This window comes from Achromobacter deleyi (assembly GCF_016127315.1).
Lineage (GTDB): Bacteria > Pseudomonadota > Gammaproteobacteria > Burkholderiales > Burkholderiaceae_B > Achromobacter > Achromobacter insuavis_A.
In genome coordinates, this window is record NZ_CP065997.1 from 5,982,333 (window position 1) to 6,094,951 (window position 112,619).

General features: G+C 69.5%; 102 protein-coding genes, 1 tRNA gene and 2 pseudogenes (2 of these 105 cut by a window edge). 46 read left to right on the plus strand and 59 right to left on the minus strand.

The genetic code is table 11. The features are described from left to right. Positions 1-115, plus strand: the end of a protein-coding gene (locus I6I07_RS26925) for a TonB-dependent receptor plug domain-containing protein (RefSeq protein WP_232625763.1). Its footprint begins 2,063 nt before the window's first position; 115 of the gene's 2,178 nt are visible here — the last part of the coding sequence; the start codon falls outside the window, past its left edge; the stop codon is at positions 113-115. Next, positions 115-660, plus strand: coding sequence for a TlpA disulfide reductase family protein (locus I6I07_RS26930; protein ID WP_198484410.1), 546 nt, complete (start codon positions 115-117; stop codon positions 658-660). The genes I6I07_RS26925 and I6I07_RS26930 overlap by 1 nt, the downstream gene beginning before the upstream one ends. Here the strand turns inward: I6I07_RS26930 and gspE are convergent. Both gspE and gspD read right to left on the minus strand, forming a co-directional pair. Beyond that, positions 657-2,084, minus strand: coding sequence for a type II secretion system ATPase GspE (gene gspE, locus I6I07_RS26935; protein WP_198484411.1), 1,428 nt, complete (start codon positions 2,082-2,084; stop codon positions 657-659). The two genes, I6I07_RS26930 and gspE, sit on opposite strands and share 4 nt — an antisense overlap. Then, on the minus strand, positions 2,081-4,702 hold the full coding sequence (gene gspD, locus I6I07_RS26940; protein ID WP_198484412.1) for a type II secretion system secretin GspD: 2,622 nt from the start codon (positions 4,700-4,702) through the stop codon (positions 2,081-2,083). Before gspD ends, gspE begins: the two co-directional genes overlap by 4 nt. Positions 4,703-4,877: 175 nt before the next feature. Here gspD and gspF point away from each other — a divergent pair, with 175 nt between their 5' ends. Then, positions 4,878-6,083: a type II secretion system inner membrane protein GspF gene (gene gspF, locus I6I07_RS26945; RefSeq protein WP_198484413.1), complete on the plus strand. Its 1,206-nt coding sequence runs from the start codon at positions 4,878-4,880 to the stop codon at positions 6,081-6,083. A gap of 631 nt (positions 6,084-6,714) precedes the next feature. On the opposite strand, the gene I6I07_RS26950 is transcribed toward gspF, so the two are convergent. The 3 genes from I6I07_RS26950 to I6I07_RS26960 form a co-directional block, all read right to left on the minus strand. After that, positions 6,715-7,053 (minus strand): P-II family nitrogen regulator, encoded by a 339-nt coding sequence (locus I6I07_RS26950; RefSeq protein ID WP_006386376.1) that lies wholly within the window; start codon positions 7,051-7,053, stop codon positions 6,715-6,717. 139 nt (positions 7,054-7,192) lie between these two features. Next, positions 7,193-9,259, minus strand: a complete 2,067-nt coding sequence (locus I6I07_RS26955) for an NAD(+) synthase (protein WP_198487687.1) — start codon at positions 9,257-9,259, stop codon at positions 7,193-7,195. 92 nt (positions 9,260-9,351) lie between these two features. Then, positions 9,352-10,683 (minus strand): mechanosensitive ion channel family protein, encoded by a 1,332-nt coding sequence (locus tag I6I07_RS26960; protein WP_006394356.1) that lies wholly within the window; start codon positions 10,681-10,683, stop codon positions 9,352-9,354. 214 nt (positions 10,684-10,897) lie between these two features. Here I6I07_RS26960 and argH point away from each other — a divergent pair, with 214 nt between their 5' ends. Then, a complete protein-coding gene (gene argH / locus I6I07_RS26965) occupies positions 10,898-12,316 on the plus strand; it encodes an argininosuccinate lyase (RefSeq protein ID WP_198484414.1) in 1,419 nt (472 codons plus the stop codon). Between the two features lie 178 nt (positions 12,317-12,494). Further along, the gene (locus tag I6I07_RS26970; protein WP_198484415.1) at positions 12,495-14,528 is read left to right on the plus strand and encodes a PEP/pyruvate-binding domain-containing protein; all 2,034 of its coding nucleotides are present in this window, start codon (positions 12,495-12,497) and stop codon (positions 14,526-14,528) included. Between the two features lie 175 nt (positions 14,529-14,703). Here I6I07_RS26970 and lpdA read toward each other — a convergent pair whose 3' ends face one another. The 7 genes from lpdA to I6I07_RS27005 form a co-directional block, all read right to left on the minus strand. Continuing rightward, the gene (gene lpdA / locus I6I07_RS26975) at positions 14,704-16,107 is read right to left on the minus strand and encodes a dihydrolipoyl dehydrogenase (RefSeq protein ID WP_198484416.1); all 1,404 of its coding nucleotides are present in this window, start codon (positions 16,105-16,107) and stop codon (positions 14,704-14,706) included. A gap of 2 nt (positions 16,108-16,109) precedes the next feature. Next, positions 16,110-17,471, minus strand: a complete 1,362-nt coding sequence (locus I6I07_RS26980) for a dihydrolipoamide acetyltransferase family protein (protein WP_198484417.1) — start codon at positions 17,469-17,471, stop codon at positions 16,110-16,112. Between the two features lies 1 nt (position 17,472). Next, positions 17,473-18,516, minus strand: coding sequence for an alpha-ketoacid dehydrogenase subunit beta (locus tag I6I07_RS26985; RefSeq protein WP_198484418.1), 1,044 nt, complete (start codon positions 18,514-18,516; stop codon positions 17,473-17,475). Between the two features lie 3 nt (positions 18,517-18,519). After that, positions 18,520-19,752 (minus strand): 3-methyl-2-oxobutanoate dehydrogenase (2-methylpropanoyl-transferring) subunit alpha, encoded by a 1,233-nt coding sequence (locus tag I6I07_RS26990; protein ID WP_061071585.1) that lies wholly within the window; start codon positions 19,750-19,752, stop codon positions 18,520-18,522. Between the two features lie 241 nt (positions 19,753-19,993). Continuing rightward, a complete protein-coding gene (locus tag I6I07_RS26995) occupies positions 19,994-22,390 on the minus strand; it encodes a TonB-dependent siderophore receptor (protein ID WP_198484419.1) in 2,397 nt (798 codons plus the stop codon). Positions 22,391-22,451: 61 nt separating this feature from the next. Next, positions 22,452-23,423, minus strand: coding sequence for a FecR domain-containing protein (locus tag I6I07_RS27000; RefSeq protein WP_035361397.1), 972 nt, complete (start codon positions 23,421-23,423; stop codon positions 22,452-22,454). Next, positions 23,420-23,932: a sigma-70 family RNA polymerase sigma factor gene (locus I6I07_RS27005; RefSeq protein WP_198484420.1), complete on the minus strand. Its 513-nt coding sequence runs from the start codon at positions 23,930-23,932 to the stop codon at positions 23,420-23,422. Before I6I07_RS27005 ends, I6I07_RS27000 begins: the two co-directional genes overlap by 4 nt. A gap of 169 nt (positions 23,933-24,101) precedes the next feature. On the opposite strand from I6I07_RS27005, the gene I6I07_RS27010 reads away from it, so the two are divergent. Further along, the gene (locus I6I07_RS27010; protein WP_198484421.1) at positions 24,102-24,428 is read left to right on the plus strand and encodes a hypothetical protein; all 327 of its coding nucleotides are present in this window, start codon (positions 24,102-24,104) and stop codon (positions 24,426-24,428) included. 61 nt (positions 24,429-24,489) lie between these two features. Here the strand turns inward: I6I07_RS27010 and I6I07_RS27015 are convergent, their stop codons facing one another. Together I6I07_RS27015 and cadR are read right to left on the minus strand one after the other, a co-directional pair. Further along, complete coding sequence (locus tag I6I07_RS27015) at positions 24,490-25,083, minus strand: nitroreductase family protein (RefSeq protein ID WP_198484422.1); 594 nt, start codon at positions 25,081-25,083, stop codon at positions 24,490-24,492. 129 nt (positions 25,084-25,212) lie between these two features. Next, positions 25,213-25,647: a Cd(II)/Pb(II)-responsive transcriptional regulator gene (gene cadR, locus I6I07_RS27020; RefSeq protein WP_054432250.1), complete on the minus strand. Its 435-nt coding sequence runs from the start codon at positions 25,645-25,647 to the stop codon at positions 25,213-25,215. A gap of 97 nt (positions 25,648-25,744) precedes the next feature. Here cadR and I6I07_RS27025 point away from each other — a divergent pair, with 97 nt between their 5' ends. Further along, entirely contained in the window at positions 25,745-28,168 is a 2,424-nt protein-coding gene (locus I6I07_RS27025; RefSeq protein ID WP_198484423.1) for a heavy metal translocating P-type ATPase, read from the plus strand. A 28-nt stretch (positions 28,169-28,196) separates the two neighbouring features. Here the strand turns inward: I6I07_RS27025 and speG are convergent, their stop codons facing one another. Beyond that, positions 28,197-28,781, minus strand: a complete 585-nt coding sequence (gene speG / locus I6I07_RS27030; protein ID WP_198484424.1) for a spermidine N1-acetyltransferase — start codon at positions 28,779-28,781, stop codon at positions 28,197-28,199. 241 nt (positions 28,782-29,022) lie between these two features. After that, entirely contained in the window at positions 29,023-29,937 is a 915-nt protein-coding gene (locus tag I6I07_RS27035) for a LysR family transcriptional regulator (protein WP_198484425.1), read from the minus strand. A 219-nt stretch (positions 29,938-30,156) separates the two neighbouring features. Between I6I07_RS27035 and I6I07_RS27040 the strand changes: the two genes are divergently transcribed. Both I6I07_RS27040 and I6I07_RS27045 read left to right on the plus strand, forming a co-directional pair. Continuing rightward, the gene (locus tag I6I07_RS27040; protein ID WP_198484426.1) at positions 30,157-31,458 is read left to right on the plus strand and encodes an MFS transporter; all 1,302 of its coding nucleotides are present in this window, start codon (positions 30,157-30,159) and stop codon (positions 31,456-31,458) included. An 18-nt stretch (positions 31,459-31,476) separates the two neighbouring features. Continuing rightward, complete coding sequence (locus I6I07_RS27045) at positions 31,477-32,970, plus strand: M81 family metallopeptidase (RefSeq protein WP_198484427.1); 1,494 nt, start codon at positions 31,477-31,479, stop codon at positions 32,968-32,970. Between the two features lie 20 nt (positions 32,971-32,990). On the opposite strand, the gene I6I07_RS27050 is transcribed toward I6I07_RS27045, so the two are convergent. Together I6I07_RS27050 and I6I07_RS27055 are read right to left on the minus strand one after the other, a co-directional pair. Next, entirely contained in the window at positions 32,991-33,695 is a 705-nt protein-coding gene (locus I6I07_RS27050) for a riboflavin synthase subunit alpha (protein ID WP_198484428.1), read from the minus strand. A 109-nt stretch (positions 33,696-33,804) separates the two neighbouring features. After that, the gene (locus I6I07_RS27055; protein ID WP_198487688.1) at positions 33,805-35,241 is read right to left on the minus strand and encodes an aldehyde dehydrogenase family protein; all 1,437 of its coding nucleotides are present in this window, start codon (positions 35,239-35,241) and stop codon (positions 33,805-33,807) included. A gap of 237 nt (positions 35,242-35,478) precedes the next feature. Here I6I07_RS27055 and I6I07_RS27060 point away from each other — a divergent pair, with 237 nt between their 5' ends. The 7 genes from I6I07_RS27060 to I6I07_RS27090 all read left to right on the plus strand — a co-directional run bounded on the left by I6I07_RS27060 (position 35,479) and on the right by I6I07_RS27090 (position 40,286). Next, positions 35,479-36,282 carry a FadR/GntR family transcriptional regulator gene (locus tag I6I07_RS27060; protein WP_198484429.1) on the plus strand — a complete coding sequence of 268 codons (804 nt, stop codon included), beginning with the start codon at positions 35,479-35,481 and terminating at the stop codon, positions 36,280-36,282. Positions 36,283-36,393: 111 nt separating this feature from the next. Beyond that, entirely contained in the window at positions 36,394-37,170 is a 777-nt protein-coding gene (locus I6I07_RS27065) for a 3-oxoacyl-ACP reductase (RefSeq protein WP_198484430.1), read from the plus strand. Between the two features lie 522 nt (positions 37,171-37,692). Next, positions 37,693-38,007 carry a type II toxin-antitoxin system RelE/ParE family toxin gene (locus tag I6I07_RS27070; protein ID WP_198484431.1) on the plus strand — a complete coding sequence of 105 codons (315 nt, stop codon included), beginning with the start codon at positions 37,693-37,695 and terminating at the stop codon, positions 38,005-38,007. Continuing rightward, positions 38,004-38,315: an addiction module antidote protein gene (locus I6I07_RS27075; protein ID WP_006394330.1), complete on the plus strand. Its 312-nt coding sequence runs from the start codon at positions 38,004-38,006 to the stop codon at positions 38,313-38,315. Before I6I07_RS27070 ends, I6I07_RS27075 begins: the two co-directional genes overlap by 4 nt. 203 nt (positions 38,316-38,518) lie before the next feature. After that, entirely contained in the window at positions 38,519-39,301 is a 783-nt protein-coding gene (xth, locus tag I6I07_RS27080) for an exodeoxyribonuclease III (protein WP_198484432.1), read from the plus strand. Between the two features lie 70 nt (positions 39,302-39,371). Next, positions 39,372-39,447: transfer RNA gene (locus I6I07_RS27085), tRNA-Ala, on the plus strand. Positions 39,448-39,590: 143 nt separating this feature from the next. Beyond that, entirely contained in the window at positions 39,591-40,286 is a 696-nt protein-coding gene (locus tag I6I07_RS27090; protein ID WP_198484433.1) for a YoaK family protein, read from the plus strand. Here the strand turns inward: I6I07_RS27090 and I6I07_RS27095 are convergent. Genes I6I07_RS27095 through I6I07_RS27105 form a run of 3 tightly spaced genes read right to left on the minus strand, consistent with a single transcriptional unit; the run spans position 40,274 to position 42,211 of the window. Then, on the minus strand, positions 40,274-40,468 hold the full coding sequence (locus tag I6I07_RS27095) for a hypothetical protein (RefSeq protein WP_198484434.1): 195 nt from the start codon (positions 40,466-40,468) through the stop codon (positions 40,274-40,276). The genes I6I07_RS27090 and I6I07_RS27095 overlap by 13 nt on opposite strands. Next, entirely contained in the window at positions 40,465-41,529 is a 1,065-nt protein-coding gene (locus I6I07_RS27100; protein ID WP_198484435.1) for a DUF4105 domain-containing protein, read from the minus strand. Before I6I07_RS27100 ends, I6I07_RS27095 begins: the two co-directional genes overlap by 4 nt. Then, on the minus strand, positions 41,513-42,211 hold the full coding sequence (locus I6I07_RS27105) for a MarC family NAAT transporter (RefSeq protein ID WP_269784300.1): 699 nt from the start codon (positions 42,209-42,211) through the stop codon (positions 41,513-41,515). Before I6I07_RS27105 ends, I6I07_RS27100 begins: the two co-directional genes overlap by 17 nt. Positions 42,212-42,473: 262 nt before the next feature. Here I6I07_RS27105 and I6I07_RS31785 point away from each other — a divergent pair. Together I6I07_RS31785 and I6I07_RS31790 are read left to right on the plus strand one after the other, a co-directional pair. Next, a pseudogene (locus tag I6I07_RS31785) lies at positions 42,474-42,644 on the plus strand (lysozyme inhibitor LprI family protein); the annotation flags it as partial. 694 nt (positions 42,645-43,338) lie between these two features. After that, entirely contained in the window at positions 43,339-43,788 is a 450-nt protein-coding gene (locus I6I07_RS31790; protein ID WP_232625765.1) for a hypothetical protein, read from the plus strand. On the opposite strand, the gene I6I07_RS27115 is transcribed toward I6I07_RS31790, so the two are convergent. Further along, positions 43,785-45,158, minus strand: a complete 1,374-nt coding sequence (locus I6I07_RS27115; RefSeq protein WP_198484436.1) for an amidase — start codon at positions 45,156-45,158, stop codon at positions 43,785-43,787. The two genes, I6I07_RS31790 and I6I07_RS27115, sit on opposite strands and share 4 nt — an antisense overlap. Continuing rightward, a complete protein-coding gene (locus tag I6I07_RS27120; RefSeq protein ID WP_232625766.1) occupies positions 45,155-46,441 on the minus strand; it encodes an MFS transporter in 1,287 nt (428 codons plus the stop codon). The genes I6I07_RS27115 and I6I07_RS27120 overlap by 4 nt, the downstream gene beginning before the upstream one ends. A 188-nt stretch (positions 46,442-46,629) precedes the next feature. Between I6I07_RS27120 and I6I07_RS27125 the strand changes: the two genes are divergently transcribed. After that, the gene (locus I6I07_RS27125; protein WP_198484438.1) at positions 46,630-47,670 is read left to right on the plus strand and encodes a LacI family DNA-binding transcriptional regulator; all 1,041 of its coding nucleotides are present in this window, start codon (positions 46,630-46,632) and stop codon (positions 47,668-47,670) included. 76 nt (positions 47,671-47,746) lie between these two features. Here the strand turns inward: I6I07_RS27125 and I6I07_RS27130 are convergent, their stop codons facing one another. From I6I07_RS27130 to I6I07_RS27170, 9 genes are all read right to left on the minus strand, one after another. After that, complete coding sequence (locus I6I07_RS27130) at positions 47,747-48,550, minus strand: class I SAM-dependent methyltransferase (RefSeq protein ID WP_198484439.1); 804 nt, start codon at positions 48,548-48,550, stop codon at positions 47,747-47,749. 253 nt (positions 48,551-48,803) lie between these two features. Then, positions 48,804-49,787 carry an ABC transporter ATP-binding protein gene (locus I6I07_RS27135; RefSeq protein ID WP_198484440.1) on the minus strand — a complete coding sequence of 328 codons (984 nt, stop codon included), beginning with the start codon at positions 49,785-49,787 and terminating at the stop codon, positions 48,804-48,806. Then, positions 49,784-50,785 (minus strand): ABC transporter ATP-binding protein, encoded by a 1,002-nt coding sequence (locus tag I6I07_RS27140; RefSeq protein WP_198484441.1) that lies wholly within the window; start codon positions 50,783-50,785, stop codon positions 49,784-49,786. Before I6I07_RS27140 ends, I6I07_RS27135 begins: the two co-directional genes overlap by 4 nt. Further along, positions 50,782-51,654: an ABC transporter permease gene (locus I6I07_RS27145; protein ID WP_054432107.1), complete on the minus strand. Its 873-nt coding sequence runs from the start codon at positions 51,652-51,654 to the stop codon at positions 50,782-50,784. The genes I6I07_RS27140 and I6I07_RS27145 overlap by 4 nt, the downstream gene beginning before the upstream one ends. After that, the gene (locus I6I07_RS27150; protein WP_054475811.1) at positions 51,651-52,592 is read right to left on the minus strand and encodes an ABC transporter permease; all 942 of its coding nucleotides are present in this window, start codon (positions 52,590-52,592) and stop codon (positions 51,651-51,653) included. Before I6I07_RS27150 ends, I6I07_RS27145 begins: the two co-directional genes overlap by 4 nt. Next, entirely contained in the window at positions 52,589-53,728 is a 1,140-nt protein-coding gene (locus I6I07_RS27155; RefSeq protein WP_198484442.1) for an NAD(P)/FAD-dependent oxidoreductase, read from the minus strand. Before I6I07_RS27155 ends, I6I07_RS27150 begins: the two co-directional genes overlap by 4 nt. Further along, complete coding sequence (locus I6I07_RS27160; RefSeq protein ID WP_198484443.1) at positions 53,725-55,122, minus strand: NAD(P)/FAD-dependent oxidoreductase; 1,398 nt, start codon at positions 55,120-55,122, stop codon at positions 53,725-53,727. The genes I6I07_RS27155 and I6I07_RS27160 overlap by 4 nt, the downstream gene beginning before the upstream one ends. Beyond that, a complete protein-coding gene (locus I6I07_RS27165; protein WP_061071615.1) occupies positions 55,119-55,415 on the minus strand; it encodes a (2Fe-2S)-binding protein in 297 nt (98 codons plus the stop codon). Before I6I07_RS27165 ends, I6I07_RS27160 begins: the two co-directional genes overlap by 4 nt. Continuing rightward, positions 55,396-56,523: an NAD(P)/FAD-dependent oxidoreductase gene (locus tag I6I07_RS27170; protein ID WP_198487690.1), complete on the minus strand. Its 1,128-nt coding sequence runs from the start codon at positions 56,521-56,523 to the stop codon at positions 55,396-55,398. Before I6I07_RS27170 ends, I6I07_RS27165 begins: the two co-directional genes overlap by 20 nt. A gap of 82 nt (positions 56,524-56,605) precedes the next feature. On the opposite strand from I6I07_RS27170, the gene I6I07_RS27175 reads away from it, so the two are divergent. After that, complete coding sequence (locus tag I6I07_RS27175) at positions 56,606-57,523, plus strand: LysR family transcriptional regulator (protein WP_198484444.1); 918 nt, start codon at positions 56,606-56,608, stop codon at positions 57,521-57,523. A 33-nt stretch (positions 57,524-57,556) separates the two neighbouring features. Here I6I07_RS27175 and I6I07_RS27180 read toward each other — a convergent pair whose 3' ends face one another. Next, the gene (locus I6I07_RS27180) at positions 57,557-59,125 is read right to left on the minus strand and encodes an ABC transporter substrate-binding protein (protein ID WP_198484445.1); all 1,569 of its coding nucleotides are present in this window, start codon (positions 59,123-59,125) and stop codon (positions 57,557-57,559) included. Positions 59,126-59,459: 334 nt separating this feature from the next. Between I6I07_RS27180 and I6I07_RS27185 the strand changes: the two genes are divergently transcribed. Both I6I07_RS27185 and I6I07_RS27190 read left to right on the plus strand, forming a co-directional pair. Continuing rightward, entirely contained in the window at positions 59,460-60,041 is a 582-nt protein-coding gene (locus I6I07_RS27185) for a TetR/AcrR family transcriptional regulator (RefSeq protein WP_198484446.1), read from the plus strand. Positions 60,042-60,147: 106 nt separating this feature from the next. Next, entirely contained in the window at positions 60,148-61,356 is a 1,209-nt protein-coding gene (locus I6I07_RS27190) for an MFS transporter (RefSeq protein WP_198484447.1), read from the plus strand. Here the strand turns inward: I6I07_RS27190 and I6I07_RS27195 are convergent. Further along, positions 61,344-62,531, minus strand: coding sequence for an MFS transporter (locus I6I07_RS27195; protein WP_232625767.1), 1,188 nt, complete (start codon positions 62,529-62,531; stop codon positions 61,344-61,346). The genes I6I07_RS27190 and I6I07_RS27195 overlap by 13 nt on opposite strands. 187 nt (positions 62,532-62,718) lie before the next feature. Between I6I07_RS27195 and I6I07_RS27200 the strand changes: the two genes are divergently transcribed. From I6I07_RS27200 to I6I07_RS27210, 3 genes are all read left to right on the plus strand, one after another. Continuing rightward, on the plus strand, positions 62,719-63,648 hold the full coding sequence (locus tag I6I07_RS27200; RefSeq protein WP_198484448.1) for a LysR family transcriptional regulator: 930 nt from the start codon (positions 62,719-62,721) through the stop codon (positions 63,646-63,648). 154 nt (positions 63,649-63,802) lie between these two features. Further along, on the plus strand, positions 63,803-64,603 hold the full coding sequence (gene hutG, locus I6I07_RS27205) for an N-formylglutamate deformylase (protein ID WP_198484449.1): 801 nt from the start codon (positions 63,803-63,805) through the stop codon (positions 64,601-64,603). Positions 64,604-64,628: 25 nt separating this feature from the next. Then, positions 64,629-65,642, plus strand: a complete 1,014-nt coding sequence (locus I6I07_RS27210) for a LysR family transcriptional regulator (RefSeq protein WP_198484450.1) — start codon at positions 64,629-64,631, stop codon at positions 65,640-65,642. 34 nt (positions 65,643-65,676) lie between these two features. Here the strand turns inward: I6I07_RS27210 and I6I07_RS27215 are convergent, their stop codons facing one another. The 3 genes from I6I07_RS27215 to I6I07_RS27225 all read right to left on the minus strand — a co-directional run bounded on the left by I6I07_RS27215 (position 65,677) and on the right by I6I07_RS27225 (position 67,874). Next, positions 65,677-66,864 carry an NAD(P)/FAD-dependent oxidoreductase gene (locus I6I07_RS27215; protein ID WP_198484451.1) on the minus strand — a complete coding sequence of 396 codons (1,188 nt, stop codon included), beginning with the start codon at positions 66,862-66,864 and terminating at the stop codon, positions 65,677-65,679. Positions 66,865-66,960: 96 nt separating this feature from the next. Further along, on the minus strand, positions 66,961-67,410 hold the full coding sequence (locus tag I6I07_RS27220; protein ID WP_198484452.1) for a DUF4952 domain-containing protein: 450 nt from the start codon (positions 67,408-67,410) through the stop codon (positions 66,961-66,963). Next, on the minus strand, positions 67,407-67,874 hold the full coding sequence (locus tag I6I07_RS27225) for a winged helix-turn-helix transcriptional regulator (protein ID WP_232625768.1): 468 nt from the start codon (positions 67,872-67,874) through the stop codon (positions 67,407-67,409). The genes I6I07_RS27220 and I6I07_RS27225 overlap by 4 nt, the downstream gene beginning before the upstream one ends. Positions 67,875-68,102: 228 nt before the next feature. Between I6I07_RS27225 and I6I07_RS27230 the strand changes: the two genes are divergently transcribed. Further along, positions 68,103-68,531: a tautomerase family protein gene (locus tag I6I07_RS27230; RefSeq protein WP_198484454.1), complete on the plus strand. Its 429-nt coding sequence runs from the start codon at positions 68,103-68,105 to the stop codon at positions 68,529-68,531. A gap of 62 nt (positions 68,532-68,593) precedes the next feature. Here I6I07_RS27230 and I6I07_RS27235 read toward each other — a convergent pair whose 3' ends face one another. After that, positions 68,594-69,565 (minus strand): LysR substrate-binding domain-containing protein, encoded by a 972-nt coding sequence (locus tag I6I07_RS27235; RefSeq protein ID WP_198484455.1) that lies wholly within the window; start codon positions 69,563-69,565, stop codon positions 68,594-68,596. A gap of 94 nt (positions 69,566-69,659) precedes the next feature. Between I6I07_RS27235 and I6I07_RS27240 the strand changes: the two genes are divergently transcribed. Further along, positions 69,660-73,274, plus strand: coding sequence for an ATP-binding cassette domain-containing protein (locus I6I07_RS27240; protein ID WP_198484456.1), 3,615 nt, complete (start codon positions 69,660-69,662; stop codon positions 73,272-73,274). On the opposite strand, the gene I6I07_RS27245 is transcribed toward I6I07_RS27240, so the two are convergent. After that, positions 73,240-75,831 (minus strand): penicillin G acylase, encoded by a 2,592-nt coding sequence (locus I6I07_RS27245; RefSeq protein ID WP_198484457.1) that lies wholly within the window; start codon positions 75,829-75,831, stop codon positions 73,240-73,242. The genes I6I07_RS27240 and I6I07_RS27245 overlap by 35 nt on opposite strands. A 150-nt stretch (positions 75,832-75,981) precedes the next feature. Here I6I07_RS27245 and I6I07_RS27250 point away from each other — a divergent pair, with 150 nt between their 5' ends. Next, positions 75,982-76,950 carry a LysR family transcriptional regulator gene (locus I6I07_RS27250; protein WP_198484458.1) on the plus strand — a complete coding sequence of 323 codons (969 nt, stop codon included), beginning with the start codon at positions 75,982-75,984 and terminating at the stop codon, positions 76,948-76,950. 48 nt (positions 76,951-76,998) lie between these two features. On the opposite strand, the pseudogene I6I07_RS27255 reads toward I6I07_RS27250, so the two are convergent. Both I6I07_RS27255 and I6I07_RS27260 read right to left on the minus strand, forming a co-directional pair. Next, positions 76,999-78,045 (minus strand): annotated as a pseudogene (locus tag I6I07_RS27255) (hypothetical protein); the annotation flags it as partial. Then, positions 77,939-78,529 carry a DUF2280 domain-containing protein gene (locus I6I07_RS27260; RefSeq protein WP_198484459.1) on the minus strand — a complete coding sequence of 197 codons (591 nt, stop codon included), beginning with the start codon at positions 78,527-78,529 and terminating at the stop codon, positions 77,939-77,941. The gene I6I07_RS27260 and the pseudogene I6I07_RS27255, both read right to left, overlap by 107 nt. A gap of 52 nt (positions 78,530-78,581) precedes the next feature. Between I6I07_RS27260 and I6I07_RS27265 the strand changes: the two genes are divergently transcribed. The 4 genes from I6I07_RS27265 (at position 78,582) to I6I07_RS27280 (ending at position 80,843) form a co-directional block, all read left to right on the plus strand. Further along, positions 78,582-78,872 carry a hypothetical protein gene (locus I6I07_RS27265; protein WP_198484460.1) on the plus strand — a complete coding sequence of 97 codons (291 nt, stop codon included), beginning with the start codon at positions 78,582-78,584 and terminating at the stop codon, positions 78,870-78,872. Between the two features lie 474 nt (positions 78,873-79,346). Then, the gene (locus I6I07_RS27270) at positions 79,347-79,946 is read left to right on the plus strand and encodes a hypothetical protein (RefSeq protein ID WP_198484461.1); all 600 of its coding nucleotides are present in this window, start codon (positions 79,347-79,349) and stop codon (positions 79,944-79,946) included. Positions 79,947-80,212: 266 nt separating this feature from the next. Next, positions 80,213-80,473, plus strand: a complete 261-nt coding sequence (locus tag I6I07_RS27275; RefSeq protein WP_198484462.1) for a hypothetical protein — start codon at positions 80,213-80,215, stop codon at positions 80,471-80,473. Between the two features lie 148 nt (positions 80,474-80,621). Further along, complete coding sequence (locus I6I07_RS27280; protein ID WP_198484463.1) at positions 80,622-80,843, plus strand: hypothetical protein; 222 nt, start codon at positions 80,622-80,624, stop codon at positions 80,841-80,843. A 198-nt stretch (positions 80,844-81,041) separates the two neighbouring features. Here I6I07_RS27280 and I6I07_RS27285 read toward each other — a convergent pair whose 3' ends face one another. The 8 genes from I6I07_RS27285 to I6I07_RS27320 all read right to left on the minus strand — a co-directional run bounded on the left by I6I07_RS27285 (position 81,042) and on the right by I6I07_RS27320 (position 87,543). Then, on the minus strand, positions 81,042-81,245 hold the full coding sequence (locus tag I6I07_RS27285) for a hypothetical protein (protein ID WP_198484464.1): 204 nt from the start codon (positions 81,243-81,245) through the stop codon (positions 81,042-81,044). A 77-nt stretch (positions 81,246-81,322) separates the two neighbouring features. After that, positions 81,323-81,760: a hypothetical protein gene (locus I6I07_RS27290; RefSeq protein ID WP_232625769.1), complete on the minus strand. Its 438-nt coding sequence runs from the start codon at positions 81,758-81,760 to the stop codon at positions 81,323-81,325. A gap of 242 nt (positions 81,761-82,002) precedes the next feature. After that, positions 82,003-82,392 (minus strand): PPC domain-containing DNA-binding protein, encoded by a 390-nt coding sequence (locus I6I07_RS27295; protein WP_054460905.1) that lies wholly within the window; start codon positions 82,390-82,392, stop codon positions 82,003-82,005. A gap of 2 nt (positions 82,393-82,394) precedes the next feature. Beyond that, on the minus strand, positions 82,395-82,958 hold the full coding sequence (locus tag I6I07_RS27300) for a PPC domain-containing DNA-binding protein (RefSeq protein WP_198484465.1): 564 nt from the start codon (positions 82,956-82,958) through the stop codon (positions 82,395-82,397). A 67-nt stretch (positions 82,959-83,025) separates the two neighbouring features. After that, a complete protein-coding gene (locus tag I6I07_RS27305) occupies positions 83,026-83,790 on the minus strand; it encodes an SDR family NAD(P)-dependent oxidoreductase (protein WP_061071632.1) in 765 nt (254 codons plus the stop codon). Positions 83,791-83,870: 80 nt separating this feature from the next. Then, a complete protein-coding gene (locus tag I6I07_RS27310; protein ID WP_198484466.1) occupies positions 83,871-85,502 on the minus strand; it encodes an acyl-CoA synthetase in 1,632 nt (543 codons plus the stop codon). Next, positions 85,499-86,671: an acetyl-CoA acetyltransferase gene (locus tag I6I07_RS27315; protein WP_198484467.1), complete on the minus strand. Its 1,173-nt coding sequence runs from the start codon at positions 86,669-86,671 to the stop codon at positions 85,499-85,501. The genes I6I07_RS27310 and I6I07_RS27315 overlap by 4 nt, the downstream gene beginning before the upstream one ends. A 44-nt stretch (positions 86,672-86,715) precedes the next feature. Beyond that, positions 86,716-87,543 (minus strand): IclR family transcriptional regulator, encoded by an 828-nt coding sequence (locus tag I6I07_RS27320; RefSeq protein ID WP_232625770.1) that lies wholly within the window; start codon positions 87,541-87,543, stop codon positions 86,716-86,718. Between the two features lie 235 nt (positions 87,544-87,778). Here I6I07_RS27320 and I6I07_RS27325 point away from each other — a divergent pair, with 235 nt between their 5' ends. The 3 genes from I6I07_RS27325 to I6I07_RS27335 all read left to right on the plus strand — a co-directional run bounded on the left by I6I07_RS27325 (position 87,779) and on the right by I6I07_RS27335 (position 93,075). Next, the gene (locus tag I6I07_RS27325; RefSeq protein ID WP_198484469.1) at positions 87,779-88,792 is read left to right on the plus strand and encodes a TRAP transporter substrate-binding protein; all 1,014 of its coding nucleotides are present in this window, start codon (positions 87,779-87,781) and stop codon (positions 88,790-88,792) included. After that, positions 88,789-90,681: a TRAP transporter large permease subunit gene (locus I6I07_RS27330; protein WP_198484470.1), complete on the plus strand. Its 1,893-nt coding sequence runs from the start codon at positions 88,789-88,791 to the stop codon at positions 90,679-90,681. Before I6I07_RS27325 ends, I6I07_RS27330 begins: the two co-directional genes overlap by 4 nt. Positions 90,682-91,176: 495 nt before the next feature. Continuing rightward, positions 91,177-93,075: an ABC transporter ATP-binding protein gene (locus I6I07_RS27335; RefSeq protein WP_198484471.1), complete on the plus strand. Its 1,899-nt coding sequence runs from the start codon at positions 91,177-91,179 to the stop codon at positions 93,073-93,075. A 77-nt stretch (positions 93,076-93,152) separates the two neighbouring features. Here the strand turns inward: I6I07_RS27335 and I6I07_RS27340 are convergent, their stop codons facing one another. Further along, a complete protein-coding gene (locus tag I6I07_RS27340) occupies positions 93,153-93,782 on the minus strand; it encodes a LysE family translocator (protein WP_198484472.1) in 630 nt (209 codons plus the stop codon). A gap of 135 nt (positions 93,783-93,917) precedes the next feature. Here I6I07_RS27340 and I6I07_RS27345 point away from each other — a divergent pair, with 135 nt between their 5' ends. Then, positions 93,918-94,400, plus strand: coding sequence for an Lrp/AsnC family transcriptional regulator (locus tag I6I07_RS27345; RefSeq protein ID WP_006394279.1), 483 nt, complete (start codon positions 93,918-93,920; stop codon positions 94,398-94,400). Here I6I07_RS27345 and I6I07_RS27350 read toward each other — a convergent pair. Further along, positions 94,357-95,061 carry a DJ-1/PfpI family protein gene (locus I6I07_RS27350; RefSeq protein ID WP_198484473.1) on the minus strand — a complete coding sequence of 235 codons (705 nt, stop codon included), beginning with the start codon at positions 95,059-95,061 and terminating at the stop codon, positions 94,357-94,359. The genes I6I07_RS27345 and I6I07_RS27350 overlap by 44 nt on opposite strands. Between I6I07_RS27350 and I6I07_RS27355 the strand changes: the two genes are divergently transcribed. After that, a complete protein-coding gene (locus I6I07_RS27355; RefSeq protein ID WP_198484474.1) occupies positions 95,056-96,030 on the plus strand; it encodes a GlxA family transcriptional regulator in 975 nt (324 codons plus the stop codon). The genes I6I07_RS27350 and I6I07_RS27355 overlap by 6 nt on opposite strands. Before the next feature lie 27 nt (positions 96,031-96,057). Continuing rightward, positions 96,058-96,438, plus strand: a complete 381-nt coding sequence (locus I6I07_RS27360) for a hypothetical protein (RefSeq protein WP_198484475.1) — start codon at positions 96,058-96,060, stop codon at positions 96,436-96,438. Between the two features lie 48 nt (positions 96,439-96,486). Here I6I07_RS27360 and I6I07_RS27365 read toward each other — a convergent pair whose 3' ends face one another. Both I6I07_RS27365 and I6I07_RS27370 read right to left on the minus strand, forming a co-directional pair. Further along, on the minus strand, positions 96,487-97,209 hold the full coding sequence (locus I6I07_RS27365; RefSeq protein WP_198484476.1) for an SDR family NAD(P)-dependent oxidoreductase: 723 nt from the start codon (positions 97,207-97,209) through the stop codon (positions 96,487-96,489). After that, a complete protein-coding gene (locus I6I07_RS27370; protein WP_198484477.1) occupies positions 97,206-98,201 on the minus strand; it encodes a Bug family tripartite tricarboxylate transporter substrate binding protein in 996 nt (331 codons plus the stop codon). Before I6I07_RS27370 ends, I6I07_RS27365 begins: the two co-directional genes overlap by 4 nt. 121 nt (positions 98,202-98,322) lie before the next feature. On the opposite strand from I6I07_RS27370, the gene I6I07_RS27375 reads away from it, so the two are divergent. The 4 genes from I6I07_RS27375 to I6I07_RS27390 all read left to right on the plus strand — a co-directional run bounded on the left by I6I07_RS27375 (position 98,323) and on the right by I6I07_RS27390 (position 103,231). Continuing rightward, the gene (locus I6I07_RS27375) at positions 98,323-99,357 is read left to right on the plus strand and encodes a cyclase family protein (protein WP_198484478.1); all 1,035 of its coding nucleotides are present in this window, start codon (positions 98,323-98,325) and stop codon (positions 99,355-99,357) included. A 3-nt stretch (positions 99,358-99,360) separates the two neighbouring features. Further along, the gene (locus I6I07_RS27380) at positions 99,361-101,028 is read left to right on the plus strand and encodes an AMP-binding protein (protein WP_198484479.1); all 1,668 of its coding nucleotides are present in this window, start codon (positions 99,361-99,363) and stop codon (positions 101,026-101,028) included. An 11-nt stretch (positions 101,029-101,039) separates the two neighbouring features. Further along, a complete protein-coding gene (locus I6I07_RS27385; RefSeq protein WP_006394271.1) occupies positions 101,040-101,783 on the plus strand; it encodes a GntR family transcriptional regulator in 744 nt (247 codons plus the stop codon). A gap of 173 nt (positions 101,784-101,956) precedes the next feature. Continuing rightward, positions 101,957-103,231, plus strand: coding sequence for an ABC transporter substrate-binding protein (locus I6I07_RS27390; RefSeq protein WP_198487692.1), 1,275 nt, complete (start codon positions 101,957-101,959; stop codon positions 103,229-103,231). A gap of 24 nt (positions 103,232-103,255) precedes the next feature. Here the strand turns inward: I6I07_RS27390 and I6I07_RS27395 are convergent, their stop codons facing one another. The 5 genes from I6I07_RS27395 to tet form a co-directional block, all read right to left on the minus strand. Then, positions 103,256-103,855 (minus strand): 2-hydroxychromene-2-carboxylate isomerase, encoded by a 600-nt coding sequence (locus tag I6I07_RS27395; RefSeq protein WP_198484480.1) that lies wholly within the window; start codon positions 103,853-103,855, stop codon positions 103,256-103,258. Between the two features lie 7 nt (positions 103,856-103,862). Next, the gene (locus I6I07_RS27400; RefSeq protein WP_198484481.1) at positions 103,863-105,191 is read right to left on the minus strand and encodes an MFS transporter; all 1,329 of its coding nucleotides are present in this window, start codon (positions 105,189-105,191) and stop codon (positions 103,863-103,865) included. Between the two features lie 43 nt (positions 105,192-105,234). Further along, positions 105,235-106,020 (minus strand): aldolase, encoded by a 786-nt coding sequence (locus tag I6I07_RS27405; protein ID WP_006394267.1) that lies wholly within the window; start codon positions 106,018-106,020, stop codon positions 105,235-105,237. A 161-nt stretch (positions 106,021-106,181) separates the two neighbouring features. Next, positions 106,182-107,054 carry a LysR family transcriptional regulator gene (locus tag I6I07_RS27410; protein WP_198484482.1) on the minus strand — a complete coding sequence of 291 codons (873 nt, stop codon included), beginning with the start codon at positions 107,052-107,054 and terminating at the stop codon, positions 106,182-106,184. A gap of 110 nt (positions 107,055-107,164) precedes the next feature. Next, the gene (gene tet, locus I6I07_RS27415; RefSeq protein ID WP_198484483.1) at positions 107,165-108,337 is read right to left on the minus strand and encodes a Tet(A)/Tet(B)/Tet(C) family tetracycline efflux MFS transporter; all 1,173 of its coding nucleotides are present in this window, start codon (positions 108,335-108,337) and stop codon (positions 107,165-107,167) included. A gap of 79 nt (positions 108,338-108,416) precedes the next feature. On the opposite strand from tet, the gene tetR reads away from it, so the two are divergent. The 3 genes from tetR to I6I07_RS27430 are packed head-to-tail and all read left to right on the plus strand — an operon-like array spanning position 108,417 to position 110,353. Further along, complete coding sequence (gene tetR, locus I6I07_RS27420) at positions 108,417-109,010, plus strand: tetracycline resistance transcriptional repressor TetR (protein ID WP_198484484.1); 594 nt, start codon at positions 108,417-108,419, stop codon at positions 109,008-109,010. A gap of 36 nt (positions 109,011-109,046) precedes the next feature. Continuing rightward, positions 109,047-109,493 (plus strand): NUDIX hydrolase, encoded by a 447-nt coding sequence (locus tag I6I07_RS27425; protein ID WP_198484485.1) that lies wholly within the window; start codon positions 109,047-109,049, stop codon positions 109,491-109,493. Positions 109,494-109,543: 50 nt separating this feature from the next. Continuing rightward, on the plus strand, positions 109,544-110,353 hold the full coding sequence (locus tag I6I07_RS27430) for an aminoglycoside phosphotransferase family protein (RefSeq protein ID WP_198484486.1): 810 nt from the start codon (positions 109,544-109,546) through the stop codon (positions 110,351-110,353). A gap of 77 nt (positions 110,354-110,430) precedes the next feature. On the opposite strand, the gene I6I07_RS27435 is transcribed toward I6I07_RS27430, so the two are convergent. Continuing rightward, positions 110,431-111,189 carry an AraC family transcriptional regulator gene (locus tag I6I07_RS27435; protein WP_006394259.1) on the minus strand — a complete coding sequence of 253 codons (759 nt, stop codon included), beginning with the start codon at positions 111,187-111,189 and terminating at the stop codon, positions 110,431-110,433. A 138-nt stretch (positions 111,190-111,327) separates the two neighbouring features. Between I6I07_RS27435 and I6I07_RS27440 the strand changes: the two genes are divergently transcribed. Continuing rightward, positions 111,328-112,619: the 5' portion of a TonB-dependent siderophore receptor gene (locus I6I07_RS27440; protein WP_232625772.1), read on the plus strand. It continues 868 nt past the right edge of the window; only the first 1,292 of its 2,160 coding nucleotides appear in the window; it begins with the start codon at positions 111,328-111,330; the stop codon falls past the right edge of the window.

Sequence of the window (112,619 nt, forward strand, 5' to 3'; positions counted from 1 at the left end):
GACCGACAAGGAAAGCCCGCTGTTCGTCAACGGCGACGGCGAACCCGACGTGACGCAGCTGTGGGGGCCGAGCCGCGGGCGCTACCTGTACGCCGGCACCAAGGTCAGCTTCTGATGCGGCGCGCCGCGCTGTGCGCCTGCCTGGCGCTCGCGGCCGTGACCGCGCGGGCAGGCCCGCCAGCGCGGCCCGCCGCGCGCCCGCCGGCGGGCCAGGCCTGGGATTTTTCGCTGCCGACGCTCGATGGCGGCCGCTTCGTGCGGCTGTCGGCCCTGGCCGGCCCGGTGCTGGTCAATTTCTGGGGCCGCGACTGCCCGCCGTGCGTGGAAGAGCTGCCGCGCCTGCAGGCCTTCGCCGACGCGCATCCGGCGTGGACGGTGCTGCTGGTCAGCACCGATGCGCCCGCCGACGCCCGCGAATTCGCGCAACGCCGCGGCATCACCCTGCCGGTGCTGCGCCCCGGCGGCAATGTCGTGGCGTTGATGCGGGCGGCCGGCAATCGCGGCGGCGCCCTGCCCTTCACGGTCGCCGTCATCGGCGCGCGCATCTGCGATGGGCAACTCGGGGCGCTGTCGGTCGCGGACCTGCAACGCCTTGACGCGGCATGCGCGCCGGTGGCGCCGCAACCCGCCACTACGGCGCCGTCCGCGCCAACGCCCTAGGCGTCGCGCGTCACCCGCAGGATTTCCTCCGGCGAGGTCTCGCCGCTCTCGACCCAGCGCGCGCCGTCCTCGCGCATGCTGAGCATGCCAGCAGCGCTGGCGGCGCGGCGCAGTTCGCGCTCGTCGCGGCCTTCGTGGATCAGGCGACGCGCCTCGTCGTCCACGGTGAACAGTTCATGGATGCCGGAACGGCCGGCGTAGCCGGTGTGGTTGCAGGCCTCGCAGCCGACCGGCTGGAACACCCGTGCGCCGTCCTGCATCGACGGCTTCTTGCAGGCCGGGCACAGCTTGCGCACCAGCCGCTGCGCCAGCACGCCCAGCAGCGACGAGGACAGCAGGAACGGCTCCACCCCCATGTCGGTCAGGCGCGTCACCGCCGACACCGCGTCGTTGGTGTGCAGCGTGGCCAGCACCAGGTGGCCCGTCAGCGACGCCTGCACCGCGATCTGCGCCGTCTCCAGGTCACGGATTTCACCGATCATGATGACGTCCGGATCCTGGCGCAGGATGGCGCGCAGCGCCAGCGCGAAGCTCATGTCGATCTTGGCGTTGACCTGGGTCTGGCTGATGCCCGCCAGGTCGTACTCGATCGGATCCTCCACCGTCAGGATATTGCTGGTGGACGCGTCCAGCCGGCTCAGCGCCGCGTACAGCGTGGTGGTCTTGCCGCTGCCGGTGGGGCCGGTCACCAGCACGATGCCGTGCGGCTGGCGGATCAGCCGGTCCAGCTGCCGCAGCACGCCGGGCGCCATGCCCAGCTTCTCCAGCTGCAGGCGGCCGGCTTCCTTGTCCAGCAGGCGCAGCACCGCGCGCTCGCCATGCCCGGTGGGCAGCGTCGAGACGCGCACGTCGATCGGCCGGCCGCCGACCCGCAGCGCGATGCGGCCGTCCTGCGGCAGGCGCTTTTCGGCGATGTCCAGGTGCGCCATGATCTTGATGCGCGAGATCAGGGCCGCGTGCAGCGCCTTGCGCGGCGAGACCACGTCGCGCAGCGTGCCGTCGACCCGGTAGCGCACCACCGAATGGGTCTCGAACGGCTCGATGTGGATATCGCTGGCGCCGTCGCGCGCCGCCTGCGCGAACAGCGCGTTGATCATGCGGATCACCGGCGCGTCGTCCTGCGCGTCCAGCAGGTCGGCCACCTCGGGCATGTCCTGCAGCAGGCGGTCCAGGTCGATCTCGTTCTCGGCCACGCCCATCACCGAGGCGGCGTCCTCGGCGTGGCTGTAGGTGGCGGCCAGCAGCGTTTCCAGCGCCTCGTCATCGACCCGCGCCACGGCGATGTCGCCATGGCAGCGCTGGATCTCGCGCACCGCCCATTCGGGCGTGCGCGGACTGACCGTCAACTGCGCATGGCCGGCGCGCAGCGACAGCACCGCCCGCTGCGCGCGCGCCCAGGCATAGGGCAAGGGATGCGCGCTCATAGGTGCGAGACCAGTTCGCCCTTGAAGCCCAGTTCCTTGAGCAACGCCGTCGCGGTGGAGATGGTGCCGGGGTCCTTGGACACTTGGCTGCGCACCACGTAGCCCATGCCGCCCGGCCCCGTCTGCACGTAGGCCTGCAGGCCGCTGGCCTGCACCCGCTGGGCGATGCGGTCGGCCTCGGCGCGTGTCTTGACCGAGGCGAACTGCAGCGTCGCGCTGGTGCTCTCGGCTTCGCCATAGAGCGAAGACGGGTCGCGCGCCACGCTCACGTTCAGCGGCAGGTTGGCGCGGATCGGCTGCGCCGGATCGCTGGTCTGGCGCGCCGCCGGATACTGGCGCACCGCGAACGACTCGACCGTCGTGGGCGGCGGACGCCGCATCGTCTCGGCCAGTTGCTCGGGCCGCATGTCGTAGGCGTTGTTGGACACCGATGGCGCCGATCCCGGCGGCGGCAGCATCGGCGCCTGCATGTTCGGCAGCAGCCAGTGGTCGCCCGGCTGCGCGCTGCCCTGGGCGCGGCGCATGTAGTCGTAGCGGTCCATCGTCACACTGGCGCTCTGGCGCGCATCGCGCACCACGTAGGGGCGCAGGAACACCATCAGGTTGGTCTTGGTGCGCTTGCGGCTGTCGTACTTGAACAGCGAGCCCAGCACCGGGATCGAGCTCAGGCCCGGCACGTTGTTGGAGGTCAGCGTCACGTTTTCTTCGAGCAGGCCGCCCAACACGATGATCTGGCCGTCGTCGATCAGCACACTGGTGTCGATGGCGCGCTTGTTGGTGACGATGCCGGTGGTGGCGGACGAACTGCTTTCGTCGATGCTGCTGACTTCCTGGTAGATGTCGAGCTTGACCGCGCCGCCTTCGGAGATCTGCGGCCGGATGTTCAGCTTCAGGCCGACGTCCTCGCGCTGGATGGTCTGGAACGGGTTGTTGTTATTGCCGCCGTTGGTGACGTACTGGCCGGTCACGAACGGCACCGTCTTGCCCACCAGGATGCTGGCCGACTGGTTGTCCAGCGTCAGCAGGTTCGGCGTGGACAGGATGTTGGCTTCGCCGCTGTTCTGCATCGCGCGGGCCAGCACGCCCAGGTTGATGACCTTGTTGCCGAGCACGTCGACCGTGCCCTTGACCACGCCCAGGCTGAGGCCGCCGCCGAGCGCGTCGATCGAGGTCGGGCCCTTGCCCGACAAGCCGCTGCCGCCCAGGTTGGTGCCGCCGATGAAGCTGGTGCCGCCGCTGTTGATGTTGCCCGCGCCGGTCATCCACTGGATGCCGAATTCGGCCGCCGCCTGCTCGCTGACCTCGACGATCAGGCTCTCCACCAGCACCTGCGCGCGGCGCTGGTCGAGCTGGTCGATCACTTCGCGCAGGCTGCGGTACAACGGTTCGGGCGCCGCGATGATGAGCGAGTTGGTGGCCGGATCCGCCTGGATCGTGGCCCCGCCGGCGGAGTACGACACCGCCTGGTTGCCGGAATCGTCGCGCGCGATGCGGTCCTGGTCGCCGGACAGGCCGCCCTTGGCGTTGCCGCCGGAGCTATTGGACGAGTTCGACATGCCCAGGCCGGTATTGGTGTTGCTAGTGGACGCCTGCGACCGGTTGCCACCACTCTGCCCGAGGGCGCCGCCCGCGCCGCCGGTGCCGCCCGTGGGGCCCGCCCCCGGCGCCGAATTGGCCTGGCCGGTCAGCAGCCCGCCCAGCACCTCGGCGATGCGGGTGGCCTGCGCATTGCGCATGTAGACCACGTGCAGGTTGCCGGAGCGGTTCTGCTGCGCGTCCAGCTTGGTGATCAGGTCGCGCGCCAGACGCGTGCGCGCCGGGCTGCCGGCGCGGATCAGCACGCTGTTGCTGCGCGGGTCCGCCACCACCGCGATGCGCTGGGTCGGGTCGCTGCTCTGCGTGTCCAGCAGTTGCGACGCCAGGATGGCGATGTCCGAGGCGATGCCCGAACGCACCGGCACCACGTCGGTGTCGATCGAACTGGGCACGTCGATGCGCGCGATCACCGCCGCGATGCGGTCGAGGTTGTCGGCGTAGTCGGTCACCACCAGCGTGTTGTTGCCGGGGTAGGCGTTGATCGGATTGTTCGGCGGCACCATCGGACGCAGCACCGGCACCAGGTTGGCCGCGTTCTCGTACTTCAGCGGGAACACCCGCGTCAGCATCTCGCCGCTGTTGCCCGAGCCGCCGCGCGCGAAGGACGAGAGCGGCACCGGCCCCTTGCCCGCGCCGCCGGCGGCGGGCGCCGGCCGCGGATCGCCCACCACCGCGCTGCCCTGCAGCTTGGCGTCGGCCTCCGGCACCACCCGCGTCACGCCGTCCACATCGACGATCGCGAAACCTTGCAAACGCAGCGCGCCGGTCAGCATCGACAGCGCCTGCCCGCTATCGACGGGCCGGTCCGACACCAGCGTGAGCTTGCCCTTCACGCGGGGATCCACCAGGAAATTGCGCTTGGTGAACAGCGACAGCGCACGCAGTACCGCGGGGATGTCCGTGTCGACGAAGTTCAGGCTGACGCGATTGTCCGCCTGTTGAGCATAGGCCTGGCTGGCCGCGGGTCCGAGTTGGCTTGCCGCTAGCAAGACCGCAAGGCTGAGTTGCGCGATATGACGCATGACGGGATGTGCCTGAGACGTGAAGTCGTGTGAAAAAACGTGAAAGCGCGTCGGAGTATACGGGGTGACACTGCAACACTACGGTCATAATCCAAAGGCAAGGTGACGGGCTGCAAAGCCTTGATTTACGGGCCTTCCGCATCAATCCGCGGATGCCCGCTGCCACCTTCCCACCATGCCATCCTTTCGTTACGAAGCGACTGACGCGCTCGGAAAAATCGTGCAGGGCACGATCGACGCCGACAGCGAGCGCGGCGCCCGCAACCAGCTGCGCGGCCGCGGCCTGTTGCCCCTGTCCACCTCTCCCGCCGCGCGCGCCGAAGGCCTGGGCGCCGCCCTGCGCACCCGCCTGTCCGACGCCGACCTGGCCTGGCTCACGCGCCAGCTCGCCAGCCTGCTCGCCGCGCGCCTGCCGCTGGACGCCGCGCTCAGCGCCACGCTCGAACAGGCCGAAAAGAAGCACATCGCCGCCACGCTCGAAGGCGTGCGCGACGACGTGCGCGCCGGCCATCGCCTGTCCACCGCGCTGGCCTCGCGCCCGCGCGACTTCCCCGAGATCTACCGCGCCCTGATCGGCGCCGGCGAGGAATCCGGCGACCTGGCGCAGGTCATGGAAAAACTGGCGGACTACATCGAAGAGCGCAACACTCTGCGCAGCAAGGTCATGACGGCGTTCATCTACCCCGCCGTGGTCGCCTGTGTCTCCGTCATCATCGTGATCTTCCTGCTGGGCTACGTCGTGCCGCAGGTGGTGTCGGCCTTCAACCACGCCAAGCAGCAGCTGCCGCTGCTGACCCGCATCATGCTTGGGCTGTCCGACTACGTGCGTGAATGGGGCCTGGCCACCGGCGCCGCCATCGCGCTGGCCATCGTGCTGTGGCGCTATTCCCTGCGCGTGCCCGCCGCCCGCCGCGCCTGGCACGCCCGCGTGCTGCGCCTGCCCCTGGCTGGCCGCTTCGTGCTCGGCGTCAACGCCGCCCGCTTCGCCTCGACCCTGGCCATCCTCTGCGGCAGCGGCGTCGCCCTGCTCACCGCCCTGGACGCCGCCCGCCGCACCCTCGGCAACGACGTCCTGCGCGGCGCCGTCGACGAAGCCGCCGCCCGCGTCCGCGAAGGCGCCTCCCTCTCAGCCTCCCTGGCCGCCCAGAAAGCCTTCCCTTCACTGCTCATCCATCTCATCGCCAGCGGCGAAAAAACCGGCCAGCTCCCCGAACTGCTCGACCGCGGCGCCCAGAACCTCTCGCGCGACCTCGAACGCCGCGCCATGGCCATGACCGCCCTGCTGGAACCCGCCCTCATCCTGCTGATGGGCGGCTTCGTCCTTCTGATCGTGCTGGCCGTGATGATGCCGATCCTGGAAATGAACCAGCTGATCCGCTAGACCCGCAAAAAGAAAAGGGCCCGCGTCCAACCCGCGGGCCTCACAGAATCCATGGCAAGCGCCAATAGCGCATCGGCACGGCACGGCACGGCACGGCACAAGATGAAATAACAGAACGCGGAGCCTGGAGCGAGGAACGCGGAACGCGGAACGCGGAACGTCAGAGAAATAACCCCAAAAAGCAGCGCCCCAAAACCCACCGTCCTCCCCCTCCCCCTCTCTCCCCCAGCGCGAAGCGACAACACCCCCGACGCCCCACCACCGCGTATGCAAACAGCGGCCGCCCGCGCGGCCACTGTTTGCGGGCCCCGCAAGCTCCCCCGCAAGCAACCACCACAGCAGCGCTTCAATTCTCAAAGGCGCGAGCCCGGCGCGCAGGCGCAGCGGGTGCGGGCGCCGTCGATGCGCCCGAGGGAATCTGAAGGAACAGCCGCAGGCTGTGACGAAGATGACGAAGGGGGGGGCCGCCTAGGCAAGTCCGGAGCGAACGCTCCGGACCGCAATCGTTGGCGCCCGCACCCGCTGCGCCTGCGCGCCGGGCGCCCCAAGAACACAATCCCCCGCCCCAAAAAACTTCGGGGAGACCATAACGATCCCCCCGACAATCAACGCAAGCGATTCAAACGCAAACTCAAAGCGCCTCTTCGTCGCTCTCCCCCGTCCGAATCCGGATGGCCTGCTCGACCGGCGTAACAAAGATCTTGCCATCCCCGATCTTCCCGGTACGGGCCGCCTTCACCACCGCCTCGATCGCCGCCTCGACCTGGTCGTCCGGCAGCACCACCTCGACGCGGATCTTCGGCAGGAAATCCACCACGTATTCCGCCCCGCGGTACAACTCGGTATGCCCCTTCTGGCGCCCGAACCCCTTCACTTCGGTCACGGTCAGCCCGCTGACGCCGACCTCGGCCAGCGCTTCGCGGACTTCGTCGAGCTTGAAGGGTTTGATGATGGCGGTGACTTGTTTCACGTTGGTCGTCCTGATTGTTCGATCTGTTGCGGCGCCCGGGATGCCTGTCGGACCAGGGCGCGATGATTGAGAGAATACCACCGGCGCCGGGCCCGCCAAGCCCGGCCCGGCGACGGCCGGGAAAACCCGCAGGCGGCGGTCAGGCCGGCGGCGCCGCGTCCGGAATCCGGTCGGCGTCGCGCATCCACACCACCGACTCGGAATCGCTCGGCGCGCGCCAGTCGCCGCGCGGCGACAGCGAGCCGCCCGAGCCCACCTTGGGCGCGTTCGGCACGCAGGTGCGCTTGAACTGGCTGAGGCGGAAGAACCGGTCCAGGAAGATCTTCAGGTTGCGCTTGATCGCCGCCAGGTCGTACTGGTTGCGCGCCACGTGGCCGCCTTCCGGCCAGGCGCCGGCATCGCGGTCGCGCCAGGCCGCCAGCGCCAGGAACGCCACCTTGGTCGGCGCGAAGCCGTAGCGCAGCGTGTAGTACAGGTTGAAATCCTGCAGCTCGTAGGGGCCGATGGTGTCTTCGCTCTTCTGCGTCGGCTTGCCATCGTCGCCGCCCGGCACCAGCTCGGGGCTGACGTCCGTGCCCAGCACGTCCAGCAGCACCGCCGCGCCGGCCTCGCCCAGGCGGCCGGACTCGGCCACCCAGCGCACCAGGTGCGTGATCAGGGTCTTGGGCACGCTGGCGTTGACGCTGTAGTGCGACATGTGATCGCCCACGCCATAGGTGCACCAGCCCAGCGCCAGTTCACTCAGGTCGCCCGTGCCGATGACGATGGCGTTGTTGAAATTGGCGATGCGGAACAGGTGGTTGGTGCGCTCGCCGGCCTGCACGTTCTCGAAGGTGATGTCGTACACCGGCTTGCCATCGGCATAGGGATGGCCGAGGTCCTTGAGCATCTGCAGGCAGCTCGGGCGGATGTCGACCTCGGAGGCCGTGCAACCCACCACCGCCATCAGCTGGCGCGCCTGCTGCAGCGTGCGGCTGCTGGTGGCGAAACCCGGCATGGTCACGGCCAGGATATTGGCGCGCGGCAGCCCCAGCGTGTCCATCGCCTGGGCGCAGACCAGCAGCGCGTGGGTCGAATCCAGCCCGCCCGAAATGCCGATGACCACCTTGGACATGCCGCTGGCCGACAGGCGCTGCGCCAGCGCCTGCACCTGGATGCTGTAGACCTCGCGGCAGCGCGCGTCGCGGCGCTGGGCGTCGGCCGGCACGTAGGGGAAGCGCGGCACGCGCCGCTCCAGCGGCAGCTCGGCGTCTTCCAGCGGCGCCGCGACCGGCACCAGCACCTGGCGGAATTTGCGCACTTCGTCGCGGTGGCGCCGCGCCGACTGGCCGAAGGTGGTCTGGTGCATGCGCTCGCGCGACAGGCGCTCAAGGTCGACGTCGGAGAACAGCAGGTGCGATTCGTTCAGGAAGCGCTCGGACTCGCCCAGCAGCTCGCCGTTCTCGTAGATCAGCGCCTGGCCGTCCCAGGCCAGGTCGGTGGACGACTCGCCACGGCCGGCCGACGTATACATGTAGGCCGCCAGGCAGCGCGCCGACTGCTGCGCCACCAGCTGGTGGCGGTAGGCCGACTTGCCGACCACGATGTTCGAGGCCGACAGGTTCACCAGCACCGTGGCGCCGGCCAGCGCCGCGAACGAGGACGGCGGGATCGGCACCCAGACGTCTTCGCAGATCTCGACGTGGAACTGGAACAGCGGCAGCTTTTCCATCTGGAACAGCAGCTCGGCGCCGAACGGCACGGTCTGCTCCAGCAGGCGGATCTCGGTGGCGACGGCGCAATCGGCCGCGCTGAACTGGCGCGCTTCGTAGAATTCGCCGTAGTTGGGCAGGTAGCTCTTGGGCACCACGCCCAGGATGCGGCCGCCGGCCGCCACCACCGCGCAGTTGTACAACTGGTGCGCCACCCGCAGCGGCGCGCCGACGACGACGGCGATGTCCAGCTCGGCCGTGGCGCGTACCACCTGGTCCAGCGCCGCCTCGCAGGCGTCCAGCAGGGCCTTCTGGTGGAACAGGTCGTCGCAGGTGTAGGCCGACAGGCCGAGTTCGGGGAACGCCGCCAGCACGGCGCCGCCCTGGGCCGCCTGCTGCGCCAGCGCGATGGTCTGCGCGGCGTTGAAGGCCGGATCCGCGACCCGGCATTCGGGCACGCCCACGGCGACCCGGGCGAAGCCGTGGGAATACAGGTTGAAGAACGGGTTCGACATCGGATCCATCGCCTGGGGCGCCTTGATACGGAACTGCACGGAACGGGCCTGTTTCAGGCCGGGACATCCAACCCGGCCATTATCTCACGGCGTCATGCGCCGGACGGCGGCGCCAGGCGTTCCGGATCGCCCCGGTGATGCCCGCCCTCGGCCGCCAGCGCGGCCTGCAGGGCGCCCTCGCGCAGCGAGCTGCCCATGGCGCCGATGTCGGCGCCGGACGGCTGCTGGTACAGCCGCAGGCCCAGTTCCGGCAGGATCGCCAGCAGATGGTCGAAGATGTCGCCCTGGATGCGCTCGTACTCGACCCAGGCGGTGACGGCGGTGAAGCAATAGACCTCGACCGGGATGCCGTCGGCGGTGGGCTCCATCATGCGCACCATCATCGCCATGTCCTGGCGCACCTCGGGGTTCTGTTTCAGGTAGGCCAGGCCGTAGGCGCGGAAGGTGCCGATATTGGTCAGGCGGCGGCGGTTGGCCGGCACGCTGGCCAGTTCGCCCATGGTCTGGTTGGCCTGGGCGATGTCCTGGGTCTTGACCCGCAGGTAGTCGTGCAGCAGCCGGAAGCGCATCAGGCGCTGGGCCTCGTCATCGGTCAAAAAGCGCACGCTGCTGGCGTCGATGCGCAGGGTGCGCTTGATGCGCCGGCCGCCCGACTCGAACATGTGGCGGTAGTTGCGGTAGCTTTCCGAGAACAGCTTGTAGGTCGGCACCGTGGTGACGGTGTTGTCCCAGTTCTGCACTTTGACCGTATGCAGGGCGATGTCCTTGACGAAGCCGTCGGCGTTGGACTGCGGCATCTCGATCCAGTCGCCGATGCGCAGCATGTCGTTGCTGGTGAGCTGGGTGCTGGCCACCAGCGACAGCAGCGTGTCCTTGAACACCAGCAGCAGCACCGCCGACAGCGCGCCCAGGCCGGAGATCATCCACAGCGGCGAGCGGTCGATCAGGATCGACAGCACCAACACGGTGCACACCGCCATCAGGATCAGCTTGCTGATCTGGATGTAGCCCTTGATCGAGCGGGTCTGCGCCCGCGTGGTGGCCGAATAGGTGTCCTGCCAGGCGCTCAGCACCCCGGAAAACGCCACGAACACGCAGATCCAGGCGCCGGCGTGGGCCAGCCGCCCGACCAGCGTGGCGGCCTTCTCGACGTGCGGCACCAGATCGATGCCCACCGACACCACCGCGAACGGCACCGCGTACCAGAGGTTCTGATAGGCGCGGCGGCGTTGCAGCGCCTTGTCCCAGTCCTCGTGGCCGCTGACCACCAGCAGCCGGTGCGCCAGCAGCAGCACCACCCGCGCGACCACCCACTGGACGAACAGCGCCGTCAGGATCAGCACGCCGATGCCGACCAGCGTCTGCGCCCAGGGCTGGTGCGGCATGTAGGTATCGAGTTCGGTGGCCAGCTCTTCCCATTCCATGGGCATAGGTCGTGTGCTCTCTTTCGGGTGACGGGAGGGACGTTTTCATCTTGGGGCGGCCCGGCGATGGAAAAACCCCGCAGGCCGCCGGATATGACCCTGAATTATCCGACAACTCGCGCCGCCGCAAGTTTCCAGCCGCAACAGCGGGGCATCCCGACCGTGGCCCTGGATTCGTCAGGCGCCCGGGGCAGGCCCTATAATCCCCGCCATCATGGCAAACACTCCCTCCCCCGATCAAAACCAGTTCGCCAACAAGGCGCAGGCCTGGTCCGCCCGGTTCTCGGAACCGGTTTCCGAACTCGTCAAACGCTACACGGCGTCCGTGGACTTCGACAAGCGCCTGGCGCGCGTCGACATCCAGGGTTCGCTGGCGCACGCCGACATGCTGGCGGCCCAGGGCATCATCGGCGCCCAGGACCTGGCCGACATCCAGCGCGGCATGACCCAGATCCTGTCCGAAATCGACGCCGGCAGCTTCCAGTGGCTGCTCGACCTCGAAGACGTGCACCTGAACATCGAGAAGCGCCTGGTCGAGCTGGTCGGCGATGCCGGCAAGCGCCTGCACACCGGCCGTTCGCGCAACGACCAGGTGGCCACCGACATCCGCCTGTGGCTGCGCGGCGAGATCGACACCCTGATCGACCTGCTGCGCCAGCTGCGCCACGCGCTGGCCACGGTGGCGCTGGACAACGCCGCCACCATCATGCCGGGCTTCACCCACCTGCAAGTGGCCCAGCCGGTCACCTTCGGCCACCACCTGCTGGCCTACGCCGAGATGTTCGGCCGCGACGCCGAGCGCCTGGCCGACTGCCGCCGCCGCGTCAACCGCCTGCCGCTGGGCGCCGCCGCCCTGGCCGGCACCTCGTTCCCGATCGACCGCGAGCGCGTCGCCAAGACGCTGGGCTTTGACGGCGTCTGCCGCAATTCGCTCGACGCCGTCTCCGACCGCGACTTCGCCATCGAATTCTGCGCGGTCGGCGCGCTGATCATGACGCACGTTTCGCGCCTGTCCGAAGAGCTGGTGCTGTGGATGAGCCCGCGCGTGGGCTTCATCGACCTGGCCGACCGCTTCTGCACCGGCAGCTCGATCATGCCGCAGAAGAAGAACCCCGACGTGCCCGAACTGGCGCGTGGCAAGACCGGCCGCGTCAACGGCAACCTGGTCGCCCTGCTGACCCTGATGAAGGGCCAGCCCCTGGCCTACAACAAGGACAACCAGGAAGACAAGGAAGGCCTGTTCGACACCGTCGACACCGTGCGCGACACGCTGACGATCTTCGCCGACATGGCCGCCGGCATCAAGGTCAAGGCCGACAACATGCGCGCCGCCGCGCTGCAGGGCTTTGCCACCGCCACCGACCTGGCCGACTACCTGGTCAAGCGCGGCGTGCCGTTCCGCGACGCCCACGAAGTGGTGGCCCACGCCGTGCGCGACTGCGAACAGCGCGGCTGCGACCTGGCCGACCTGTCGCTGGACGAGCTCAAGGCCTACCACGCCACCATCGGCGACGACGTGCACCAGGTGCTGACGCTGGAAGGCTCGGTCGCCGCGCGCAAGCACGTGGGCGGCACCGCCCCCGAGCGCGTGGCCGAGGAAGCCCGCCGCGTGCTGCAGGAAACGGCGGCGTAGCAAGCCCGCGGTTCCCTCGCTCGAAAACAAGCGGCCCCGGATTTCCGGGGCCGTTTTCTTTTGTGGCCACGTTACGCAAATGACCTGTCACGGCGTGTCATTCCTCGTTTCCGATCTCGCTCGAGCGGCGGGGACAGGTTCGCTATGATGGGCGCTTTTCCACTCGCCCCCTCCCCCCATGCCAGCCCTGCGCGCGTCCTGGTTCCCGTCGCCCCTGTCCCGTCCGGCCATCCTGGCGGCCGCCTGCCTGCTGGCGCTTGCCGCCCAGCCCGCCGCCCAGGCACAGACAGCGCGCAAGCCGTCGCCGTACGAAAACGTGATCGAGCCCGTCAAGGCCCGCCCGCTGACGCCCGAGGAAATCGCGGCGCGCAAGGCCGAGGATGCGCGCCGCGGCGGCCCGGCCTTCATGGCCCGGATCGAGAACGAGGCCGCGTTCCGCCAGTTGGCGCGCGTCTACAACGCCGGCACGCCGCTGGAAATCCCGCACGTGCTGTTCGTGATCGACCGCCAGCGCGGCGACCGCATCTATTACCTGGACACGCCGCGCTACGGCCTGCACGAGACCTTCGCGCGCGAGCGACGCCTGCTGCCCGGCAAGGACAAGGCCGCGCTGACCGCGCAGTACAAGGATCCCAACCGCCGCCTGCTGTTCGGCACCCTGAGCTGGCAGCGCGACCTGCCCGGCTACACCTACGAATTCTGGGAAGGCGACCGCCTCACGCCCGAACTGCTGAAGCTGGCCGACGATGTGGTCGCCAAGAGCTTCTACGCCCCGATCCGCTTCAAGACCAACTCGACCCTGCACGAGCAGGCCGCCGCCACCGCCGGACTGCGCTTCGTGACGCAAGAGGCGCTGCTGCGCGAACAGGCCTTCCTGCCGCTGAACCCCGGCGCCGCGCAGGGCCGGCTGCGCATCGTCGCCTCGGTCGACGCCACGCCCGACCTTCAGCGCGACGACATCGTGGTGCTCGACGAAGTACCGATCGCCATCCCGCCGGTGGCCGGCCTGATCACGCAGCGGCCGTCCACGCTGCTGTCGCACGTCAACCTGCTGGCCAAGGGCTGGGGCATCCCCAACGCCTACGTGCGCGACGCCACCAACGTCCTGCGCCAGTACGACGGCCAGTGGGTCACGCTGACCGTCAGCGGCAACGACTACCGGGTGCAACCCGCCGACAAGCCCGCCACCCGACCGCCGGCGACGCCGCCCAAGCCGCGCGCGCAGCTGCCCAAGCCGGACCTGACGGTGCAGGCGCTCAAGCCGCTCGATGCCCTGGCCGTACGCGACAGCCGCCATTGCGGCGTCAAGGCCGCCAACCTGGGCGCGCTCCGCTCCGCCCTGCCGCCGGCCGCCAGCGTGCCCGACGGCTTCTGCATCCCGTTCGCGCAATACGCCGCCTTCATGCAGCGGCTGAACGTGGCGCAACGGGTGGCGGCGCTGGAGCAGCGCCCCGATTTCATGGCCGACGCCGAGGTGCGGCGCAAGGAACTGGCGGCCCTGCGCCAGGACATCATGCAGGCCGCGCCCGACGCGGCGCAGGCCGAGTCCTGGCGCGCGCTGTGGCAATCGCGCCTGAAGGGCGCGGGCGTGTTCGTGCGCAGTTCATCGAACTCCGAGGACCTGCCCGGCTTCAGCGGCGCCGGCCTGTACACCACCGTGCCCAACGTCACCCAGCCGGACGCGCTGGCCAGGGCGGTGCAGACCGTGTGGGCCTCGGTCTACAACTTCGACGCCTACGAGGCGCGGCGCGCGGCCGGGATTCCCCAGGACGCGGTGGTGATGGCCGTGCTGGTGCAGCTGGCGGCGCCGTCCGACAGTTCCGGCGTCATGATCACGCGCGATCCGTTCGACGCCAGCCGCCGCTATGTGACCTACATCTCGGCCAAGCGCGGCCTCGGCATCAAGGTGGTGGAAGGCAAGCGCCAGGCCGAGCAGGTGATGTATTCGAGCTGGTCCAAGGCGGTGCAGGTGCTGAGCCGCTCGGCCGAGGACACGCAGTTGGTGGCCGACGTCGCCGGCGGCGTGCGCGAAGTGCCGATCGCGCCGGACGCGCGCCAGGTGCTGAACGACGCGCTGGTGGCACGGCTGGCCGCCGTCGGCCGGCAGGTCAAGCAGCGCCTGGGCAAGGTCGACCAGGACATCGAATGGACGGTGGTCGGCGACAAGATCATCATCCTGCAGGCGCGGCCCTACATCGACGCGCGCCGCTAGCGGACCTTTTTTCCTTGGGGCGGCCCGGCGGCAAAAATAGCCCCCACGCTCCGCCGCTACGCGGGTCGCTGCCCCCCAAGGGGGCGTTTTTGCCTTGGGGCGGCCCGGCGGCAAAAAAAAACCGCAGTGGCGGGCATAATGCCCGCCACCGCGGCTTCGAATCCGCCGCAGCGGATCAGATGTGCAGCGCGTGCCCCAGTGCCTTGAGCGCGGCTTCTTGCACCGCCTCGCCCAGGGTCGGGTGGGCATGGATCGTCCCCGCCACGTCCTCCAGCGTCGCGCCCATTTCGAGCGACTGGCCGAACGCCGTCGACAGTTCCGACACGCCCCGGCCCACCGCCTGCCAACCCACGATCAGGTGGTTGTCGCGGCGCGCCACGACCCGCACGAAGCCGTCGGTCGATTCCAGCGTCATGGCACGGCCATTGGCCGCGAACGGGAACGACGCCGCCAGGCAGTCCAGCCCGGCCGCTTCGGCCTCGGCCGGCGACAGGCCGGCCACCACGACTTCCGGATCGGTGAAGCACACCGCCGGAATCGCGGCCGGCTGGAAGTGGCGGCGCTTGCCCGCCACCAGTTCGGCCACCATCTCGCCCTGCGCCATGGCGCGGTGCGCCAGCATCGGCTCGCCGGCGATATCACCGATGGCCCAGACGTCGCGCATGGAGGTGCGGCACTGGTCGTCGATGCGCAACGCGTTGCCCTTGCGGTCCAGCTGCAGGTTTTCCAGGCCCCAGCCCTGCGTGCGCGGACGCCGGCCGACGGCGATCAGCACCCGGTCGGCGGGCAGCGCGGTCTCGGCGCCGCTGGCGTCCTGGATCCGCACCGCGGTGCCGGCGCCGTTCAGCCCCAGCACCTTGCGGCCCAGATGCAGTTCGACGCCCAGCTTGGCAAGGGCCGCGGCCACCGGTTTGGTGAGCTCGGCGTCGTAGGTCGGCAGGATGCGGTCCTGCGCCTCGACCACCGCCACCTCGGCGCCCAGCTTGCGGTACACCGTGCCCAGCTCCAGGCCGATGTAGCCGCCGCCCACCACCACCAGCTTCTTCGGGATGTCGGCCGGCGACAGCGCCTCGGTCGAGGACACTACCATGCCGCCGAACGGCACCGACGGCAGCGGCGTCGGCTCGGAGCCGGCCGCCAGCAGCAGGTGTTCGCACTGGATGCGCAGGCGGTTGCCGTCGGCGCTCTCGACCTCGACGGTCTTGCCGTCCAGCAGGCTGGCCCAGCCCTGCACCACCTGCACGCCGTTCTTCTTGAGCAGCGCGCCGACGCCGCCGGTCAGCTTGCCGACGATGCCGTCCTTCCAGGCCACGGTGCGGCCGATGTCGATGGCGGGCGCCGACACCGAGATGCCCAGCGCCGACTGGCCGGCATAATGCCGCGCCTTGTCGAATTCCTCGGCCGCGTGGATCAGCGCCTTGGACGGAATGCAGCCGATGTTCAAGCAGGTGCCGCCCAGCCGGTCGCCTTCGACCAGGATGGTGGGCACGCCCAGTTGCCCGGCGCGGATCGCGGCCACATAGCCGCCAGGCCCGCCGCCGATCACCAGCAGGGTTGTCGTCTTGGTAGTCTGGCTCATGCTTACTCCACGAAAAGCAGCGCGGGTTGTTCCAGCAGCGCGCGCACGGCCTGGATGAAGCGGGCCGCGTCCATGCCGTCGACCACGCGGTGGTCGAACGAGGACGACAGGTTCATCAGCTTGCGCGCCACCACGGCGCCATTGCGGAAGGCGGGCCGCTCGACGATGCGGTTCACGCCCACGATGCCGACCTCGGGGTGGTTGATGACCGGCGTGGTGACGATGCCGCCCAGCGGCCCCAGGCTGGTGATGGTGATGGTCGAGCCGGACAGCTCGTCGCGCCCGGCGCCGCCGGACCGCACCGCCTGCGCCAGCCGGCCGATCTCGGCCGCCATCGACCACAGGTCGCGGGTTTCGGCGTGGCGCATCACCGGCACCATCAGGCCGCCGTCGCTCTGCGTGGCGATGCCGATGTGCACGGCGCCGTAGCGCGTCACCTGGCCGGCCTCGTCGTCATAGCGGGCGTTGATCTGCGGGAAGTCGCGCAGCGCGATCACCATGGCGCGCGCCAGGAGCGGCAGCAGCGTCAGCTTGCCGCGCGACTCGCCGAACTTCGCGTTCAGGCTGACGCGCAGGTCCTCGAGTTCGGTGACGTCGATTTCCTCCACGTAGCTGAAGTGCGGAATGCGGCGCTTGGACTCGGCCATCTTCTGCGCGATCTTGCGGCGCAGGCCGATCACCGGCACCTGTTCCTCGTCGTTGCGCTCGGCGTAGGCCGGGCCGCGCGCGGCGGTGGCGGCGCCCTGCCCTTGCAGGTAGGCGTCCAGGTCCTCGTGCATGACGCGGCCGGCCGGGCCGCTGCCGTGCACGAAGCGCAGCTCGATGCCCAGGTCCCAGGCGCGCTTGCGCACGGCCGGCGAAGCCAGCGGCTTCTCGCCCGGCTGGCGCGCGGCGGCGGGCGCCTGGCGCGCGGCGGCCGCACGGCTGGGCGGCGAGGATGGCGCGGATGGCGTTTGTGGCGCGGCGGCGGACGATTGCAGCGACGCGGCGATCTGGCCCGCGACGCCGCCGGCCGGGGCCTTGTCGGCCTTGGCCGGCGCTGCGGCGGGCGCGCTTGCCGCTGGTGCGGCCGCAGCTGCCTGCTGCTTCTGCGCCGCCGCCTCGCCCTTGACGTTGCCTTCGCCCTCCACTTCCAGGCGGATCAGTTCGCCGCCCACGGCCATGACCTGGCCGACTTCGCCGCCCAGCGCGACCACGCGGCCGACCACGGGCGACGGGATCTCGACCGTGGCCTTGTCGGTCATGACGTCGGCCAGCGGCTGGTCCTCGGCGACGGTGTCACCCACCTTGACGTGCCAGCCCACCAGTTCGACCTCGGCAATGCCTTCGCCGATGTCGGGCATCTTGATGACATGAATACCCATCTCACACCTCCATCGCGCGTTTGAACGCTTCGCCGACCCGGCGCGGGCCGGGGAAATACGCCCATTCCTGCGCGTGCGGGTAGGGAGTGTCCCAGCCGGTCACGCGCTCGACGGGCGCTTCGAGGTGATGGAAGCAGTGTTCTTGCACCAGCGAGATCAGCTCGGCGCCATAGCCGCAGGTGCGCGTGGCTTCGTGCACCACGACGCAGCGGCCGGTCTTCCTGACCGAGTTGACGATGGTCTCCAGGTCCAGCGGCCACAGGCTGCGCAGGTCGATGACCTCGGCGTCGATGCCGGTTTCCTCGGCCGCGGTCAGCGACACGTGCACCGTGGTGCCATAGGTCAGCACCGTCAGCGCATTGCCGGGCCGCACGATGGCGGCGGTGTCCAGCGGCACGGTGTAGTAGCCGGTCGGCACCACGCTGCCCGGGCGTCCGGTCCACGGCGTCACGGGACGGTCGTGGTGGCCGTCGAACGGGCCGTTGTACAGCCGCTTGGGCTCCAGGAAGATGACCGGATCGTCGTTCTCGATGGACGCGATCAGCAGGCCCTTGGCGTCGTACGGGTTGGACGGCATCACCGTGCGCAGCCCGCAGACCTGGGTGAACATCGCCTCGGGGCTCTGGCTGTGCGTCTGGCCGCCGTAGATGCCGCCGCCGCAGGGCATGCGGATGGTCATCGGCGCGATGAACTCGCCCACCGAGCGGTAGCGCAGGCGCGCCGCTTCCGACACGATCTGGTCGGAGGCCGGATAGAAATAGTCGGCGAACTGGATCTCGCACACCGGCCGCAGGCCGTAGGCGCCCATGCCCACCGCCACGCCGACGATGCCGCCCTCGGAGATCGGCGTGTCGAATACGCGCGAGCTGCCGTACTTGGCCTGCAGGCCCTCGGTGCAGCGGAACACGCCGCCGAAATAGCCCACGTCCTGGCCGAACACCACCACGTTGCCATCACGCTCCAGCATCACATCCATGGCCGAGCGCAAAGCCTGGATCATGGTCATCGGCGCGGACGCCGGACCAACATTGTTATCGATAGCCATGACTCACACTCCGAGCTGCTGACGTTGCCGGCGCAGGTGCTCCGGCATGTCCTTGTAGACGTCTTCAAAGATGCTGGCGGCGCTGGGGACGTGGCCGTCCACCAGGGTGCCGTAGCTTTCCGCTTCCTTTTGCGCCGCCTGGATCTCGGCGTCGAGCTCGGCGCGCACCGCGTCGTGCTCGGCGTCGGACCAGATGCCACGCAGGATCAGGTGCTTCTTGAAGCGCTCGATCGGGTCGCCCAGCGGGAAGTGGCTCCAGTCGTCGCCGGGACGGTACTTGGAGGGGTCGTCGGAGGTGGAGTGCGGGCCCGCGCGGTAGGTCACCCATTCGATCAGGGTGGGGCCGAGATTGCTGCGCGCGCGTTCGGCGGCCCAGCGCGAGGCGGAATACACCGCCAGGAAATCGTTGCCGTCGACCCGCAGCGAGGCGATGCCGCAGCCCACGCCGCGGCCGGCGAAGGTCGCGCCCTCGCCCCCGGCGATGGCCTGGAAGGTCGAGATGGCCCACTGGTTGTTGACCACGTTCAGGATCACCGGCGCGCGGTACACGTGGGCGAAGGTCAGCGCGGTATGGAAGTCCGCCTCGGCGGTGGCGCCGTCGCCGATCCAGCCGGACGCGATGCGCGTGTCGCCCTTGATGGCCGAGGCCATGCCCCAGCCCACCGCCTGGATGAACTGCGTGGCCAGGTTGCCCGAGATGGTGAAGAAGCCGTTCTCGCGGTCGGAATACATCACCGGCAGCTGGCGCCCCTTGAGCGGGTCGCGCTCGTTGGACATCAGCTGGCACATCATGGTCACCAGCGACACGTCGCGCGCCAGCAGGATGCTCTGCTGGCGGTAAGTCGGGAAACACATGTCGCCCTGCTCCAGCGCCAGCGCATGGGCCGAGCCGATGGCCTCTTCGCCCAGGCTCTGCATGTAGAAGGAGATCTTCTTCTTGCGCTGGGCCGTCAGCATGCGGCCGTCGAAGATGCGCGTCTTGAGCATGGTGCGCATGCCACGGCGCAGCAGCTCGTCGCTGATCTCCGGCGCCCACGGGCCGACGGCGCGGCCGTCGTCGTCGATGACCCGCACCAGGCTGTAGGCCAGGTTGCCGGTGTCGATCGCGGCGACATCAATGGGGGGTTTGGGCACCTCGCCGGGCGGCGACAGGCGCAGGTAGGAAAAGTCGGTCTTGCAACCCGGACGCCCGGTAGGCTCGGGGACGTGCAACTTCAGCGGCCCGTATTGGCTCATGAATTGTCTCCACGCTTGATCGTGTCATGCGCATTCTTCTTACCAAGACACTGCCCAAGGGGGTGACCTCGGACATTGCCATCGTCGGCCGCTGCAAAGGGATAATCATGCACGGCCGGGAGCCAGAGTAGCACAGGGCGCGGCCCCGAGACAGGGGCCGCGCCGGGCCTCGCTACCCGCGGTGGTCCAGGGCCGCCGGGCGCGTCAACAGGGCGTTGCGCCCTGCCGCCCGCCCCGGGGACTACCAGCGGTAGGTCGCCGTGCCGATCACCCGCCGCGGCTCGCCGTAGAAGCAGCCGTAGGTGCAACTGCCGATGTAGGTCTTGTCGGCCAGGTTGGTGGCGTTGAGCGCGAACCGCCATGGCCCGGTGGTGTAGCTGACCATGGCGTCGAACAGCGTGAAGGACGGCACCTCGACCGCCGTGCCATGCGCCATGCCGCGCGTGCTGCCGACGTAGCGCACGCCCGCGCCGACCCGCAGCCCCGGCAGGCCGAAGGCGCCGAAGCCGTAGTCGCCCCAGACCGAGAACTGGTTGAAGGGCACCGAGTTCAGGCGCTTGCCGACCTCGTCCGGTTGCAGCGGGCTGGCTTTCAGCGTGCGCGCATCGGTGTAGGCGTAGGCGGCGATCAGGTTGGCGTGGCGGCCGACGCGGGTGCGCGCCTCCAGCTCCAGCCCGCGGGTGCGCGCCTGGCCGGCCTGGATTTCGTAGTTGGTATCGAACGGGTCGGCCACGTTCACGTTCTTGCGCGTCAGTTGGTACACCGCCGCCGACAGCATGGTGTCCGACCCGGCCGGCTGATAGCGCAGGCCCGCTTCGTATTGCTCGCCGGTGGTGGGCTTGAAACGGCTGCCCTGGCGGTCCTGGCCGCTGGTCGGCTCGAACGATTCGCTGTAGCTCAGGAACGGCGCCAGGCCATTGTCGGCCAGGTAGACGACGCCGGCGCGGCCGGTGAAGGCCTGGCTCTTTTCGTTGTCCGCGACCTTTTCGCCGGTGAAGAAATTGCGTTCGTTGACCGTGACCCAGTCATGCCGACCGCCCAGCAGCAGCACCCACTTATCGGCGATCTTGATCTGGTCCTGCAGGTAGACCCCCAGGCGCTTCATGTCGGTTTTCGAGGACGACCACGGAAACGGCGTAGCCGGCCCCAGGGGGACGCCATAGACCGGGTCATAGAGGTCGATGTTGGTGTTGCTGCGCAGGTAGCGCTCGGTCTCGTGCTTGGGCAGCGAGTAGTCCAGGCCCGCCAGCAGCGTGTGGCGCAGCGGGCCGGTCGTGGCGTCGTACTGCAGCGATGTGTCGGCCACGACCGCCGACGACCGGTCCCAGCGCGGCATCGCGCCGCGATCGGCGGTGTGGCGCTGGTCGGCCTGCAACTGCCAGATGTCGGTGGAGAAATAGGTGCTGTCCGCGTGGAAGTAGCGCACGCTGTTGCGCAGCTTGAGCTGGTCCGTGAACGCGTGTTCGAACAGGTAGCCGATCGAATAGCGCTTCATGATGAACTTGTCGAAGCCCGGTTCGCCCGTGAAGCGATTGCGCGGAATCCTGCCATTGGGGTTGGGCAGCACCGTGCCCTGGCCAGGCAGGCCATAGACGTAGACCGTGCGGTCCTCCTGGTATTCCGCCAGCAGGGTCAGCGAGGTGGCGTCGCTGGGTTGCCACTTGAGGGCCGGGGCCACGTAGGTCCGGTCGTCCGGCACGTGATCGATGAAGGTATCGCTGTCGCGCTTGAGGGCGGTCAGGCGGTAAGACCATTTGCCCTCGTCATCGAGCGCGCCGCCGAAGTCGCCGGAGATCTGCTTGCGGCGGAAGTTGCCCGCCTCGACGTTCAGTTCATGCAGCGGCTCGGTCGTGGGCCGCTTGCTGACCGTGTTGATGACACCGCCCGGCGGCGCCGCGCCGTAGAGCACCGAGGCGGCGCCCTTGAGGAACTCGACCCGTTCCAGCCCGTACAGTTCCTGCCGTCCGTTGTAGATGTTCACGGTGTACAGCGTGCCATCGCGATAGTAGTTGCCCTGGCTGCCGCGAAAGCCGCGCAGGAACAGGCTGTCGGAGGTGCGATCCTGGCCCTCGGCGCGGCTCACGCCCGCCACGTAGCCCAGCGCATCCTGCAGGCTTTGCGCCTTGAGCGTCTCGATCTCCTCGGCGCCGACCACCGTGATCGACTGCGGCGTCTCGATGATGGGCGTGTCGGTCTTGGTGCCGGTGGCGCTGACACGGGCGGCGTAGCCGTGCAGCGGGCCGGAGGGCGATTCCGCCGCGCCGGTCACGCGCACCGGTTCCAGCAAGGTTGCCCCGCCCGCCTGCGGCAGGGGCCGCGCGCTGAAGGTGCCATTGGCGGTGATGCGCAACTCCAGGCCGCTGCCCGCCAGCGCCTGGCGCAAGGCCTGCTCGGCGGTGTAGGTGCCGGCCACGGCCGGGGCCTGGCGGCCCGCCACCAGCGCCGGATCGACCGACACCGCGTGGCCGCTCTGGCGCGCGATGCGGGTCAGGGTCTCGGCCAGCGGCGCGGCGGGCAGATCGTAGCGTTGCGGCGCGCCCGATTGGGCGCCCGCCTGGGCCTGGGCGATGCCGGCCGGCGCGGCCAGGGCAATGAGGAACGCGGCCGCCAGCTGCGGCGCGGGACGAACGGGGAACATGGAGTCTCCTGCGACAAGGGGGTGCTTCAGGAGGTATGTCCAGCGAGCCCGCCGCAAGCGATCATTTTTTTTCGGCGGCATCGGCGCGCAGGTCGATGCTGACGAGCCAGCCGCCCAGCCCGCCGACTTCGATCGGCAGGGTCTGGCGCAGGGATTCCAGCACGCGATCGGTATCGTCCAGCGGGAAGGCGCCCAGCACCCGCAAGCGCGCGGCCTCGGGGGAAATGCGCAGGAAGCCGCGCCGGTAGGGCCGCAACGCCGCCACCACCGCGCCCAGCGGCTGGTCGCGCACCACCAGCATGCCGTCGTGCCAGGCCGCGGTCTCGGCCAGCGCGGCATCCGGCGCGTCGATCCCGCCGGCGCCGAAGCGCGCGCCCTCGCCCGCCACCAGGACGCGCCGCTGGCCCGCCGCCCGGACTTCGACGCTGTGCTCGATCACACAGGCGACGCTGCCCTGCTCGTCGCGCGCCACGCCGAACACCGTGCCCAGCGCCTGCACTTCGCCATCGGGACTGGCGACGATGAAGGGCCGCGCGGCGTCGGCCGCGACCCGCACGTACACCGCGCCCGCGCGCAGCCGCAGCACGCGGGCGCGGCCATCGAACGCCAGGTCGACGGCGGAACGCGCATTCAGGGTGACCTCGCTGCCGTCCGGCAGCGGATAGGTGTGGCGTTCGCCCGTCCCGGTGCGCAGGTCGGCGGCCAGGGTCCGCAACGGCGTCTGGCGGTCGGCCAGCGCGGCCAGCCCGCCGGCCGCCAGCGCCAGCATCAGGGCATTGCGCAACGCGCGGCGGCGCGAGACCGGCGCCAGCAACGCCGCGCCCGCGGCCTGGACCGAGGCGCCGTCGCTCAGCGGCGCGAAAGTGGTCTTGACGGCGCCGGCAACCATCTCCCAGGCGGCGGCGTGGCGCGGATCGGCCTGGAACCAGGCCTCGAAGCGAGCGCGATCGGCCTCGGCCGCCTCGCCCGACGACAGCAGCACCATCCAGTCGACCGCGGCCTCGACGGCCGCCGGCAGCGCGGGCGCGCTCATGCGGCCAGGCGCGCCGCCACGCACAGCGTGACGGCCTGCTTCATACAGCGCCTGACGGTGATGGCGGATACGCCGAGGCGTTCGGCGATCTGGGGATAGGTCAGCTCGTGCAACTGGCTCAGGAGGAAGACCTGGCGGGCGCGCGCCGGCAGGCGCTGCAAGGCCCGGTCGATCTGCATCAGGGCCTCGACCACCAGCGCGCGCTGCTCTTCGCTGGGAACGCAGGCATGCGGCAGGGCCTCGAGGCTGTCGAGATAGGCGCGCTCGAGTTCGCGGCGGCGCCAGAACGTGTACAACGTGCGCTGCGCCAGCGTGGTCAGGAACGCGCGGGGTTCGAGGATCGGCTCGGTCGGGCGGCCGGCCAGCACCCGCACGAAGGTGTCATGCGCCAGGTCGGCGGCATCGTGGCGGCAACCCAGCCGGCGGCGCAGCCATTCCTGCAACCACGGATGATGGGCCTCGTACAGCTGGGCGGCGGTGTGCGGCGTCGGCTGCGCAGGATGGGACATGGCGGGGAATGGGAGGGCGGGCTAATCAACAATAAGAATTATTGTCATTTATTGATGACCGCGCAAGCCTGCCCCGTGAAGCCGGACGACGAGCAACGTCGGCGTGGCCCGGTGGACCGCATCTGGCCGACCTCTATACTTGCGGCTTCCAATTCCCCAGGAAACCAACGTGCCTGGATTGACCGCCTCGAAAGGGTTCAGCTGGACCGGCATCGTGTTTGCCGCGCTCTACCTCGCCATCGTCATCCTCTGCATCGCCGGCGCGCTGTCCGCCGACGGCGACGACAAGGGCCGCTTCGTGCTGCTGCAATTGCCATTGGCCTTGCAGCTTGCCCTGCTGCACGAGCTGAACCTGGACCGGCTGCTCGGTGAGCTGTCCTGGGTCGGCGGCTATCTGCTGATCGGGCTGCCAACGCTGGCCCTCTTCTATTTCACGGGCTGGGGCCTGGAGAAACTCGTGCGCGCGGCCTTCCGGCCGATCGCGTCACACCGGTAGGCGACGCGCGCCAAAAAAAAACCGGCCAGCGGCCGGTTTTCTCATCGCGCCACGACGCGCCTCAGAGCGGACCGGTCCACTCGGTGACGAACTCGCGGTAGTCCGGGCGGTTGGCCGGCGGCACCGCGCACGCCGGCGTGCCGATCGCCAGGAAGCCGAGGAAGCGGTAGTCCAGCGAATCCAGGCCCAGCGCGGCCTGCACATCCTCGACGTAGGTGCCGATGCCGGTGCTCCAGAACGCGCCGTAGCCCAGCATGTGGGCCGCGTTCAGGATGTTCATGGTGGCGCAGCCGGTGGCCAGCAGTTGCTCGGCCTCGGGGATCTTGCTGTTGTCGTGGGCGATCTTCTGCGCCACGGCGACGAACAACGGCACGGCCGCCATCCACTCACGCACCGACTTTTCCTTTTCCGGCGTCATGCGCGGATCGCCGCTGCGCTTGACGGCCTCCAGCGCCACGTCGGCCAGCTTGCCGATGGCCTCGCCCTGGATCACCACGAAACGCCACGGGCGCAGCGCGCCGTGGTCGGGGGCCGACATCGCGGCCTGCAGGATCTGTTCGAGCTCGGCGGGTTTGGGCGCCGGGCCCCGCAGGAACTTCACGGAACGGCGCGAGGTGATGGCGTGCAGCGGGGTGATGGTGGTGGTCTGGGTCATGGGGCAAGGCGTGAATGGGATACCGGGATGGGCGGGGTTCCCAAATGGGAAAGAGAAGGGTTCTCATATTACGCCATGGCCGCGCGGGGGACGGCTATCCCCCTGCCCGGCGCATGGCGACTGGCGGATTCAACCCAGGTGGGTATGGCGTTCCTGGCGTTCCTCGACCTGCATTTCCGACAGGCCGTGCAGGATGCCGCAGTCTTCCGTATCGGGCCGCGCCGACAGGCAGCGCTGGCGCAGATCGGTCAATTGCGTCTTCAACTGGGTCAGTTCGGCGATGCGCTCGTCCACATGGGAAATGTGCTCGTCGAACAGTTCATTAATGGGGCCGCATCCAGTCTGGTGATTGTCGGCCAGCGACAGGATGGCGCGGATCTCGTCCTGCGTCATGTCCAGCGCGCGGCAGTTGCGGATCAGCCGCAGGCGCTCCAGGTGCGTCTGGCCGTAGCTGCGGTAGTTGTTCAGGCCGCGCTCCGGGGCGGGCAGCAGCCCTTCCTTCTCGTAATACCTGACGGTTTCGACCGTGGTGCCGGCCGCCGTGGCCAATTCGCCGATACGCATCATGCCTCCCGGACGCATCCGATGGATCAAAGGGGTTGACCCTATAGTAACTCCAAGGTGTGGAATACGGTCAACGGCTTACGAAAAGGCAACCAGAATGTCTTGCGCAACGAACAAACATACCGATCACACCACGCCCGGGCAGCCGGACGCCTGCTGCGGCGCCAAGGCCCCGGCCCAGTCCGGCGGACATGACCATGGGCATGACCACGATCATGGCCATGCGCACTCGCACGGCCAGGGCGACGATCATGCTCCGGCGCATTCGCACGACCACGATCACGGCCAGAAGCCGTCCCACGACCATGGCCACGGCCATGGCGCCTCGGCCTGCTGCGGCCACGATGCCGGCGACATCCAGATGTCCGCCGGCGGCGCGGCCGTGCTGCAGGCCGGCCCGGGCCAGTTGCTGGCCCGCCTGCGCATCGGCCAGATGGACTGCCCGACCGAGGAAACGCTGATCCGCAAGAAGCTCGACAGCGTCGACGGCGTGCACGCGCTGGACTTCAACCTGATGCAGCGCATCCTGACGGTGGTGCACGCCGAGGGCGCGCTGGACCGCATCACCGCCGCCATCAAGTCGCTGGGCATGACGCCCGAACCGCTGGCCGAGGGCGCCGCGCGCACCCCGGCCCCGGCGGCCGCGCGCGTCAACTGGTGGGCCATCGGCGGCGCCGGCGTGCTCGCCGGCCTGTCCGAGGCCTCGCATTTCGCCGGCATGCACTGGGGCGTCACCGCCGCGCTGGCGGTCGCCGCCATCCTCGCCTGCGGCATCAGCACCTATCGCAAGGGCTGGATCGCCGTGCGCAACGGCAACCTCAACATCAACGCGCTCATGAGCATCGCCGTCACCGGCGCGGTGCTGATCGGCCAGTGGCCGGAAGCGGCCATGGTGATGTTCCTCTTCAACGTCGCCGAACTGATTGAGGCGCGCTCGCTCGACCGCGCCCGCAACGCCATCCGCGGCCTGCTCGACCTGGCGCCCGAAACCGCCACCGTGCGCCAGGCCAACGGCGCCTGGAAACAGATGCCGGCGGCGCAACTGCAGGTCGACGACGTGGTGCGGGTGCGGCCGGGCGAGCGCATCGCCGCCGACGGCATCATCGTCAGCGGGCGCTCCGCGGTGGACCAATCCCCCATCACCGGCGAAAGCCTGCCGGTCGAAAAGGCCGAAGGCGACCCGGTCTACGCCGCCACCGTCAACGCGGCCGGCTCGTTCGACTACCGCGTCACCGCGGCGGCCGGCAACACCACTCTGGCGCGCATCATCCACGCGGTCGAACAGGCCCAGGGCGCGCGCGCCCCGACCCAGCGCTTCATCGACCGCTTCTCGCGCATCTACACGCCCGTGGTGGTCGGCGTAGCCGTGCTGGTGGCGGTCCTGCCGCCGCTGCTGTGGAGCCAGCCCTGGTTCGACGCGATCTACCGGGCGCTGGCGCTGCTCATCATCGCCTGCCCCTGCGCCCTGGTGATCTCCACGCCGGTCAGCATCGTCAGCGGCCTGACGGCGGCCTCGCGCCGCGGCATCCTGGTCAAGGGCGGCGTGTACCTGGAAGAAGGCCGCAACCTGAAGTGGCTGGCGCTGGACAAGACCGGCACGCTGACCCACGGCAAGCCGGTGCAGACCGACCTGCAGGACTGGGACGTCTCCGACCTGACGCGCCAACCCGCGGCGTTGATCGCCGCCAGCCTGGCCGCCCGCTCCGACCACCCGGTGTCGCTGGCGGTGGCCAACGCCGCGCGCGACGCCGGCAAGGCGCTGCTGGACGTGGACGACTTCACCGCCCTGCCCGGCCGCGGCGTCAGCGGCAAGGTGGATGGCGTGGTGTTCCAGCTGGGCAACCGCCGCCTGATGCGTGAGCTGGGCGTGTCGGACGCCAAGCTGGAGGCCCGCCTCGACGCACTGGAACAGCAAGGCAAGAGCGCCATCGCGCTCAGCGACGGCCAGCGCGTGCTGGCGCTGGCGGCGGTGGCCGACACGGTCAAGCCCACCAGCGCGGCCGCCATCGCCGACCTGCACGCGCTGGGCGTGCGCACCCTGATGCTGACGGGCGACAACACGCCCACGGCGCAGGCCATCGCGCGCCAGGTCGGCATCGACGAAGCGCGCGGCGACCAGTTGCCCGAAGACAAGCTGGCCGCCATCGAAAGCAAGCTGGCGCCGTCGGGCAAGGTCGGCATGGTCGGCGACGGCATCAACGACGCCCCGGCCCTGGCCCGCGCCGACATCGGCTTCGCCATGGGCGCGGCCGGCACCGGCACCGCCATCGAGACGGCCGACGTGGCGCTGATGGACGACGACCTGCGCAAGATCGGCACCTTCCTGCGCCTGTCGCGCGCCACCCACAGCGTGCTGATCCAGAACATCGCCCTGGCGCTCGGCATCAAGGCCGTGTTCCTGACCCTGGCGATGACCGGCAACGCCACGCTGTGGATGGCGGTGTTCGCCGACGTCGGCGCCAGCCTGCTGGTGGTGGCCAACGGGCTGCGGCTGTTGCGGGCCGCGCCGCAGACGGCCTGAAGCAGGCGGCGCGGCGTCGCGCCGTCCGTCAGCCGGTCTGCTCTTCCTGCGGCCAGTCGCGCAGCACCGGCGCGTCCGGCGCGCCTGGGCCGACGTCGCGCAGGTGGTCGTGCTGCAGCAGCGCCATGCGGTAGGCGTCGCGGTAGGTGCCGTTGGAAAAGAACTCTTCCTTGAGCAGCCCTTCGATCTGGAAGCCGCAACGCTCGTAGACGTGGACGGCGGCGCTGTTGTCCTTGTCCACCACCAGGTAGACCTTGTGCAGGTTCAGCACGCGGAAGGCATAGCCCACCGCGATGCGGGTGGCGGCCTTGGCGTAGCCGCGGCCCTGGTAGCTGGGCGCGATGATGATCTGGAATTCGGCGCGACGGTGGATGTAGTCGATTTCCACCAGTTCCACCAGGCCGGCCGGCTGGCCGGTGTCGTGCTCGATGATGAAGCGCCGCTCGTTCTGGTCGTGCAAGTGGCGGTCATAGAGGGCGACCAGTTCGTCGTAGGCCTCGTAAGGCTCTTCGAACCAATAACGCATGATGACGTCGTTATTGTTGATCTTGTGCACGAAGTGCAGGTCGCCGCGCTCCAGGGGGCGTATTTTGATATCGGATATTACCGACATAGAAACCTCCGAAAGTGCGTCCATTGTAGCTTACGCTGCCTTGAAACGCCTGTTACATGGTGATTTCATTGAAAGAATGGCTTATTCATTGGCCTCCGGCAGAGAATTACCTGAAAAAGCGCATGAATGCTTGATTCCAAATCGGAATCCCCGTCGCACCGGTAACGAAATACGCCCGCCCCTCAGCGTTGCACGACACCCTTCCTCACCACGCCCCCGCCCCGGCTGGGACACGCCGCCCTCATGGCGCCGCGAACGCCGGCAGACGTTGCTCGATGCGTCGCACCACCTCGTTGGCGGCCGATGACAGCGGCCGCCCGAGCCGCAGCAGCATCTGGCATTCGGGCGCGCTGAGGATCGGATGCGCGATCGGCAGCGCCACCAGTTCGCCGCTGGCCAATTCATGGTGCACGCCCAGGTTCGGCATCAGCGTCACCCCGGCGCCGCTGATCGCATACTGCTTGAGCACGCGCAGCGAATTGGTGGTCAGGCTGGGCGTCAGGTGGATGCGTTCGGTGAACTCCAGCAGGTCCACCGCCTGGCGCAGGCCATACGGCGCGGACATCAGCGCGAACGGATACGGCAGGATGTCGGCGATGGTGAGCGGCGCGCGGCGCCGCGCCAGCGCATGGTCGCGCGCCGCCAGCAGGCAGACCGGGTGCTTGCGGCTGGCGCGGCAGCGCAGCCGCGGATCCACCGGCGGGTTGTAGGCCAGGCCGATATGGGCGGCATCGCTGGCCACGGCCTCGACCACCTCGTTGACCGAGCCGACGTTGACGCTGATGTTGATGCGCGGATGCTCGATGCAGAACGGCCCCACCACGTGCTCCATCAGGCTGTCGATGAAGCCTTCGCTGATCATCAGGTGCACGTTGCCGCGCCGCATGCCGCGCAGTTCCTGCAGGCGGGCGTTCAGGTGCTCCTGCTGCGCGCGACAGGCGCGGTGGTACTCCAGCAGCATATCGGCGGCCTCGGTCGGCGTCAGGCCGCGCGCGCGGCGCTCGAACAGGGCCACGCCCAGTTCCTTTTCCAGCAGCTGGATCTGGCGGCTGATGACCGACGGCGCGGTGCCGAGCTTGTCGGCCGCGCCGCGGATCGAGCCACAGGCCACGACCTCGTTGAAGTACTTCAACCGTGTCTGGCTGATTTCCGCCATCACTCCCCCCTGTATGTTTTGCCATGGACATCCAGACGCCGGGCAGCATGGCCGCGGCGTCGTTTTTTCGTTGCCCTGAAGGCAACGATAATTTATCACCCAGGTCATTGTTTCGAACACTGCGTGCTCGCAATATGGACGCCGCGCGGACCCGCCCCGGGAACCGCCGCCACCCCAACCACCGCGGCGGGCGCAGACCCGCCCGCGAGGAGACACGCAATGCCCCATCAGGCCACGCCAGGCGCCGATCCGCGCCTGGCTCCGCTCTATCGCAAGATCACCTGGCGCCTGCTGCCGTTCCTGCTGCTCTGTTATGTGTTCGCCTACCTGGACCGCATCAACATCGGCTTCGCCAAGCTGCAGATGCAGCAGGACATCGGCATTTCCGACGCCGTCTACGGCCTGGGCGCGGGCATCTTCTTTCTCGGCTACGTGATGTTCGAGGTGCCCAGCAACCTGCTGCTGACGCGCATCGGCGCACGCCGCACCATCAGCCGCATCATGGTGCTGTGGGGCCTGACCTCGGCCTCGATGCTGTTCGTGCAGGGCGAATGGAGCTTCTACGTCCTGCGCTTCATGCTGGGCGTGTTCGAGGCCGGCTTCGCCCCCGGCATGATCTTCTACCTGACCTACTGGTATTCGCAGTCGCGCATGGCCGGCGTCATGGCGGTGGTGATGCTGGCCGGCCCGATCGGCGGCATCGTCGGCGGCCCGGTCTCGGCCTGGATCATGACGGCCTTCTCCGGCGCGCATGGCCTGGACGGCTGGCAATGGATGTTCCTGCTGGAAGGCCTTCCCTGCGTGCTGCTGGGCGTGATCGCCTTCCGCTACCTGGACGACAAGCCGGCCGAGGCGCGCTGGCTCAGCGCCGAGGAAAAGGCGCTGCTGGCCGCCGACCTGGACAGCCGCGGCGAACACAAGAAGCACGCCTTCGCCCAGGTGCTGCGCGACCCGGCCATCTACGGCATGGCGCTGACCTACTTCTGCCTGATCTGCGGCATCTACGCCGTCAGCTTCTGGCTGCCGACGCTGCTCAAGCTGGCGGGAGTGCAGGACACCATGCAGATCGGCCTGTATTCGGCGATCCCCTACATGGCCGCGGCGGTCTTCATGCTGGGGTTCGCGCGCAGTTCCGACCGCATGCGCGAACGCCGCTGGCACACGCTGGTGCCCGCGCTGCTGGCCGGCGTGGCGCTGTGCATCGCCACCGCGGCGCCGACGCAATTCGCGCTATCCCTGACGGCCATCACGCTGGCCACCGGCTTCATGTGGGCCGCCTACACGGTATTCTGGGCGATTCCGTCGCAGTACCTGCAAGGGGAAGCCGCGGCGGGCGGCATCGCGCTGATCAACAGCATCGGCTTGCTGGGCGGCTTTCTCAGCCCGTCCATCATCGGCTGGATCAAGGAAAGCACCGGCAGCCTGTCCGGCGGCCTGTACGCGATCTCCGCCCTGCTGGTGGCCGGCGCCCTGCTGCTGCTGGTGAATCGCCCTCCCCAATCCGCGCCCGCGCGCGCCTGACGCTCCAAGGAATCGATCATGCACATTCTGGTGGCTGGCTTCCAGCACGAGACCAATACCTTCGCGCCGTCCAAGGCGGCCTACGAGAACTTCGTGCGCGGCGAGGGCTTTCCCGCCATGGTGCGCGGCGACGACATGCTGGCGCTGCGCGAGGTCAACATCCCCGCCGGCGGCTTCATCAACGCCGCCCTGGCGCAGGGCCACACCGTGCGCACGGTGATCTGGGCCGGCGCCAGCCCGTCGGCCCACGTCACCCGCGACGCCTATGAACGCATCGCCGGCGAGATCGTCGACGCGGCGCGCGCCGGCGGCTTCGACGCCATCTACCTGGACCTGCATGGCGCCATGGTGGCCGAGCACCTGGACGACGGCGAAGGCGAGCTGCTGGCGCGGGTGCGCGCCCTGGTCGGCCCCGGCCTGCCGGTGGTCGCCAGCCTCGACCTGCACGCCAACGTCACCGCGCAGATGCTGCGCGAGGCCGATGCCCTGGCCGCCTTCCGCACCTATCCGCACGTGGACATGGCGGTGACCGGCGAGCACGCCGCGCGCCTGCTGGCCGCGCGCGTCGCGGCCGGCGGCAAGTGGGTGCGCGCCGAACGCCGCCTGCCCTTCCTGATTCCGATCAACGGCATGTGCACGATGCTGCAGCCGTCGCAGGGCGTGTACCAGGAACTGGAACGCCTGGAGCAGACGCCGGGCGTGGCCTCGATCTCGTTCGCGCCGGGCTTTCCGGCCGCCGACTTCCCCGAATGCGGGCCGGTGGTGTGGGCCTATGGCACCGACGCCGACGCGGTCGAGCGCGTGACCGAGGCGCTGTACCAGCGCGTGCTGGAACTCGAACCGCAATGGTCGCCCGACTTCCTGGCGCCGGCCGACGCCGTCAAGCGCGCCCAGGCGCTCGCGGCCGGCGCTTCGCGTCCCGTGGTCATCGCCGACACCCAGGACAACCCGGGCGCGGGCGGCGACGCCAACACCACCGGCATGCTGCGCGCACTGGTCGAGGCCAACGCGCAGAACGCCGCGCTGGGCCTGTTCTATGACCCCGAGGCGGTGCGCCAGGCGACCGCCGCCGGCATCGGCAACAAGGTCAGGCTGCGCCTGGGCGGGCAGTCCGGCGTGGCCGGGGACGCGCCCTTCGAGGGCGAGTTCATGGTCGAGACCCTGTCGCCGGGCAAGCTGCGTTTCGACGGCCCGATGATGAACGGCATGGACGTGGATCTGGAGGCGGTGGCCGGCCTGCGGCTGGGCGGCGTGCGCGTGGTGGTCAGCGCCACCAAGACGCAGATGCTGGACCGCAACCTGTTCCGCGTCGGCGGCGTGCAGCCCGAGGAGATGGCGATCCTGGTGGTCAAGAGCTCGGTGCATTTCCGCGCCGACTTCCAGCCGATCGCCCAGGACGTGCTGGTGGCCAAGGCGCCCGGCCCGATGCAGGCCGATCCCGCCGACCTGCCCTGGACCCGCCTGCAACCCGGCATCCGCATCAAGCCGCTGGGACCGGCGTTCTCGTTCTGACGCCAACGCGCCGGCCTACCTTACTTGAGCTTGCCCTGCGGGCTGACGAAATCTTCCAGCGTCAGCCCTTTTTCCTTGAGGATGGCTTCCAGCAGCGGCTGCAGGCGGCCCAGGCTTTCCTGGACGGTCTCGCGCACGGTGTCCACCACCACCTGGGTGCTGCGCTCGATCTCGATGTTGACGCGGTCGCCCACCTGCTTGTCCTCGAACACCGTCATGCGGCGGGTCTCGGGGATCAGCCAGACTTCGAACCAGCCCTCGGCGCGGTTCACTTCGGACACCGTCAGGCTGGCGCCGTTGATGGCGATGTAGCCCTTGGCGAACACGTACTTGCGGAAGGCCTCGGGGATGCTGAAGCGCATCAGGCGATTGGTGTCCGACGACTTCACCATCACCACTTCCGAGGTGAAGTCGACGTGGCCCGACAGCGGATGGCCGCCGATCTCGGCGCCGTCCCTGGCCGCGCGCTCGACGTTGGCGCGGTCGCCTTCCTGGTAGCTGCCCAGCGTGGTGATGGCCAGGCTTTGCAGCATGACATCGAAGGTGGCCTGGTTGGCGTCGAGGATTTCGGTGACCGTCAGGCAGACGCCGTCGGTCGAGACGCTGGCGCCGATCGCCAGGTCCTGGCAGAAGCCCTCGGGAAACGCCAGCGTAAACGTGCGCAGGCCTTCGCGATCCGCGATTTTCGCGATCTTCGCGGTGCCTTGAACAATACCGGTGAACATGCTGATCCTGGATACGGGGCGTGGCGCCCCTGGCAAAACATCAAAGGTAACCGATATTTTGCCACCGGGCGCCCGCCCCGGTCGGGCGGCACGCCCGGCCGCCGCCGGATCAGTGGCGGATGGCGATGGTCTTCAGGGTGGTGAAGCCGTACAGCGCCTCGAAGCCCTTTTCACGGCCGTAGCCCGACTGGCGCGAACCGCCGAACGGCAGTTCCACGCCGCCGCCGGCGCCGTAGTTGTTGACGAACACCTGGCCGGCGCGCAGCTTGCGCGCCAGGCGCAGCTGGCGGCCGCCGTCGCGGGTCCAGACGCCGGCCACCAGGCCATAGAGCGTGCCGTTGGCGATCTCCAGCGCTTCTTCCTCGGTGTCGAACACCATGGCGGCCAGCACCGGGCCGAACACTTCTTCCTGCGCCAGGCGGCTCTTGGGCGGCACGTCGCGGAACAGCACCGGCGGCTGGTAGAAGCCGCTGTCGGGCACGCCGTCCTGGAGCTTGCCGCGCGCCGCGACCTTCAGGCCCTCGGCTTCGGCCTCGGCCAGGAAACCGCGCACGCGGTCATGCTGGCGGGCGCTGATCAGCGGACCGACGTCCAGGTCCTGCGCGGCCGGGCCGGTGACGGTGGCCGAGAACGCCTCGCCCAGGCGCGCCAGCACTTTCTCGTAGATGCCGCGCTGGATCAGCACGCGGCTGCCGGCCGAGCAGGTCTGGCCGGCGTTCTGGATGATGGCGGCCAGCAGCACCGGCATGGCGGCGTCCAGGTCGGCGTCGTCGAACACGATCTGCGGCGACTTGCCGCCCAGTTCCAGCGTCACCGGCACGTGGTTCTCGGCGGCGGCGTGCGCCACCATCTTGCCGGTCTGCGGCGAGCCGGTGAACGAGATGTGGTCGATGCCCGGGTGCGCCGACAAGGCGGCGCCGGCCTCGTGGCCGTAGCCGGTGCAGATGTTCAGCGCGCCGGCGGGCAGGCCCACCTCGGCGGCGATCTCGGCCACCTTGAGCAGCGACAGGCAGGCGTCCTCGGCCGGCTTGACCACGCAGGCGTTGCCCGCGGCCAGTGCCGCGCCGACGCTGCGGCCGAAGATCTGCAGCGGGTAATTCCACGGCACGATGTGGCCGGTGACGCCATGCGCCTCGCGCACGGTCAGCACGGTAAAGCCGGGGGTGTAGGGAATGGTCTCGCCATGCAGCTTGTCGACCGCGCCGGCGTAGAACTCGAAATAGCGCGCCACGGCAGCGGCGTCGGCGCGGGCCTGCTTGATCGGCTTGCCGGCGTCGGCGGATTCCAGCTGCGCCAGTTCTTCCTGGCGCTCCAGCAGCGCGAAGGCGATGCGCATGAGCAGGCGGCTGCGCGCGGCGGGCGCCATCTGGCCCCACTCGCCTTCGAAGGCCTCGCGCGCGGCGACCACGGCGCGGTCCACGTCTTCCTCGCCCGAACGCGCGATGGCGTCGAAGGCCTTGCCATCGGACGGGTTCAGGACGGGAATGGTTTCGCCGCTGGCGGCGGGCACCCATTGATTGGCGATAAAGTTCTTCTGAGTCACGATGTGCGGAGTAAAGTAGCGGCCGGTCGGCCGGTTGGGGGATGGATCCAAGGTAAGGGAGCGCTCCATAACTTGTCAATTGAATTGACAGCTTCCGTCCCAAGCTTCAGGATATTTTCGGTCCGACTGGGGTTATCCCTAGGTTTTCAAGCCCTGCATCGCCGCGTGTGCGCCGGGGCGCCTTGTTCGATTTGTCATGACAGATAACAAACCCGGCGTCCGCGCCGTTGGAGCCCAGCCATGAGCGACGTGCGCGATCCGCAACTGGACAAGCTGCTGAGCGCGGCCACCCGCCCGCGGCCCGAGCTGGACGTGCTGGCGGAGGTGGCGTCCGGCCTGGGCTACGTGCGCGCCGAGCGCTTCGCCGAACGCGTCTACGAAAGCCTGTTCTACGCCATCGCCACCGGCAAGATCGGGCCGGGCGCCAAGCTGCCCACCGAACTGGAGCTGGCGGCGCTGTTCGAAGTGTCGCGGCCGGTGGTGCGGCAGGCGCTGGACCGGCTGCGCGAAGACCAGCTGGTCGAATCCGTGCGCGGCTCGGGCAGCTACGTGCGCGCCAAGCCCGACCTGATGGGCGGCATGCCGGCGGTCGATCCCGCGCGCCGGGTCGGCCATATCCTGGAAGGTCTGGAACTGCGCATGGTGATCGAGCCGGAATGCGCCTACCTGGCCGCCCTGCGCCGCACCGATGACGACCTGCTGGAGATGGACCGCATGCTGGCCGGCTACGAAGCCGCCGACGCCGCCGGCGCCATCGCCCACCATCATGACTATGGTTTCCACCGCGCCATCGCGGCGGCCACCGGCAACCAGCGCTTCGTGCAGGTGCTCAAATCGCTGGAGTACGACGTCAGCCATGCCGTCAACATGATGCGCCACCTGGTCCACAGCGAACCCTGGAAGCGCACCCGCGCCGCCATCGACGAACACCGCCAGATCTACCGCCTGATCCACGAACAGGACGCCGAGGGCGCCCGCAACATCATGCGCGCCCATATCGAAAAGGCCCGCAGCCGCATGCTCAACAGCGGCTCGGAACATTAAACCGGAGCGGGCGCTACCATTGCGCGGCGCCAGCCCGGCATTTCGCGCGGCTCGCTGTGCGCCGCCGCGCTTGACCTCGATTCACCCCGACTTTCCGTTTGATTCACCACCATGCCTAGCCCCTGCCTGCCCCTGGACCAGCAACTCGTCATCGTCACCGGCGCCAGCCGCGGCCTGGGCGCGGCCATCGCCCGCGCCTTCCTGCGCGAAGGCGCGCGGGTCGTCATCAACTATCTGAATAGCGAAGCCGCGGCCCGTGAACTGGCCGCCACCGCGCCGGACCGCGCGCTGGCCGTGCAGGCGGACGTACGCGACGCCGAGGCGGTCGCCGCCATGGTGGCGCGCGCCAGCGAGCATTTCGGCCGGCCGGTCAGCACCGTGGTCAACAACGCCCTGCCCGCCTTCCAGTTCGACGGCGACGCCCGCCCCCACGCCGACACGCTCGACTGGGCGCGCATGAACGCGCAGCTCGAAGGCAGCGTGCGCGCTGCCCTCAACACCACCCAGGCCGTGCTGCCGTCGATGCGCGCGGCCGGCGGTGGCCGCATCATCAACGTCGGCACCAACCTGGTCCAGAACCCGGTGGTGCCGTACCACGACTACACCGCCGCCAAGGCCGCGCTGCTGGCCTTCACCCGCACGCTGTCGCACGAACTGGGCGCCGACGGCATCACCGTCAACATGGTGTCCGGCGGGCTGCTGCGCACCACCGACGCCTCGGCCGCCACGCCCGCCGCGGTGTTCGACCTGATCGCCGCCAGCACGCCGCTGCGCGAGGTGACCACGCCGGACCAGTTCGCCGACGCGGTGCTGTTCTTCGCCAGCCCGTGGTCGCGCGCGGTCACGGGACAGAACCTGATCGTGGATGGCGGGCTGGTGAAGGGGTGAGGCCGCGGCGTCGCGCTGACGGATGGGGTCACCGCGAGGGCCCCTCGCTACCGGCGCCAAGGCGCTGGTCCAGCACGCGGAAATAAGGGCGTTGGCCCCAGGCCGCACGATCGCCGATCACATACAGCCGCGCCTTGGCCCGGCTGACCGCCACATTGAGCAGGTTGGGACTTTGCGCGGCCCAATCCTTGGCCCCCCGGGCGCTGTGGATTACCGCCCAGCACCAGGATAACGACTTCGGCCTCCTTGCCCTGGGTCGTGTGCATCGCCGCCCCCGACGTTTCCCGTGGTTTCGGACACAAGGAAGGGTCGACTCGCCAAGCCCTCCTGTTCCCCCTTGCTGGACTGCTGGCACGACATTAATCCCCTAAAGGTTCAACGCCCCGGCTCGCTCGTGCGCCGCGCTTTCGAGTGGCACACGACGCATCCGGGCACCACCCGCGAGCATGTCGCGCACGTCACGCACCGGCATCACGTCGCCGATCCGCTTGCCGAGAAAGTATCCGATCGAATACACTAATCATGTACCACATAAAGCCGCTGCCAGAGTTCGACGCTTGGTTCGACACCCTGGCAGACCCGGCTACGCGAGCCCGCCTGCTCCGCAGGCTTGAAAAGGCCGCGCGGGGTTTGCTGGGCGATGTGAAACCGGTCGGAGAGGGCGTGAGCGAGATGCGCGAGTTCTTTGGCCCTGGCTGGCGCACGTATTACACCGAGCAGGGCGACGTGCTGATCGTCATGCTGGGCGGCGGCACACAGGCCACACAAAGCCGTGACGTCAAGCACGCCAAGGAATTGGCGCGGGCTCTGAGAAACGACGAGGAAGACCAATCATGAGCAAGAAGACGATCAAGGTTTCCGAACTGCCCACCTTCGACCCTGCGCGTTACCTGCGCGACGACAAGGACATCGCCGCCTACTTGACGCAGGTGATCGAGGACGGAGACTTCGGTGAGCTTGCCCAGGCGCTGGGAGTTGCCGCGCGCGCTCGCGGCATGACGCAAATTGCCGAGACTGCCGGTATTGGCCGGGAATCCCTGTATAAGGCCCTGCGGGCTGGCGCCAGCCCGCGCTTTGACACCATCGCCAAGGTATGCAAGGCACTGGGCGTACGCCTTGTCGTCCAGGCCGAACATCCGGCCTAGGCCCGCATGACGAGCATCGCGGCCAAATCGAAAACCCAAGCCGCGCTGGCAAACAGAAAAAGGCTGCATGACCGGGTATCATCTGGCCTTGTCCCTGGCGTCAGCCAACCGCGCCCCGGATGAGTAGCCAGATGAGTAGCTAGACCGGGATTTTGGATGGCGTAACCGCCAGAAGCCGCACAAACAAACGGTCTACGAAAATCATGAAACTCGCCACCTGGAACGTCAACTCCCTCAACGTGCGCCTGCCGCAAGTGCTGGACTGGCTGGCCGCCAATCCCGTCGACGCGCTGTGCATCCAGGAACTGAAGCTGACCGACGACAAGTTCCCCGAGGCCGCCTTCAAGGAAGCCGGCTACCACGCGGTCTGGGCCGGCCAGAAGACGTACAACGGCGTCGCCATCGTGTCGCGCGTGCCGGGCACCTCGATGGTCCGCAACATCCCCAACTACGAAGACCCGCAGCAGCGCGTGCTGGCCCTGACCTTCCCCAGCGCCGACGGCGACGTGCGCGTGGTCTGCGCCTATTGCCCCAACGGCCAGTCGGTCGGTTCCGACAAGTACGCCTACAAGCTCGAATGGTTCGAAGCCATGCGCGCCTGGCTGGCCGACGAGATCAAGCAGTATCCGCGCCTGGCGGTGCTGGGCGACTACAACGTCGCGCCCGCCGACGAGGACGTGCACAACCCCGAGAAATGGGAAGGCCAGGTGCTGGTGTCCGAACCCGAACGCCAGGCGCTGCGTAACCTGGTCGACCTGGGCCTGGCCGACTCGTTCCGCCTGTTCGAGCAGCCCGAGAAGTCGTTTTCGTGGTGGGACTACCGCCAGTTCGCCTTCCGCCGCAATGCCGGCCTGCGCATCGACCACATCCTGCTGTCGGCGCCGCTGGTCAAGCGCTGCACCGCCTGCGTCATCGACAAGGAACCGCGCCGCAACGAGCAGCCGTCCGACCATGCGCCGGTGGTGGCCACGCTGACGTTCGATTGAGCAAAAAAACCTGCGCGCCGGCTTGCACGGCGCGCGGGAATTCCTGTATATTTGCGGTCTTGCTTGATTTGGGGCGGTAGCTCAGCTGGGAGAGCGTCGCGTTCGCAATGCGAAGGTCGGGAGTTCGATCCTCCTCCGCTCCACCAAATTCCAGACGGAAAAGCCTTGGACTCTTGTCCAGGGCTTTTTTGTTTGCGTCGGCGTTTGCATCGGCCTAATGCCGGTGCGCGGATAGCGGAACTGCGATACAACGGTAGGCGGCTTGCGCCCCCCTCCCGAAGGAATACCGATGTCCGCCCCTGCCGCCTCCCCGCCCCCTCCCGCCGACGAACGCCTGCCGCTCCTGCTCAGCCTGAACGGCGGCTACGTCGACACGCTGGGATTCATCGCGCTGCACGGCCTGTTCTCGGCGCACGTCACCGGCAACTTCGTCACTATCGGCTACGCGCTGGGCAACGGCGCCTCGGGCGCCTGGACCAAGCTGGCGGCGCTGCCGGTGTTCTGCCTGGGCGTGTTCCTGGCGCGCCTGTATGGCCAGGCGCGGCGCGAAGCCGGCAAGCCGGCTTTCATGCGCCTGCTTACCGTCAAGACCCTGCTGCTGTGCGTGGCGGCGGCGCTGGCCGTGAGGCTGGGGCCGTTTCCGATGGGCGACAGCTGGGGGTTGTTCGCCACCGGCATGACGCTGGTGCTGGCGATGTCGATCCAGAACGCGGTGCACCGGGTGCATCTGGGCGCCGCGCCGCCGTCGACGCTGATGACCGGCACCACCACGCAGATCATGCTGGACCTGGCGGACACCGTGCGCGGCGAGGCCGACGCGGCGGCCGGCAGGCGCATGGGACGCATGAGCCGGGCCGTGCTGGCGTTCGCGGTCGGCTGCGGCGCGGCGGCCCTGCTGCATGTCGGCATCGGCCTGTGGGCCTTTGCGTTGCCGCCGCTGGTGTCGCTGGCGGGCCAGGCGCTGGCGCGCGCCTACCCGGGCTGACCCGCCTGGCCCGGCCGCCGCGCGGCGGAAGGATCCTGCTTGCGGGCGTCCTTCGGCGGCTGGCCGCGGCCACGCAGCCAGCGCGCGATGTAGTCATAGGCCAGCACGCCCGGCGTGCGCATCACCAGGAACAGCAGCACCCCGAACAGCAGGACCAGCGCCGCGACGCGCAACGAGATCATGGCGCGCTCCCGCTCGGCTCGGCGCGCAGGTGGCGGCGGATGGTGCGCGAGAAGCCGATGGAATCCTCGCCCAGGATCGGCGGAATGCCGACGAAACCGCGCTCTCGCAGGGTCTGCAACGGCAGGCTGGTATCGAGGCCGCCCTGGTCGTAGAGGTATTCGGGCAGATAGCCGGACAACAGGATCCGGTAATCCAGCGGCAGGCCGGGCACGATGGCCCGCACCATGCGGTAGACCAGCGTGGTGCAGTTGGCGGTGACCGTGTGATAGAAGCGCGGCGTGTCGGCCAGCCCGTTGGCCGTGCGCAGGTACGACAGGAACAGCTCGCGCATCGCATCCACCGGCATCTTCACGGGATAGAGATAGACGTTCTCGGCGCGCGGGCCGGCGCGAACGTAGAGCACGTCGCGCTCATCGGCCGCCACCACGCTCAGTTCGAATTTCTTGAAAAAGCCGCCCAGCTCCGAGAACTGCTCGCCGCGCTCCTTGCGGATCTCGACCGAGAAGACGACATGGCGGCCGTCGGCAAAGCCGAAGGACACCAGCGTGTGGGCGATGGCCGGGCCATCCCAGTACGACAGCGCCATGTCGACCGACTGCAGGGTGGCGAGGTCGTAGACGCGGGTTTCCCAGCGCGGCGTGTAGTCGGTGTCCGAGCGCCATTTGAAGTCGCGCACGTTGTCCAGCGTAACGATGCTGCCGGCGACGCTGCCGCGCAGCGTCCGCGCGACGTCGTCGGCCCAGACCCGGTCGTTGGACGGAGCGATGCCCTGCCACCACGCCGCCAGCGCCAGCAACGCCAGCAGGTAGGCCCACAGCGCGGGCCGGCGCCGCAGGCGGCCGGTGCCATGCCATAGCCGCAGCAACGCATACAGCCCCAGGGCGACCCACGCCAGCATCAGCACGCCCTTGCCCCAGTTGGCCGAGGGCCTCTGGCACCAGAACGCCAGGCAGGCCCAGGCCATGGAGAACAGCATCAGCAGGCTGAGCGCGATCCGGCCCAGCACCCGCAGGCAGCGCCAGGCCCGGCCGGGCCGCGCGGGGTCAGACACCGGCGCCATGCTGGCTCACGATTTCCAGCACGCCGTTGATGACGAACTGCACCCCCATGCACACCAGCAGGAAGCCCATGATGCGCGAGATGGCCTCGACCCCGCCGTTGCCGATCAGGGCGACGATGCGGCCGGCCGAGCGCAGGCAGATCCAGAACAGCAGGCCCAGCAGCGCGAAGACGATGATCGGCGTGACGGCGATGGTCCAGGCGGGATATTCGCTGGCGGCCTCGCTGCCCACGGTCGAGGCCGCGCTGATGATCATGGCGATGGTGCCCGGCCCCGCCGTGCCCGGCAGCGCCAGCGGCACGAAGGCGATGTTGGGCACCTGCCGGTGGATGGCCACGTCGGCGGCCACGTCGGCTTCGCGCTCGTCGCTGGCCGCGGCGGTGGCCGACGGAAACAACATGCTGAAGCCGATGCTGACGACGATCAGGCCGCCGGCGATGCGCAGGCCCGGAATCGAGATGCCGAAGGTGGCCATGATCCAGGCGCCGGCGTAGTACGTGACCAGCATGATGCCCACGACATAACAGGCGGCCTGCCGGATCTGGCGTTCGCGCTCTTTGTAGGGAATGTGCTGCCCCAGGGACAGCAGCATGGTCATGGAGGTCAGGGGATTTGCCAACGGCAGCATCAGCGCCAGGCCCAGGCTGACCAGCTTGCCCAGTTGAACCAGATCATCAATCATCGCGGCGGAGGAAAAAACGGCGGGTCGGGACGGAGGTGCAACGCGTTCGCCCAGGGACGTCGACGGCGCTACACCGCACAGTGTAATGTAAGCAAAGGAAATCATCCGTACTTACCCTGTGCCCCGCCCCGGTACGATGCGCGCTTGGCCGCCCGCGGCCCATCCCTGACAGGAATTCTCCGTGACCGTCGTCCGTTTGCGCGGGCTGCCCGCCGCCCTGCTTCTCGCGTTCACTCCCTTTGCGGCGTCCATGGCGGCCGGCATGGATTGCACCCAGGCGCGCACGCCCACCGAAAAGGCCCTGTGCGCCGATGCCGGGCTGCACCAGCTCGACACCGAGCTGGGCGTGGTCTACGGCAAGCTGCGCGCGGCCCGACCGCAGCAGGCCGATGCCTTGCGCCAGGCCCAGCGCGGCTGGCTGAAGCAGCGCAACCTGTGCGGCGCCGATAGCGACTGCCTGCGCCAGCGCTATGAGACGCGGCTGGCCCAATTGCAGGGGCAGCTGCGGCGCGTCCAGGGCTACCAGCCCGACGCCACCGACAAACTGGCGCTGGAAGACCTGCGCCAGGCGCTGGACGCGGCCCGCCAGAAAGACCCGGAGATGCCGCTGGAAACCGTGCTGGCGGCATTCTCGACCCAGGCCGAATCGACCACGTTCGCCAACGTGCGCGCCGCGGAGGGTGATGACCAGGCCCGCCTGCCCGCCGAGCGGCCGCCGGGCGTGACCGAGGACGAATGGCGCGCCGTGCTGGCCTCCGGCCTGGACGCCGATAGCGACGCCGAGGGCGGCAACGTCTCCTATACCTTGCTGGACCTGGACGGCGACGGCCAGCGCGACCTGGTGGTCGATACCTACATCGGCGGCACCGGCCTGTTCTCCGACGTCGGCGCGCTGCGCCGCGACGGCGCGCGCTTCGTTCCCGCCGATGCCAACGGCGCGCCGGACGCCGGCGGCTCGCTGTACACGATCAACGGCCGCGGCGCCAACCAGTCCGGCGACTGGATCCGCCTGCGCGGCCGGGTCTACGCCACCTACCGGGTCGGCAACTACGGCGAAGACCGCCTGTATCTATTGCGGCCGCTGCGCCGCGTGGGCGATGTGCCGACGCTGACGGTGCGCTACCGCTATGAGCTGTCGGTGCCGCGCCAGCAGAAGCGGCAGGACACGGGCGCGGGCCAGGACGCTGGACGAAACGCTGCACGCGGCGTTGACCCATGCGCTGGCCGGCCTGGCGCCGGGTCCGGCCAAGGGCGACGCGCCCGGCGACAAGCCGCTGTGCCCGGTGCCGGCCGGCACCAGCCTGGACGAGCGCGAGACCTACAACGGCTACGGGCCCGGGCATTACAGCTACGAGACGGTCGGCGACCTGACGGTGCAGGTCGGCCCGCGCTGCTACGTGGGCCGGGTGGTGGACTGGTTCGGCGGCTACAGCGCCAAGGACGGCCTGGCCGCGCAGCTCTGGATCCGCGATCCGGATCCCGACGGCAAGCAGGACGCGTTCGACCTGCGCGGCAAGCGCCGCGCGGTCGATATCGAGACGTCGATCGGCCCGGTGCAGGGCGACAACGGCATCTAGGGCCGGCGCCAGTGGCGCGCCGCCAGCGCCAGCAGGCGCTCGTCGGCGCCGTCGGCCGCCACCAGTTGCAGGCCCACCGGCAATCCGTCGACCCAGCCGGCCGGCAAGGCGATGGCGGGCAGGCCCAGCAGGTTCCAGGGATTGGTCAGGCCCAGCAGGGTCTCGCGCACCCCGGCGCTGCCGGGGCCGGCCACGCTGCGCTGCTGCAGCGCGGGCGCGGTGATCGCCACCGCCGGCAGCGCCAGCACGTCCACCCGCTCGAAGATCCCGGCGAACACCGTGCGCAGATGGGCGCGCGTCTTGAGCGCGCGCACGTACTCCCAACCTTGCACCGGGCGCGACGCGCGCAGGCGCTCCAGCACCTCGGGATCGTATTTGCCGGGTTCCTGCTCGACCCGCTCGGCGTGCACTTCGTAGGCTTCCGAACGCTGCACCGCGCCCAGGGCGGCCTGCAAGGCGCGGGCGTGGCGCGTGACCTCGGCGCCATCGAGCAGCACGCCGCCGAAGCGCTCGGCCGCGGCCCGCGCGCACGCGGTGACCGCCGCGTCGTCGATGGCGAACGGCGCGTTCGGCACCCACATCATGCGCGGCGCGGCCGGACCGGGATCGACGCCCAGCCCGATCGCGCCGCCGCTCAGGGCCTGCATGAAGACCTGCGCGTCCTCGACGTGGTTGGCCAGCACGCCGGCGTCCTCGATGCTGGGCGCCAGCGGGAACAGCCCGCGCGCCGAGACCCGGCCATGGGTCGGCTTGAAGCCCACCAGGCCGCACAGTGCCGACGGCACGCGCACCGAGCCGCCGGTGTCGGTGCCCAGCGCCACCGGCACCATGCCGGCCGCGACCGCGGCCGCGCTGCCGGCGCTGGAGCCGCCGGTGATCTGGCTGGTGCGCCAGGGGTTGCGCGAAGCGCCCTGCACGCTGCGGTCGCCGGTGGGGCCGTAGGCGAATTCATGCGTCAGGGTCTTGCCGATGACGATGGCGCCGGCCGCGCGCAGCAAGGCCACGCACTCGGCGTCGGCCTCGGGCCGATGGCCGAGGAAGTGCGCCGCGCCCATGGTGGTGGGCATGTCGCCGGTGTCGACGTTGTCCTTGATGGCGACGGGGATGCCGTGCAGCGGTCCGCGCACCTGGCCCCGGGCGCGCTCGGCGTCCAGCGCGCGGGCCGCGGCCAGCGCGGCCTCGACGTCGACGTGCACGAAGGCGTTGACGACCGGGTTCAGGCGCTCGATGGCCGCGGCCGCGTGGCGCACCAGCGCCTCGGCGTCCAGCGCGCCCTGGCGCATGGCGTCCTGCAGGTCGGCCAGCCTGCGGCCGGCGAAGAAACCGGGTTCGACGGCCAGGGCCGGGGCGGTATTCGATTGCGGGTTCATTGCACGGCTCCCTGGCGGCTGGCGGGCAGGCGCGGACCGACGCCCGGGCGCACCTGCAACATGGCGATCATACCCACCGCGGTGGCGACCGAGGCGGCCACGAACATCACCGAATAACCGTGGCGCACGGCCAGGTAACCGGTCAGCGTGGGCGCCAGGATCGAGGCGATGTTGGCGAAAAAGTGCATCAGGCCGCTGAAGGTGCCGACGCGGCTGGCGGGCGCGGTGTCGATCACCACGGCCCAGTAGACCGAGTTGGGCATGGCGTTGAGCGCGTTGGCCAGCGTCATCAGCGCGATCACGGCGAACACCGACTGCGCCTGCGACACCAACAGGAAGCACAGCGTGGTGGCCAGCAGGCAGCCGGCGGCGAACCAGCTGCGGGCGATCTTCAGGTTGCCAGTGCGCCTGGCCAGCATGTCGGAAATGCGGCCGCCCAGCAGCACGGTGACGCAGGCGCCGGTCCAGGGAATCATGCCCATGTACCAGAGCGAGGACAGGCTGTAGCCGAAGGTGTCCTGCAGGTACTTGGGGGTCCAGGTCAGCAGCAGGAAGTTGACGTAGTTGAACGAGAAATAGCCCAGGGTGTTCAAGAGCAGGGTCTTGCTGCGAAAGAAGCTCCACCACGGCAGCGCGGGCGCGTCGCCCTGCGCGGCGGCCTGCTCGGCGCGCGCCGCCTGGATCTCGCGCAGTTCGGCCGGCGACACGCGCGGGTTGGTGTCGGGCCGGTCGGTGAAGATGCGCATGAACAGCACCAGCACGATCAGGCCGGCCGCGCCCAGGATGTAGAACATGGCGCGCCAGCTGCCGGTCAGGCTCAGCAGGCCCACCGCCACCGGCGCCGTCAGCAAGGCGCCCAGCGGCGTGCTGAGCAGGCCGAAGCCGACCACGAAGCCGCGTTCGCGCGGCGTGGCCCAGTTGGCGATGGTCTTGTTGATGATGGAGTACGCCGGGCCTTCGGCCGCGCCGAACAGGATGCGGATGGTGGCGAAGCCCGCCAGCGCCGAGCCGCCCAGGAAGGCCAGGCCGAAGTCGCCGGCCCAGGCGGTGGCGATCTCGAAGATCGACCAGGTCACGCCGGCCACGATCCAGACCTTGCGCGGGCCGAAGCGGTCGGCCAGCATGCCGCCGAACAGCGCGCCGACCATGTAGCCGTAGCCGAAGTAGCCCAGCACGGCGCCCCAGTCGCCGCGGTCCAGGCCGTACTCGCCGGTGATGTGGGCGGCGGCGTAGGACATGGCGCCGCGATCGATGTAGTTGATCAGTGCCAGCAGCACGACCATCGTGAAAATTCGGTAACGGAACCGGGAGTTCCGGGATTCAAGAGTCATTGCGATCAATCCAGTCGATTTACCCAAACGTTTGGGTTGCGCAATGCTAAGGGGTCGGAAAACAAAAATCGACACCGTGTAAACCCTAGGTTGCCGCGAAAGACCCTAAGACGGTATTCGTGCGTGTATCCTCCAGCCCCATGAACAAATCCCGCCCTGTCACGCTGCAAAGCCTGGCGCGGCAGCTCGGTCTGAACGTGTCGACCGTGTCCCGCGTCCTCAACGGTTCCGACGACGACGCGCGCGCCGCCGCCGCGCCGGACACGGTCAAGCGGGTCCGGGCGCTGGCCGCCGAACTGCAATATCGGACCAACCCCCACGCGGCCAGCCTCAAGACGCGCCGCAGCCGCACCATCGGCGTGCTGGTGCCGCGCCTGTCGGACATGGTGCTGGCCACGATCTACGAAGGCGTGGACGAGGCCGCGGCCGAACACGGCTACCTGACCTTCGTCTCCAACACCCAGGACGAGCCCGACAAGCAGCGCAAGCTGATCGACATGGCGCTGGCGCGGCGCGTGGACGGCCTGATCCTGGGCGACGCCCACAGCCACGACGGCGCGGCGCCCAATCCGCTGCTGGCCGAGCTGGCGCAACGCGACGTGCCGTTCGTGCTGGTCAGCCGCCACGCCGACGACCACTGCGCCGTGACGTGCGACGACATCGAAGGCGGCCGCCTGGCCGCCGAACACCTGCTGGCCATGGGCCACCGGCGCATCGCGGTGATGGTGGGCGAACCGTTCGCCAGCACCGGCCGCGACCGCTCGGCGGGCTTTTTCGCCGCCTGTGCGCGCCACGGCGTCGAGGTGCCCGCCGACTGGCGCATCGAAAGCCCGTTCGACACCGACGCCGGCCGCCACGTGGGCGCGCGCCTGCTGGCCGGCCCGGACCGCCCCACCGCCATCTTCGCGGTCAACGACTTCCTGGCGGTCGGCGTGATGGGCGCGGCGCGCGAACAGGGCCTGGAGGCCGGCCGCGACGTCGCCGTGGTGGGCTACAACGACACGCCGCTGGCGGGCGCCCTGCCCATCGGCCTGACCACCGTCCACTCGCCCATGCATCAGATGGGACGGCTGGGACTGGAACTGCTGCTGCAGAAGATCGACGGCGGCGCACCGGGCAGCGTGCGGCTGGCGCCGTCGCTGGTGGTGCGCGGCAGCAGCGATCGGCCGATACCAGGCTGAACCGCGCCAACAGGCCTGCACGCCGGCCGCACGACCCACCGCCAGGCCCGATCGGCCAGGATGATCACCGCTTTCCTCAGCGCCGCGCCGGCTTGAGCGCGCGCGTCGCCAGGAACGTCGGCAGGTAGCGATCGATCAGGAAGCGCGGCCGTGGCTGGCGGTCTTCATGGAAACCGGCCAGCAGGAAGCCGGCGTCGAGCTGGCCGCCGATCTGGTCCTGCAGGCTGTGGCCGAACACCAGCGCCTCGCCGCGGTCGCGCTTGGCCTGCAACGCGTCCGCGTCAAGCGCCGCGGTGTCCGCGTACGGCAGGGCATGCACCGGCCGGATCAATCCGTCCTGCGCATAGCGCGGGTCGCGGTCGCCGACGAACACCACCGGGTTGTAGAAACTGGACAGCAGGCTGCCGCCGGGCCGCAGCACGCGAAAGCACTCGCGCCACACCGGCCGCACGTCGGGCACGTAGAGGTTGGAGATCGGGTGGAACACCACATCGAAGGACTGGTCGGCAAACGCCGACAGGTCGCGCATGTCGCCCTGCACGGTGGCCAGCGCCAGGCCGTCGCGGGACGCCACGGCGCGGTCCTGCGCCAGCTGGCGCTCGGACAGGTCGAACACGGTGACGTCGGCGCCGGCCGCGGCCAGCACCGGCGCCTGCTGGCCGCCGGCGGACGCCAGGCAGAGGATGGCCAGGCCCTTCACCTCGTCGAGCCAGCCGGCCGGCAACGGGCCGGGCGTCAGGCGCACGGCCCAGTCGCCGCGGCGGGCGGCGGCGATGATGTCGGGGGTGACGGGGCGCGACCACTCGCAGTCTTGCGCGGCGAGCTGGTCCCAGGCGGCCTGGTTGTGGGCAATGAGGTCGAACGGATCGTGTGCGGGCATGAAGCCTCCGGAGTCGTGATGCGGACAGGGCCGCGCGGCGCGCGGCTGGCGGGCGAGTTGGCGCAACAGGCCCGGCGTGGAGACCCGGCATCACGGACGGCGCGGCCCGCTCGTCGGGCGAGGCGGGCGCGTCAGCGGATGGGGTCGCTTCAGGCAGCGAGGATCACGTCGTCATACTCCGGTGGGATGGCGGCCATTCTAGCGCATGGCGCGGCGGCGTCGGGTCGCCCCGGACCGCGCAACACCGCGCCGGCTACCCCACCGTCCGCTCGGCCTCCAGCGGATGGAAACAGGCCACCGTGCGCTCCCCTGCCCCCGCCAGCGCCGGCGCCTGCTGCTTGCAATCGGCCTGCGCCCGGGCGCAGCGCGGATGGAAAGCGCAGCCCGGCGGCAGGTGCGTGGGCGCGGGAATCTCGCCTTCGATGCGCGCCAGCCGGATGCGCGCCCGCGGGTCGGGCACCGGCGAGGAATCGCGCAGCACCCGGCTGTAGGGATGCAGCGGCCGGTCCAGCACCTGCGCGGTGGGCCCGCGCTCGATGATGCGGCCCAGGTACATGACGCAGACCGTATCGCAGAAATGGCGCACCACGCCCAGGTCGTGCGAGACGAACACGAACGACAGGCCGCGGTCGCGCTTGAGCCGTTCCAGCAGTTGCAGGATCTGCGCCTGCACCGATACGTCCAGCGCCGATACCGGCTCGTCGGCCACGATCAGTTCCGGGTCCAGCACCAGCGCGCGGGCGATGCCGATGCGCTGGCGCTGGCCGCCGGAGAACTCGTGCGGATAGCGGTCCAGCGCCGACAGCGGCAGCCCCACTTCCTGGATGGTCTGCTCGACCTTGGCGCGGATCCAGGCCGCGTCTCCGCGGCGGTGCACGCGCAGCGGCTCGGCCAGGGCCTGGCGCACGGTGCGGCGTGGGTTGAGCGAGGCATAGGGATCCTGGAACACGATCTGGATGCGCTGGCGCAGCGCCCGCAACGCGGCCGCGCCGGCCTGGCGGATGTCGTGGCCGTCGAACACGATGCCGCCCTCGTCCGGCTCGATCAGGCGCAGCAGGGTGCGCGCCACCGTCGATTTGCCGCAGCCGGACTCGCCCACCAGCCCCAGCGACTGGCCGCGCGCGACGCTGAACGACACATCGTTGACCGCCCGCACCGTCTGCCGGGGCCCGCCCAGCCAGCCGCCGCCGCTGTCGAAGCGCTTGACCAGATTGCGTACCTGCAACAACTCGCTCATGCCACGTCCTTGTACGGTTCGGCGCGCACCACGCAGCGCACCTGGTGTCCCTGGCCGATGGCGGCCAGCGGCGGGCGGCTGCTCTCGCAGCGCGCCTGCCTGAGCCGGCAGCGCGGCGCGAAGGCGCAGCCGGCGGGCATGGCCGTGATCGCCGGCACGCCGCCGGGGATGGATTCCAGTTCCTGGTTGTCGGCGTCCACCCGCGGCATGGCGCGCAGCAGCGCCTCGGTGTAGGGGTGCGTCGGCCGCGCGAACAGCGTATCCACGTCGGCGGTCTCGACCACCTCGCCCGCATACATCACCGCGACGCGGTCGGCGATCTGCGCCACCACGCCCAGGTTGTGGGTGATGAACAGCACGGCCATGCCGTGCGCCTCTTTCAGGTCCGACAGCAGGCTCAGGATCTGCGCCTGGATGGTCACGTCGAGCGCCGTGGTGGGCTCGTCGGCCAGCAGCACGCGCGGCTTGCAGGCCAGCGCCATGGCGATCATGACGCGCTGGCGCATGCCGCCCGAAAACTGGTGCGGATAGTCGCCGAAGCGGCGCGCGGCGGCGGGGATCTTGACCTCTTCCAGCACCGCCAGCGCCTGGCGCCGCGCCTCTTTCCACGACACGCGCCGATGCAGCCGGATGGCCTCGGCGATCTGGTCGCCCACCGTCATGGTGGGGTTCAGCGACGTCATCGGTTCCTGGAAGATCATGGCGATGGCCTCGCCGCGCAGCTTGCTCATCTGCTTCTCGGACAGGGCCGTCAGGTCCTGGCCATCCAGCAGCACCTGGCCGCCGCCATGGCGCGCGCCGGCGCCGGGCAAGAGGCGCAGCACCGACAGCGCGGTCACGCTCTTGCCGCTGCCGGATTCGCCCACCACCGCCAGGGTTTCGTTGCGGCCGACGCTGAGCGACACGTCGCGCACCGCGGCATGCCAGGCGCCGCCGGCGCGGAATTCGGTGCGCAGCGCGCGCAGTTCCAGCACGGGAGCTTGGGTCTCTGGATTCATGAACGCTCCGAACGCAGCTTGGGGTCGATGGCGTCGCGCAGCGCGTCGCCCAGCAGATTCAGCGCCAGCACGGTCAGCAGGATGGCGACGCTGGGGAACACCGTCAGCCACCAGGCGTCCAGGATGTTCTCGAAGCCTTCGCGGATCATGCCGCCCCAGGTGGCCGCCGGTGGCGGCACGCCCAGGCCGATGAAGCTGAGCGAGGCCTCGGTGCGGATGGCCGAGGCCATCCACAGCGACCCCAGCACCACCACGTCGGACACCATGTTGGGCAGGATGTGCACGCCCATCAGGCGCAGCGGGCCATAGCCCAGCGCCCTGCCCGCCTCGACGAAGTCACGCTGCTTGAGCGCGATGGTGGGCGCGCGCGCCACCCGCACGAACGGCGCGATCTCGGTGATGGCGATGGCGATGATCAGGTTTTCCAGGCTGGCCCCGAGCATGGCGGCCACCATCAGGCCCAGCAGCAGCGTGGGGAACGACAGCAGCACGTCGACCAGGCCCATGATCAGTTGGTCCACCAGGCCGCCGACGTAGCCGGCCAGGATGCCGAGCGCCGAGCCGATGCACATGGCGATCAGGATGGCGACGAAACCCACCAGCAGCGACACGCGGGCGCCGTAGATCAGGCGCGACAGCACGTCGCGGCCGTAGCTGTCGGTGCCGAGCCAGAACTCGGCCGAGGGTGGCTCCAGCCGGTAGGCGATGTTCTGCTGCAGCGGATCGTGCGGCGCCAGCCACGGCGCCAGCACGGCGGCCAGCACGATCAGCAGCAGCAGGCCGATGCCGACCCACGACAGGCGGTTGCGGGACAGGGCCTGCCACAATGCATTGGGGCGGGCGGGGGAAGCGGCGGCGATGGCGCTCATTGGTATTTCACCCTCGGATCGACCAGCCCGTACACCAGGTCGGTCAGCAGATTGACGACGATCACGCACGACGCGAACACCACCATCAGCCCCTGCAGCAGCGTGTAGTCGCGGCTGTTCAGGGCGCCCAGGATCAGCTTGCCCAGGCCGGGGCGGTTGAACACGATCTCGGTCAGCACCGAGTTGCCGATCAGCGTGCCGAAGTACAGGCCCACCACGGTGACGATGGGGATCAGCGCATTGCGCAGGCCATGCCGCACCACCAGGCGCCAGGGCCGCACGCCCTTGGCGCGGGCGGTGCGCACGTAGTCCTCGCCCATCACGCCCAGCATGGATGAGCGCGTCACGCGCATGACGTAGGCCATCATGATCAGGCCCAGGTTGAAGGCCGGCAGCACCAGGTTGCGCAGCTGCGTGCCCCAGTCGCTGCCGCCGCCGCTGCCGATCACCGGGAACCAGCGCAGCTGGATGGCGAACACCAGCAGCATCAGGATGGCCGACACGAAAGCGGGAAACGACAGCCCGGTCAGCGACAGCAGCCGGCCCAGATAGTCGGGCCAGGCGTTGCGGCGCAGCGCCGCCCAGATGCCCAGCGGCAGGCCGAAGGCCACGCCGATCAGGATGGCGGCGGCCGTCAGCTGCAGGGTCCATGGCAGCACCAGCGCCACCTCCTGCAGCACGGTGCGGCCGCTGGCCATGGAGACGCCGAAGTTGCCCGTCAGCATGTCGCCCAGGAAGCGGCCGTACTGCACGTAGGTCGGCAGGTCCAGGCCCAGCCGCAGGCGCAGCGCGGCCAGGGCTTCGGCGCTGGCCTGGTCGCCCAGCATGACGGCGGCCGGGTCGCCCGGCACCAGGCGCACCAGGATGAAGACCGCGGTCAGCATCGCCAGCAGCGTGGGGATCGCCAGCAGCAGGCGCTTGATGGCATAGCGCATCATGATGATTGCTCCTTGGCCGGCGGCGACAGCAGCCGCTCGGCCCGCAGATTGCCGATGGCGCGCGCGGTGTGGCCGCGCAGCGCCAGGTCCGCCAGCGCCGCGCCCACCACCGGCACCAGCTCGAAGCCATGGCCCGAGAAACCGAAGGCGTGCAGCACGCCGGGCGCGTTGGGCGACGGGCCGATCACCGGCAGCATGTCGTCGGTCTTGGCCTCCAGCCCGGCCCAGACCCGCACGATGCGGATGTTGCGCACCGCCGGGAACAGGTCGGTGGCGGCGTGCGCGCCCTTGGCCAGCACCCGCATGCGGGCGGTGGAGGTCTCGCGGTCCAGGTCCGGAATGCCCTGCAGGCCGCCGCCGATCACCAGCGTGCCCTGGTCCGACTGCTTGAATGACAGCGAGCGGCCCATGATGGCCACCACCGGCTTGATGAAGGGCCGCAGGCGTTCGCTCACCATCATCATCGACGACTTGGTCGCCAGCGGAATCTCGTCGCCCGCCATCGCCGCGATGCGCGCCGACCAGGCGCCGGCCGCGTTGATGACGCTGGGCGCGGTCCACGGGCCGGCCTCGGTCAGCACGCGCCAGTCCTGGCCCTGCCGTTCCAGGCCGGTGACGCCGCAGTGCTCGATGATGGTCACGCCGGCCTGCTCGGCGCTGGCGCGGAAGGCGCGCAGCGCCCGATGCGGATCGGCCGCGCCGTCGCGCCGGGCGATCGACGCGCCCAGGCAATGCGGGCTCAGGTCCGGCAGCAGGCGGCGCAGTTCGTCGGGGCCGATCAGCTCTTCGTGGGTGTAGCCGCGGGCGCGCAGGTCGGCGACGCGCGCCTCCAGCTTGGCCAGCGCCGCCGGCGTCTCGGCCACGCAGATCTGGCCGTTGGCGTGAAAGCCGCAGTCGTCGCCCACCAGCGAGGCCATGGCGTGCCACATGTCCATGGCCTCCAGCGACAGGTCCAGCTCGCCCAGGTCGCGGTTCAGCGTGCGCACCCCGGCGGCAGTGGCGCCCGAGGCGTGCCGGCCCACCCAGTGTTTTTCGACCACGACCACCCGCCGGCCCTCGCGCGCCACGTGCAGCGCGGCCGACAGGCCATGCAGGCCGCCGCCGATCACGATCACATCGCAATGCCGTGCGCTCATGCCTGTTCTTCCTCGATGTCCAGCGAAGCCAGCTCGCCCAGCGTCAACGGCTTGAGCGGCGGGCGGATGCGGTAGAAGCCGACCTCGGCCACCGGCCGTTGCTGTTCGGCGGCGACGATGTGGGCGATGGTGTAGCCGCACTGGCGGCCCTGGCACGGCCCCATGCCCGCGCGGGTGTACGACTTGATCTGGTTGGGACCGGGCTGGCCGATGGCGGCGGCGCGGCGGATGTCGCCGGCGGTCAGTTCCTCGCAGCGGCAGACGATGGTGTCATCGGACGGCGCGAAGATGCCGGCGCGCGGCGGATACAGCGCGTCCAGCATCGGCCGCAACCGCAGCAGTCCGGCCAGGCGCGCGCGCAGCGGCGCGGCCAGCGCGTCGGCCGCGGACTGCGCCAGGCGGCCGGCGTGCAGCGCGACGCCCGCCGCCACCAGTTCGCCGCGCACGCAGGCGGCCTGCGCGCCGCCGATGCCGGCGCCGTCGCCGGCCACGTAGATGCCGGGCCGGCTGGTCTGGCCCCAGGCGTCCAGGTCCGGCGCCAGGCAGGCCTGTTGCGCATTCCAGCTGTGGGCGCATTCGAGCGCGCGGGTCATGTGGATGGACGGCACCACGCCCTCGTGCGACAGCAGCACGCTGGCCGGCGCCCGGGCGGTGACGCCGCCGGCGGTGTATTCGATTTCCCGCAGGCGATCGCCGCCCAGCGCGCGCAGCGCCGTGACGCCGCGCACGCGCTTGACGCCGGCGGCGCGGATCTCGCGCAACCAGGCCAGGCCCTTGCTGACGTCGCCCCAGGCCGACAGCGCGTCGCCCAGCCACGGCAGCGCGCGGCGCCAGCCGCCGGGCGGCGAGGTGTCGAGCCAGCCGGCGACCTGACCGCCGGCGCGCAGCAGCTGCGCCATGTACAGCAGCGGCAAGGGGCCGCTGCCCGCCACCCAGACCGGCTCTGCCGGCACCTGGCGCGAGGTCTTGAGCAGGATCTGGGCCGCGCCCACGGTCAGCACGCCCGGCAGGGTCCAGCCCGGGAACGGCGCGGGCCGTTCCTGCGCGCCCAGCGCCAGCACCACGCGGCCGGCCCGCACCACCTCGGCACGGCCCTGGCGCGTCATGTAGACGTGCCAGTCGGGTTCGATCTGCCAGACCTGGGTATCGGGCTCGTAGAACGCGCCACAGGCGCGAAAGCGCTCGGCCAGGCCGGCCCCGGCGCGGTATTCGTCGCCCAGCAGGCGGCCGGTGGGCGTGGCCGCCACCGCCTCGACCGCGCGCCAGATCTGGCCGCCCGGCGCCGGCTGTTCATCCACCACCAGCACCGTCAGGCCCTGCGCGCGCAGGCCGATGGCCGCGCTCATGCCGGCCGGGCCGGCGCCGATCACCACCACATCGAATTCACGTTTCATGGCAGCACGCTCCGCTTGCCGAACTGGCGTTCCACGCGCATGCCGTCGCGCACGGTGACCAGGCAGGTCTGGGTCGAGGCCACGCCGTCGACGATGGCCAGGCAGTCGAAGCACACGCCCATCATGCAGAACGGGGCGCGCGGGCTTTCGTGCACCGGCGTGGTCCGGCTGGCGGGCGTGCGCTGGCGCAGCAGCACCGCGGCCACGGTCTCGCCCGGGGCCGCGCTGACGGCTTCGCCGTCGATGGTGAGCGTCAGCGCGGGCGCGTCGGACTCAGGCAGTTTTCTGAACATTGAAGCGCTCATGGTGAAAGGCATCCAGGGAATCGAGCGGCGCGCCGCCGGCCAGCGCGCGGGCATAGGGCCCCGCGTGGAACGACGCCAGCGTCACGCCGGAATGGCAAAGCGCGATGGACACGCCATCGTGGGTCGGGGAATCGGCATAGACCGGGGCGCCGTCGGGCGTCATCACGCGCAGGCAGGACCAGTGGCGCACCAGCCGCGCGCCGGCCAGGCCGGGCAGGATGCGCAGCGCGTTGCGGCTCATGCGGGCGGCGGCGGCCGAGGTGGTGCCCAGGTCGTAGCCCACCTCCTCCTGCGTCAGGCCCACCATCACGGTGCCCTCGCCGGTCTGGCGCATGCCGCTGGCGGGCACCGGCAACAGCGGCGCCAGGCGTTCGGTCACGAGGATCTGGCCGCGCTGGGGCCGCAACGGCACCTCCAGCCCGGCCATGGCGCCGAGCGCGGCCGAACCGAGGCCGGCGGCGATCAGCAGGCGCGGCGCGCGGGCGCGCAGCGCGCCGGCCGTCACTTCGACGCCGCCGCCCGGCAGGCCGGCGATGGCGCTGACCGCATGGCGGTTGCGCAGTTGCCCGCCGCGCCGCAGGAAGGCGGTCTGCAAGGCGGCCAGCAGACGCAGCGGATTGACGTGGCCGTCCTGCTCGCCGAAGCTGGCGCCGGCCACGGCGTCGCCCAGCCGCAGGGACGGGAAGCGGCGCCGCAATTCGGCGCGGTCCAGTATGTGCGTACAGGCGGGGGCTTCGGGCGCCTGCCGGTGCCAGTTGCCGATGCGCTGGGCGCGGCTGGCCAATTCGTCATCGCTCAGGCAGAAGTGCAGCCCGCCTCGGCATTCATAGTCCAGCGCGATGCCGCTGTCTTCCTGCAAGCGGCGCGCGAATTCGGGCCAGGCCCGCACGGCCTGGCGCGACAGGCGCTGGTAGGCGGGATTGCCGTGGCCCTTGCCCTGCAGCCACACCAGGCCGAAGTTGGCCTTGGCGGCGCGGTAATCGGTATCGGCGCCGTCCAGCAGCAGTACGCGGTTGCCCTGCGCGGCCAGGCCGTAGGCGGCGGCCGCGCCGACCATGCCGGCGCCGGCCACGATCACGTCGTAGTCATGCGCCATGGCGAAGCGTCCTTGCATCGTGTCCGGCCACGCTATAACCTTCGCGACTGGCAAACCGGTTGCCGCCCTTTTTGGTTATGGCATGAAAGAGACCCTGAACCTGCGGCAGATCGAGGCCTTCAAGGCGGTGGTGGAACATGGCACCGTGAGCCAGGCCGCCATCGTGCTGGGCGTGTCGCAGCCCGCCGTCAGCAAGCTGCTGGCGCACCTGGAAGCCGATACCGGGCTGACGCTGTTCGACCGCGTGCGCGGCAAGCTCGCGCTGACCGCGCGCGGCATGCGGCTGTACCAGGAGATCGAGCGCGTCTTCAGCGGCCTGCGCCAGGTCGAGCAGGCGGTCGATTCGATCCGCCGCGACGAGCAGCGCACGCTGACCGTCGGCGTGCTGCCGGCGCTGTCGGGCGCCTTCATCCGCCGCGCCACCATGCAGTTCCTGGCGCGCCATCCCGACGTGCGGGTGTCGATCCAGATCCGCGGCTCGCTGTTCCTGGCCGACTGGCTGGCCACCCGCCACATCGACGTGGCGCTGGTCGGCAGCCGCGTCGACAACCCGTACATCGAGCGCGAGGCGCTGTTCCGCTATCCGCTGGTGTGCGCCATGGCGGTCAACCACGAACTGACGCGCAAGCGCGTGATCCGGCCGCGCGACCTGGACGGGCTGCCGTTCGTGTCGTTCGGCGCCGACAGCCAGACGCAGGAGCTGGTGCGGCAGGCGTTCGACGGCGCGGGCGCCGGCCTGAACGTGGTGCTCGACAGCAGCACGGCGCCGACGGTGTGCGAATTCGTGGCCGCCGGCCTGGGGGTTTCCTTGATTCATCCGCTGTTCGCCGAAGGGTTCCAGAACCGCCTGGTGCTGCGGCGGTTCGATCCGGAGTTGAATTTCCATTTCCAGCTGTGCCGCACGCAGGCATCGCGCAACGCGGCATTGGTCGAGACCTTCATCCAGGAAGCGCGCGACGTCGCCGCGCAGATCTCCCGGGAAGTGCTCAAGGGCCAGTGAACCCGCCGCGCACGGGGCGCCGGCCCGCCCGGCTCAAGGCGCCTTGAGCGTGGTCAGCTCGGTCACGGGCGGCTGCAGGTTCAGCGCGCCCTTGAGCGCGTAGCCGTAATTGACGCGGTCGCCGTGCACCCACACCTGCTTCAGGCCGAACAGCGGCACCGCGCAGACGTCGCCATGGATCTTGGCTTGCGCCTCCTTCCACAAGGCCAGCTGGCGCGCCGGATCGGGTTCGACGCGGGCCTGGCGGATGGCGTCGTCGGCCACCGAGCAATGCGAGAAGTTCGACATGGCGGCCGGCGCGCCGATGGCCGCGGCCGAGTCGTAGAACTCGGTCAGGTAGGTATCGGCGTTGGGAAAGCGGGCCGCGCCGTAGAACACCAGGCCGCTCAGGTCCTGGCGGCTCTTGGCCTGGTAGGTGGCGTGGTCCACCACTTCCATGTTGAGCTTGATGCCGGCCTTGGCCAGTTGCGCCTGCACGATCTCCATGATGGGCTGCTGCGCCGAGATGTTGGAGACGATCGACTTGATCTCGATGCCATTCGGGAAGCCGGCCTCGGCCAGCAGCTTGCGGGCGCGTTCCGGGTCATAGGCGTAGCCGCCGGCGCCGCAGTCCTGGCCCAGGTAGCCGTTGGGCACCACCGAGCAGCCCTTTTCGGCCACGTCCTTGCCGGCGTAGCGCACGATCTCGTCGACGTTGATGGCGGCGGCGACCGCCTGGCGCACCTTGAGGTTGTCGAGCGGCTTGATGTTGCGGTTCAGGTGCAGCGTGCGGAATTCGGCCGGCTCGAAGATGTCGACCTGCATGCCGCGCTTGGCCGAACGCTCGACCCAGCGCTGCTCGCGCTTGCCCTGCATCACGTCGATCTCGTTGGAGGTGAAGGCCAGTTCGCGCGCGCTGTCCGACGGGATCATCCGGTACATGATGCCGGCCAGCTTCGGCTTGCCGCGGAAGTAGGCGTCGTTGGCCACCAGCTTCACGTACTGCTGCGTGATGTGCTCGCCGAACGCGAACGGGCCGGTGCCCACGGGCGCGGCGCCGAACTTGTCGCCCAGCTTCTCGGCCGCCTTCTTGCTGACGATGTTGCCGCCGTGATAGTTCGACACGCGGCCCAGGAACGCGGCATCCGGATACTTGAGCGTGAAGCGCACGGTGTAGTCGTCGACCGCCTCGACCTTGTCGATGAGGGCGAAGGTGGCGGCAAAGCTCGACCGGTTGGGATCGGCCGCGCGCTGGATCGAATACACCACGTCCTCGGCCTTGAGCTCGCCATAGCCGGCATGGAACTGCACGCCGTGGCGCAGGTGGAAGGTCCACGTCTTGCTGTCGGGCGAGGCCTCCCAGCGCTCGGCCAGGTCCGGCTCCAGCGCCTTGGGGTCGGCGCTGCCGGCCGGGAAGCGCACCAGCGCGTCGAACATCTGCGCGGCCACGCCCTTGTCGGCGGTGGAAGTGGCGCGATGCGGATCCAGCGTGGCGTTGTCGGCGGCGCCCGAGCTGATGCGCAGCATCGGCCGCTCCTGGGCGAAGGCCGGGGCGCCGAGCCCGGCGCTACAGGCCGCGAACAGCGCGGCGGCGAAGACGAAAGTGGTGGCAGGACGGTTCATGACTTCCCTTGTGTGCCGCGCGTCGGCGGCTTTGGTCATCTGCAGTCAGAGGTACGGCTTGCTGGCAGACTAGAAGCGGGAGAGCATGGCGTCAAAGTCCTTCAAGTCCTTGACCTATTCCCCAGGGTTATATCCTGGCCTTGCGCCGCCTCGCATGCCCGGGAACCGCAGGCGCGGCTAGTGGTTACTACTGATACCGGAAAAAACCGCGATTTCAGGGAAAACACCAACGCCCGATGGCGCCGCAAAGCCCCTTCGGCGAGGACGGTCTTGCTTGACGCTGGCTTGCCATGGACCGTATTCTTATTTGAACGATCATTCCATATAGCACGCCATGCGTACCAAGGATTTCGAACCCGACGAGGTCGCCGACGCCGCCATGCAGGTGTTCTGGCGGCGCGGCTATGCCGCCACCTCCGTGCAGGACCTGGTGGACGGCACGGGGCTGGGCCGTGGCAGCCTCTACAACGCCTTCGGCAGCAAACAGGGCCTGTATGAAGCGGCGCTGCGGCGCTACCACGCGCTGACCGCCGCCAACCTCGACCTGCTGGCCCGACCCGGCAACGCGCGCGAGCGCATCGGCCGTCTGCTGGACTTCATCGCCGACGACGAACTGCGCGAAGCCAGTCGGCGCGGCTGCCTGGTGGCCAATGCCTCGCTGGAAATGGCGGGGCAGGACGAAGTGGTGGCCGAACTGGTGCGGCGCAATTTCCAGCGGCTGGAGAAAGCGCTGGAGCAGATCCTGGCCGAGGGCCAGGCCAGCGGCGACATCGATGCCAACAAATCGCCGCGCGCGCTGGCCCGCTTCATCGTCACCACCATCCAGGGCCTGCGGGTGGTCGCCAAGGGCAGCAATGCCCGCGAGCGGCGCCAGTGGCTGGGCGACGTGATCTCGGTCGCATTGGGCACGATCTAGCGGCCATGCCCTGCCTTTTCCCAACGCCGCCTGGACCTCCCGGCGCCTTTTTTTTTCGACTTTTTCTGGAACGATCGTTCCAATTTATGTTCAATCGGAGTTCCGCATGAGTTTCACCCCTCCCCTGCCTGCCGGCGCCCGTTCCCACGACAGCGCCGACGGCTTGCCGCTGGGCAAGCTGCTGGCCCTGGCGCTGGCCGGTTTCATCACCATCATGACCGAGACCGTGCCCGCCGGCCTGCTGCCGCAGATCGGCCAGGGCCTGGGCGTCTCCGAGGCCCTGGCCGGGCAGCTGGTGACCCTGTTCGCGGCCGGCTCGGTGCTGGCGGCGATTCCCATCATCGCCGCCACCCGCAGCTGGAACCGCCGGCCCCTGCTGCTGCTGGCGATCGCCTGCCTGTGCGTTTTCAATGTGGTCACCGCGCTGTCGACCCACTACGCGCTGACCCTGGCGGCGCGCTTCGTCGGCGGCATGGCGGCCGGCCTGCTGTGGGGACTGCTGGCCGGCTATGCGCGCCGCATGGTGGCGTCGCGCCAGCAGGGCCGCGCCCTGGCGGTGGTGGGCGCGGGCCAGCCGCTGGCCCTGTGCATCGGCGTGCCCGCCGGCGCCTGGCTCGGCAGCCTGATGGACTGGCGCGGCGTGTTCTGGCTGATGGCCGCCGTATCGCTGACGCTGGTCATCTGGGTGCGCATGGCCGTGCCCGACTTCGCCGGCCAGGCCGCGCGCCAGCGCCAGCCGATCGCGCGCACCTTCCTGCTGCCGGGCATCCGCCCGATCCTGTTCGTGCTGTTCACCTGGATCCTGGCGCACAACGTGCTCTACACCTACATCGCGCCCTATCTGATCCACCTGGGCAAGCCGGCCTCGGTCGATCTGGTGTTGCTGGTATTCGGCGCCAGCGCGGTGGTCGGCCTGTGGCTGACCGGCATACTCGTGGACCAGCGCCTGCGCCTGCTGACACTTCTTTCACTGGCGCTGTTCGCGCTGACCGCCTGCGCACTGGGCCTGGCGGGCGGCAACCCGGCGGTGCTGTTGGCAGGCGTGGCGCTGTGGGGCCTGAGCTTCGGCGGCGCGCCGACGCTGTTGCAGACCGCCCTGGCCGACACCGCCGGCGAGCATGCCGACGTGGCGCAGTCGATGCTGGTGACGATCTTCAACCTCGGCATCGCCTGCGGCGGCATGCTCGGCGGCGCCCTGCTGGACACGGCCGGCGCCGGCTCCTTTGCCTGGACGGTGGCCGCGCTGGCCGCGATCGCGCTGCTGGCCGCATGGCGGGCGCGCGGGCACGGCTTTCGCCCCGGTCATCGGCCGTAGCGTCCGGCCAGCGCCGCCAGCGCCGCGAGCATGCAGGCCGCGGCCGCCAGCAGCGTAGCGGGCAGGCCCCAGTGATCGACGCTGGCGCCGCCCGCCAGCGCCCCCAGCGCGATGGCCAGGTTGAACACGCCGACGAACAGCGACGTCGCCGCTTCGACCGCGCCGCGCGCGGCCTGCATCACCCAGGTCTGCAGCGCGACCGACACGCCGCCGTACGACAGCCCCCACAGCAACAGCAAGGCCCCGGCGGCGCCGCGCAGGTCGCCCAGCCAGGGCAGCAGCGCCAGGGTCGCCAACAGGCCCGACACGATCGCCAGCAACGTCACGCGCAGGCGCCGCGCCGCCGCGCCGCCCGCCAGGAAATTGCCGGCGATGCCGGCCACGCCGTAGGCGAACAGCAGCGGGCCGATCCAGTCGGCCGCGAACCCCGCCATCGTCTGCAACACGGGCCGCACGAAGGTATAGGCCATGAAATGCCCCGCCACCAGGAACAGGGTGATGAACAGCCCGCGCCGCAGCCCCGGATTGCGCCACTGATCCGCCAGCTGGCGCGCCGTGACCGACTGCGCCACCGGCAACGGCGGCAAGGCCAGCGCGGCCAACAACAGCACCGCCGCGCTCAGCGCCGCCATCGCGCCAAACGCGCTGCGCCAGCCCGCCAGATTGCCGATCAGCGCGCCCAGCGGCACCCCCAGCACCGAGGCCACCGCCACGCCGCCGAAGATGACGGCGGTGGCCAGGCCGATCGACGCGGCGGGCACCAGCCGGCCCGCCAGGCCGCCGGCCACCGCCCAGATGCCGCCGATGCAGACGCCGACCAGCACCCGCGCGGCCAGGAACGCCGCCATGCCCGGCGCCAGCGCGCTGCCCAGGTTGGCAAGGGCCAGCAACAACAGCAGGCCGCACAGGATGCGGCGCCGGTCGATGCCGCGCGCGCCGATCACCACCAGCGGCGCGCACAGCGCGGCCAGCAGGCCCGGCACCACCATCAGCCAGCCGACGCGGCCCACCGACACGTCCAGGCTGGCGGCGATGGGCACCAGCAGCCCCACCGGCAACATCTCGGTGGTGACGACGCAGAACGTCGCCATGCCGGCCGCCAGCACGCCGGCCCAGGCGGCGCGGGGCGATTCGCCGCGCGCGGCGGCCGGATTGAGGGAAATACCACGGGTCATCGAAAGCCTCTCGCCAAACAGGAACCAGAAAAAACGCCGGACGGGCGCTCGCGCCAGGCCGCCCGGCGACGCTGGCCAGGCCAGTCTACTGATTCCATTTCGCTGATAAAGTAGGCCTTCAACGAAACAAAAGGGACGAATCGTCGCCAATCAGGCGCAGGGTTCCACCCGCTTCTGGAGCCGTTCCATGACGCCGCCCTCCGCTGCCACCGGCATCGACCACATCGGCGACGTGATCGCCTTCATCCGCGTCGCCGACGCCCAGAGCTTCACGCTGGCCTCGGAGCGCCTGAGGCTGTCGCGCTCGGCCATCGGCAAGTGCATCGCCCGGCTCGAACAGGGCCTGGGCGCGCGGCTGCTGCATCGCAGTACCCGCAGCGTCAGCCTGAGCGACGAAGGCCGGCTGTTCTACGAACACGCGCAGCGCATCGTGGCCGAGGTCGACAACGCCACCAGCGTCATGGCCAGCCGCCAGGAGGCGCCGCGCGGCCGCCTGCGCATCGACCTGCCGGTGGCGCTGGGCCGCCTGCACATCCTGCCGCTGCTGGCCGACTACCTGCGGCAGTGGCCCGAGGTCGAGGCCGACGTCAGCTTCTCGGATGAATACGCCGACCTGGTGCGCGACGGCATCGACGTCGCCATCCGCATCGGCGGCGAGGCCGACAGCCGCCTGGTGCGGCGCGTGCTGGCGCCGCACCGGCTCATCACCTGCGCCGCGCCCGCCTATCTGGACCGTCACGGCGCCCCCGCCTCGCCCGACGACCTGGCGCGCCACCAGACGCTGGCCTTCAGCCACCAGGGCGCGCCGGTGCCGTGGCGCTATGCCGGCCAGGGCCAGGAACGCCACATCGCCGTCGCCGGCCGCCTGCGCCTGGGCCATACCGAAGCGCTGCGCGACGCCGCGCTGGCCGGCATGGGCATCGTGCAACTGGGCGCCTTCCTGGTGGGCGACGACCTGCGGCACGGCCGCCTGGTGCCGCTGCTCGAGGCCTACGCCCCGCCCGGCGCGCCAGTGTGCGCCGTGTATCCGCACCGCCGCCACCTGGCGCCCAAGGTGCGCCACCTGATCGACGGCATCGCCGCGCGCTGGGCCGCCGCGCCGCCTTGGGGCGCGTAGGGATCAGCCCAAATTGAATCAGCTATGATGATGATCAGTATCGTTTATTGCGATGCAAATGCCCGTGTCCCGCAGCCTGCCTAGCATAGCGCGGCACCCGGCGCGGCCGTCCGCCGCGCCTGCCTGACCCGCATCACCCATCCCGGAGTTTTTCTTGAGCGCCATCTACCACTTCAGCCGCGGCACCGCGCCGCTGCTGATATCCATCCCCCACCTCGGCAGCCAGATCCCCGACGCCCAGCGCGCCCGGATGACGACCGCCGGCCAGCAGTCCGGGGACACCGACTGGCACCTGGACACGCTGTACCAGTTCGCCGACGCGCTGGGCGCGTCCGTGCTCGGCGCCCGCTATTCGCGCTACGTGGTCGACCTGAACCGCTCGCCCGACGACGAAAGCCTGTATCCCGGCCAGACCAAGACCGGCCTGTGCCCGGCCCACACCTTCCGCGGCGAGCCGCTCTACCTGAACAGCGCGGCGCTCACCGACGACGAGCGCGCCCACCGGCTGCATACCTACTGGCAGCCCTATCACGACAAGCTGCGCGAGGAGCTCGACCGCATCCGCGCCGAGCACGGCACGGTGTTGCTGTGGGAAGCGCACTCGATCGCCAGCGTGCTGCCGCGCCTGTTCGAAGGCAAGCTGCCGGACCTGAACATCGGTACCGCCGACGGCGCCAGCTGCGCGCCCGACATCCTGGAGGCCCTCGCCGAGCGCCTGCCCGACTGCGGCTACTCCACGGCCGTCAACGGCCGCTTCAAGGGCGGCTACATCACGCGCCACTATGGCTCGCCGGCCGATGACATCCACGCGGTGCAGCTGGAAATGTGCCAGTCCACCTACATGGACGAGACCTACCCCTACGGCTACCAGGCCAACGCCGCCGCCAAGGTCATTCCCGTGGTGGAAGGCATGGTGCGCGCCGCGCTGGCGCAGACGCTGGCCCGCAAGCGCTGATCCCGCGCCCGCCCCGACCGCGCCGATGAACCGCCTGCCCTACCGCGACGCGGACCCCTACCCGGACTGGAGCCTGCTGCTGGCCTGGGTGGCGGTGGTGCAGGCGGCATCGGTGTCCGGCGCGGCCCGCCTGCTGGGCCTGTCGCAGGCCGCGGTATCGCAACGCATCAAGCAGCTCGAGGCCGCGCTGTCCACCGAACTGCTGGACCGCAGCACGCGCCCAGCGCGCCCCACGCCTGCCGGCGACCTGCTGTTCGAGCATGCCTCGCGACTGCTGGCGCAAGCCGGCGACATGACCGAAAGCGTGCGCAACCTGAGCCGCGCGCGGCGCAACATCGTGCGCTTCGGCTGCGTCGACTCGTTCGCCGGCACGCTCGGCCCGACCCTGATCCACGGCCTGTCCGGCGCTTCGCGCCAGATCCGGCTGTGGTCCGGCATCACGCCGGTGCTGGACAGGCAACTGGAAGAGCGCCAACTGGACCTGGTGATCAGCACCAGCGCCACCGCCGATCCGCCGGCCATCCGCAAGCTCGGCCTGTTCAGCGAGCCCTACCTGCTGGTGCTGCCGCGCGCCATGGCGCCGGACGACGTCGGTTCACTGGCGCAGCTGGGGCGCCGCAGCCAGTTCATCCGCTACAGCGCGCGCTCGCACATCGGCGCCGCCATCGACCGGCTGCTGGAATCGCGCGGCGTCTTCGTCGAACGCAGCTTCGAATTCGACAACACCGATCCGCTGCTCAGCCTGGTCACGGCGGGCCTGGGCTTTGCCATCAGCACGCCGTTGTGCATCTGGCAGTCGCGCCATTTCATCGGCCAGCTGCGGGTGTTGCCGCTGGCGCCCTATCTGGACAAGACCCGCGCCGACGACCCCGACCTGGCGCGCGCGTTCTATCTGGCGGCGCGGCCGCAGGAAGCCGGCAAGCTGCCGGCCGAGGCCCGCAACGTGATCCTGGTGGCCGTCGAACAGCTGATGCAGCACGACATCGCGCCGGCGCTGGACTTGCCACACGCCTCGCTCTGGCGCAACCTGCGGCGCTGACGCCCGCCGCCGCCCCGGTGGCGCCATGCCGGCATCACGACACCGCGCCCTGCCCATACTTGCCCGTCAACAGCGCGCCGCGCGCGAAACGCGCCAGCGCGTAGGGCGCCAGCGGCACATCCGTCGCCAGCCCCAGGGCTTCCTGCGCCAGCACCCGCCCAACCGCGGGCGACAGCTTGAAGCCGTGGCCGGAAAAGCCGAATCCCGCCACCAGTCCCGCCACGCCGTCGATGCGGCCCAGCACCGGATTCCAGTCCGGCGTCACGTCATACACGCCGGTCCAGGACGACGCCAGGCCGGCCTCGGCATATGCCGGAAAACGCGCCGCCGCCTGCTCGCCAACGCCGGCCACGTAGTCCAGCGCAATGTCGCCCTGCTCCGCCTCGCCGGGCGGCAGCTTTTCGCCGACCGTGCCCTCGCTGACCAGCATCTGGCTGCCGCCGTAGCTGCGGCAATACAGCATGCCGGGCGAGGCCAGGTCCTTGAAGACCGGCATCGAATAGCCGTAGGGCGCCGCCGCGCATTCCAGGGCCAGCACGGCGTGGCGCTCGGGCGCCAGCGGCATCGCCACGCCGGTCCACGCCGCCAGTTCGGCGGTCCAGATGTTCTGGGTGCTGACGACCACGCCGCAGGCGTAGTCGCCCTCGGACGTGGCCACGCCAGTCACGCGCCCGCCTTGCCGCAGCAGGCCGCGCACGGCGACGTTCTCGCGGATCGTCACGCCGCGCCGGCGGGCGGCGCGGGCAAAGCTGGTGGCGACCAGATAGGCGTCGGCAAAGCCGGCCTCCGGCTCGAAGCCGATCAGCGCCGCGTCGTGGAAATCGGCGATCGGCAGCAGTTCGCGCGCTTGCGCCGCGTCCAGCCGCTGCACCGGGATGCCCTGCGCCTGCTGCTGCGCCAGGGCCTCGTCCAGCGGCGCGCGCTTGTCGTCGTCGGCCGCGGCGATCAGATAGCCGCAACGGACCAGGCCGCTGGCCGCGTCCTCGTCGCCGACATAGGCGGCGAAATCGGTGAAGGCGCCCCACGAGCGCCGCGCCAGGTCGACGTTCTCGCGCACCGAATAATGGGTGCGCAGGATGCCCGAGGACTGCGCCGTGGTGCCGGCGCCGATGGTGGCGCGGTCCAGCACCAGCACGCTCTTCGCGCCCAGGGCCGCCAGGTGGAAAGCGACGGAACTGCCCACCACGCCCGCGCCGATCACAATCACGTCATAACGCTTCACGCGCACACTCCCCATGGATGAATGGCGGCAGTGTGACGCCGGCCGCGGCCGGCGGCCGTTATATCAGCGCGACGAATACTGAATAAAAGCGCGGCCTCAGATGTCCTCGGTGTAGCGCTCGACCCGGATATGGAAGTTGTCGATCCGGCCCCATTGGGCGCGCGACGACACCAGCGTTTCCTCGGAGCCGAAGGCGATCATGTATTCGTGCCCGGTGCGCGGATCGCGCCAGGAATGCGGCGGCGCATCCCAGCCACAGCAGCGAAAGTGCAGCGGCTCGAGACCGAAGCGCTGGCGCAGATAGCGTTCGACGCCGGCGGCGTCGGCGCCGTCGAGGCGATAACGCGCCACCAGCGGCTTGCCCTGCCCCCATTCCTGGCGGCAGCCCAGGTATTCGATGGCGTCGGGCTTGTCCCCCAGCACGGCCAGGAAATCCTCGCAGCCGGGCGTGGGCGCGGCCTGCGCCTGCGCCTGCGCCGCGGCAGACGGCAGCAACAACACCGCCGGCAGCAGCAGGGTTCGCAACCAGCGAGCCAGGGCCATCATGCGCGCTCCGTCTTCTGTGCCAGCCGCCAGCGCATCAGGTCATCCGCGCCCGGTCCGGCTTCCACCCGCAGGTCCTGGTGCCCGACGCGGGCGCCGGTGCCTTCCTCGACCAGCCCCAGCTCGACGCGCCGGCCGGTCCGCGCGTTCATGAAGCGCAGCGGCGGCCCGCCTTCCGGCTGCCATTGGTCGCCGACCTGGGCCAGCGCCTGCAGCACCAGGGCGATGTCGCGGCCCTTGGCGGTGGGCAGGTATTCATGGCGGTCGGGGCCGCTCTGGTACAGGCGGCGCTCGATCAGCCCGTTCTGTTCCAGCTGCCTGAGCCGGTCGGCCAGCGTCGCGTTGGCGATGCCGGTGGAGCGGCGCAGGTCGTCATAGCGCCGCAGGCCGAGCACCAGGTCGCGCAGGATCAGCATGGCCCAGCGGTCGCCAACGGCATCGAGCACCGTGGCGATGGAGCAGACCATTCCTTCAAAACTCTTGGCGCGCATGGATTCCCTTTGCCGTGCCGCTGGAACGCGGCCATCGCAGTATCGCAGTCGGGCGGACAACGCTCAAGCGTCCGTGCCACGGCCCTTGCTTTACAACTTCAATAATTGAAGTCAATAATTATACCGACTGATAGCCACCGCCCGTTTCCCCCCAGGCCGCCCTTGCCGGCGTGCCTTCGCCCCTCTCCCAAAAGGAACCCCGCCATGCCGCTCTGGAACATCTATCACCCACAGGACGCCTTTTCCGACGAGGACAAGCAGGCCATCGCCGAACGCATCACCGCGCTCTACACCGACCTGCCGAAGTTCTATGTCGGGCTGGTGTTCCATCCCGTGCCCAGGTCCTCGTTCTTCATCGGCGGCAAACGCGCCGACGACTTCGTGCGCATCTCGGTCGACCATATCGCCCGCCAGATCCACGAGGACGAGACCCGGCGCAGGTTCCTGGGCGCGGTCGGCCGGCTGCTGGCCCCCTATGTCGCGGACCGCGGGCTGCGCTGGGAAATCCATATCGATGAAACGCCGTTCGGGCTGTGGACCATCCAGGACATGCGCCCGCCGGTGCCCGGCACGCCGCAAAGCGAACAGTGGCGCGCGGACAACCGACCGACCGTGCCGGCCGTATCGGCCTGACCGTGCTGGCCGTGTCGGCCTGACCGCGCCGCCCGTCGCCCGTCGCCCGTCACATAACCGCGCTAGCGCCCGGCCCCAGCCGCTTCGCGCCATGACGCCGTGGCGCCGCGCCCTTCCTCGGCCAGGAATTCCACCAGCGCCGGCAGCGACGCATCCATCGGCCGATTGGCGTGGATGCGCATCACATAGCCCCACGATCCCGGCATGCGCAGGCCCGGCGTCAGCGCCACCAGCCGGCCGCTGGCCAGTTCCTCGTCGATCAGCGGCGCGCGCCCCAGGGCGATGCCGACGCCCGCCGCGGCCGCCGCCACCACCGTGCTCAGGCCACTCAGCACCAGCGGGTCCTGACCCGCGCTTTCCGGCAGGCCCAGCCGCGGACGCCAGGTGCGCCAATCGGTTTCGGGGCTGTCGATGTGCTTTTCCTCGAGCCAGCGATGGCGCGTGAAGACGGCCGGATCGTCGCGCTCGCCCGGCGCGACCAGCGCCGGGCTGCACACCGGCACCACGGTCTCGGTCATCAGCGGGATGTCTCCCGGCGCGGCCAGGTGCGGGCCCAGGCCACGCACGTGCAGGAACGCCAGGTCGATGTCCTGCGCCTTCCAGGCCGGATCCTGGCTGGCGTGCAGGAACACCTGGATGTCGATATCCGGATGCAATTCGATGAAGCGGCCGATGCGCGGCGCCAGCCACAACGCCGCCAGCGAAGGGTTGGCCGACACGTTCAGGTTGTAGCGCCGCTTGCCTCGGGCGCTGGCCCGGGCATTGCGGCACGCGGTCTCCAACAGGGTCAAGGCCTGTTGTACGGAAGCCAGCAACGCGGCGCCGGCCTCGGTGGTTTCCGCGCGGCGCACCGTGCCGCCCCGCCGCAGCAGGCTCACGCCCAGGTCGGCCTCCAGCGCGCGCAGCTGATGGCTGACGGCGCTCTTGGTGACATTGAGCTCGGCGGCGGCGCGGCTGAGGCTGCCCAGGCGGGCGACCGCCTCGAAGGCGCGCAGCGCCGCCAGCGGCGGCATGTGGGTGGGCAAAGTCGGCATAGGGTTGAGTTTATCTCAACCCATGATTGAATAACTATCGCTATCGCGCGCGCGGCGGATGCGTGACCATTCAGGCTCTGGAGGGAGCATTGATATGTATTTCGATTCGAGGCTTTGGCAACTGACCGCGGGACTGCGCGCCGCCATGGCGGGCGGCATCCTGCTCGGGCTGCTCGCGCTGGCGGCGGGCATCGCCCGCTATGTTTTCCTGGGCCAGCTGCTGGCGCGCGTGTTCGACGGCGCGCCGTGGCAGGACTGGCTCGTGCCGGCCCTCTGCGTCGGCGCCATGGTGCTGCTGCGCGCCCTGTTCGACCACCTGCGCACGGTGCAGGCCAACCGCTGCTCGGCGCAGGTGCAGCAGACGCTGCGCGCGCGGCTCTACGACCGCATCGTGTCGCTGGGGCCGGCCTGGTTCGCCAACCAGCGCACCGGCGGCGTGATGCTGACGGTGGTGGACGGCGTGGAGCAGTTGCAGACCTTCTTCGGCCAGTACCTGCCGCAGGTCGCCATCGCCGCGGCCGCGCCGTTCGCGATCTTCGCCGTCATCGCCTTCTGGGACGTGCCGACCGCGCTGGTGTTTCTGGTCGCCGCCCTGTTCGCGCTGTTCGGGCCAATGGCCGTGCACATGCTCGACCGCCGCGCCAGCCTGGCGCGCACCCGCTCGCTGAATGAATTCGGCGAGGAATTCCTGGACGCCGTCCAGGGCCTGCCGACGCTCAAGTCGTATGGCCAGGGCAAGACCTGGGGCGAGCGCCTGGCCGCCCGCGCCCGGGCCCTGTCGGACAATACTTTCTGGGTGCTGTCGGTCAGCCTGCTGACGCGCGGCATCAGCGACCTGGGCGTGGCGCTGGGCGCCGCGCTGGCGCTGACCGTGGGCGCCTGGCGCGTGGCCGCCGGCGACATGAGCGTGGAAGCGCTGCTGATCGTGCTGATGGCTGGCACCGAGATCTTCCGCCCGCTGCGCGACCTGCGCTCGGTGCTGCACCGGGGCATGCTGGGCCAGTCCGCCGCCGTCAGCATCCATGCGCTGATGGACGCGCAACCGCTGACCGCCGCCCCCGCCCCGCAAGCCGCGGCCACGCCGGCGCGGCTCGATCCGACCATTGAATTCGACGCCGTGGCGTTCTCGTATTCGCCGCAGCGGCCCGCGCACCAGGGCCTGTCCTTCCGCATCGCCGCCGGCGAGCGCGTCGGCATCGTCGGCCCCAGCGGCGCCGGCAAGTCCACCATCGTGCGCCTGCTGCTGCGCGAATGCGTGCCGCAGGCCGGCGCCGTCCGCGTCGGCGGCCACGACGTCAGCCAGCTCGACACGCAGACGCTGCTGAGCCAGATGGCGCTGGTCAGCCAGGACATCACGCTGTTCCACGGCACCATCGACGAAAACCTGCGGCTGGGCCGGCCCGACGCCAGCCACGAACAGGTGCGCGCCGCCGCCCGCGCCGCCAATATCGACGACTTCATCATGGCGCTGCCGCAAGGCTACGCCACCCGCATCGGCGAGCGCGGCCTGCAACTGTCGGGCGGCCAGCGCCAGCGCGTGGCGATCGCCCGCGCGCTGCTGCGCGACGCGCCCATCCTGATCCTGGACGAGGCGCTGTCGTCGGTCGACACCGAGAACGAGGCGTTGATCCAGCAGGCGCTGGACCGCCTGATGGCCGGCCGCACCACGCTGATCCTGGCGCACCGCCTGGCCAGCGTGATCGGCGCCGACCGCTGCCTGGTGCTGGACCAGGGCCGCGTGGTCGAGCAGGGCCCGCATGATGAACTGATGCGCCAGCACGGCCTCTATTACCGCCTGATGCACGAACAGGCCCTTGCGCTGAGCGCGCCGGCCGCGCCGCTCGCCGGCGCGATGGCGCATGACGCCACGCCCGCCGCGCACGCCAATGACGATGACGCCGGCGTCCAGAGCCCGGCGCTGCGCTCGCTGGACGCCGACGCCGGCCAGGTCGGCTGGCGCGCCACGCTGGCCACCCTGCTGTCGGTGGTGCGCCCCTGGCGCGGCACCCTGATCGCCACCATCCTGCTGGGCGTGGCGCGCGTGGCCGCCTTCATCGGCGTCGGCGTGCTGAGCGCGCTGGTGGTGGCCGCCATCCGCGACGGCCGCGACACCTCCGCGCTGATCATCGGCCTCTTGATCGCCGCGCCGCTGGCCGCGCTGTTCCACTGGCTCGAATCGTGGCTGGCGCACGCCATGGCCTACCAGCTGCTGGCCGACATGCGCGTCAAGCTCTACGACAAGCTGGAACGGCTGGCGCCCGCCTATCTGCTGCAACGCCGCTCGGGCGACCTGGTGGCGCTGGCGACGCAGGACGTGGAGATGGTCGAGTACTTCTACGCCCACACCATCGCCCCGGCCATCGTGTCGGTGCTGGTGCCGCTGTCGGTGCTGGGCTTCCTGGCGTTCTACAGCTGGCCGGTGGCGCTGGCGCTGCTGCCGTTCCTGGCCTATGCGCTGGTGTCGCCGGTGCGCGGCCGCCGCAAGGTCGACGCGCTGGGCGACCGCGCCCGCCACGCCCTGGGCGAGATGAGCGCCCACACCACCGACACCATCCAGGGCCTGGCCGACCTGACCGCGTTCCAGGCCACCGGCCGCCGCCGCGAGGAATTCCTCAAGGTGGCCGACCAGTACCGCGTGCGCCGCCTGGACATCCTGCGCGACCTGTCGCGCCAGACCGCCTGGTTCGAGACCGCCATGGGCCTGGGCGGGCTGGCCGTGGCCGTGGTTGGCGCGTTGCAGGTGTCGGCCGGCGCCCTGTCGGCCAGCATGCTGCCGCTGCTGGTGCTGATCGCGCTGGCGACCTTCCTGCCGGTGTCGGAGATCTCACAGGTCAGCCGCCAGCTGGCCGACACCATCGCCGCCACCCGCCGCCTGCACGTAGTCAACAACGAACCCGAGCCGGTCACCGACGGCCCGCTGCCGCCGCCGGTGGCGCCGCACGGCCTGTCGCTGGCGTTCGATCATGTGTATTTCACCTATCCCGGCAAGCGCCAGGACACGCTGCGCGACCTGAGCTTCACCGTGCCGGCCGGCGCCACCGTGGCCGTGGTCGGCGCCTCGGGCGCGGGCAAGAGCACCGTGGCCAGCCTGCTGCTGCGCTTCTGGGACCCGCGCCAGGGCGCGGTCAAGCTCGACGGCGTGGACGTGCGCCAGCTGCAGCTGGACGGCCTGCGCGAACGCGTCGCGCTGGTGACGCAGGACACCTACCTGTTCAACGACACGCTGGAAGGCAACATCCGCCTGGCGCGTCCCGACGCCAGCCGCGAGGAACTGGCGCTGGCGCTGGAACAGGCCGCGCTCAGCGATTTCGTGCGCAGCCTGCCCGACGGCCTGGCCACGCGCGTCGGCGAACGCGGCATGCAGCTGTCCGGCGGCCAGCGCCAGCGCATCTCGATCGCGCGCGCCTTCCTGAAGAACGCGCCGGTGCTGATCCTGGACGAGGCCACCTCGCACCTGGACACCCTGTCGGAGATGCAGGTGCGCGGCGCGCTGGACGTGCTGATGCGGCACCGGACCACGCTGGTGATCGCGCACCGCCTGGCCACCATCCGCGACGCCGACCTGATCCTGGTGCTGGACAACGGCACCCTGGCCGAGGCCGGCACCCACGACCAGCTGCTGCGCAAGCAAGGCGTGTACGCCAAGCTTGCCAGCCACCAGGGCGCGCGCGACCTTACCGCGGGTAGCGCAACGTCTCTTCCGACGTAGCGTTGCGCCGCACCTCGTCCGCCGTGAACCACACCCGCTTGCTGCCGAAGCGGTTGTACAGGTCGAACTGGTCGCGGGTGTGCGGCGACGGCGTGCCGTCCGGGGCGACGAAACCGCTCTGCCCCGGCGCCACCACGTCCACCGCCCGCACCGACTTGCCGTCGAACACCGTCATGTTGTTCTCGGTGCCGCGGTTCTGCGTGGCCGGGTAGCTCAGCACCGCCTTGGCGTCGGCCTGCGGCACGCCCAGGAAGTTCTTGGGCGCGAACACCATCGGCGGCGCCGGGATCTTCCACGCGGCCGGATCCTGGCCGTAGGCCTGGCGCAGCGCCGCCAGCGCATCGTCCAGCGCCGCCAGGATGACGTCATCGGCGCGCGCGCCGTTGAAGAAGTCATAGCGCTGCGGCACGCCGGCCTCGGGCCCGGCCAGGGCGTTGAACAGCACCTTGACGCCGGTGGTCAGGTTGAGCGAGCCGGTGGCCGGCGCCTGCGGCGTCGGATAGCCGGTGGCGCTGTACCACTTGAAGAAGTCGGCCGGCATCTCGTCGGCCAGCGTGCGCCGCAGCATGGCGCGCAGCCACGCGTCCATCACCGCCGGGCCGGCATTGTCGAAGTAGCCCGGTTCGCGTTCGCTGGTCATCATGCCGTCCCAGCCCGCCAGCCCCGCCACCAGCCGCACGCGCGGATCGTCGGCCGGCAGCCCTTGCACCGCGCGTTGCAGGAACGGCAGGAAATGGCGGCGGTTGACGTCGGCGTAGCTGGTGGTGCGGATCAGGTCCCACATCTGCTGCGCGCTGACCTTGCCGCCATTGGCGGTCATGGCCTTCAGGCGCATCTCGATCTCGGCGTAGCGGTCGGCCTGGCCCCAGACGATGGCGAACAGGTCGGTGGACGGGTAGCCGCGCATCGGCTGGTTGTTCCAGTTGGCGATGAAGCCCTGGCGCGGGTTGTAGACCTGCGGATTGCTGGAGAACGGCAGCAGGCCCTGCCAGTCCATCTCGCCCGTGCCGGGCACCGGCAGGCGCGGGTCGTGGCCCGGGCGGCGCTTGGGATAGAAGCCGGTATGGGCGTAGCCGATGTTGCCGCGGTCGTCGGCGTAGTACCAGTTGATGGTCAGCGCGTGGCGCGCCGCCTGCGCCTTCCATTGTTCCCAGTTGGCCGACTGCGTCTTGCGGGTCCAGGCCATCAGCGATTGCAGTTCAAAGCCTTCCCAGGCGCGCGCCTTGGCGTAGGCCACGTGCTGCGCGTCGTCGAACTTGACGATCAGGCCGTGCACGCTGCGGTAGACGTCCAGCGCCACCGGCGCGGCGTCCTTCACCAGGATCAGGTCGGTGCGCTTTTCCAGCGTCTTCCATTCGCCGTCGTGGAAATAGCGGCTGCGGTCGGCCGGATCCAGCTTTTCCGCGAAGATATCGACGTCATCGCCGAAGCCGGCGGTCGAGCCCCAAGCCACATGCGCGTTGTGGCCGAACAGGATGCCGGGATAGGCGAACGGCGTGTTGCCAACCACGTCGAAGCCGGCGCCGTGCAGGCCGATGCCGTAGGTGTAGGCCGGGTTCCACCAGCCGAACTGCGGACCGTTCAGCAGGATCGAACGGGCGTCCTTGGCATGGTCGCGGCCCACGATCCACATGTTGCTGGTGGTCGGGAAGCCGGCGATGCCCGGCTGGCCCGATTGCGCGTACTGCTCGGCCAGCCGCGCCCGCAGCGCCGCTGGCGCGCCGTCGACCACGCCGCGGGTGGCCGGGTCGCGCACCACGCGCTCGAGCATCGGCGGCGTGCCGTCATAGCGCGGCAGCGCATAGGCCAGCTTGTCCGCGCCTTCCGACTGGAACACCGCCGGCTGGTAGCTGCCCTCTTCGGGCGGCACCGTGGTCGGCGCGCGGCTGTCGGTCAGCCAGCGCAGCTGGTTGAAGATGCGCATGGCCTCGGCGTCGCCGTGCCTGTCCTTCAGGGCCGTCAGCAGCGCCAGGTTGTCGATCTCGCTGTTGGCGTCCGAGAAGCGGTTGGCCATGGTGCCGATGAAGATCATCGCCACGTCGTAGGCGGTCCAGTCGGCCGGCGCGAAGCCCAGGTCGTTGAACTCCTTGGGCATCAGTTGGCCCGGCTGCGCCCGCACCCGCGCCAGCCAGGCGTTCATGCCGGCCGCGTAGCCGTCCAGCACCTGGCGATCCGAAGCCGGCAGCGCCGCCAGCTGGCGCTGGATGCGCTCGGGCGAGAAGTTGCCGCGGATCGACTTGTCGAACGCCACCATCGACGCGCCCAGCACCTCGGCCACCCGGCCCTGGGTGCTGCGGCGCGCCATCTCCATCTGGAACAGCCGGTCCTGCGCCACCGCGTAACCGTAGCCGTAGAAAATGCCGTACACCGTGTCCGCATAGACGTGCGGCATGCCATAGGCATCGCGCCGGATCGTGACCTTGCCAGCGACGCCTTGCGGCGCTGCCACGACGGCTTCGGACGCCTGGCCCGTAGTGGACGCCACCGGCTGCGCCGCTATCGCGGGCAGGCACGAACTGGCCGCCAACAGGGCGGCCGACAACCATTGCTGCTTCATTGAATCTGTCTCCGTATCGAATGGGACCGCGCCGCGAGCCTGCCGCGGGCGATGGCGGCGCCTCTGCCGGGCGCCGTCCGCGAACCATGATACGAAGCCGCCAACTATAATTCCAATGCATTTGATTCATACGATTCATGCGGTTGGGACATGGACTTCCAGAAACTCAAGCACCTGCTCGCCGTGGTCGAACACGGCACCTTTTCGCGCGCCGCCGACAAGGTCAACCTGTCCCAGCCCGCGCTCAGCCGCAGCATCCAGTCACTGGAAACCGAACTGGGCCTGCCGCTGCTGGACCGCGGCACCCGCCAGGTGCGCCTGACACCCTACGGCGCCTGCGTCGCCGAGCGCGCCCGCCGCATGCGCTACGAGGAAGCCGAGCTGCGCCGCGAACTCAAGACCCTGGCCGGCGGCGAATCCGGCGCCCTCTCTATCGGACTGAGTCCAACCCCCGCCTCCCTGCTGCTGACGCCCTTCCTGGCCCACATGGCCACCCGCCATCCGCAGGTGCGCGTGGCCGCCGAACTCGGCGCCACCGCCGCCCTGGTCGAACAGCTGCGCGCCGAACGCATCGACGCCATGGTCTGCGACGCCCGCATGCTCTACGGCGCCGCCGACATCGAAACCCGCCCCCTCGCCCCCCTGCGCGCCGGCATGGTTTGCCGCAAGGGCCACCCCATCCTGGCCCACCGCCGCCCCACCATCGACCACATCCGCCACTACCCCGTCGCCTCCAGCACCCTGAGCCCCGAGGTCGCCCTGCGCCTGGCCGAAACCCTGGGCCCCGCCGGCGCCCCCGAACAGATGGTCACCGTGCGCTGCGAAAACCTGGCCCCCCTGGTCCACCTGGCCCTCACCACCGACACCCTGCTGCTGGGCGTCATCTGCGTCACCCGCCAGGAACAGCAAGCCGGCGCCCTGGTAGAAGTGCCCCTGTCCCCCGACCCCCAACGCCAGGGCCACTACGTCCTCGCCCGCCTGGCCGGCCGCAGCCCGCTAAAGGCCCAGGACGCGCTCTACACCTTCACTCAGCAATGCTGGAACGACTTCGCCAGTTTTCGACCAAAACAGCCGGCGTTGGGGAAGATGGAAAAGCTGGCTAGGACAACAAAGCCGTAGCGCGAGCGAGCCCCCTATGTCGCTGGCGACCGTGGCGATCATGTCGTTAACGCTGTAGTCGTTGCGTTCGGCCGTCTTCTGAGCGGTGTCGGCAAACACCTTGCGCGCGACGATCCGGGGCGGCACCTCATACCGGCTGAACCAGGCGCCCTTGATCAGGTCGCCACCCAGCGGCGTCGGGCGCTGCTGGTACTGCGCCGAGAATACGTACCGGCTGACGCGAGCGCCCTCCTGGTCCGTGCCGGCGCCGGCCTCCATGGCCAGCAGATCCGCCAGCGGCTCCTTGTAGGGCCAGTAGCTGAAGCGCCCTTTCTCGTCCCGTACGCTGCTGTCGACCTTGGCCTGCAGCTCGGCCGGCAGGCCTGCCACATACGCGTCGTCGATCAGCGCCGGGATGACGACCTGGTCCCATTCCGAGCCCAGGTTTCCGACCTGGATAAAGCCGGTCACGTCCTCCTGAGCCAGGCGCTGCATGATCACGATGATCGGCGTATCGGGGTTGGCCCGACGGCTTTTCACGGTGGCGATCAGGTCGCGGTTCGCCTTGGCACGCCGCGGCTTGCTGTAGGCGTCGCCGACCTTGAGCGGGTCATCGATGACGATGGCGCCCTGCCACCCTTCCGCCATATGACCGGCGCGAAAGCCGGTGATCTGGCCGCCGAGCGACACCGCGTAGACGCCGCCGGCCTTGCGACCATCGACCTCGATGTTCCAGCGTTTCTTACTTTTCGCGTCCGCGGCGACCTTCAGCGGCCACAACTCCTGGAACTCGTCAGACTGAACCAGTTCCTTGGCCGTCTGCGAGTTCAGCAGCGCCAGATCATCGGAATAGCTGATGTGCAGGAACCGGGCCCACGGGTTCAGCGCCAGGCCGCGGGCCATCAGGTTGATGGCGACCAGCTCGGTCTTCGACGAGCCCGGCGACACGTTGATGACCAGGTTCTTGATACGGCCGTCGATGACGTCCTGCACCTTCTTGGCGATCAGCTCATGGTGCCAGTTGACTCGGAACTTGATGGCCTGGCGGTGCTTGAAGAAGTACCGGCTGAAGAACAGGTGGTCCTGTTCGCATAGAGCCTTGGCCGTGGCGCGCAGGACGGCGGGGGCAGTATTCGCCTTGCAGCTTTGCGACGGCGGCGGCGACTTCTCTTTCATCCACCACCACCGTCTTCTGTTCTATCGGGCCGCCGCTGGCGCCTGTGTGTGCCCGCCTGTTCGTGAATGCGCCGCCCACCTCCTTGGCGACCTGCTCCAGCACACCGGCCGCGCCGACAACGTTGCCCCAGCTGATGTGCTTGTCGTAGATCCTGCCGAGCTGCCGCAGGCGAAACGCCTGGTCGGCGATGGGGATCTCGGCGATTTCCTGACGGAACCGTTGCCGGGTGTCGTGGAATAGCTGAACCCACCTCTTGGCCAGGTCTTTGCCGGCGACTTTGGTCGGGTCGTATTGCGCCACGTGCGTGCGGGGTACGTCTAGGCCGAATTCTTCCTTGACGGTTTTCGATACCTGGCTGGGGGTGTCCCAGCAGGCCAGGGCCTGGACGATGAAGCGCTTGTTGGCGTCGGTGATCTTTGCCATAGCGTCTCCAATGGAATATAAAGCAGTATCAGAATTCCGAGGACCCGATTTAATGCCCCCTCCCAAAAAAAGCGCTGGCTCTAAGACCGTCCACGACAAGATTGCCGAGTTGAGCGAACAGCGAAATGAAGAGCTTGAGCGCGCTTGGCAGACAAGTCAGGCTGCTGAGCGAAATTCGGCTAAAGGACGCGATGGCGAAGCGGCTATTTATCGGGCTCAGACCTGTTTCCATACAGATCGCTCTGATAAGCTCCAAGATGACAAGGGCGAGGTGCTGAGCGCGCATTTAGAGGAAAGCCTCAAGGTTAACGAAGATCCTGGGCAGCGCCCTCCGAAACCCTAAGCTGCTTTTAGGCAGCACCCACAGGCTCGGGCTACGTCCAGCCGCGTCACGGTTGGCGCAACGCCTAGGACCGCCACTAGGCGCTGAACATCCGCTGACGGCCCGTACCGGGCCACCACACTGATAAACTCCTCGACTTCGTGCCCTTAATGATGCGCCGGTCCGTACGGCGTACCGACGTTCGACCAGGAGGGCCGTACGGACCGGGAGCATGCATGATGGGTGGGCAGTCGGGATGACTGCAATGCCTTTCAGACGATGCGCCATGGCACTTACATAGCGGCCTGCGTCAGTCAAAAAAAGGATATCACCTGCAGGTCATCAAGCAGGCGCTTGCCGATAGCTTCCCATCGCGCATCTGTCAGTTTGGACGGGCGTCCCATGCGTACTCCAACGGGTCACAGTGCGGCCATGAACGCACCAATAATTTACATTTTGATATGATCCCGGCGAAACACTACCACAGAGTCGCCCATGGATGCGTTTACATTTCGATCGTTCTCCACGCCCACTGCGAGGCCAGAAGCAAACCCTGCTGCATTGTGGAGTTTGCAGAGCGAACTCATGAGTTATGCGGTCGAACTGTTTGGGCCTCGAAACCCTGATAAAACTCTCTACCAACCTGAGTTTGACCCCGATGGCCCACATGTCCGCCATCGCTGGAATTTCGACGGCGCATACGCGGAGTTGAGCGATACGTCAAAATCCGATTGGCCATGCGCCCTATACGAACTAGCTCATGAGACGGTTCATTTACTCGATCCCCGGGGCATCGCCGGTCAAGCTTCAGTGCCTAAAGCTAGCTTTCTGGAAGAGGCCCTAGCAACGGCCTACTCAATGCACTGTTGTCAGTTGGCCAGACTGCCCTTTAAGCCTCCTTCGGGCAACTACAACGTTGCAGTCTCCAATGCGGTCCGCCTTGGGCAGGATTTCTTCGGCATATGTCGTCGCCTCAGGGAGCGCTGCGGCCATTTCAGCGCGGCGACCGCGGAAGATATCATTGCTGTTGTGCCCAACTGCCCGAGAGATGTAGCAGAACTCCTCGCCAGTCCCTTCCCAGGTAGGGGCTATTGAACGCCCATCCGACTGCCCGCCGCAGCGAGCTGGACACGGCGGTTCTCGTCGTGCTGGCCGCGGGCGACAAGCCCGGAAAGAAGCACCCCGCGCATTTGCCCCCGCGCGGGCGCCGAGCCGGTTGCGGCGACTAATGGGTGTTTTTCTGCTCTTGCAATACCCATACCGAATCATTGTCGTGATCCGGTCATTAATCCTCATGGGGCTCTATGGCTCGTACTTTCAGCATGGCATTTGATAATGTTCCCGACGGCTTCGAGAAGCGCATGCATGCCACTCTGGAGGCACAGTCGCTGGTTATCTCTGCGGCACTGGCATACCTTGCCCACAACTCGGACAACAAGAATACGCTCAACGAAATCCGTTCCCAGCTTGACGCTCTGGCCAATGCGAATAAGCAGCTTTACCCAATACACGCGCGAGATCGCGGCTACGCGATGGAACACATCGGGACCATTTTCAAAGACGCCGAAGCAATGAAAAACGTCGAGGTCCCGTGGGCGAACGGCCGGGCGGAATCCGCGTAGATCTGCAATTTAAACGCCCCGGTAGGAATTTCCTACGGGGCGCTCAGTCATTCATCACCGGCCTCGGGTTTGCTCAAAATGAAGGAGGCCACATATATTTCCCATCTTTCTGCTCCACGTCGGGGCACGGTAAGTGCAAGGCAACTTGATGACGATTGACCAGTTTGAACAAGCTATGGCGTTTCTTGAAAAACAAATCGAGGCGCACCCTGAGAATAATGAGCTCCTGAACGCGTATCTAAAGCTCATCGAACTCGAATATCAGTACCGCACGAAGGATAGGGAATTCAGGCTCAAGGATCGCGAATCCCTTGACAAGCTAGAGGCTGAACGCGCGAAGTCCCAACGCGGCCGCAACGACCGCCAATAAGTCTCCCATCGCTTTTCTCCGCAACAGCCGAAGCTACGCGAACTCGACAAATTCAAGCCATTCCGTTCGCCCGTGGCAAGTCCTAAGGCACGTGAGAGACAGCCGGCGCCCGTGCGGCCCGGCGGACGGTTATCTCTGGCCCCTGCTCTCTGAAAACAAAAAGCGGCCCGGAGGCAGCTCGTTGCACGTACTGCAAAGCTAAGTGGACAACTTGAATGAACGGACGTTCTCATGAAGGAACTGTGCCACCTTTTGAGCATGCTCTATGGTGGCCGGCTCCTGCAACTCGAGTAAGATGCTCCCATTACCAATGCCGATATCGTCGTTCGCAGCTATCCAAATGAAGCAGGGTTCGCCTTCCTGGCGTTCTTTCACTTCCGCAGTGAAGGTTCTCTTCGACATGTCGCACTCCATCTAGGGATCGGAGAGGACATCGTACCGGCAAAACAAAAGCCCCGGCTTTGCTCGGGGCTTTTTCTTCAGGTCGCAATTGTCGCGATAGCGACAAGACTCTGCATATCTTGTCCCACATTATCAAGCGCTGTCGGCCTAACGATCCTCTCCAAGTCCACCACGATATCCGCGTCGCACATCTGTACGTCCAGGCGCTTCAACGCGGCGCGACGTGCGCCTTCCACCAGCACGCGATAGGCTGGCGCCGGGCGGCCAATGTTCGACTTGGGCACGTCGAAGCGATCGGACAGATCACGCAGTCGCGGCCGGCCACGCAAGATATTGGTGACCAGCAGGCCGGTCAGTTCACGCTCACAACCGTCGGCGAGCCCTTCCGGGTTAAACCATTCCGAGATCAGACATGCGCTGGCCTTGGCCTCTTCACCCGTCCCATGCTGGGCCCGCAGAATGTGAAAGCCCAAACTGTCGCCCAGTGTCCGCTCCATCAGCTTCACGATGAACACAGTCTGCGCATGCCATTCATGCAGCGTCAGCCCTGGAAGAGCCTTGCACTCATACTCCACGTCGAACCGCTCACGCAGGGCCTCGCAGACCTACTGCGTCGGGTTCTTCGGCTCGATGGGCATGTCCAACATCAGATAGGCCACAGCAATCGCGCGCTCGGGGCACGAAAACGTTCCGGCTTCACGCAGCATCCTTCCCTCCCCGAGAAACTTATCCCTGCCGGCAGCAACAAACGCCCGGATCACCCCTCCGGCAACCACTCCTCCAACGTCACCTCAAACGTCATACAAACAGGATTAGCCCCCGGCACAAACACCCCCCCATGCACCCGCCCCGCCGGATCCGCCACCACCCCCGACAGCGACGCCACCACCGACCCATCCGCCTGCGCCCGCACCTCCCCAGCCAGGCTGACAATCTCCACCGCAGGCCCCTCCAGCCACCGCACCCCGCCCCCCCGCGCATACAGGCAGGCATCCACCAGACTCCCCAGCGCCCCCCGCACGAACGCATTCCGGAACCCCTCCGCCAGGCACAGCTTCTCCACCGCCTGCACCAGATCCTCGTTGGGTCCGATGCGCGCATACGCCACCCGCCCCATGCTTCCGCTTTCGACCTCGGCCGGCATCATCGTCAGATCTCCCGCGGCTGCAGCAGCCGCAAATTGGTTTCGGCGTCATAGGTGGCGCGCAGCTCGAACCCTTCCAGCGCCGTCACCAGCACCGTCACTGGCGCCGCGCCCACGATCGTCGTCTGCGGGATCAGGTGCCCGCCCAGCAGCGCGCCGCTCTCATCGCAGAAGGCCGCGTGGCAGTGCACCAGCGGCTCGCCCGCATCGCCCTTGCCCAGCGTGGCATTGCCGAAGATCAGCGTGGACGCGCCCGCCGCGATCGGCGCGGTGTACGCCACCACCCGCAGATGGGCCGGGTCCGGCGGCGCCGTGCAGTAATCGAGATGGCTGAAGGCGCCGCTGAGCAGCGTCATGGAGGCGTTCTCCACCCCCAACGGCGCCAGCCCCTCGACCAGCGCCTCGAACAGGCTGGCGCCCGGCTGCAGCGCCAGGCGGATATGGCGGCCGTGCCGCGCGCAGCGGCTGTGTATTCGTATGGGGTTGAAGGCCCCCGGGTGTATCAGCGTCCTGGGACGGGGCAAAGTCGGTGCGCCCCGCAACGAACGATCCACGGTGGTGGTTCGCATGATGTGCACTCCGTGCGCTTGTGGCGCGAGATGGGAATGGAATGTGGGAATGGCGGGAGGCGGCGGCTCAGTGCACCGCCGGCAGCATGCCCGCCGCGGTGAAGCCGCCGTCTACGCAGATCACCTGCCCCGTCACGTAGCTGGACAGCGATTCGTCCAGCAGCCAGCCGATGGTGCCGTTCAGTTCCTCCGGCGCCGCGTAGCGATGCTGCGGCACCACCTGGCGCCAGGCCGCGCGCGCCGCTTCGGTGTGCATCTGGCCCACCAGCGGCGTCTCGATCGGCCCCGGCGCCACCGCGTTCACGCGGATGCCGTAGGCGGCCAGCTCCACCGCCATCACCCGCGTCAGCGTCACCACCCCGCCCTTGGACGCCCCGTACGCCGCGCGGCCCGCGTTGCCGCGAATGCCCGACACCGAGGCGATGTTCACGATCGAGCCGCGTCCGCGTTCGCGCATGCGGCGGGCCGCCTCGCGCGCCACCACGAACGAGCCCACCAGGTTCACCTCCAGGATCCGCCGCAGCAGCGCCGCGTCGGTGTCCAGGAACGGCACGTCGCGGCCGATGCCGGCCGAATTGACCAGCCCGGCGATCGGGCCGAAATCGGCCTCCAGCCGTGCCATGGCCTCGGTCACCTGCGCCTCGTCGGACACGTCCAACCGCACGCAGCCCAGGCGTTCCTCCGATGCCAGGCCGCGCACCTCATCCAGCCGCTCCTGCGATACGTCGGCCACCAGCACCCGGCGTCCCGCGTCCAGCAGGCCCCGCGCGACGGCCAGGCCGATGCCCGACGCGCCGCCCGTGACCAGCACCGCTTCCTGCGCTCCATCCATGATTCGGTCTCCTCGTTATGTACTGCGTTGTCTCTCCCTCCTGCCATCGCGGCCGCCACGCCGGCGGCCGCGACGTCCTGCTAACCGGCCGCCAGGTAGCCGCGCTCGCGCAAGGCGTCGCGCACCAGCTTCTTGGTGATCTTGCCGTAGCCCGAGCGCGGCAGCGCGTCCCAGAAGAACACCTGGCGGGGCAGCTTGTAGCGCGCCATGCGCGGTGCCAGCCAGGCCAGCAGCGCGTCCTGTTCCAGCGCCTGGCCCGGGCGCAGCACGCAGACCATCACGCCCACTTCGCCCCATACCGGATCCGGCACGCCCAGCACCGCCGCTTCCGCCACCGCCGGATGGGCCAGCACCTTTTCCTCGACTTCGCGCGGATAGATGTTGGAGCCGCCCGAGATGTACATGTCGGATTCGCGGCCGGTGATGTAGAGATAGCCTTCCTCGTCCTGGTAGCCCAGGTCGCCGGTGCGGAACCAGCCGTCGCGGAAGGCCTTGGCGTTGGCCTGCGGGTTGGCGTAGTAGCCGGCGAACACCGCCGGGCCGCAGACGCAGATCTCGCCGGTCTGGCCCGCCGGCAGCGGCCGGCCGGCGTCATCCTGGATGCTGATCTGCATGCCGGTGCGCTCGTAGCCGCAGGTGCCGACGCGGGCCTCGGGACCATCACCGCCATGGTGCTGCGCCGGCGGCAGCACGGTGATGTTGCCGGTCACCTCGCCCAGCCCGAAATACTGCACCAGCACGCCGCCCAGCTTGTCCAGCGCGCGCTTCTGGTCCTCGCGGTACATCGGCGCGCCGGCGTAGATCACGTGGCGCAGGCTGCCGTGGTCGAAGGCATCCACCGCCGGATGCTCCACCAGCAACTTGACGATGGTCGGCACGGTGAACATGTTGGTCACCCTGTGAGCCTGCACCAGGCGCCAGGCCTCTTCCGGGTCGAAGCGCTCGCCTTCGGGCAGCACGGTGGCGGCGCCACGCGCCACCTGCGTCAGGAAGTGGATGCCCGCGCCGTGCGACAGGGGCGCCACCACCAGGCTGACGTCGTCCTCGGTGGTGCCCGGCATCAGGTCGCACAGGTGGTTGGTCACCACGAACGCCATCTGCCCATGAGTCAGCACGGCCGCCTTGGGGTGCCCGGTGGTGCCGGACGTGAAGAAGAACCAGCAGGGGTCGTCGTAGTCGACGTCGGCGCAGGGGCGCGGCGCATCGGCCAGCCGCGCCGCGATCAGGGTGGCGGTGTCGGCCTCGCCGAACTCGCCCGGCCCCAGCCGCGCCAGCAGGGCCAGGCCGGGCATCGCCTGCGCCACCGCGGCCGCGTGCGCCGGCGACTGGCCTTCGCACAGGAACGCCTTGACGCCCGCCGCCTGCGCCAGGTAGACCGCCTCGTCCGGCGAGATGCGGCAATTGGTCGGCACCCACACCGCGCCCAGCCGCAGCACGGCGAACAGGGTCTCGGCGAACGCGAAGCTGTTGCGCGCATGCACCAGCACCCGGTCGCCCTTGCCCACGCCGCGCTCGGCCAGCGCCTGCGCCAGGGCGGCGGTGCGCGCGTCCAGCTCGCGCCAGCTGAGCCGGGCTTCGCCGCAGACCAGCGCGGCACGCGCCGGATGGCGGCGCGCCGCCTGCACCAGGAAATGCGCCAGGTTCATGGCCCGGCGCGACACCGGCGCCACGCCGCCCGGCGGCGCCAGGGCCGGCTGCAACGGGCCGCTCATTTGACGCGCTCCAGGATGCTGACGTAGTTGGCCACGGCCGCGCCGCCCATGTTGAAGACGCCGGCCAGCGTCGCGTCCGGCACCTGCATGGCGCCGGCCTCGCTGGCCAGTTGCAGGCACGCCATGACGTGCTGCGACACGCCGGTGGCGCCCACCGGATGGCCCTTGGCCTTGAGCCCGCCCGAAGGGTTGACGGGCAGGCGTCCGCCCTTCTGCACCCAGCCTTCCCGCAACGCCCGCACGCCGTGGCCGCGCGGCGCCAGGCCCATGGCCTCGTACTCGATCAGTTCGGCGATGGTGAAGCAGTCGTGCGTTTCCACCAGGCTCAGGTCGTCCAGGGTCGCGCCGGCATCGGCCAGCGCCTCGCGCCAGGCGCGCGCCGCGCCCTCGAAGGCAATCGGATCGCGCCGGCTCAGCGGCAGGAAGTCATTGACGTGGCGGCGCGCGCGAAAGCCGATGGCGCGGCGCAGGCCCGCCGCCGTTTCCGCGTCGGCCAGCACCAGCGCCGCCGCGCCGTCGGAAATGGGCGAGCAATCGGTGCGCCGCAACGGCGCCGCCACATAGGGATTCCGGTCGGAGACGGTATTGCAGAACTCGAAGCCCAGGTCCTTGCGGATCTGCGCGTAGGGATTGTCCAGCGCGTTGGCGTGGTTCTTGGCGGCGATGCGGGCCAGCGCCTCGCCGTGGTCGCCGTGGCGCTCGAAGTAGGCCGTGGCGATGCGGCTGAACACGCCGGCAAAGCCGCCCGGCAGCGTGGCCTCTTCCTTGCGGTAGCTGGCATTGAGCAGGATGTCGCCGGTGTCCTCGGTGGAGCGCGCGGTCATCTTCTCGGCGCCCACCACCAGCGCCACGCGGCCGCGTCCCGCCTCGATGAAATCCATGGCCGCGTACAGCGCGGCGGACCCGGTGGCGCAGGCATTTTCCAGGCGGGTGGCGGGCACGTACGCCAGCCCAGGATCGGCCAGCGCCACCAGCGCGGCCTGGAAGTCCTGCTTCTGAAAGCCGCTGTTCATCACGCCGGCATAGATCCCGTCCACGTCCCCGGCGCCGATGCCCGCATGCGCCAGGGCGGCGCCCGATACCCGCGCCATCAGGCTTTCGGTATCGGGATCGTCGAGTTTGCCGAACGGGACATGTGACCATCCCACGATGACGGCACGCTTGCTCATTGCTGTCTCCTCTGTTGGCGGCCCCGCCCCGCCGGCTTGGCGGATCAGGGCCTGGGCTTGGCGGCCGGCGGGCGCGCCCGCGCCTCGCGGCCTGCCGGGTTGGCCTGCGCGAGCAGGCGTTTGGCCTCGCGTGACAACAGCTTGGCCAGCTGGAACTGCCTTTCCTCGTCCATGCGCGATTCGACCGCGGCGATGCTGAGCGCGCCCAGCACGTGGCCCTGCTCGTCGCGCAGCGGCATGCCGATCCCCCACGAGCCCGGCACCACCAGGCCGCGGTTCACGGCGTAGCCCTGCTCGCGCACCTCGTCCACCAGGGTGCGGATCAGCGGCACGGAGTAATGCGGATAACGCCGCTCGATCAGGGCGGCATTGGCCTGCAGGCAGGCCTCGACTTCGTCGTCGGGCAGCGCCGCCAGGATGGCCAGGCTGCCGGCGCCGATACCCAGCGGGTGGCGGTCGCCGGGCAGCAGCACGTGGGTCTTGAGCGGGTAATCGCCGTCCTCGCGCACCACGCAGACCGCGAACACGTCGCGGCGCAGCGAGAAGAAGGCGGAATCGCCGCATTCGTGCGCCAGCCGCGCCACCACGGGCGCGGCCAGGCGGTTGATGCCGAAGCGCTCGCTGGCGATGTTGCCCAGCACGTGGCATTCAGGACCGAGGAAGTAGCGGCGGCTGGCCTGGTCCTGCTCGACCATGCCCTCGGCGGCCAGGGCGGCGAGCAGGCGATGCACGGTGGGCTTGCTCATGCCCGTGTCGCGCGTCAACGCCAGCAGGCCCGCGCCTTCGCCGCGGGTGCGCGACACCGCGCGCAGCACCAGCATGGCGCGGGATATCGCCTGGGCGCCACCGACCTGGGATGAGGTCTCCGTCACGTCTCCGCCTGTTTTTTCATCAGGTCCATTTTGTGGACCATCAATATGATCTTGTTTTTTCATTCTGCACCAGTTTTATTGATTTACGCTAGTGAATCAGTGTGATTTAATGAATTTAAGGGTAGTACGCAGGTCCACATAATGGACCTCATGCAAAGATAAAGCAAGAAGCCTGGCAAGGCGCTTTATCCGGCCGTCCTCGATGGCGGCCGGATCTCATAACCAAGGAGACAGCATGAACACGACTCGACGCAACCTCATGCGCGCCGCGGGAGGCGGCGCGCTGCTTGCCCTGGCCCCGTTCCAGCGCACGCTGGCGGCGCCCCAGTTCCGCTACAAGTACGCCAACAACCTGCCGCCCTCGCACCCGATGAACCTGCGCGCCAACGAGGCCGCGCAGAACATCCTCAAAGACACGGGCGGCCGCTTCGAACTGGCGGTGTTCCCCAGCAGCCAGCTCGGGTCCGACACCGACACGCTGAGCCAGCTGCGCGCCGGCGCCGTCGAGTTCTTCACCCTGTCGGGCCTGATCCTGTCGACCCTGGTGCCCAGCGCCTCGATCAGCGGGGTGGGCTTCGCCTTCCCCGACTACGCCTCGGTCTGGAAGGCCATGGACGGCGACCTGGGCGCGCACATCCGCGCCGACATCAATGGCAAGGGTCTGTTCGTCATGGACCACATCTGGGACAGCGGCTTTCGCCAGATCACCACCAGCTCGCGCGCCATCAGCGGCCCGGACGACTTCCGCGACCTGAAGATCCGCGTGCCGGTCAGCCCGCTGTGGACCTCGATGTTCAAGGCGCTGGGCTCGTCGCCGGCCAGCATCAACTTCAACGAAACCTATTCGGCGTTGCAGACCCGCGTGGTCGACGCGCAGGAAAACCCGCTGGCCATCATCCAGACCGCCAAGCTGTACGAAGTGCAGAAGTACTGCTCGATGACCAACCACATGTGGGACGGCTTCTGGTTCCTGGGCAACCGCCGCGCCTGGGAAAAGCTGCCGGCCGACATCCGCGAGGTCGTCGCCAGGCATATAAACGCCGCCGGCATGGCCGAGCGCGCCGACGTGCTGGCGCTGAACAACCAGCTGCAGGCCAAGCTGGCCGAGGAAGGCCTGGCCTTCAACACGCCCGACCCCGCGCCCATCCGCGACTCGCTGCGGCGCGCCGGCTTCTATGCCAGCTGGAAGGAAAAGTACGGCGACAAGGCCTGGGGCCTGCTGGAGCAGGCGGCCGGGAGCCTGTCATGAGGGCTGCGCTGACGCATCCGGCGGCGCCGCCGGCCGCGGCCGGCGTGGCCCCGGGCGCGCGGCGGCCCTGGGCCGTCGCCGCCGACACCGCGCTGGGCCACCTGGTGGAGATTCCCGCGGCCATCCTGGTGGTCGCGGAAATCGTCATCCTGTTCTCGGGCATCGTGGCGCGCTACGTGCTGCACACGCCGCTGGTGTGGTCCGACGAACTGGCCTCGATCCTGTTCCTGTGGCTGGCCATGCTGGGCGCGGTGATCGCCTTCCGCCGCGGCGAGCACATGCGCATGGGCGCGCTGGTCAACCGCGCCTCGCCCGCCACCCGCGCGCTGCTGGACATGGTGGCGGTGGCGGCGGCGCTGGCGTTCCTGCTGCTGTTGCAGGCGCCGGGCTACGAGTACGCCTCGGAGGAACGGTACGTCACCACCGCCGCGCTCGAGATCCCCAACATCTGGCGCGCGGCGGCCCTGCCGGTCGGCACCGCCCTGATGCTGCTGATCGCGCTGCTGCGGCTGGTCGAACGCGCGCAGTGGCGCGTCACCGGCCTGGCGCTGCTGCTGGTCGGCGGCGTGGTGGCCGCGATGACGGCGCTGCAACCGGTGCTGGCCGGCCTGGGCAACGTCAACCTGCTGATCTTCTTCGTCGGCGTGGTGGCGTGCACGGTGTTCGCGGGCGTGCCGATCGCCTTCTCGTTCGGGCTGGCCACCTTCGGCTACCTGTCGCTGACCACCGACGTGCCGATGATGGTGGTGGTCGGGCGCATGGACGAGGGCATGTCGCACCTGATCCTGCTGGCGGTGCCGCTGTTCGTGTTCCTGGGCGTGCTGATCGAGATGACCGGCATGGCCAAGCGCATGGTGGCGTTCCTGGCCAGCCTGCTGGGCCACGTGCGCGGCGGCCTGTCGTACGTGCTGATCGGCGCCATGTACGTGGTCTCGGGCATCTCGGGCGCCAAGGCCGCCGACATGGCGGCGGTGGCGCCGGTGCTGTTCCCGGAAATGCGCGAGCGCGGCGCCGACGAGGGCGACCTGGTGGCGCTGCTGTCGGCCACCGGCGCGCAGACCGAGACCGTGCCGCCCAGCCTGGTGCTGATCACCATCGGCTCGGTCACCGGCGTGTCGATCACGGCGCTGTTCACCGGCGGCCTGCTGCCGGGGCTGGTGCTGGGCGTGATGCTGTGCCTGGTGGTCTGGTGGCGAAACCGCCGCGAAGACCTGAGCGCGGTGCGCAAGGCCAGCGGCCGCCAGATCGGCCGCGCCCTGCTGGTGGCGCTGCCAGCGCTGGCGCTGCCCTTCGTGATCCGCGCGGCGGTGGTCGAGGGCGTGGCCACCGCCACCGAGGTGTCCACCATCGGCATCGTCTACGCCACGCTGATCGGCCTGCTGGTCTACCGCTGCTTCGACGCCAAGCGGCTCAAGCCCATGCTGGTGGACACCGCCTGCCTGTCGGGCTCGATCCTGCTGATCATCGGCACCGCCACCGCCATGGCCTGGGCCCTGACGCAATCGGGCTTCTCGACCCAGCTGGCGCAGGCCATGGCCGGCCTGCCGGGCGGCGCCGCCACTTTCATGGCGGTGTCGATCGTAGCGTTCATCATCCTGGGCAGCGTGCTCGAAGGCATTCCGGCCATCGTGCTGTTCGGGCCGCTGCTGTTCCCGATCGCGCACCAGATGGGCATCCACGAGGTGCACTACGCCATGGTGGTGATCCTGTCGATGGGCCTGGGCCTGTTCGCGCCGCCGTTCGGGGTGGGCTACTACGCCGCCTGCGCCATCGGCCGGGTCGCGCCCGAAGCCGGCATCCGGCCGATCCTGGGCTACCTGAGTTCGATGGCGGTCGGCATCGTGGTGATCGCCGCGGTGCCGTGGATCTCGACGGGGTTCCTGAAGTAGCGCGCGTGGCCGGCCGCCGCGTCTTCGCGGCGGCCGGTCCTGCTTTCCAGCGCGCCCGGCGGCCCGCCCGCTACCGCCACCCGGCCCCCGCCGCCCCCGCGGCGCAGCGCCTGCCTCGCACGGCCCACGCCCGCCCGCGACCCGCGACATCGCCGTGGGGAAAAACCCACACGCCGGCAATCCCCCACTGTCCGCGCGGTTGATGCGCGTACACCAGTTCTATAGAATCTTCAATTCGGGCCTGTGCCCATTCTTTTTTTCCCTTCACCTACACCTGGGAGGCGCAAGATGATGAATCCGCATACCGCCATCCCGCGCGTATCTCCGCGACGCCATTAAGTCGTCGCCCGCGCGGCCCCATCGCCAGACTACCTGGCGACTGGTCCGCCGCGCCCGCCCCAAACCCCTGAACGCAATGCCCGCGCCGTGAGGCGCAGGTCGTATCACCCTCTTCCCACAAGGAAACCGGCGCCTTCGCGTTGCCGGGCGATCGCAATGAATCGAACAAAAATCGATCTGCGAGGACAAGCCTTCAAGGACGTCCTCGGCTTTACCTTCCGCTATTGGCGCGCCCAACCCTGGCGCACCGCATTGATCGTCGGGCTGGCGCTGCTGTCGGCCCTGGCCGACGTGCTGACCCCGCTGTACGCGGGCCGGCTGGTCGACGCCGTGGCGTCCGGCGCCGCGGCGGACCAGCAGGCATGGGGCGCGGCCGTCACCGCGTTCTGGCTGCTGATCGCGCTGGGCATCGGCGGCACGCTGCTGCGCCAGGGCGTGTTCCAGAACATCATCGTCTTCACCCTGAAGATGATGAACGGCATGGTCTCCAACGCCTTCTACCGGGTGCAGCGCTTTTCCACCGACTGGCACGCCAACAGCTTCGCCGGCTCGACCGTGCGCAAGATCACCCGCGGCATGTGGGCGGTGGACCTGCTGAACGACACGCTGCTGGTGGCGCTGCTGCCCTCGGTCATCATGCTGGTCGGCGCCACCGTGCTGCTAGGCATCCACTGGCCGGTGATGGGCCTGGTGGTCGGCCTGGGGTCGGTGCTGTACATCGCGGTCACGGCGACGCTGTCGCTGGGCTACGTGGCGCCGGCGGCGCGGCTGGGCAATGCCTGGGACACGCGCATGGGCGGCGCGCTGGCCGACGCGGTCAGCTGTAACCCGGTCGTCAAGGCCTTCGGCGCCGAGACGCGCGAGGAAGCGCGCCTGGAGCGCGTGGTCGACAAGTGGCGCCGCCGCACGCGCCGCACCTGGATCCGCGCCACGATCAACGGCGGCATCCAGGGCGCGATGCTGGTGGCGATGCAGGCTGGCATCCTGGGCGCGGCGCTGCTGCTCTGGTCGCGCAACCAGGCCAGCGTCGGCGACGTGACCTTCGCGCTGACGATGTTCTTCATGCTGCAGGGCCACCTGCGCGACGTGGGCATGCACATCCGCAACCTGCAGCGCTCGGTCAACGACATGGAGGAACTGGTGGCGCTGGAAAAGCAGCCGCTGGGCGTGGACGACCGCCCCGGCGCGGGCCAGATCCGCGTCACGGCGGGCGAGATCCGCTTCGAAGACGTGACCTTCCGCTACGGCCGCCACGAGGCGCCGCTGTACGACCGCTTCTCGGCGCGCATCGCGCCGGGCGAACGGGTCGGGCTGGTGGGCCATTCGGGGTCGGGCAAGACCACGTTCATCAAGCTGATCCAGCGCCTGTACGACGTCAATGGCGGCCGCATCGCCATCGACGGGCAGGACATCGCCCAGGTCAGGCAGGCCTCGCTGCGCGGCCAGATCGCGATCGTGCAGCAGGAGCCGGTGCTGTTCCACCGCACGCTGGCCGAGAACATCGCCTACGCCCGCCCCGGCGCGACGCAGGCCGAGATCGAGCAGGCGGCGCGGCTGGCCAGCGCGCACGACTTCATCATGGCGCTGCCCAAGGGCTATGAGACGCTGGTGGGCGAACGCGGCGTCAAGCTGTCGGGCGGCGAGCGCCAGCGCGTGGCGATCGCGCGGGCCTTCCTGGCCGACGCGCCGATCCTGATCCTGGACGAGGCCACCTCGAGCCTGGACAGCGAAAGCGAAGTGCTGATCCAGCAGGCCATGGAGCGCCTGATGGTCGGCCGCACCACGCTGGTGGTGGCGCACCGCCTGTCGACGGTGCGCGCGCTGGACCGCCTGCTGGTGATGGACCATGGCCGCATCATCGAGGAAGGCAGCCATGACCAGCTGATCCGCCTGAAGGGCGGCCTGTACCGGCGCCTGTTCGAGCGCCAGGCCCTGGAACTGACCAAGGGCCTGACGCAGGCGGAGATGCTGGCCGATGGCGCCCGCCCCCTGCCGGCGCGCGCCGACGGCGAAGGCCAGGACGAGGACGAAACGTCCCTGGCCTTCGACAAGTAAGCAGAAAGGGCCTGACGCGAGTCAGGCCCTTTTTTCATGGCGCCGCGCCGCCCGGCAGCGTGCGCGGCCCGGCCGCCTCAGCGATTCAGCGTCAGGCGCACGCCGAACGCGATCAGCGCGCCGCCGAACACCGTGCCCTGCCATTTCTGCACGCGCGGATGCGCCGCCATCCAGCGGCCCAGGGCGCCGCCGGCCAGCGCGCACAGCACATCGAACGTCAGGCCCAGGCTCACCAGGATCACGCCCAGCAAGGCGAACTGCTGGCCGATCGGGCCCTGCGCCGGCGACACGAACTGCGGCAGCAGCACCGAGCAGAACAGCAGCGCCTTGGGATTGAGCACGTTGGTCAGCACCCCGCTGAGCAACGCCGCGCCGAGCCCTTTGCCGCGCGCGGCCGCCTGCGCCTCGTGCGCCACGCCGTACGACATCGGCCCGGCGCGCAGCAGCCGCACGCCCAGCCAGATCAGGTAGCCGCCGCCCACGGTGCGCGCCGCGTCGAAGGCCCACGGATGGGTCTTGAACAGCGCCGCCAAGCCCAACGCCGCCAGCGTCACGTGGGCGGCGCGCGCCAGCGCCAGGCCCACGGCCACCGCCAGCGCCTGTCCGCGCCCGCGCAGGGCGCCGGTCTCGAGCAGCAGGATCATGTCCGGCCCGGGCACCACATAGACAATCAACAATGCCCCAAGAAACAACGCCATATCGGCCATGATGCGCCACGCTCCGTGCTGCGGGAAATGGCGATCATTCTAGGGAAAAGGCATCGGCATGTGCTTGCTATTCCTGCCAACCGGAATAACATGATTGGCATACTGAACCAATCTATATGACGGTATTTTCATTTCATGCCAAAACGCCAACTTGATGCCTATGACCGGCGCATTCTCGAGGCCCTGCAGCAGAATGGCCGCCTCACCAATGTCGAGCTGGCCGAGCAGATCGGCCTGTCGCCGTCGCCCTGCCTGCGGCGGGTGCGGCTGATGGAGGAAGCCGGCGTGATCCAGGGCTACGAGGCCCGGCTGGCGCCGGACGAGGTCGGGCTGGGCCTGACCGTCTTCGTCGGCGTGAAGGTCGAGCGCCACCACGAGCGCGACGCCGACCAGTTCCGCAAGGAGGTCTGCGCCCTGCCCGAAGTGGTGGCGGCCCACCTGGTGTCGGGGGAATCCGACTTCCTGCTGCAGGTGGTGCTGCCGGACCTGCGCGCCTATGAGCGCTTCCTGCTGACCACGCTGCTCAAGCTGCCCGGGGTGAAGGACATCCGCAGCAACTTCGCGATCCAGACCGTCAAGCCCCAGAGCCCGCTGCCGCTGGATCACCTGGGACATTGAGCGCGGCCTGCCGCACCTTGGCGCTGCGCTGCTCGAAGCGCGCCTGCGACTGCGCCAGGTAGCGCTGCACGATGTCCGGCTCCGAGGTCTTGGGCGTGCCGCCGGGAAATGGCGGCTGGGGGTCGTATTCGATCTGCAGCTGGATCAGCTTGGCGACGTCGTCGCCGCACAGCGTGGCCACCACCTTCAGGGCCATGTCGATGCCCGAGGTGACGCCGCCGGCGGTGAAAACGTTGCCATCCACGCACAGCCGCGCATCGGTCGGCACCGCGCCGAAATGCGCCAGCAATTCGCGCGCGCGCCAATGGCTGGAGGCGCGCTTGCCGCGCAGCAGGCCGGCCGCGCCCAGCAGCAGCGAACCGGTGCAGATGCCGAAGACGTAGCGCGCGCCCAACGCTTGGCGGCGCGTGAAGGCTACCCAGTCCGGGTCGAGGATGGCATCATCCGTGCCCGGCCCGCCCGGCACCACCAGCAGATCGCAGGGCGGCGCCGACGCCAGGGTCTGGGTCGGCATGAATCGCAGGCCGCGATCGCTGCGCACCGGCTCCGGCGTTTTTGCGACAAAATCGACGCTGAACCCGGGCGCGGCGGCGAGCACCTCGTAAGGCCCGGTCATATCGAGCTGGGTCAGCCCTTCGAACAAGAGAATATTGACATGCACGACGATGCTCCTTCGCAGAACGGAACCGCCAGCGTAGATCGAAGCGCCGGCGCGCGTGCGCCAAATACCCCGCCGATCGCGCCAAAACGCGTCGTCTTCCTGCTCTACGACGGCTTCCAGCCGCTCGACCTGGCCGGCCCCTGGCAGGCCTTCAGCGGCGCCAACGAGGAAGGCGGCGCGGGCTATCAGCTGAGCACCATCGCGGCCACGCCGGTGGTCACGACCTGGGACCAGGGCCTGCGCATGCAGGTCGACGCCACCTTCGCCGAGGACGACGACGCGCCGATCGACATGCTGTTCGTGCCGGGCGGCCCCGGCATCGACCAGGCCGGCGCCCACGGCGAGACCCTGGCCTGGCTGCGCCGGCGCGGCCCGCAGGCGCGCCGCACCTGCAGCGTCTGCACCGGCGCCTTCCTGCTGGCCGCCGCCGGCCTGCTCGACGGCCGCCGCGTCACCACCCACTGGCGCTCGGCCGACCGGCTGCGCCAGCTGTATCCGGGCCTGCGGGTCGAAGACGACCGCATCTTCATCGAGAGCGGCGCCATCTGGACCTCGGCCGGCGTCACCGCCGGCATCGACCTGGCGCTGGCCCTGATCGAACGCGACGCCGGCGCGCAGGTGTCGCAGGACGTGGCGCGCCGCCTGGTGGTGTTCATGCGCCGCGACGGCGACCAGCGCCAGTACAGCCGGTCGCTGCGGCTGCAGGACCGCCTGGCCGCGCCATTCCGCGATCTGGTGGAAAAGATAGAAGCGAGCCTGTCGGCGCGCTGGTCGGTGGACGACATGGCCGATGCCTGCCACATGTCGCGCCGCACCTTCCAGCGCAAGTTCGCGGCGCATTTCGGCGTGACGCCGAGCGAGGTGCTGCGCCAGCTGCGGCGCGAACGGGACGGCGCGCTGCGCGCCGCCGGCAGGGCCTCCGGCAAGGTCCTGCGCCATGCGCTCGGAACCGCCGGCCGCCCACTCTGAACCCTGTCCTTCCCGAGACCGCGCGCCATGATCGTGACCACCTCTCCCTGCCCCGAATGCGGCCAGCCCCAGGTCATCACCGAACAGGGCCTGAGCCTGATCGCGCGTTGCAGCGGCTGCGGCTGGATGGTGGCGACCACCAATCCGAACCACCCGATCATCGACCGCACGCCCTACACGCTGCGGGCGCGGCCCGGCGACCTGGCCACGGCCAGCGCCATCGCCCGCCTGGCGGTGGCGCTGGGCATTGGCGTCAAGCGGGCCCGCGAACTGATCGTCCAGGACCTGCCGGTCGCCGAGGACGTGCTGGCGCTCGAGGTGATCCGGCTGCACGGCGTGCTGACCGGCGCGGGACTGCAAGTGGAGATCACGCCGCCCTTCCGCTGGCCGCTGGCGCACCGCGACTGACGCGGCGCCGCCCCACGCCCCAGGCGCGGCGCCCGGCCGCGTAAACGCCTATCCCGCCAGCCCCACCGACATGCCGCCGCAGACATACAGCACCTGCCCGGTCATGAAGCCGGCGCGCCGGTCCAGAAACGACGACACCGCGTGCGCCACGTCCTCGGGCCGGCCGATGCGGCCAACCGGGATGGCGGCCTCCAGCGCCACGGTCCCGGGATCGCCCGGCGGGTTGGATTGGTCGAACAGCTCGGTGGCGATCGGCCCGGGCGCCACGGTGTTGACCGTGATGCCGGCCTTGCCCAGCTCCAGCGCCCAGGTGCGCGTCATGCCCGCCAGACCGGACTTGGTGGCGCCGTAGACCGTGCGGCCCGGCTTGCCCAGGCCGGCGCGGCTGCCGATGTTGACGACCCGGCCGTAGCCAGCCTGGCGCATGCCGGGCAGCAGCGCCTGCATCAACAGCAGCGGCGCGGTCAGGTTCACCGCCACCATGCGCGCCAGCTCATCCTGGGTGACGGCCTCGATGTCGGCGACCTGGATCATGCCGGCGTTGTTGACCAGGTGCAACACCGGCTGCGCCGCCGCCAATGCGGTGGCCGCCGCGGCCGTGGCGGCGGCGTCGCCCAGGTCCACCGACTGGAAGCGCTCGCCGGGCAACGCCGATTCCGGCGGCCGGCGGCTGAAGTTGACGACCTCGAAGCCGTCCTGCAACAGCCGCGCGACGATGGCGCGGCCGATGCCCCGGCTGCCGCCGGTGACCAATGCGATGGGGGTTGTCATTGCGCGGTGATTCCTTTGTCCTTGATGAGGCCGCCCCACTTGGCGCGCTCCTGGCGTTCGAAGGCGGCCAGGTCCGCGCCGAACAGCGTGCCGGGCCGGGCGCCCATGGTGGCGAAATTGGTGGCGATGGCGGGCGTGGCCAGGCCGCTGCGCGCCGCCTCGATCAGTTGCCGCACCACCGGTTCGGGCGTGCCGCGCGGCGCATACAGCGCGAACCACGCCGTCACGTCGAAGCCCGGCAGGCCGGACTCGGCCACGGTCGGCAGGTCCGGCAGCGACGGGTCGCGCGCGGCGGACGTGACCGCCACGCCCCGCACCAGGTTGCCGTCCTTGATCTGCGCCAGCGCGCCGGGCAGGTTGTCGAACAACAGATCGACCTGGCCGCCGGCCACCGCCGGCAGAGACGCCGAGGTGCCCTTGAACGGCACGTGCAGCATGGTCACGCCGGCCATGGCCTCGAAGTAGGCGCCGGTCAGGTGCACCGACGACCCCACGCCGGGCGAGGCGTAGGTCAGCTTCTTGTCCCGCGACTGGCGCGCCGCCTGGATCACGTCGGCCACGGTCTTGTAGGGCGACTTGGCGCTGACGGCGATGACGTTGGGCGTGGTCGACACCAGCGCAATCGGCACCAGGTCGCGCTCGGGGTCGAACGTCATGTTGCTGTAGAGGAACTGGTTGATGGTCTGGGTGCCGATGGTGCCCAGGCCGAGCGTGTAGCCGTCGGCCTTGGCCCGCGCCACGTAGGCCATGCCGATGTTGCCGCCGGCGCCCGGCTTGTTCTCGACCAGCACGGTCTGCTTGAGCGCCGGCTGCAGCGCGTTGGCGATGGCGCGGCCGAAGATGTCGGCGCCGCCGCCCGGCGGATACGGCACGACCACGGTGACGGGATGCTCCGGGTAACCGGCCGCCTGGACCGCGGACGTGGCCAGCGCGGCCAGGGCGGCCGCGGCCAATACGCGCCGCCCGGCGCGCCTGAGCAGGGAATGCGTCATGGATCTGTCTCCTCGTGAATCCGCTGGTTGCGGATTTCTTTTGTTCCCGTAGGTATTTCCTATAGTACGTAAATACGTACTATATTCACAAGAACTCGAAAAACACACCGGAGACAAGCCCATGAAACGCTGGACGCGCCGCCCCGAGGGATCCACCTGGGGCGATTTCGGAGCGGATGACGAACTCGGCCGCCTGAACCTGCTGACCGAGGAAAAAGTGCTGCAGGCGGTGCGCGAAGTGCGCACGGGCAAGGTGTTCTGCCTGTCGCTGCCGCTGGACCTGCCCGGCGGCAACGTGCTCAATCCGCGCCGCCATCCGCCGCAGCTCAAGCCCACCTTCCGCGACGGCGCGCCCTACCTGAACTTCACCATGGCGCGCGTGCAGCCCGGCGCCGTGGACGTGCTGTCGGACGACCAGGTGACGCTCAGCATGCAGTACTCCACCCAATGGGACGGCCTGTGCCACGTCGGCGCCCAGTTCGACATCCAGGGCGACGGCCAGGCCCGCCGCGTCTACTACAACGGCTATGCCGCGGGGGTGGACGTGTTCGGCGGCGACGACGCCGGCCCTGATGCCTGCTGCCCGCCGGGCGGCTCGTATGCGCGCAAGCTCAGTATCAGCCGCTACGCCGAAAAAGGCATGCAGGGCCGCGGCGTGCTGGTGGACCTGGCGCGCGCCTTCGGCCCCGGCCGCACCCTGGTCGGCCACACCCAGCTGCAGGCGGCGATGCGCGAGCAGCACGTGGTGGTCGAGCCGGGCGACATGCTGGTGCTGCGCACCGGCTTTGCCGAAGCGCTGGTGGAGATGAACGGCCAGCCCGATCCGCACCGGCTGGAACAGACCGGCGCGGTGCTGGACGGCGCCGATCCGGCGCTGCTGGACTGGATCACCGCCAGCGGCATCGCGGCCATCTGCGCCGACAACTACGCGGTCGAGGCCTATCCGGCGCGCACCGCCGGCCCGGGCCATTCGATCCTGCCGCTGCACCATCATTGCCTGTTCAAGCTGGGCGTGCCGCTGGCCGAGCTGTGGTACCTGAAGGCGCTGGCCGACTGGCTGCATGGCCAGGGCCGCAACCGCTTCCTGCTGACCGCCCCGCCGCTGCGCATGCCGGGCGCCGTGGGCTCCCCCGTGACCCCGATCGCCACGGTGTAGGCCATGACGCACCCCGCCCCGACCTTCGCCCGGCACCTGGACGCGCTGGCCGCGCGCCATCCCGAGCGGCCCGCGCTGATCGACCGCGACCAGGCCATCAGCCACGCCGACCTGCGCGCCCGCAGCCGCGCCCTGGCCGCCGGCCTGGCGCGCGTCGGCGTGCGGCCCGGCCAGCGCGTGGCCGTGTGGCTGCCCAACTGCGCCGCCTGGGTCGAGACCTTCCTGGCCTGCGCCCACCTGGGCGCGCTGGCGCTGGCGGTCAACACGCGCTTTCGCGCCCTGGAACTGGCCGACATCCTGGGCCGCGGCCGCGCCGACTGGCTGGTGTTCTGGCCCGGCTTCAAGGGCATCGACTTCGCCGGCATCCTGGACGGCGTCGCGCCCGAATCGCTGGCGCGGCTGCAAGGCAGCGTCGCCGTGTCCGAGACGGACGCGCAGACGAACGCACAGACGGACGCACAAGCAGACGCACAGACAGACGTACAAACAGACGCCCCCATCGCCGCCTCGCTGCGCGGCAAGCCGGTGCACCGCTACGCCGACCTGCGCGCCTGCGCCGACGCGCCGCCGCCGCCCCAGCCCGACGCGGGCGTGCTGTGCTTCACCACCTCCGGCACCACCTCGCAGCCCAAGTTCGTGCTGCACGACCAGCGCACCCTGCTGCGCCACGGCGCGGCGGTGGCGCGCGCCTTCGGCTATGACGACCACAGCCGCGTGCTGGCCAGCGCGCCGTTCTGCGGCGCCTTCGGCTTTGCCACGCTGGCGGGCGGCCTGGCGCACGGCGCGCCGGTGGTGTGCGCGCCGGTGTTCGACGCGGCCGAATCGGCCGCCGCGATCCAGCGCCATCGGGTCACCCACACCTACGCCAACAACGAAGCGCTGGTCGCCATGATGCGCGCCGGCGCGCCGGGCGCGTTCGCGTCGGCGCGGCTGTTCGGCTTCGCCAGCTTCACGCCGGCGCTGGATCACATGCTGGACCTGGCGCGCGAAGCGGGCGTGCCGCTGACCGGGCTGTATGGATCGAGCGAACTGATCGCGCTGGTGGCCGGCCAGCCGCGCGACCCCGCCGAGGGCGACGTGGCCGCGCGCCACCAGCCCGGCGGCACCCTGATCTATCCCGAGGCGCGGGTGCGAGCGCGCGATCCGGCCAGCGGCGCGGTGCTGCCGCACGGCGAATCGGGCGAGCTGGAAATCCTGTCGCCCAGCCTGATGCGCGGCTACCTCGACAACCCCGAGGCCACCGGCCGCGCCTGCACCGAGGACGGCTACTTCCGGACCGGCGACCTCGGCTACACGCTGAACCCGCGCCAGTTCGTGTTCCAGACCCGCATGGGCGACTCGCTGCGCCTGTCCGGCTTCCTGGTGAACCCGGTCGAGATCGAGCAGATGGTGGAATCGCTGCCCGGCGTGCGCGCCTGCCAGGTGGTCGGCGCCACCCGCGACGGCAAGACCGTGCCCTACGCCTTCGTGCTGCTGCGGGACGGCGCCGGCGCCGATGCCGCCGGCTGGACGGCGGCCTGCAAACAGGCCATGGCCGGTTTCAAGGTCCCCGCCGGATTCACCGTGCTGGAGGCATTCCCGTCGGTGGAAAGCGCCAATTCGGTCAAAATCCAGAAACACCGGCTGCGCGAGATGGCCGACGCCCAGCTCGCCGCCCCCGCCACTTCCTGACCGATCCGACCATGCCCGCGCGCCCGCTTTTCTCGCACAGCCCCCAACCGCTCTACCTGCAGGCGGCCGCGCTGTTCCGCAGCCACATCCAGAACCGCACCTGGCGGCCGGGCCAGCAAATCCCGCCGCTGGAGGCGCTGATGGAGACCTACGGCATCTCGCGCGCCACCATCCGCCAGGCCCTCGGCCAGCTGGAACAGGACGGCCTGATCCGGCGCTCGCGCGGGTCCGGCACCTTCGTCAACGCCGATCTGCCCGAAACGCCGACGCTGCTGATTCCCAAGACCTGGGCCGAAACCGTCGAGCTGAGCAACCAGCTCGGCACCGTGTCGCTGGTGGAGTCGAGCGCCGATTCGCCGCTGCCCGACACGCTCGGCATGCCGTGCGCGGCGGACCGCGGCGGCCGTTTCCAGTACCTGCGGCGCGTGCACACCACCGAGGCCGGGCCGTTCTGCTACAGCGAGGTGTTCCTGGAAAGCAGCCTGTTCCGCAAGCACCGCGCCCGCATCCAGAAAAGCACGGTGGCGCCGGTGCTGGACCAGTTCTACGGCGCCCGCATCAGCGAGGCGCGCCAGGTGCTCAATGTGATCGAGGCCGGCCAGGAATCGGCCGAATCGCTGCGCATCCCGGTGTCCTCGCCCGTGGCCGAGCTGCGCCGCTACGCCTGCATCGACGGCCGCGTGGTGTATTTCGCGCGGCTGGAATTCCCGTTCCGCAAGGTGCGCATGGAGTTCGACCTGCTGACCCAGCGCTAGCACCCACCAACCTGCCAAGGAAACCCCGCCGGCCGAGGCGCGGCCGGCGGCGCACGCGCCAGCCGCGCGCCCCTGTGCCCGATCCATCAAAAAAAGCGCGGCCATCCGGCCAAAGCGCCTGCAGTGCCCGCAAGCATCCGGCATAACCATAAATGGAGACAACCATGACCCCCATGCCCCGGATTTCGCAGCAACGCAGCACCCCCGCTCCGCGCCTTGCGCGCACCGTCGCCGCGCTGGCCGCGGCCTGCGGCCTGTGCCTTGGCGGCCCCGCCCTGGCCCAGACCGCCCCCGCCGCCATCTCCGACGACATCGTCCGCCTCGGCCTGGTCCTGGACATGAGCGGCATCTACGCCGACGTGACCGGCAAGGGCAGCGCCACCGCCGCGCAGATGGCCATCGACGACTTCGGCGGCACCGTGCTCGGCAAGAAGATCGACCTGCTGGTGGCCGACCACCAGAACAAGGCCGACATCGCCGCGGCCCGCGCCCGCGAGTGGTACGACACGCAGAAGGTCGACGCCATCATGGACGTGGCCGGCTCGGCCCCGGCGCTGGCGGTGCTGGAGGTGGCGCGCGAGAAAAAGAAGATCGTGGTCTTCAGCGGCCCCGGCACCGAGCGCATCACCAACGACCTTTGCTCGCCCTATTCGGTGCACTACACCTATGACACCTGGTCGCTGGCCAACACCACGGCCCGCGCCACCGTCGACCGCGGCGGCAAGAGCTGGTATTTCCTGACCGCCGACTACGCCTTCGGCCACACCCTGCAGGCCTCGGCCACCGACGTGGTGAAGGCCCGCGGCGGCACCGTGATGGGCGCCGCGCGCCACCCCATCGGCACCAGCGATTTCGCCTCGTACCTGCTGCAGGCGCAGGCCAGCCGCGCCCAGATCGTCGGCCTGGCCAACGCCGGCGGCGACACGGTCAACGCCATCAAGGCGGCGCGCGAATTCGGCCTGACGCAGAGCGGCCAGAAGATGGCCGGCCTGCTGCTGTACATCAACGACATCCACGCCATCGGCCTGGACGCGGCCGCCGGCCTGATGCTGACCGAGGCCTTCTACTGGGACATGAACGACCAGACCCGCGCCTGGTCGCAGCGCTACTACGACAAGCTCAAGAAGATGCCCAACATGAGCCAGGCCGGCACCTATTCGTCGGTGATGCACTACCTGAAGGCGGTGCAGGCGGCCGGCACCGACGCGCCCGACGCGGTGATGAAGCAGATGAAGGCCATGCCGATCAACGACTTCTTCGCCGCCAACGGCCGCATCCGCGAGGATGGCCGCATGGTGCACGACATGTACCTGTTCGAGGTGAAGACCCCGGCGGAATCGAAGCGGCCCTGGGACTACTACAAGCTGGTGGCGACGCTGCCGGGCGACGAGGCCTTCATGCCGCTGTCCAAGTCGACCTGCCCGCTGGTGAAGACGGCGGCGAAGTGAACGGCAGCGGACGCCCGGGGCGGCTCACGCCGCCCGGGCGACCGCCTCTTCCAGCATCTCCAGCCGGTCCTGGCCCCAGAACAGCTCGCCGCGATAGACATACGATGGCGAGCCGAACACGCCGGCCGCCACCGCCGCATCGGTGTTGTCACGGTAGGCCTGGCGCGCCGCCGGCTGTTCGGCCGCGGCCAGCAGCGCCGCGGCATCCAGCCCCTGCTCCCGCACGATGTCGCGCAGCGTCTGCGGCGACGAGATGTCGCGCTCCTCGCACCACTCGGCCGCCAGGATGGCCTTGTACAGGGCCGCCACCGGCCGGCCGGCGGCATCGGCCGCGATCACGATGCGCGAGGCCAGCCCCGCGTCCGGACACATGTAGGCCGGCGTGGGGTTGACGGGGATGCCCAGCTTGCGGCACCAGCGCGCCAGCTCGGTCACCCGGTAGGCCTGGCGCTCGGGCGCGCGCTGGCCCAGCAGCACGCCGCCGGTGCGCGCGTAGACGTCGGGCAGGTCCACCGGCAGGTAGCGGATGCGCGCCTGGTGGCTCGCCGCCAGGGCCTCCAGGCGGTCGGCGCCCAGGTAGGCCCAGTCGGAATTCATCCAGAAGTAATAGTCGATCGTCTTCATGTCGTCCTCAGGTCCGCGCGCCGGCCGGCACGCCCAGCGCCGCCGCGGCCGACGCATCGCCGCGCATGCGCCAGGCGCTGAATACCGCGATCACGCCCAGCGCGCTCAGGTACCACACCACGTACTTCGGATCGCCGCCGGCGCGGGCCAGCAGCCAGGTGGCGATGATCGGCGCCAGGCCGCCGCCGATCGCCCCCGACACCTGCACCGCCAGCGAGATGCCGGTGTAGCGCACCTCGGCCGGGAACTGGCTGGAGAACAGCGTGCCCTCCGGCCCGTACAGGCAAGCGTAGACCAATCCCACCGCCAGGCAAACCGCGACGATGATCCAGCCGGCCTGGCCCGTGGCCAGCAACTGGAAGAACAGCGGCGCGCACGCCAGGATGCCGACCGAGCCGGCCATGAACACCCACTTGTGGCCGACGCGGTCGCCCAGCATGCCGAACAGCGGCATGGTGAACAGCGCCAGCGCCGCGCCCCAGATGGTGGCGTCCAGCATCACCGAGCGCGCGATGCCCAGCGTGCCGGTGGCGTAGGCCAGCGAAAACGTGACCACGGTGTAGAACCAGGTGACTTCGGCCAGCCGCGCGCCCACCACCGTCCACAGCGCGCGCCGGTGGTGCTTGAGCACTTCCGCCACCGGCACCTCGACCTTGGCGCCCTGCTCGCGCATCTGCTCGAAGTCGGGCGACTCGGCCACCTTGACGCGGATGAACCAGCCCACCGCCAGCAGCACCACGCTGGCCAGGAACGGCAGGCGCCAGCCCCACGACAGCATGTCCTGCTCGGGCAAGCCGGCCACCGCGCCCATCGCCAGCGACGACAGGATCAGGCCCGGCGCCACGCCGGCCTGCGGCAGGCTGCCGAAGAAGCCCTTCTTGCCCTCGGGCGCGTGCTCGACCGCCATCAGCACCGCCCCGCCCCACTCGCCGCCCACCGCGATGCCTTGCAGAAAGCGCATCAGCACCAGCAGCACCGCGGCCCAGTAGCCGATCTGGTCATAGGAGGGAATCAGGCCGATCAGGATGGTGGGCACGCCCATCAGCAGCAGCGTGATCAGCAGCATCGATTTGCGGCCGATCTTGTCGCCGTAGTGGCCGAAGATCACCCCGCCCAGCGGCCGCGCGAAAAAGCCCACCGAATAGGTGGCGAACGCGGCCAGCGTGCCGGTCAGCGGATCGAAGGACGGAAAGAAGATTTTGTTGAAGATCAGCGCGGCGGCCGTGCCGTAGAGAAAAAAGTCGTACCACTCGATAGTGGTGCCCATCATGCTGGCCAGGCCGGCCGTTACGTAGTCCCGGCGCGAACGCGCGCGCGGCGTCTTGGTCGTCATCATCGTGACTTCCCCTTGAAAGTATCGTTATGGGTACAGCTGGGTATCAGCGGGCCGGCCGCGGCAGCGGCGCGATGCCGTGGGTCTGGCGGCACCAGTAGTCGAAGGTGGCGCGCACGATCGACGGCTTGAGCAGGTAGTCGTGCGCCTCGCGCGCCAGCGCGTCATCCACCGGCGTCAGCGGGCCGAAGGCCTGCGCGCGGATCTGCATGCGGGCCGCGCGTTCCAGGTAGACCGACAGGTAGGTCGCTTCCTCGCAGCTGGCGCCGGCCGTCAGGTAGCCGTGGTGCGCCAGGATGATGGCGCGCTTGGCGCCCAGCGCGCCCGAGATGATGACGCCCTCCTGGTCGGCGATCGGCACCCCGGGCCATTCGCCCAGGAAGGCGCAATCGTCATGCAGCGGCGTCATGTCCATCTGCGCGATCACCAGCGGTTGGCGCGCCGCCGCCAGCGCCGAGGCCCACGGCGAATGGGTGTGGATGATGGACTGCACGTCCGGCCGCGCCTCGTAGACCCACAGGTGAAAGCGCGTCGCCGGGTTGGGCATGCCGTTGCCCGTGAGCGTGTGCAGGTCGCGGTCGACCTCGATGAAATCGTCCGGCGTGGCCTCGTCGAAGCCCAGGCCGAAACGCAGCGTCCAGTAGGCGCCGGGCCGTTCGGACCGCACGCTGATCTGGCCCGCCAGGCCGGCTTCCTGTTCGGTCATCGCCAGGATGCGACAGGCATAGGCCATGGTCTCCTGGATGCTGCGCGGCACCGCGCGCAGGTGCTGCGCCATCTCCTGGGTGGCGCGGGTGTCGAAATACGCTTTTTCGCGCAAGGTGTTGTCCATGCGGCGGTCTCCTGTTTCCGGTATCGGCGCGCGGCCAGCGGCGCGCCATCGGAAACAGTATGGAAAGCCAGGCCGCGTCGAGCCATGCAGCCGGGCTCATAGCAGCTATTCGACGCCGCCGCGCCCAGGGAGAACGGCGCGCCCCGCGGGTAAACGCGTACTCAGCCGGCGATGCGCCGCGCGCAGGCCAGCAGCTCGCCCACTAGTGGCAGCGGCTGGCGCTGCGCCAGGGTGATGGCGACCACGCGCCGCCGCAGCACCGGGCTGCCGATGGCGACCTTGCGCAGGCCGTAGTCGGTCAGCAGCTTGTCCGGAATGCGCGACGGCAGGATACAGGCGCCCACGCCCGAGGACACCAGCTTGAGCATGGCGTCGATGGTCTCGGCCTCGGCCACGAACTCGGGCTGCAGGCCGGCGCTGTGGATCATCTTGCGCAACGCGTAGTGCGAGGGAAAGCCCACCAGCCGCAGCGCCATGGCGCCCAGGTCGGCGCCATCGTCGACGTCGACCCCGTGCCGCACGATCAGGCACATGTCGTCGTCGAACAGCGGCGTCGACGCCAGCGCGTCGGAGGCCACCGCCGCGTCGTAGACGAAGCCGATGTCGGCCTTGCCGCTTTCCACCAGCGCCACCACCTCGGGCGAACTGCGGCCCATGACCGACAGGTTGACATGCTCGCGGCTGCTGACGAACTGCGCCACCACGTCGGCCATGAAGTAGTAGCTGAGCGTGTGGACCGTGGCCAGCCGCACCGACCCCTGCGTCACGCCCTCGCGCTGGCGCACCGCCTCCAGCGCCTGGTCGATGCCGCGGTAGGCCGGCTGGATGCCTTCCAGCAACCGCGTGCCCGCCTCGGTCAGCTCGACCCCGCGGCCGGTGCGCACGAACAGCGGCTTGCCCACGTGGGCCTCCAGCGCCGCCAGCTGGCGGCTCAGGCCGGACTGGGTCTGGTCCAGGTCCTCGGCGGCGCGCGAGAGCGATTTCAATTCGGCAATGCGCACGAAATAGCGCAATTGCCGGTCGGGCGTGTCCATGCTGCTTCCCCAGCGGGCCCGCGCGGGCCCGGTCGTTATCCATCGCGCTCGAGTCGGCGCGGCAGGGACAGTGTGCATCAAGGGCCGCGCCGCCACTACCGGGATTTGCGCTAGGACCTGTTCAGCCCGACCAGCGCCGGCGCGCACAGCAGGTACAGCGCCGCGCCTGCCACCCAGGGCCAGCCGGTCCAGCCGCCCAGGCTGGCCGCGTACAACGCGGTGAACGCCAGCGGCCCGGCGATGGCGGCGGCGCTGGCCAGGCTGTTCATGGCGCCCTGCAACCGTCCCTGGCCGTCCGCGCCGGCGCGCGCCGACAGCAGCGCCTGCAATGCCGGCGCGCCGACGCCGCCGGCCGCCAGCAGCAGCATCAGCGGCGCCACCATCCAGCTGCGCGTGGCGCAGGCCAGCAGTACATAGCCCGACACATCCGCCACCATGCCTACTACCAGGGCGCCGCGCTCGCCCAGCCGCGCGCTGAGCGGCCCCGGCAGCGTCGCTTGCGCCAACGCGTGCAAGGCGCCGAAGCCCGCCAGCGACAGGCCCACGGCCGCCGCGTCCCACTGGAAGCGGTCCTGGCCGTACAACACCCACAGCGCCCCCGGCACCTGCCCCGCCATCTGCATCACCAGGAACACCCACAGCAATGCGCCCAGGCCCTTGCCGCCCAGCGCCTGGCGCAGCCCCGACAGCGGATTGAGCGCGCGCCACGACCATGGCGGCCGCGCGCCGCGGCGCGACTCCGGCAGCCACGCCAGCGCCGTCAGGCAGGCCACGCCATTGGCCACCGCCGCCGCCACGAACGGCATGCGCGCGCCGGCCAGCCCCGCCAGCCCGCCCAGTGCCGGGCCGACGATCATGCCCAGGCCGAAACAGGCCGACAGCAGGCCGAAGCGCCGGGCGCGCCGCGCCGGGTCGCCGGCATCGGCAATGCTGGCGGCGGCCACCGCGCCAGTGGCCCCCGTGATACCCGCCAGGACGCGGCCCGGATATAGCACCCACAGCGCCGGCGCGGCCGCCATCGCCGCATAGTCGACGGCGGCGCCCGCCAGTGATGCCAGCAGCACCGGCCGCCGCCCGTAGCGGTCGGACAGCGCCCCCAGCACGGGTCCGGCCAGGCATTGCGCCAGCGCGTACAGCGACAGCAGCAGGCCGTAGTGGGTGGGGGTCGAGGCCGGGTCGCTCAACTGGTCGAGCAGGCCCGGCAGCACCGGCATGATGAGCCCGATCCCGGCGGCGTCCAGGGTGACGATGAAGAGCAGCACGGCGATGGCGCGATCTGGCATGAAGGCGTAATTTATCAACGATAAGTTTTCGCATGATAAATTGATCGCCGATAAATTATCAAGTCGAACCGGAACTCCCATGGCCAAACTGCAACGCGACGCGGTGATCGCCAGCGCGCTCGAACTGCTCAATGAAGTGGGCGTGGACGGGCTGACCACCCGCAAGCTGGCCGAACGCCTGGGCGTGCAGCAGCCGGCGCTGTACTGGCATTTCAAGAACAAGCAGGCGCTGCTGGACGCGCTGGCCGACGCCATGGCGCGCAACCACACCCATTCGATGCCGCCGCCCGGCGCGCCCTGGAAGGATTTCCTGTACGCCAACGCGCGCAGCTTCCGCCGCTCCCTGCTGGCCTACCGCGACGGCGCCCGCATCCACGCCGGCACCCGCCCCGCCGAACCCCAGTACGATCGCGTCCAGGCGCAGTTGAAACTGCTCTGCGACGCCGGCTTCACCCCGCCGCAGGCGGCCAACGCGCTGGTGGCCATCGGCCACTACGTGGTCGGCTCCGTCATGGAACAGCAGGCCGCCGCAGCCGCCGCCCCCGAACGCGCCGCCCCGCCCGCGCCGCCGCCCGCCCTGGCCCGCGCCATGAAAGCGCTGGACAAGCAGGGACCGGACGCCACCTTTGAATATGGGTTGGCGATGATGCTCAATGGCCTGGTGCCCGGCTGAACGCCAGCGGCCCACGCTTCCCAAGGACAGCCCGACATGACCACCCCACCCTCGCGCCCCATCCCCGCCACTATCGCCGCCGTGGTGCGCGACGGCCACGTGCTGCTGGTGCGGCGCGCCAACCCGCCCGACCAGGGCCGCTGGGCCTTTCCCGGCGGCAAGATCGAGGCCGGCGAACGGCTCGAGGATGCCGCCGCGCGCGAACTGTTCGAGGAATGCGGCGTGCGCGCGCAGCCGCTGCAAGTGTTCGATGCGGTCGACGTGTTCGACCACGACGAGGCCGGCGCGCTGCGACGGCACTACATCCTGATCGCGGTGCTGTGCCGCTGGCAGGCCGGCGAGCCGGTGGCCGGCGATGACGCGCTGGACGCCCGCTGGGTGCCGCTGGCCGAGCTGGACGGCCAGGCGCTGGCCACCAGCTTCGGCGTGGCGGCGGTGGCGCGCAAGGCGGCGGCGCTGGCCGCCGAGGCAGGCATTCTCTGATACCGTAGCCGTTCCCTTGCCGGCGATCCGGCGCCCTCCGCGTCCGTGCCATGTTCGATCCCTACCTGTCCCGCTGGAACCTCGTGCCCGACGGCGCGCCCATCACGACCCATGCCGCCCGGCTGCTGCCGGTGCGGCAGGCCGGCATGCCGGCGATGCTGAAGGTCGCGGTCGAGGAAGACGAGCGCCAGGGCGGCGTGCTGATGACCTGGTGGGACGGCCACGGCGCCGCGCGGGTGCTGGCGCACGAGGGCGACGCCATCCTGCTGGAACGCGCCACCGGCACGCGCTCGCTGGCCGAATACGCCCGCAATGGCCGCGACGACGAGGCCACCCGCATCCTCTGCGGCGTGCTGCGCGAACTGCACGCGCCGCGCGCCAGGCCGCTGCCGCCGCTGCGGCCGCTGGAAGAGTGGTTCGTCGAGCTGTGGCCGATGGCGCGGGCCCGCGGCGGCATCCTGGAACACAGCGCGCGCCATGCCCGCGCGCTGCTGGATGATCCGCGCGACCCGGTGGTGCTGCACGGCGACGCGCACCACGACAACATCCTCGACTTCGGCGAGCGCGGCTGGCTGGTGATCGACCCCAAACGGCTCCACGGCGAACGCGCCTTCGACTACGCCAACATCTTCTGCAACCCCGACCTGGCCGACCCGGAACCGCCGGTGGCCATCGTGCCGGGCCGTTTCGAACGCCGGCTGGCGATCGTGCTGGAGGAATCGGGACTGGACCGGCGCCGCCTGCTGCAATGGGTGGTGGCGTGGTGCGGGCTGTCGGCGGCGTGGTTCATGGGCGACGGCGACGACGCCGCCATCGACCTGGAGATCGCGCGCCAGGCGCTGGCGCTGCTCGACGGCTAGCGCGGCCGGCCCATCCGCCGCGGCCTGATGCGCGCGCCGCTCGCGCATCCCGGCGCGGCTTGTCCGGCGCGCCGCCCTCATCCCGGCGCGATCTGCTCCAGATACCGCGTCGGCGACACCCCCATCACATTGCGGAACATGTAGACGAAGGCGCTGGCGCTGGCATACCCCAGCGCCCGCGCCACGCTCACCACCGACTGCCCCTGCAGCAGCCGGCAGATGCCTTCGTCGATCCGCACCTGCAGGCGCCAGTTGTGAAAGCTCATGCCGGTCTCGTCCTTCATGCGGCGCGCCAGCGTGCGCGCGCTGGCGCCCATGCGCTCGCCCCATTGCTCCAGCGTGTCGTCGTTGCCGGGTGATTGCAGCACCGCGGCGCAGACCTTGCGCAGGCGCCGGTCGAACGGCAGCGGCAATTGGCGGTGCTGCCGCTCGGTGCCGGCCAGCAGGTTCAGCAACAGCTCGGCGCTCAGCCGCTGCACCGGCCCGTGCCGCGCCACCGGCTGGTTCAGCGCCAGGATCAGCTCGCGCATCAGCGGCGCCACGTCCAGCGCGCAGGTATCCTTCCACAGCCAGGGCGTGGCGTCGGGCGCGATGAAGGCCGAGCGCATCGTGACCTGGCCGACCATGCGCACCTCGTGCGCCACGCCGGGCGGAATCCACAGCGCGCGCATCGGCGCCAGCAGCCAGGCGCCGTCCTCGGTCATGACGCGCATGATGCCGGTGGGCGAATACATCAGCTGGATGCGCTCGTGCGAATGCGCCTCCTGGCGCTGGCCGTCTTCGTAGTGGAACGAGCGCGCCACCACCGGCGGCGCCTCGGCGGGGAACTCACGCATTGGCGGGATCTCGATAGCCGGAGCCGATCGGCGCGCGATCCTGCCAGTTATGTCCGTTTTTCGACATTTTCTGTCCAACAAAAAGGGAACTAGCTTTTTATCATTAATGCAAATGATTCCCATTGTTTTCAAAAGAAAATGACTCCCGCCGCACTCCCCCCTGTCGCATTTGCCCCACGCCGTCTTCCCGTCTTCCGCCTGACCCTTGCCGCCGCCCTGCTGGCCCAGGCCGGCGTTCCCGCCCTGGCCCGCGCGGCCGACGAGGTGCCGCAACTGAGTCCCGTGCGCGTGACGGGCGCCGCCGAAAAGCTGTCCGACCCCGGCCAGACCGAAGGCTCGCAGTCGTACACCGCCAATACCGTCACCGTCGGCAAGACCAGCGCCAACGTGCGCGACATCCCCAACTCGGTGTCGGTGGTGACGCGCCAGCGCATGGACGACCAGAACATGGTCTCGGTGGAGGACGCGCTGCGCGAAACCACCGGCGTCAGCGCCATGACCTACGGCGACGGCACCGCCTACTTCACCGCGCGCGGCTACGAGACCGACGTGCAGTTCGACGGCGTGCCGGCCAACGGCGCGTTGCAGTACCTGCCCCAGTTCGACCTGGCGCTGTACGACCGCGTCGAGGTGCTGCGCGGCCCGGCCGGCCTGCTGCAGGGCTTCGGCAGCCCGGCCGGCACCGTCAACCTGGTGCGCAAGCGGCCGCTGGACACCTTCAGCCTGACCGGCGCGGTGATGGCCGGCTCGTGGAACAACTACCGCACCGAACTGGACGCGACCGGCCCGATCACGGCCGACGGCCGGGTGCGCGCCCGCGCCGGCTTCGCCGGCCAGGACCGCGATTTCTTCTTCGACAAGGCCCACAACCGCCAGGGCCTGGCCTATGGCTCGCTCGAATTCGACCTGAGCGCCAACACCACGCTGACGCTGTCGGCGGCCTACCAGCGCCAGCGCGAGGCGCCGTTCGACTACGGCCTGTCGATCTACTCGAACGGCCATATCATCGACTCGCCGCGCAAGGGCTTCTACGGCACCGACTGGTCGCGCGGCGACACCACCATGTCCGAGATCTATTCGGAACTGAGCCACCGCTTCGCCAACGGCTGGACCGGCCAGGTGTCGATGAACTACCGCTCGACCGACATGGACAGCCGCTACGGCTACGTCAACGGCCCGGTCAATCCCGTCAACGACCGCGCCGGCTACCGCCTGCAGGTGCAGAAGGACCAGATCCGCTGGATGGGCTTCGATACCCATGCCTCGGGCCCCTTCAGCCTGCTGGGCCGCACCCACCAGGCCATGATCGGCGCCAACTACGCCGAACGCAGCCAGGACAGCCGCTCGGGCGGCGCCAATCTCAGCAACGTGTCGATCTACGACATCGACGTGCCCAATCAGGACCTGCCCTACACCTCGGGCACCGACTC

Bases quoted from the DNA above. Each gene is read 5' to 3' on its own strand.
- I6I07_RS27240 (WP_198484456.1), top strand. From the start codon at position 69,660: ATGTATTTCGATTCGAGGCTTTGGCAACTGACCGCGGGACTGCGCGCC.
- I6I07_RS27375 (WP_198484478.1), top strand. From the start codon at position 98,323: ATGAAACGCTGGACGCGCCGCCCCGAGGGATCCACCTGGGGCGATTTC.
- I6I07_RS27385 (WP_006394271.1), top strand. From the start codon at position 101,040: ATGCCCGCGCGCCCGCTTTTCTCGCACAGCCCCCAACCGCTCTACCTG.
- I6I07_RS27100 (WP_198484435.1), bottom strand. From the start codon at position 41,529: ATGGCGCCGGTGTCTGACCCCGCGCGGCCCGGCCGGGCCTGGCGCTGC.
- I6I07_RS27130 (WP_198484439.1), bottom strand. From the start codon at position 48,550: ATGCCCGCACACGATCCGTTCGACCTCATTGCCCACAACCAGGCCGCC.
- I6I07_RS27135 (WP_198484440.1), bottom strand. From the start codon at position 49,787: ATGAGCGAGTTGTTGCAGGTACGCAATCTGGTCAAGCGCTTCGACAGC.
- speG (WP_198484424.1), bottom strand. From the start codon at position 28,781: ATGTCGGTAATATCCGATATCAAAATACGCCCCCTGGAGCGCGGCGAC.
- I6I07_RS27425 (WP_198484485.1), top strand. From the start codon at position 109,047: ATGACCACCCCACCCTCGCGCCCCATCCCCGCCACTATCGCCGCCGTG.
- I6I07_RS27070 (WP_198484431.1), top strand. From the start codon at position 37,693: ATGTACCACATAAAGCCGCTGCCAGAGTTCGACGCTTGGTTCGACACC.
- I6I07_RS27140 (WP_198484441.1), bottom strand. From the start codon at position 50,785: ATGAATCCAGAGACCCAAGCTCCCGTGCTGGAACTGCGCGCGCTGCGC.
- I6I07_RS27250 (WP_198484458.1), top strand. From the start codon at position 75,982: ATGGACTTCCAGAAACTCAAGCACCTGCTCGCCGTGGTCGAACACGGC.
- I6I07_RS27200 (WP_198484448.1), top strand. From the start codon at position 62,719: ATGACGCCGCCCTCCGCTGCCACCGGCATCGACCACATCGGCGACGTG.
- I6I07_RS27050 (WP_198484428.1), bottom strand. From the start codon at position 33,695: ATGTTCACCGGTATTGTTCAAGGCACCGCGAAGATCGCGAAAATCGCG.
- gspD (WP_198484412.1), bottom strand. From the start codon at position 4,702: ATGCGTCATATCGCGCAACTCAGCCTTGCGGTCTTGCTAGCGGCAAGC.
- I6I07_RS27335 (WP_198484471.1), top strand. From the start codon at position 91,177: ATGAATCGAACAAAAATCGATCTGCGAGGACAAGCCTTCAAGGACGTC.
- gspE (WP_198484411.1), bottom strand. From the start codon at position 2,084: ATGAGCGCGCATCCCTTGCCCTATGCCTGGGCGCGCGCGCAGCGGGCG.
- I6I07_RS27380 (WP_198484479.1), top strand. From the start codon at position 99,361: ATGACGCACCCCGCCCCGACCTTCGCCCGGCACCTGGACGCGCTGGCC.
- I6I07_RS26930 (WP_198484410.1), top strand. From the start codon at position 115: ATGCGGCGCGCCGCGCTGTGCGCCTGCCTGGCGCTCGCGGCCGTGACC.
- I6I07_RS27195 (WP_232625767.1), bottom strand. From the start codon at position 62,531: ATGACCCGTGGTATTTCCCTCAATCCGGCCGCCGCGCGCGGCGAATCG.
- I6I07_RS27285 (WP_198484464.1), bottom strand. From the start codon at position 81,245: ATGTCGAAGAGAACCTTCACTGCGGAAGTGAAAGAACGCCAGGAAGGC.
- I6I07_RS27045 (WP_198484427.1), top strand. From the start codon at position 31,477: ATGCACATTCTGGTGGCTGGCTTCCAGCACGAGACCAATACCTTCGCG.
- I6I07_RS27145 (WP_054432107.1), bottom strand. From the start codon at position 51,654: ATGAGCGCCATCGCCGCCGCTTCCCCCGCCCGCCCCAATGCATTGTGG.
- I6I07_RS27155 (WP_198484442.1), bottom strand. From the start codon at position 53,728: ATGAGCGCACGGCATTGCGATGTGATCGTGATCGGCGGCGGCCTGCAT.
- I6I07_RS27125 (WP_198484438.1), top strand. From the start codon at position 46,630: ATGAACAAATCCCGCCCTGTCACGCTGCAAAGCCTGGCGCGGCAGCTC.
- I6I07_RS27150 (WP_054475811.1), bottom strand. From the start codon at position 52,592: ATGATGCGCTATGCCATCAAGCGCCTGCTGCTGGCGATCCCCACGCTG.
- I6I07_RS27430 (WP_198484486.1), top strand. From the start codon at position 109,544: ATGTTCGATCCCTACCTGTCCCGCTGGAACCTCGTGCCCGACGGCGCG.
- I6I07_RS27190 (WP_198484447.1), top strand. From the start codon at position 60,148: ATGAGTTTCACCCCTCCCCTGCCTGCCGGCGCCCGTTCCCACGACAGC.
- I6I07_RS27405 (WP_006394267.1), bottom strand. From the start codon at position 106,020: ATGGACAACACCTTGCGCGAAAAAGCGTATTTCGACACCCGCGCCACC.
- I6I07_RS26955 (WP_198487687.1), bottom strand. From the start codon at position 9,259: ATGTCGAACCCGTTCTTCAACCTGTATTCCCACGGCTTCGCCCGGGTC.
- I6I07_RS27075 (WP_006394330.1), top strand. From the start codon at position 38,004: ATGAGCAAGAAGACGATCAAGGTTTCCGAACTGCCCACCTTCGACCCT.
- I6I07_RS27095 (WP_198484434.1), bottom strand. From the start codon at position 40,468: ATGATCTCGTTGCGCGTCGCGGCGCTGGTCCTGCTGTTCGGGGTGCTG.
- I6I07_RS27235 (WP_198484455.1), bottom strand. From the start codon at position 69,565: ATGCCGACTTTGCCCACCCACATGCCGCCGCTGGCGGCGCTGCGCGCC.
- I6I07_RS27410 (WP_198484482.1), bottom strand. From the start codon at position 107,054: ATGGACACGCCCGACCGGCAATTGCGCTATTTCGTGCGCATTGCCGAA.
- I6I07_RS27120 (WP_232625766.1), bottom strand. From the start codon at position 46,441: ATGGTCGTGCTGCTGGCACTGATCAACTACATCGATCGCGGCGCCATG.
- I6I07_RS31790 (WP_232625765.1), top strand. From the start codon at position 43,339: ATGAGCTGTCGGTGCCGCGCCAGCAGAAGCGGCAGGACACGGGCGCGG.
- cadR (WP_054432250.1), bottom strand. From the start codon at position 25,647: ATGCGTATCGGCGAATTGGCCACGGCGGCCGGCACCACGGTCGAAACC.
- tetR (WP_198484484.1), top strand. From the start codon at position 108,417: ATGGCCAAACTGCAACGCGACGCGGTGATCGCCAGCGCGCTCGAACTG.
- I6I07_RS27210 (WP_198484450.1), top strand. From the start codon at position 64,629: ATGAACCGCCTGCCCTACCGCGACGCGGACCCCTACCCGGACTGGAGC.
- I6I07_RS27270 (WP_198484461.1), top strand. From the start codon at position 79,347: ATGGATGCGTTTACATTTCGATCGTTCTCCACGCCCACTGCGAGGCCA.
- I6I07_RS27170 (WP_198487690.1), bottom strand. From the start codon at position 56,523: ATGGCGCATGACTACGACGTGATCGTGGCCGGCGCCGGCATGGTCGGC.
- I6I07_RS27245 (WP_198484457.1), bottom strand. From the start codon at position 75,831: ATGAAGCAGCAATGGTTGTCGGCCGCCCTGTTGGCGGCCAGTTCGTGC.
- I6I07_RS27265 (WP_198484460.1), top strand. From the start codon at position 78,582: ATGCCCCCTCCCAAAAAAAGCGCTGGCTCTAAGACCGTCCACGACAAG.
- I6I07_RS27160 (WP_198484443.1), bottom strand. From the start codon at position 55,122: ATGAAACGTGAATTCGATGTGGTGGTGATCGGCGCCGGCCCGGCCGGC.
- I6I07_RS27435 (WP_006394259.1), bottom strand. From the start codon at position 111,189: ATGCGTGAGTTCCCCGCCGAGGCGCCGCCGGTGGTGGCGCGCTCGTTC.
- I6I07_RS27115 (WP_198484436.1), bottom strand. From the start codon at position 45,158: ATGAACCCGCAATCGAATACCGCCCCGGCCCTGGCCGTCGAACCCGGT.
- I6I07_RS27185 (WP_198484446.1), top strand. From the start codon at position 59,460: ATGCGTACCAAGGATTTCGAACCCGACGAGGTCGCCGACGCCGCCATG.
- I6I07_RS27275 (WP_198484462.1), top strand. From the start codon at position 80,213: ATGCATGCCACTCTGGAGGCACAGTCGCTGGTTATCTCTGCGGCACTG.
- I6I07_RS27325 (WP_198484469.1), top strand. From the start codon at position 87,779: ATGAACACGACTCGACGCAACCTCATGCGCGCCGCGGGAGGCGGCGCG.
- I6I07_RS27295 (WP_054460905.1), bottom strand. From the start codon at position 82,392: ATGATGCCGGCCGAGGTCGAAAGCGGAAGCATGGGGCGGGTGGCGTAT.
- I6I07_RS27355 (WP_198484474.1), top strand. From the start codon at position 95,056: ATGCACGACGATGCTCCTTCGCAGAACGGAACCGCCAGCGTAGATCGA.
- I6I07_RS26980 (WP_198484417.1), bottom strand. From the start codon at position 17,471: ATGGGTATTCATGTCATCAAGATGCCCGACATCGGCGAAGGCATTGCC.
- I6I07_RS27390 (WP_198487692.1), top strand. From the start codon at position 101,957: ATGCCCCGGATTTCGCAGCAACGCAGCACCCCCGCTCCGCGCCTTGCG.
- I6I07_RS27015 (WP_198484422.1), bottom strand. From the start codon at position 25,083: ATGACCCAGACCACCACCATCACCCCGCTGCACGCCATCACCTCGCGC.
- I6I07_RS26960 (WP_006394356.1), bottom strand. From the start codon at position 10,683: ATGGAATGGGAAGAGCTGGCCACCGAACTCGATACCTACATGCCGCAC.
- I6I07_RS27220 (WP_198484452.1), bottom strand. From the start codon at position 67,410: ATGATGGCCCTGGCTCGCTGGTTGCGAACCCTGCTGCTGCCGGCGGTG.
- I6I07_RS27035 (WP_198484425.1), bottom strand. From the start codon at position 29,937: ATGGCGGAAATCAGCCAGACACGGTTGAAGTACTTCAACGAGGTCGTG.
- I6I07_RS27330 (WP_198484470.1), top strand. From the start codon at position 88,789: ATGAGGGCTGCGCTGACGCATCCGGCGGCGCCGCCGGCCGCGGCCGGC.
- I6I07_RS27225 (WP_232625768.1), bottom strand. From the start codon at position 67,874: ATGGTCTGCTCCATCGCCACGGTGCTCGATGCCGTTGGCGACCGCTGG.
- I6I07_RS26995 (WP_198484419.1), bottom strand. From the start codon at position 22,390: ATGTTCCCCGTTCGTCCCGCGCCGCAGCTGGCGGCCGCGTTCCTCATT.
- I6I07_RS27310 (WP_198484466.1), bottom strand. From the start codon at position 85,502: ATGAGCGGCCCGTTGCAGCCGGCCCTGGCGCCGCCGGGCGGCGTGGCG.
- I6I07_RS27280 (WP_198484463.1), top strand. From the start codon at position 80,622: ATGACGATTGACCAGTTTGAACAAGCTATGGCGTTTCTTGAAAAACAA.
- I6I07_RS27005 (WP_198484420.1), bottom strand. From the start codon at position 23,932: ATGTCCCATCCTGCGCAGCCGACGCCGCACACCGCCGCCCAGCTGTAC.
- I6I07_RS27395 (WP_198484480.1), bottom strand. From the start codon at position 103,855: ATGAAGACGATCGACTATTACTTCTGGATGAATTCCGACTGGGCCTAC.
- I6I07_RS27180 (WP_198484445.1), bottom strand. From the start codon at position 59,125: ATGAACCGTCCTGCCACCACTTTCGTCTTCGCCGCCGCGCTGTTCGCG.
- I6I07_RS27305 (WP_061071632.1), bottom strand. From the start codon at position 83,790: ATGGATGGAGCGCAGGAAGCGGTGCTGGTCACGGGCGGCGCGTCGGGC.
- I6I07_RS27340 (WP_198484472.1), bottom strand. From the start codon at position 93,782: ATGGCCGATATGGCGTTGTTTCTTGGGGCATTGTTGATTGTCTATGTG.
- I6I07_RS27040 (WP_198484426.1), top strand. From the start codon at position 30,157: ATGCCCCATCAGGCCACGCCAGGCGCCGATCCGCGCCTGGCTCCGCTC.
- I6I07_RS27000 (WP_035361397.1), bottom strand. From the start codon at position 23,423: ATGAGCGCGCCCGCGCTGCCGGCGGCCGTCGAGGCCGCGGTCGACTGG.
- I6I07_RS27090 (WP_198484433.1), top strand. From the start codon at position 39,591: ATGTCCGCCCCTGCCGCCTCCCCGCCCCCTCCCGCCGACGAACGCCTG.
- tet (WP_198484483.1), bottom strand. From the start codon at position 108,337: ATGCCAGATCGCGCCATCGCCGTGCTGCTCTTCATCGTCACCCTGGAC.
- I6I07_RS27260 (WP_198484459.1), bottom strand. From the start codon at position 78,529: ATGGCAAAGATCACCGACGCCAACAAGCGCTTCATCGTCCAGGCCCTG.
- I6I07_RS27105 (WP_269784300.1), bottom strand. From the start codon at position 42,211: ATGATTGATGATCTGGTTCAACTGGGCAAGCTGGTCAGCCTGGGCCTG.
- I6I07_RS27315 (WP_198484467.1), bottom strand. From the start codon at position 86,671: ATGAGCAAGCGTGCCGTCATCGTGGGATGGTCACATGTCCCGTTCGGC.
- I6I07_RS26990 (WP_061071585.1), bottom strand. From the start codon at position 19,752: ATGAGCCAATACGGGCCGCTGAAGTTGCACGTCCCCGAGCCTACCGGG.
- I6I07_RS27360 (WP_198484475.1), top strand. From the start codon at position 96,058: ATGATCGTGACCACCTCTCCCTGCCCCGAATGCGGCCAGCCCCAGGTC.
- argH (WP_198484414.1), top strand. From the start codon at position 10,898: ATGGCAAACACTCCCTCCCCCGATCAAAACCAGTTCGCCAACAAGGCG.
- lpdA (WP_198484416.1), bottom strand. From the start codon at position 16,107: ATGAGCCAGACTACCAAGACGACAACCCTGCTGGTGATCGGCGGCGGG.
- I6I07_RS27365 (WP_198484476.1), bottom strand. From the start codon at position 97,209: ATGACAACCCCCATCGCATTGGTCACCGGCGGCAGCCGGGGCATCGGC.
- I6I07_RS27345 (WP_006394279.1), top strand. From the start codon at position 93,918: ATGCCAAAACGCCAACTTGATGCCTATGACCGGCGCATTCTCGAGGCC.
- I6I07_RS27065 (WP_198484430.1), top strand. From the start codon at position 36,394: ATGCCTAGCCCCTGCCTGCCCCTGGACCAGCAACTCGTCATCGTCACC.
- I6I07_RS27175 (WP_198484444.1), top strand. From the start codon at position 56,606: ATGAAAGAGACCCTGAACCTGCGGCAGATCGAGGCCTTCAAGGCGGTG.
- I6I07_RS27370 (WP_198484477.1), bottom strand. From the start codon at position 98,201: ATGACGCATTCCCTGCTCAGGCGCGCCGGGCGGCGCGTATTGGCCGCG.
- I6I07_RS26985 (WP_198484418.1), bottom strand. From the start codon at position 18,516: ATGGCTATCGATAACAATGTTGGTCCGGCGTCCGCGCCGATGACCATG.
- I6I07_RS27165 (WP_061071615.1), bottom strand. From the start codon at position 55,415: ATGTTCAGAAAACTGCCTGAGTCCGACGCGCCCGCGCTGACGCTCACC.
- I6I07_RS26970 (WP_198484415.1), top strand. From the start codon at position 12,495: ATGCCAGCCCTGCGCGCGTCCTGGTTCCCGTCGCCCCTGTCCCGTCCG.
- gspF (WP_198484413.1), top strand. From the start codon at position 4,878: ATGCCATCCTTTCGTTACGAAGCGACTGACGCGCTCGGAAAAATCGTG.
- I6I07_RS27300 (WP_198484465.1), bottom strand. From the start codon at position 82,958: ATGCGAACCACCACCGTGGATCGTTCGTTGCGGGGCGCACCGACTTTG.
- I6I07_RS27060 (WP_198484429.1), top strand. From the start codon at position 35,479: ATGAGCGACGTGCGCGATCCGCAACTGGACAAGCTGCTGAGCGCGGCC.
- xth (WP_198484432.1), top strand. From the start codon at position 38,519: ATGAAACTCGCCACCTGGAACGTCAACTCCCTCAACGTGCGCCTGCCG.
- I6I07_RS27230 (WP_198484454.1), top strand. From the start codon at position 68,103: ATGCCGCTCTGGAACATCTATCACCCACAGGACGCCTTTTCCGACGAG.
- I6I07_RS27400 (WP_198484481.1), bottom strand. From the start codon at position 105,191: ATGATGACGACCAAGACGCCGCGCGCGCGTTCGCGCCGGGACTACGTA.
- I6I07_RS27025 (WP_198484423.1), top strand. From the start codon at position 25,745: ATGTCTTGCGCAACGAACAAACATACCGATCACACCACGCCCGGGCAG.